At 73.0% G+C, this 111175-nt stretch carries 114 protein-coding genes, 2 pseudogenes and 2 riboswitches (2 of these 118 cut by a window edge); of the genes and pseudogenes, 46 read left to right on the top strand and 70 right to left on the bottom strand.

Annotated elements, in window-relative coordinates:
• Positions 1-695 carry the 3' portion of an HAD family hydrolase gene (locus D7044_RS18145; RefSeq protein ID WP_120689600.1) on the top strand. It extends 178 nt beyond the left edge of the window, so the window shows 695 of its 873 coding nt (coding positions 179-873); its start codon lies beyond the left edge, outside the window; the stop codon is at positions 693-695.
• A 30-nt stretch (positions 696-725) separates the two neighbouring features.
• Here the strand turns inward: D7044_RS18145 and D7044_RS18140 are convergent, their stop codons facing one another.
• From D7044_RS18140 to D7044_RS18100, 8 genes are all read right to left on the bottom strand, one after another.
• On the bottom strand, positions 726-1637 hold the full coding sequence (locus D7044_RS18140) for a lysophospholipid acyltransferase family protein (RefSeq protein WP_120689652.1): 912 nt from the start codon (positions 1635-1637) through the stop codon (positions 726-728).
• Positions 1638-1756: 119 nt separating this feature from the next.
• Positions 1757-2830, bottom strand: a complete 1074-nt coding sequence (locus D7044_RS18135; protein WP_120689599.1) for an NAD-dependent epimerase/dehydratase family protein — start codon at positions 2828-2830, stop codon at positions 1757-1759.
• 120 nt (positions 2831-2950) lie between these two features.
• A complete protein-coding gene (locus D7044_RS18130) occupies positions 2951-3052 on the bottom strand; it encodes a 30S ribosomal protein bS22 (RefSeq protein WP_007465623.1) in 102 nt (33 codons plus the stop codon).
• A 336-nt stretch (positions 3053-3388) separates the two neighbouring features.
• Positions 3389-3598: a helix-turn-helix domain-containing protein gene (locus D7044_RS18125; RefSeq protein WP_076466789.1), complete on the bottom strand. Its 210-nt coding sequence runs from the start codon at positions 3596-3598 to the stop codon at positions 3389-3391.
• A 491-nt stretch (positions 3599-4089) separates the two neighbouring features.
• Positions 4090-5376, bottom strand: coding sequence for a hypothetical protein (locus tag D7044_RS18115; protein ID WP_120689598.1), 1287 nt, complete (start codon positions 5374-5376; stop codon positions 4090-4092).
• 93 nt (positions 5377-5469) lie between these two features.
• Entirely contained in the window at positions 5470-5817 is a 348-nt protein-coding gene (locus D7044_RS18110) for a YrdB family protein (RefSeq protein ID WP_120689597.1), read from the bottom strand.
• A complete protein-coding gene (locus tag D7044_RS18105; RefSeq protein WP_120680452.1) occupies positions 5814-6383 on the bottom strand; it encodes a TetR/AcrR family transcriptional regulator in 570 nt (189 codons plus the stop codon). The genes D7044_RS18110 and D7044_RS18105 overlap by 4 nt, the downstream gene beginning before the upstream one ends.
• The gene (locus D7044_RS18100) at positions 6376-7176 is read right to left on the bottom strand and encodes an alpha/beta fold hydrolase (protein ID WP_120689596.1); all 801 of its coding nucleotides are present in this window, start codon (positions 7174-7176) and stop codon (positions 6376-6378) included. Before D7044_RS18100 ends, D7044_RS18105 begins: the two co-directional genes overlap by 8 nt.
• A 78-nt stretch (positions 7177-7254) precedes the next feature.
• On the opposite strand from D7044_RS18100, the gene D7044_RS18095 reads away from it, so the two are divergent.
• The gene (locus tag D7044_RS18095) at positions 7255-7659 is read left to right on the top strand and encodes a VOC family protein (RefSeq protein ID WP_120689595.1); all 405 of its coding nucleotides are present in this window, start codon (positions 7255-7257) and stop codon (positions 7657-7659) included.
• 10 nt (positions 7660-7669) lie between these two features.
• Here the strand turns inward: D7044_RS18095 and D7044_RS18090 are convergent, their stop codons facing one another.
• The gene (locus tag D7044_RS18090; RefSeq protein ID WP_120689594.1) at positions 7670-8590 is read right to left on the bottom strand and encodes a proline dehydrogenase family protein; all 921 of its coding nucleotides are present in this window, start codon (positions 8588-8590) and stop codon (positions 7670-7672) included.
• 161 nt (positions 8591-8751) lie between these two features.
• Here D7044_RS18090 and D7044_RS18085 point away from each other — a divergent pair, with 161 nt between their 5' ends.
• Complete coding sequence (locus D7044_RS18085) at positions 8752-9342, top strand: CGNR zinc finger domain-containing protein (protein WP_120680670.1); 591 nt, start codon at positions 8752-8754, stop codon at positions 9340-9342.
• 91 nt (positions 9343-9433) lie between these two features.
• On the opposite strand, the gene D7044_RS18080 is transcribed toward D7044_RS18085, so the two are convergent.
• Positions 9434-10240 carry a sugar phosphate isomerase/epimerase family protein gene (locus D7044_RS18080; RefSeq protein ID WP_120680444.1) on the bottom strand — a complete coding sequence of 269 codons (807 nt, stop codon included), beginning with the start codon at positions 10238-10240 and terminating at the stop codon, positions 9434-9436.
• 78 nt (positions 10241-10318) lie between these two features.
• On the bottom strand, positions 10319-11263 hold the full coding sequence (locus tag D7044_RS18075; protein ID WP_120680442.1) for a Ppx/GppA phosphatase family protein: 945 nt from the start codon (positions 11261-11263) through the stop codon (positions 10319-10321).
• A 78-nt stretch (positions 11264-11341) separates the two neighbouring features.
• Between D7044_RS18075 and D7044_RS18070 the strand changes: the two genes are divergently transcribed.
• Entirely contained in the window at positions 11342-12139 is a 798-nt protein-coding gene (locus tag D7044_RS18070) for a hypothetical protein (protein WP_120680440.1), read from the top strand.
• 409 nt (positions 12140-12548) lie between these two features.
• On the opposite strand, the gene D7044_RS18065 is transcribed toward D7044_RS18070, so the two are convergent.
• Both D7044_RS18065 and D7044_RS18060 read right to left on the bottom strand, forming a co-directional pair.
• A complete protein-coding gene (locus tag D7044_RS18065; RefSeq protein WP_120680438.1) occupies positions 12549-13232 on the bottom strand; it encodes a response regulator transcription factor in 684 nt (227 codons plus the stop codon).
• 22 nt (positions 13233-13254) lie between these two features.
• Positions 13255-14463 (bottom strand): sensor histidine kinase, encoded by a 1209-nt coding sequence (locus D7044_RS18060; RefSeq protein ID WP_407663382.1) that lies wholly within the window; start codon positions 14461-14463, stop codon positions 13255-13257.
• A gap of 275 nt (positions 14464-14738) precedes the next feature.
• Between D7044_RS18060 and phoU the strand changes: the two genes are divergently transcribed.
• Positions 14739-15392, top strand: coding sequence for a phosphate signaling complex protein PhoU (phoU, locus tag D7044_RS18055; protein ID WP_120680434.1), 654 nt, complete (start codon positions 14739-14741; stop codon positions 15390-15392).
• Positions 15393-15460: 68 nt separating this feature from the next.
• Here phoU and D7044_RS18050 read toward each other — a convergent pair whose 3' ends face one another.
• A complete protein-coding gene (locus D7044_RS18050) occupies positions 15461-16228 on the bottom strand; it encodes a phosphoglyceromutase (RefSeq protein ID WP_120680432.1) in 768 nt (255 codons plus the stop codon).
• Between the two features lie 152 nt (positions 16229-16380).
• Here D7044_RS18050 and D7044_RS18045 point away from each other — a divergent pair, with 152 nt between their 5' ends.
• Together D7044_RS18045 and D7044_RS18040 are read left to right on the top strand one after the other, a co-directional pair.
• Positions 16381-17697 (top strand): MDR family MFS transporter, encoded by a 1317-nt coding sequence (locus D7044_RS18045; protein ID WP_120689593.1) that lies wholly within the window; start codon positions 16381-16383, stop codon positions 17695-17697.
• 138 nt (positions 17698-17835) lie between these two features.
• On the top strand, positions 17836-19167 hold the full coding sequence (locus D7044_RS18040; RefSeq protein ID WP_120689592.1) for an MFS transporter: 1332 nt from the start codon (positions 17836-17838) through the stop codon (positions 19165-19167).
• A gap of 386 nt (positions 19168-19553) precedes the next feature.
• Here D7044_RS18040 and D7044_RS33435 read toward each other — a convergent pair whose 3' ends face one another.
• The 3 genes from D7044_RS33435 to mshA all read right to left on the bottom strand — a co-directional run bounded on the left by D7044_RS33435 (position 19554) and on the right by mshA (position 22772).
• Positions 19554-20126, bottom strand: a complete 573-nt coding sequence (locus D7044_RS33435) for a hypothetical protein (RefSeq protein ID WP_325050903.1) — start codon at positions 20124-20126, stop codon at positions 19554-19556.
• A 684-nt stretch (positions 20127-20810) separates the two neighbouring features.
• A complete protein-coding gene (locus D7044_RS18030) occupies positions 20811-21323 on the bottom strand; it encodes a type III secretion system chaperone family protein (protein ID WP_120680666.1) in 513 nt (170 codons plus the stop codon).
• An 84-nt stretch (positions 21324-21407) separates the two neighbouring features.
• Positions 21408-22772: a D-inositol-3-phosphate glycosyltransferase gene (gene mshA / locus D7044_RS18025; protein ID WP_120689590.1), complete on the bottom strand. Its 1365-nt coding sequence runs from the start codon at positions 22770-22772 to the stop codon at positions 21408-21410.
• 190 nt (positions 22773-22962) lie between these two features.
• Here mshA and D7044_RS18020 point away from each other — a divergent pair, with 190 nt between their 5' ends.
• On the top strand, positions 22963-23730 hold the full coding sequence (locus D7044_RS18020) for an SDR family NAD(P)-dependent oxidoreductase (RefSeq protein ID WP_120680664.1): 768 nt from the start codon (positions 22963-22965) through the stop codon (positions 23728-23730).
• 71 nt (positions 23731-23801) lie between these two features.
• Complete coding sequence (locus D7044_RS18015) at positions 23802-24599, top strand: O-methyltransferase (protein ID WP_120689651.1); 798 nt, start codon at positions 23802-23804, stop codon at positions 24597-24599.
• A 24-nt stretch (positions 24600-24623) separates the two neighbouring features.
• Here the strand turns inward: D7044_RS18015 and D7044_RS18010 are convergent, their stop codons facing one another.
• Positions 24624-25100 (bottom strand): MarR family winged helix-turn-helix transcriptional regulator, encoded by a 477-nt coding sequence (locus D7044_RS18010; protein WP_120689589.1) that lies wholly within the window; start codon positions 25098-25100, stop codon positions 24624-24626.
• A 98-nt stretch (positions 25101-25198) separates the two neighbouring features.
• Between D7044_RS18010 and D7044_RS18005 the strand changes: the two genes are divergently transcribed.
• Positions 25199-25759: an NADPH-dependent FMN reductase gene (locus D7044_RS18005; RefSeq protein ID WP_120689588.1), complete on the top strand. Its 561-nt coding sequence runs from the start codon at positions 25199-25201 to the stop codon at positions 25757-25759.
• A gap of 119 nt (positions 25760-25878) precedes the next feature.
• A complete protein-coding gene (locus tag D7044_RS18000) occupies positions 25879-26649 on the top strand; it encodes an SDR family NAD(P)-dependent oxidoreductase (protein WP_120689587.1) in 771 nt (256 codons plus the stop codon).
• A gap of 55 nt (positions 26650-26704) precedes the next feature.
• Here D7044_RS18000 and D7044_RS17995 read toward each other — a convergent pair whose 3' ends face one another.
• Positions 26705-27796 (bottom strand): UDP-N-acetylmuramate dehydrogenase, encoded by a 1092-nt coding sequence (locus D7044_RS17995; protein WP_120680418.1) that lies wholly within the window; start codon positions 27794-27796, stop codon positions 26705-26707.
• Between the two features lie 70 nt (positions 27797-27866).
• Here D7044_RS17995 and D7044_RS17990 point away from each other — a divergent pair, with 70 nt between their 5' ends.
• The 4 genes from D7044_RS17990 to D7044_RS17975 all read left to right on the top strand — a co-directional run bounded on the left by D7044_RS17990 (position 27867) and on the right by D7044_RS17975 (position 31182).
• Entirely contained in the window at positions 27867-28628 is a 762-nt protein-coding gene (locus D7044_RS17990) for a maleylpyruvate isomerase family mycothiol-dependent enzyme (RefSeq protein WP_120689586.1), read from the top strand.
• A 181-nt stretch (positions 28629-28809) separates the two neighbouring features.
• A complete protein-coding gene (locus tag D7044_RS17985; RefSeq protein WP_120689650.1) occupies positions 28810-29817 on the top strand; it encodes a LacI family DNA-binding transcriptional regulator in 1008 nt (335 codons plus the stop codon).
• Positions 29818-29888: 71 nt separating this feature from the next.
• A complete protein-coding gene (locus tag D7044_RS17980; protein WP_120680659.1) occupies positions 29889-30284 on the top strand; it encodes a RidA family protein in 396 nt (131 codons plus the stop codon).
• Positions 30277-31182: a GNAT family N-acetyltransferase gene (locus D7044_RS17975; RefSeq protein ID WP_120689585.1), complete on the top strand. Its 906-nt coding sequence runs from the start codon at positions 30277-30279 to the stop codon at positions 31180-31182. Before D7044_RS17980 ends, D7044_RS17975 begins: the two co-directional genes overlap by 8 nt.
• Here the strand turns inward: D7044_RS17975 and mca are convergent.
• From mca to D7044_RS17955, 4 genes are all read right to left on the bottom strand, one after another.
• Positions 31118-32029, bottom strand: coding sequence for a mycothiol conjugate amidase Mca (mca, locus tag D7044_RS17970; protein WP_199716666.1), 912 nt, complete (start codon positions 32027-32029; stop codon positions 31118-31120). The two genes, D7044_RS17975 and mca, sit on opposite strands and share 65 nt — an antisense overlap.
• Entirely contained in the window at positions 32022-32648 is a 627-nt protein-coding gene (locus D7044_RS17965) for a TetR/AcrR family transcriptional regulator (RefSeq protein WP_233563274.1), read from the bottom strand. The genes mca and D7044_RS17965 overlap by 8 nt, the downstream gene beginning before the upstream one ends.
• A gap of 167 nt (positions 32649-32815) precedes the next feature.
• The gene (locus D7044_RS17960) at positions 32816-33331 is read right to left on the bottom strand and encodes an O-acetyl-ADP-ribose deacetylase (RefSeq protein ID WP_120689583.1); all 516 of its coding nucleotides are present in this window, start codon (positions 33329-33331) and stop codon (positions 32816-32818) included.
• Position 33332: 1 nt separating this feature from the next.
• Complete coding sequence (locus D7044_RS17955; RefSeq protein WP_120689582.1) at positions 33333-34124, bottom strand: EI24 domain-containing protein; 792 nt, start codon at positions 34122-34124, stop codon at positions 33333-33335.
• 158 nt (positions 34125-34282) lie between these two features.
• Between D7044_RS17955 and D7044_RS17950 the strand changes: the two genes are divergently transcribed.
• From D7044_RS17950 to D7044_RS17930, 5 genes are read left to right on the top strand one after another with little or no spacing between them, the layout of a single operon-like run.
• The gene (locus tag D7044_RS17950) at positions 34283-35191 is read left to right on the top strand and encodes an ABC transporter ATP-binding protein (RefSeq protein WP_120689581.1); all 909 of its coding nucleotides are present in this window, start codon (positions 34283-34285) and stop codon (positions 35189-35191) included.
• On the top strand, positions 35188-35937 hold the full coding sequence (locus tag D7044_RS17945) for an ABC transporter permease (RefSeq protein ID WP_233565022.1): 750 nt from the start codon (positions 35188-35190) through the stop codon (positions 35935-35937). Before D7044_RS17950 ends, D7044_RS17945 begins: the two co-directional genes overlap by 4 nt.
• A gap of 11 nt (positions 35938-35948) precedes the next feature.
• A complete protein-coding gene (locus D7044_RS17940) occupies positions 35949-37220 on the top strand; it encodes a sensor histidine kinase (RefSeq protein ID WP_233563270.1) in 1272 nt (423 codons plus the stop codon).
• Entirely contained in the window at positions 37217-37858 is a 642-nt protein-coding gene (locus D7044_RS17935) for a response regulator (RefSeq protein WP_120680400.1), read from the top strand. Before D7044_RS17940 ends, D7044_RS17935 begins: the two co-directional genes overlap by 4 nt.
• A 23-nt stretch (positions 37859-37881) precedes the next feature.
• Positions 37882-38889, top strand: coding sequence for a helix-turn-helix transcriptional regulator (locus tag D7044_RS17930; RefSeq protein ID WP_120680398.1), 1008 nt, complete (start codon positions 37882-37884; stop codon positions 38887-38889).
• Here the strand turns inward: D7044_RS17930 and D7044_RS17925 are convergent.
• From D7044_RS17925 to D7044_RS17900, 6 genes are all read right to left on the bottom strand, one after another.
• Complete coding sequence (locus D7044_RS17925; RefSeq protein WP_120689580.1) at positions 38880-39794, bottom strand: SDR family oxidoreductase; 915 nt, start codon at positions 39792-39794, stop codon at positions 38880-38882. The genes D7044_RS17930 and D7044_RS17925 overlap by 10 nt on opposite strands.
• A 94-nt stretch (positions 39795-39888) precedes the next feature.
• Positions 39889-40626 carry an alanyl-tRNA editing protein gene (locus D7044_RS17920; protein WP_120680395.1) on the bottom strand — a complete coding sequence of 246 codons (738 nt, stop codon included), beginning with the start codon at positions 40624-40626 and terminating at the stop codon, positions 39889-39891.
• A gap of 11 nt (positions 40627-40637) precedes the next feature.
• The gene (locus D7044_RS17915; RefSeq protein WP_120680393.1) at positions 40638-41525 is read right to left on the bottom strand and encodes an alpha/beta fold hydrolase; all 888 of its coding nucleotides are present in this window, start codon (positions 41523-41525) and stop codon (positions 40638-40640) included.
• Positions 41522-41836, bottom strand: coding sequence for a DUF2516 family protein (locus tag D7044_RS17910; protein WP_120680391.1), 315 nt, complete (start codon positions 41834-41836; stop codon positions 41522-41524). Before D7044_RS17910 ends, D7044_RS17915 begins: the two co-directional genes overlap by 4 nt.
• A 71-nt stretch (positions 41837-41907) precedes the next feature.
• Positions 41908-42648, bottom strand: coding sequence for a hypothetical protein (locus D7044_RS17905; protein WP_120680389.1), 741 nt, complete (start codon positions 42646-42648; stop codon positions 41908-41910).
• Positions 42645-43262 (bottom strand): helix-turn-helix domain-containing protein, encoded by a 618-nt coding sequence (locus D7044_RS17900; protein ID WP_120689579.1) that lies wholly within the window; start codon positions 43260-43262, stop codon positions 42645-42647. Before D7044_RS17900 ends, D7044_RS17905 begins: the two co-directional genes overlap by 4 nt.
• Before the next feature lie 112 nt (positions 43263-43374).
• On the opposite strand from D7044_RS17900, the gene D7044_RS17895 reads away from it, so the two are divergent.
• A complete protein-coding gene (locus D7044_RS17895; RefSeq protein ID WP_199716665.1) occupies positions 43375-44172 on the top strand; it encodes an alpha/beta fold hydrolase in 798 nt (265 codons plus the stop codon).
• Between the two features lie 259 nt (positions 44173-44431).
• Here D7044_RS17895 and D7044_RS17890 read toward each other — a convergent pair whose 3' ends face one another.
• The 4 genes from D7044_RS17890 to D7044_RS17875 all read right to left on the bottom strand — a co-directional run bounded on the left by D7044_RS17890 (position 44432) and on the right by D7044_RS17875 (position 47872).
• Complete coding sequence (locus D7044_RS17890; protein WP_120680383.1) at positions 44432-45391, bottom strand: asparaginase; 960 nt, start codon at positions 45389-45391, stop codon at positions 44432-44434.
• 93 nt (positions 45392-45484) lie between these two features.
• Positions 45485-46312 carry a beta-keto acid cleavage family enzyme gene (locus D7044_RS17885; RefSeq protein ID WP_120680381.1) on the bottom strand — a complete coding sequence of 276 codons (828 nt, stop codon included), beginning with the start codon at positions 46310-46312 and terminating at the stop codon, positions 45485-45487.
• 22 nt (positions 46313-46334) lie between these two features.
• Positions 46335-47447, bottom strand: a complete 1113-nt coding sequence (gene ygfZ / locus D7044_RS17880) for a CAF17-like 4Fe-4S cluster assembly/insertion protein YgfZ (RefSeq protein ID WP_120689577.1) — start codon at positions 47445-47447, stop codon at positions 46335-46337.
• Positions 47444-47872, bottom strand: coding sequence for a Fur family transcriptional regulator (locus tag D7044_RS17875; RefSeq protein ID WP_187398614.1), 429 nt, complete (start codon positions 47870-47872; stop codon positions 47444-47446). Before D7044_RS17875 ends, ygfZ begins: the two co-directional genes overlap by 4 nt.
• 67 nt (positions 47873-47939) lie before the next feature.
• Here D7044_RS17875 and D7044_RS17870 point away from each other — a divergent pair, with 67 nt between their 5' ends.
• A complete protein-coding gene (locus tag D7044_RS17870; protein WP_120689576.1) occupies positions 47940-48794 on the top strand; it encodes an aminotransferase class IV in 855 nt (284 codons plus the stop codon).
• 95 nt (positions 48795-48889) lie between these two features.
• Here the strand turns inward: D7044_RS17870 and D7044_RS17865 are convergent, their stop codons facing one another.
• Positions 48890-49495, bottom strand: coding sequence for a heme-binding beta-barrel domain-containing protein (locus D7044_RS17865; protein ID WP_120680373.1), 606 nt, complete (start codon positions 49493-49495; stop codon positions 48890-48892).
• A 55-nt stretch (positions 49496-49550) separates the two neighbouring features.
• Positions 49551-49655: a small membrane protein MtfM gene (gene mtfM / locus D7044_RS33285; RefSeq protein WP_267900765.1), complete on the bottom strand. Its 105-nt coding sequence runs from the start codon at positions 49653-49655 to the stop codon at positions 49551-49553.
• A gap of 12 nt (positions 49656-49667) precedes the next feature.
• Here mtfM and D7044_RS17860 point away from each other — a divergent pair, with 12 nt between their 5' ends.
• From D7044_RS17860 to D7044_RS17850, 3 genes are all read left to right on the top strand, one after another.
• The gene (locus tag D7044_RS17860; protein ID WP_120680371.1) at positions 49668-50042 is read left to right on the top strand and encodes a DsrE family protein; all 375 of its coding nucleotides are present in this window, start codon (positions 49668-49670) and stop codon (positions 50040-50042) included.
• Between the two features lie 91 nt (positions 50043-50133).
• Positions 50134-50517 (top strand): SCP2 sterol-binding domain-containing protein, encoded by a 384-nt coding sequence (locus tag D7044_RS17855; RefSeq protein ID WP_120680369.1) that lies wholly within the window; start codon positions 50134-50136, stop codon positions 50515-50517.
• Positions 50514-52565 carry an amylo-alpha-1,6-glucosidase gene (locus D7044_RS17850; RefSeq protein ID WP_120689575.1) on the top strand — a complete coding sequence of 684 codons (2052 nt, stop codon included), beginning with the start codon at positions 50514-50516 and terminating at the stop codon, positions 52563-52565. Before D7044_RS17855 ends, D7044_RS17850 begins: the two co-directional genes overlap by 4 nt.
• 70 nt (positions 52566-52635) lie before the next feature.
• Here D7044_RS17850 and D7044_RS17845 read toward each other — a convergent pair whose 3' ends face one another.
• From D7044_RS17845 to D7044_RS17825, 6 genes are all read right to left on the bottom strand, one after another.
• Positions 52636-53490, bottom strand: coding sequence for a hypothetical protein (locus D7044_RS17845; protein WP_120689574.1), 855 nt, complete (start codon positions 53488-53490; stop codon positions 52636-52638).
• A 356-nt stretch (positions 53491-53846) separates the two neighbouring features.
• Positions 53847-54179 carry a DUF1416 domain-containing protein gene (locus D7044_RS17840; RefSeq protein WP_120689573.1) on the bottom strand — a complete coding sequence of 111 codons (333 nt, stop codon included), beginning with the start codon at positions 54177-54179 and terminating at the stop codon, positions 53847-53849.
• 3 nt (positions 54180-54182) lie between these two features.
• Positions 54183-55031, bottom strand: a complete 849-nt coding sequence (locus D7044_RS17835) for a sulfurtransferase (RefSeq protein WP_120689572.1) — start codon at positions 55029-55031, stop codon at positions 54183-54185.
• 209 nt (positions 55032-55240) lie between these two features.
• On the bottom strand, positions 55241-55318 hold the full coding sequence (locus tag D7044_RS33425) for an Ms5788A family Cys-rich leader peptide (protein WP_325050676.1): 78 nt from the start codon (positions 55316-55318) through the stop codon (positions 55241-55243).
• A 109-nt stretch (positions 55319-55427) separates the two neighbouring features.
• Positions 55428-56216: an LmeA family phospholipid-binding protein gene (locus D7044_RS17830; protein ID WP_120680361.1), complete on the bottom strand. Its 789-nt coding sequence runs from the start codon at positions 56214-56216 to the stop codon at positions 55428-55430.
• 296 nt (positions 56217-56512) lie between these two features.
• Positions 56513-57559, bottom strand: a complete 1047-nt coding sequence (locus tag D7044_RS17825) for a hypothetical protein (RefSeq protein WP_120680360.1) — start codon at positions 57557-57559, stop codon at positions 56513-56515.
• A gap of 265 nt (positions 57560-57824) precedes the next feature.
• Between D7044_RS17825 and D7044_RS17820 the strand changes: the two genes are divergently transcribed.
• From D7044_RS17820 to pstB, 7 genes are all read left to right on the top strand, one after another.
• The gene (locus D7044_RS17820; protein ID WP_187398626.1) at positions 57825-58544 is read left to right on the top strand and encodes a winged helix-turn-helix transcriptional regulator; all 720 of its coding nucleotides are present in this window, start codon (positions 57825-57827) and stop codon (positions 58542-58544) included.
• A gap of 100 nt (positions 58545-58644) precedes the next feature.
• The gene (locus D7044_RS17815; RefSeq protein WP_120689571.1) at positions 58645-59565 is read left to right on the top strand and encodes a polysaccharide deacetylase family protein; all 921 of its coding nucleotides are present in this window, start codon (positions 58645-58647) and stop codon (positions 59563-59565) included.
• A 55-nt stretch (positions 59566-59620) separates the two neighbouring features.
• On the top strand, positions 59621-60547 hold the full coding sequence (gene mshD, locus D7044_RS17810) for a mycothiol synthase (RefSeq protein ID WP_120689570.1): 927 nt from the start codon (positions 59621-59623) through the stop codon (positions 60545-60547).
• Between the two features lie 577 nt (positions 60548-61124).
• Entirely contained in the window at positions 61125-62231 is a 1107-nt protein-coding gene (gene pstS, locus D7044_RS17805) for a phosphate ABC transporter substrate-binding protein PstS (RefSeq protein WP_120680355.1), read from the top strand.
• A 38-nt stretch (positions 62232-62269) separates the two neighbouring features.
• Entirely contained in the window at positions 62270-63361 is a 1092-nt protein-coding gene (gene pstC, locus D7044_RS17800; RefSeq protein ID WP_120680353.1) for a phosphate ABC transporter permease subunit PstC, read from the top strand.
• Positions 63358-64446, top strand: a complete 1089-nt coding sequence (gene pstA, locus D7044_RS17795; protein ID WP_120680351.1) for a phosphate ABC transporter permease PstA — start codon at positions 63358-63360, stop codon at positions 64444-64446. Before pstC ends, pstA begins: the two co-directional genes overlap by 4 nt.
• Before the next feature lie 20 nt (positions 64447-64466).
• Positions 64467-65243, top strand: a complete 777-nt coding sequence (pstB, locus tag D7044_RS17790) for a phosphate ABC transporter ATP-binding protein PstB (protein ID WP_120680655.1) — start codon at positions 64467-64469, stop codon at positions 65241-65243.
• A gap of 575 nt (positions 65244-65818) precedes the next feature.
• On the opposite strand, the gene D7044_RS17785 is transcribed toward pstB, so the two are convergent.
• A complete protein-coding gene (locus tag D7044_RS17785) occupies positions 65819-66652 on the bottom strand; it encodes an NUDIX hydrolase (protein ID WP_120689569.1) in 834 nt (277 codons plus the stop codon).
• A gap of 72 nt (positions 66653-66724) precedes the next feature.
• Between D7044_RS17785 and D7044_RS17780 the strand changes: the two genes are divergently transcribed.
• The gene (locus D7044_RS17780) at positions 66725-67693 is read left to right on the top strand and encodes a Gfo/Idh/MocA family protein (RefSeq protein WP_120689568.1); all 969 of its coding nucleotides are present in this window, start codon (positions 66725-66727) and stop codon (positions 67691-67693) included.
• Positions 67694-67782: 89 nt separating this feature from the next.
• Here the strand turns inward: D7044_RS17780 and D7044_RS17775 are convergent, their stop codons facing one another.
• The 4 genes from D7044_RS17775 to D7044_RS17760 all read right to left on the bottom strand — a co-directional run bounded on the left by D7044_RS17775 (position 67783) and on the right by D7044_RS17760 (position 71154).
• A complete protein-coding gene (locus tag D7044_RS17775; protein ID WP_120680345.1) occupies positions 67783-68790 on the bottom strand; it encodes an inorganic phosphate transporter in 1008 nt (335 codons plus the stop codon).
• Positions 68791-68794: 4 nt separating this feature from the next.
• Positions 68795-69421 carry a DUF47 domain-containing protein gene (locus D7044_RS17770; protein WP_120680343.1) on the bottom strand — a complete coding sequence of 209 codons (627 nt, stop codon included), beginning with the start codon at positions 69419-69421 and terminating at the stop codon, positions 68795-68797.
• A 129-nt stretch (positions 69422-69550) separates the two neighbouring features.
• Entirely contained in the window at positions 69551-70540 is a 990-nt protein-coding gene (locus D7044_RS17765) for a PPK2 family polyphosphate kinase (protein ID WP_120689567.1), read from the bottom strand.
• A gap of 107 nt (positions 70541-70647) precedes the next feature.
• Positions 70648-71154, bottom strand: a complete 507-nt coding sequence (locus tag D7044_RS17760) for a DUF402 domain-containing protein (protein WP_120680339.1) — start codon at positions 71152-71154, stop codon at positions 70648-70650.
• 123 nt (positions 71155-71277) lie between these two features.
• Here D7044_RS17760 and D7044_RS17755 point away from each other — a divergent pair, with 123 nt between their 5' ends.
• Positions 71278-73437 (top strand): ATP-dependent DNA helicase, encoded by a 2160-nt coding sequence (locus D7044_RS17755; RefSeq protein WP_120689566.1) that lies wholly within the window; start codon positions 71278-71280, stop codon positions 73435-73437.
• Between the two features lie 47 nt (positions 73438-73484).
• Here D7044_RS17755 and D7044_RS17750 read toward each other — a convergent pair whose 3' ends face one another.
• Entirely contained in the window at positions 73485-74837 is a 1353-nt protein-coding gene (locus D7044_RS17750) for an AI-2E family transporter (RefSeq protein ID WP_120680335.1), read from the bottom strand.
• Positions 74838-74942: 105 nt separating this feature from the next.
• Between D7044_RS17750 and D7044_RS17745 the strand changes: the two genes are divergently transcribed.
• Complete coding sequence (locus tag D7044_RS17745) at positions 74943-75281, top strand: GroES family chaperonin (protein WP_120680333.1); 339 nt, start codon at positions 74943-74945, stop codon at positions 75279-75281.
• A gap of 125 nt (positions 75282-75406) precedes the next feature.
• Positions 75407-75574 carry a hypothetical protein gene (locus tag D7044_RS32680; protein WP_165947321.1) on the top strand — a complete coding sequence of 56 codons (168 nt, stop codon included), beginning with the start codon at positions 75407-75409 and terminating at the stop codon, positions 75572-75574.
• Between the two features lie 80 nt (positions 75575-75654).
• Here the strand turns inward: D7044_RS32680 and D7044_RS17740 are convergent, their stop codons facing one another.
• Positions 75655-77079 carry a PrsW family intramembrane metalloprotease gene (locus D7044_RS17740; RefSeq protein WP_233565021.1) on the bottom strand — a complete coding sequence of 475 codons (1425 nt, stop codon included), beginning with the start codon at positions 77077-77079 and terminating at the stop codon, positions 75655-75657.
• A 65-nt stretch (positions 77080-77144) separates the two neighbouring features.
• Positions 77145-77266: riboswitch (SAM riboswitch) on the top strand.
• 45 nt (positions 77267-77311) lie between these two features.
• Between D7044_RS17740 and D7044_RS17735 the strand changes: the two genes are divergently transcribed.
• A complete protein-coding gene (locus D7044_RS17735; RefSeq protein WP_411710987.1) occupies positions 77312-78577 on the top strand; it encodes an aminotransferase class V-fold PLP-dependent enzyme in 1266 nt (421 codons plus the stop codon).
• An 89-nt stretch (positions 78578-78666) separates the two neighbouring features.
• Here D7044_RS17735 and D7044_RS17730 read toward each other — a convergent pair whose 3' ends face one another.
• Entirely contained in the window at positions 78667-79839 is a 1173-nt protein-coding gene (locus tag D7044_RS17730; protein ID WP_411710990.1) for an FUSC family protein, read from the bottom strand.
• A gap of 163 nt (positions 79840-80002) precedes the next feature.
• Between D7044_RS17730 and D7044_RS32675 the strand changes: the two genes are divergently transcribed.
• Complete coding sequence (locus D7044_RS32675; protein ID WP_199716664.1) at positions 80003-80650, top strand: HD domain-containing protein; 648 nt, start codon at positions 80003-80005, stop codon at positions 80648-80650.
• Here the strand turns inward: D7044_RS32675 and D7044_RS17720 are convergent.
• Positions 80631-80933, bottom strand: a complete 303-nt coding sequence (locus D7044_RS17720) for a DUF4031 domain-containing protein (protein ID WP_199716663.1) — start codon at positions 80931-80933, stop codon at positions 80631-80633. The genes D7044_RS32675 and D7044_RS17720 overlap by 20 nt on opposite strands.
• 114 nt (positions 80934-81047) lie before the next feature.
• Between D7044_RS17720 and D7044_RS17715 the strand changes: the two genes are divergently transcribed.
• A complete protein-coding gene (locus tag D7044_RS17715; RefSeq protein WP_120689565.1) occupies positions 81048-82448 on the top strand; it encodes an FAD-binding oxidoreductase in 1401 nt (466 codons plus the stop codon).
• A 9-nt stretch (positions 82449-82457) separates the two neighbouring features.
• Here D7044_RS17715 and D7044_RS17710 read toward each other — a convergent pair whose 3' ends face one another.
• A complete protein-coding gene (locus D7044_RS17710; RefSeq protein ID WP_120689564.1) occupies positions 82458-82985 on the bottom strand; it encodes a hypothetical protein in 528 nt (175 codons plus the stop codon).
• Between the two features lie 64 nt (positions 82986-83049).
• The gene (locus D7044_RS17705; RefSeq protein ID WP_120689647.1) at positions 83050-84861 is read right to left on the bottom strand and encodes a glycerol-3-phosphate dehydrogenase/oxidase; all 1812 of its coding nucleotides are present in this window, start codon (positions 84859-84861) and stop codon (positions 83050-83052) included.
• A gap of 147 nt (positions 84862-85008) precedes the next feature.
• On the opposite strand from D7044_RS17705, the gene D7044_RS17700 reads away from it, so the two are divergent.
• From D7044_RS17700 to D7044_RS17690, 3 genes are all read left to right on the top strand, one after another.
• Entirely contained in the window at positions 85009-87567 is a 2559-nt protein-coding gene (locus D7044_RS17700; RefSeq protein ID WP_120689563.1) for a S8 family serine peptidase, read from the top strand.
• Positions 87568-87624: 57 nt separating this feature from the next.
• The gene (locus tag D7044_RS17695) at positions 87625-88557 is read left to right on the top strand and encodes a GNAT family N-acetyltransferase (RefSeq protein WP_120689562.1); all 933 of its coding nucleotides are present in this window, start codon (positions 87625-87627) and stop codon (positions 88555-88557) included.
• A 90-nt stretch (positions 88558-88647) separates the two neighbouring features.
• Positions 88648-88890, top strand: coding sequence for a hypothetical protein (locus D7044_RS17690; protein ID WP_120680318.1), 243 nt, complete (start codon positions 88648-88650; stop codon positions 88888-88890).
• Positions 88891-89291: 401 nt separating this feature from the next.
• On the opposite strand, the gene groL is transcribed toward D7044_RS17690, so the two are convergent.
• The 3 genes from groL to D7044_RS17675 all read right to left on the bottom strand — a co-directional run bounded on the left by groL (position 89292) and on the right by D7044_RS17675 (position 92884).
• Positions 89292-90914 (bottom strand): chaperonin GroEL, encoded by a 1623-nt coding sequence (groL, locus tag D7044_RS17685; RefSeq protein WP_120680316.1) that lies wholly within the window; start codon positions 90912-90914, stop codon positions 89292-89294.
• 274 nt (positions 90915-91188) lie between these two features.
• Positions 91189-92001: a hypothetical protein gene (locus tag D7044_RS17680; protein ID WP_120689561.1), complete on the bottom strand. Its 813-nt coding sequence runs from the start codon at positions 91999-92001 to the stop codon at positions 91189-91191.
• Positions 92002-92680: 679 nt separating this feature from the next.
• Positions 92681-92884 (bottom strand): cold-shock protein, encoded by a 204-nt coding sequence (locus tag D7044_RS17675; protein ID WP_120680312.1) that lies wholly within the window; start codon positions 92882-92884, stop codon positions 92681-92683.
• Between the two features lie 297 nt (positions 92885-93181).
• Here D7044_RS17675 and D7044_RS17670 point away from each other — a divergent pair, with 297 nt between their 5' ends.
• The gene (locus D7044_RS17670; protein ID WP_120680649.1) at positions 93182-93637 is read left to right on the top strand and encodes a GNAT family N-acetyltransferase; all 456 of its coding nucleotides are present in this window, start codon (positions 93182-93184) and stop codon (positions 93635-93637) included.
• Between the two features lie 73 nt (positions 93638-93710).
• Here D7044_RS17670 and paaN read toward each other — a convergent pair whose 3' ends face one another.
• From paaN to thrC, 3 genes are all read right to left on the bottom strand, one after another.
• Positions 93711-95384: a phenylacetic acid degradation protein PaaN gene (gene paaN / locus D7044_RS17665; RefSeq protein WP_120689560.1), complete on the bottom strand. Its 1674-nt coding sequence runs from the start codon at positions 95382-95384 to the stop codon at positions 93711-93713.
• Between the two features lie 52 nt (positions 95385-95436).
• The gene (locus tag D7044_RS17660) at positions 95437-96456 is read right to left on the bottom strand and encodes a GNAT family N-acetyltransferase (RefSeq protein ID WP_120680308.1); all 1020 of its coding nucleotides are present in this window, start codon (positions 96454-96456) and stop codon (positions 95437-95439) included.
• Between the two features lie 342 nt (positions 96457-96798).
• Positions 96799-98085 (bottom strand): threonine synthase, encoded by a 1287-nt coding sequence (thrC, locus tag D7044_RS17655; RefSeq protein ID WP_120680306.1) that lies wholly within the window; start codon positions 98083-98085, stop codon positions 96799-96801.
• An 11-nt stretch (positions 98086-98096) separates the two neighbouring features.
• A riboswitch (SAM riboswitch) is annotated at positions 98097-98231 on the bottom strand.
• 172 nt (positions 98232-98403) lie between these two features.
• Here thrC and D7044_RS17650 point away from each other — a divergent pair.
• The gene (locus tag D7044_RS17650) at positions 98404-99084 is read left to right on the top strand and encodes a DUF4232 domain-containing protein (RefSeq protein WP_233563266.1); all 681 of its coding nucleotides are present in this window, start codon (positions 98404-98406) and stop codon (positions 99082-99084) included.
• Between the two features lie 6 nt (positions 99085-99090).
• Here D7044_RS17650 and D7044_RS17645 read toward each other — a convergent pair whose 3' ends face one another.
• Entirely contained in the window at positions 99091-99954 is an 864-nt protein-coding gene (locus tag D7044_RS17645; protein ID WP_120680304.1) for an ABC transporter permease, read from the bottom strand.
• Positions 99954-102821 carry an alpha/beta fold hydrolase gene (locus tag D7044_RS17640; RefSeq protein ID WP_120680302.1) on the bottom strand — a complete coding sequence of 956 codons (2868 nt, stop codon included), beginning with the start codon at positions 102819-102821 and terminating at the stop codon, positions 99954-99956. The genes D7044_RS17645 and D7044_RS17640 overlap by 1 nt, the downstream gene beginning before the upstream one ends.
• Before the next feature lie 95 nt (positions 102822-102916).
• Between D7044_RS17640 and D7044_RS33570 the strand changes: the two are divergent.
• Together D7044_RS33570 and D7044_RS17635 are read left to right on the top strand one after the other, a co-directional pair.
• A pseudogene (locus D7044_RS33570) lies at positions 102917-103528 on the top strand (AAA family ATPase); the annotation flags it as partial.
• Positions 103529-103627: 99 nt separating this feature from the next.
• Positions 103628-105196: pseudogene (locus tag D7044_RS17635) on the top strand (AAA family ATPase); the annotation flags it as partial.
• A gap of 129 nt (positions 105197-105325) precedes the next feature.
• Here D7044_RS17635 and D7044_RS17630 read toward each other — a convergent pair.
• The 10 genes in view from D7044_RS17630 to D7044_RS17585 are tightly spaced (at most 3 nt apart) and all read right to left on the bottom strand, a layout consistent with a single transcriptional unit that may run on beyond the window.
• Positions 105326-105679 carry a gas vesicle protein K gene (locus D7044_RS17630; protein WP_233563264.1) on the bottom strand — a complete coding sequence of 118 codons (354 nt, stop codon included), beginning with the start codon at positions 105677-105679 and terminating at the stop codon, positions 105326-105328.
• The gene (locus tag D7044_RS33020) at positions 105676-106179 is read right to left on the bottom strand and encodes a gas vesicle protein (RefSeq protein WP_120689558.1); all 504 of its coding nucleotides are present in this window, start codon (positions 106177-106179) and stop codon (positions 105676-105678) included. Before D7044_RS33020 ends, D7044_RS17630 begins: the two co-directional genes overlap by 4 nt.
• Complete coding sequence (locus tag D7044_RS17620; protein WP_199716662.1) at positions 106173-107264, bottom strand: GvpL/GvpF family gas vesicle protein; 1092 nt, start codon at positions 107262-107264, stop codon at positions 106173-106175. The genes D7044_RS33020 and D7044_RS17620 overlap by 7 nt, the downstream gene beginning before the upstream one ends.
• Entirely contained in the window at positions 107248-107625 is a 378-nt protein-coding gene (gene gvpJ / locus D7044_RS33635) for a gas vesicle protein GvpJ (RefSeq protein WP_120680294.1), read from the bottom strand. Before gvpJ (D7044_RS33635) ends, D7044_RS17620 begins: the two co-directional genes overlap by 17 nt.
• Before the next feature lies 1 nt (position 107626).
• Positions 107627-107974, bottom strand: a complete 348-nt coding sequence (locus D7044_RS17610; protein WP_120680292.1) for a gas vesicle protein GvpO — start codon at positions 107972-107974, stop codon at positions 107627-107629.
• Positions 107931-108422 carry a gas vesicle protein GvpG gene (locus D7044_RS17605; protein WP_199716661.1) on the bottom strand — a complete coding sequence of 164 codons (492 nt, stop codon included), beginning with the start codon at positions 108420-108422 and terminating at the stop codon, positions 107931-107933. Before D7044_RS17605 ends, D7044_RS17610 begins: the two co-directional genes overlap by 44 nt.
• A gap of 3 nt (positions 108423-108425) precedes the next feature.
• On the bottom strand, positions 108426-109181 hold the full coding sequence (locus tag D7044_RS17600; RefSeq protein ID WP_120689557.1) for a GvpL/GvpF family gas vesicle protein: 756 nt from the start codon (positions 109179-109181) through the stop codon (positions 108426-108428).
• The gene (gene gvpJ / locus D7044_RS33630) at positions 109174-109608 is read right to left on the bottom strand and encodes a gas vesicle protein GvpJ (protein WP_120680288.1); all 435 of its coding nucleotides are present in this window, start codon (positions 109606-109608) and stop codon (positions 109174-109176) included. The genes D7044_RS17600 and gvpJ (D7044_RS33630) overlap by 8 nt, the downstream gene beginning before the upstream one ends.
• Complete coding sequence (locus tag D7044_RS17590) at positions 109605-110855, bottom strand: SRPBCC family protein (RefSeq protein WP_233565019.1); 1251 nt, start codon at positions 110853-110855, stop codon at positions 109605-109607. The genes gvpJ (D7044_RS33630) and D7044_RS17590 overlap by 4 nt, the downstream gene beginning before the upstream one ends.
• A protein-coding gene (locus tag D7044_RS17585) for a hypothetical protein (RefSeq protein WP_147434682.1) crosses the window boundary here: on the bottom strand, positions 110852-111175 show its 3' portion. Its footprint extends 66 nt past the window's final position; the window shows 324 of its 390 coding nt (coding positions 67-390); its start codon lies off the right edge, out of view; the stop codon is at positions 110852-110854. The genes D7044_RS17590 and D7044_RS17585 overlap by 4 nt, the downstream gene beginning before the upstream one ends.

Genomic DNA, 111175 nt, shown 5'->3' with positions numbered 1-111175 from the left:
CCGCCCGCAACTACTTCACCACCACCGACCTGGCCCGCTTCGCCTGGCAGCAGCTCCGGTTCCGGCTCCTCGCCCGGGAGCACGCCGGCGACATGTCGCAGGCCAGGGACGCCGCGCTCGCCTTCATCGAGGGCTGGCGGGTGGACGACATGGAGCGGCTCGCCCAGGAGATCTTCGACGAGATGATGGCCCCGCGCATCTGGGTGGGCACCCGGCAGCTCGCCCAGCGGCACCTCGACGCCGGGGAGCGGGTCTGGCTGGTGAGCGCCGCGCCGGTGGAGATCGGGCGGGTCATCGCGTCCCGGCTGGGGTTGACCGGCGCGATCGGCACGGTCGCCGAGGTGGTCGACGGCGCCTACACCGGCCGCCTGGCCGGCGACCTGATGCACGGGCCGGCGAAGGCCGAGGCGGTGACGCAGCTCGCCGCGGTGGAGGGGCTCGACCTCACCCGCTGCGCCGCCTACAGCGACTCCGCCAACGACCTGCCGCTGCTCTCCACCGTCGGCCGGCCGGTCGCGGTGAACCCGGACGGTGCGCTGCTGCGCCGCGCCCGGGAGCACGGCTGGGAGGTGTGCGACTTCCGTACCGGCCGCCGAGCCGTCAAGATCGCCGTACCGTCCACCGCCGTGGCCGGCGCCCTGGTCGGTGCCGTCAGCGCCGGGCTGGCCCTGCACCGTCGCCGCCGCCCGGGCTGACGGAGGTCGCCGTCCCGGGGCGACGGGCGCTCACGGACCGAACGGGTCCGGACGGCGTTCGAGCAGCTTGTGCAGGGTCTGCTGAATGGTCTCCCGCACCTGGTCGGCGAGGTTGAAGACCACCAGCGGGTCGTCGGCGGAATCGGTCAGGTGCGCCGTCGGGATCGGCGGGCAGAACTCGATCAGCCACTTGCTCGGCAACGGGATCATGCCCAGCGGGCCGAGCCAGGGGAAGGTCGGCGTGACCGGGAAGTAGGGCAGCTTCAGCAGCCGGGCCAGCGGCTTGATGTCGGCGAGCATCGGATAGATCTCCTCGCCGCCGACGATCGCCACCGGCACGATCGGCGTTCCGGTCCGCAGCGCGGCCGAGACGAAGCCGCCCCGGCCGAAGCGTTGCAGCTTGTACCGGTCGGCGTAGAGCTTGCCGATGCCCTTGAAGCCCTCGGGGAAGACGCCGACGAGCTCACCCGTGGCGAGCAGCCGTTCGGCATCCGGGTTGCAGGCCACTGTGCCGCCCGACTTGCGCGCCAGCTCGGAGACGACGGGCATCCGGAACACCAGGTCGGCGCCGAGCAGGCGGAGGAACCGGTGCCCGGGATGCCGGTCGTGCAGGGCGGTCGCGAGGATCAACGCGTCCAGCGCGACCGTCCCGGAGTGGTTCCCCACCACCAGGCCCGCGCCGTCGGCTGGGACGTTCTCGATCCCGGTCACCTCGGTGCGGAACCAGTCCCGGTAGAGCACCCGCACCAGCGGATGCAGGACCCGCTCGGTCAGGTCCGGGTCGAAGCCGAACTCGTCGACCTCGTAGTCGCCGGAGAGCCGCCGGCGCAGGAACGCCAGGCCGCCGGCCACCCTCCGGTCCCAGGGGTCTCCGGGCAGGTCGGTCACCGCCGCCTCGGGCGGCCGCGGCGGCTCGTCGCGCGCGGTCGTCGCGCCGGGCATCGTCGGATCGGCCGGTCGGCGTCCGTTGCGCCGCGCCGGCTCCGCGGCCGGGTCCGGCGCGTCCATCGGTACGTCGAACCGGCCACCCTCGGCGCCCGTGTGTTCCCGCCCGACCCCGCTCACGACCGCTCCCGGACGGCGGTCCGCACCTGCCGGATCCCGTCGAGCACGGCCTGCTCGGCGGCGGCCAACTGTTCCCGGGTCAGCACGGCCCGACCGTGGTGGGCGCGGATGAAGTCGTCGAAGGCGGCGGCGGTCGAGCGGGGGGTGAAGCCGTACTCGCGCTCCAACCGGCCGGTGTCCACCACCCGACCGTGCACGAAGAGGTCGACCTGGTCCAGACCGATCCGGCCGAACCCGAGCCCACGCGCCAGCGCGGCGGCGTTGGAGAGCCCGGGTTCCAGCACCGGTACGGCCACCCGGCCGGCCCGCCGGATCGCCTGGGTCAGGGAGAGCACGCCCGGCCCGGCGACGTTGTAGGTGCCCGGATGGTCCTCGACGACGGACCGGTGCAGCACCTCGAGGGCGTCGTCGAAGTGCAGGAACTGCAGCCTGGGGTCCCGGCCGAAGACGGTCGGCACCAGCGGCTGGGAGAAGTAGCGGGTCAGCGTCGTGTCCGCGGTGGAGCCGATGAAGGGCGCGAACCGCAGGACCGTCCCGGTGACGTCGGGACGACGGCGGCGGAAGCCGCGAACGTACCCCTCGATGTCGAGGATGTCGCGGCCGAAACCGCCGCGCGGCACCTCGCGGGGCTCGGTCTCCTCCGTGAAGACCGCCGGGTCCCGGAACGACGCCCCGTAGGCCGCCGTCGAGGAGCGCACCACGACCTTGCGCAGCCGGGGCGCCCGCTGGCAGGCGGCGAGGAGCTGCATCGTGCCGATGACGTTCTGCTCCTTCATCGCCGCGCGACCGCCGTGCTGTGGATCGGGAGCGGTGGCGAGCGCGAGGTGCACCACCGCGTCGACGTCCAGATCCGCCAGGAGGTTGCCGAGCGAGCCCGCGTCGACGCGGAGCCGTTCCACCCCGTCGAGCAGGTCGGCGAACTCGCCATTGGAGTCGGGCGGGTCGATGCCGATGACCCGTTCGATGCGCGGGTCGGCGGCGAGCCGCGCGGCCACGTGCGCGCCGAGGTACCGACCCACTCCGGTGACGACGACGACCCCCGGAGCACCTGGGGTGCTACCGGGGGTCATCTACCGCACCTCCCTCGACAGGCGGGATCGTGCCGGGACAACCACGGCCTGATCACCTGAGCCTCCGAGGGTCGACAGGTGGCAAGTGACGCCGTTACCGGGCCGTCGGCCCGGCGGCGATCACTTGCCGAGACGGCGACGCTGGACGCGGGTCTTGCGCAGCAGCTTGCGGTGCTTCTTCTTAGCCATGCGCTTGCGGCGCTTCTTGACCACCGAGCCCATACGAAAGCCTTTCGATGCAACGTGCGGGGCGGACCGGCTGCCCCCACCACGCGGGTGGGCGTCGGCGACCGCTTGCGGACAACGGACCGGACCAGGTCGGGCGTCAGGGCGCACCGGGGTGCGATCACGGTCGGAGTCCAGGGTAGCGGGAGACTATCAGCAGGACCAACGCGGCCCCGTCGATGTGCCCTCGCCGGCTGCGTCAGGGCCACCACCGCGATGCTCGCGGACCGGTCGCCGGCCCGGATCGGACCGCTCGCGCCGGGCATCCGAGAAGCTCATCGCTCGGGCCCGCCGTGGTCGGTCGGGCCTCGACGCCCCTGCTGGTCCGGCGGCTCAGGCGGTCTCCTGAAAGGCACCGCGAAGGTACTCGTGCACCGCGTGTTCGGGCACCCGGAAGGACCGGCCGACCCGCACGGCGGTGAGTTCACCGCTGTGCACCAGGCGGTAGACCGTCATCTTCGACACCCGCATGACCGTCGCCACCTCGGCGACGGTCAGGAACTTGACCTCCGACAGTCGACCGTCGGACTGCGACCCGGTCATGGCTCACCCGTCCCCATCCCATGCCCAGCGCGCACCCGTGCCGGCGGAGTGCTCCCGCCCGGACCGGCGACGCGCGTGTTACCAGTACGGTAGCGGGGCGGCTGTGACCGGCGCGATCCCTTCGTACAACTGATCATGCTTCCGGCCTCGGGTTCACCCGTTCCGACCTGCCGATTTGCGCCCTGTCGCGGCGCGCGTCCCATTGCCGGGACCGGGACGCCCCGGAGTCGCTCCACCACGGAGAGCAGCCGGGGGTCCGCTCGACCCGGGCTTGTGTGCGCCGCCCCCGTCGGTCGTGCGCCGTCGGTTGCGGGCGGAAGGCGCCCGGTGGCTCCGGCGGCGCCACCGGAGCCACCGGGCGGGTGCCCCGGGCCACTTCCGGACGCGGCACCGGGGCTCCGCGCTGGGAGCGGGACCAGTGTCGCAGGTACGCCGCGACCGCCCGACACCGGTGGATCATGAAGGCCCGGTCGCCGGCTCGGCGGAGACCGTCAGGCGGCCAGCGTGCGGATGTACGCGACGCACTGGCCGTGCAGGGCCGACCATGGCTCGCCGAAGGCCTCCTCGGCCGCCTGCTCGGGCGGCGTACGGTCGTGCAGCACGGCCGCCACGAACGCGAGCAGCCGCTGCTCACCGAACCGGTCGACGAGGTGCCGGACGGCCAGGTAGCCGAGGCCGTAGCTGCCCGCGACCCGGGCGGCGGGCGCGTCGTCGGCCGGTGCGAGATCGTCGAGTCGACCGTTCCAGCCGCCCCGGACCAGCTCACGCACCTGGGCCATGCCCTGGTAGCGGCTCACCGGCTGACCGCCCGCGCCCGCGTACTCGGCCAGCCCCTCCACCAGCCACCAGGTGCTCCTGCCCGGGTAGCCCTGTTCGGGCAGGGAGGCGGCGTGGGTCAACTCGTGCCGGAGCAGGTCGTCGAGGCCCGCGGCGGTCGCCCCGTCCGCGTTGATCACCATCTCGTGGTGGCCACCGCCGACGGTGACCGCGTACCCGCCGGTCCACTTCGGGCGGCCACCGCCGTACCAGCGTTCCCACTCGGCGGGGCCGGCGTAGTAGATCCGGTAGCGGTCCGGCGGCGAGCCGGCCACCGCGTACCGGTCGGCGACCTTCGCCGCCGCCTCGGCCTGGGTGAGCAGGGCGGGCAACTTGCCGCGCAGCGCCGGCGTCGTGGCGACGCTGGTTCGCGCGCCGGTCGCCACGGCCAGTTCGCTGACCTCCCACGGGCGGGTGCCGGTCTCCGCCGACTTGGACTCCTCGACGGCGACGAGCCGGGGCTGCCGCGCGTCGTCGCGCCAGCGGGTGCCGGCGAGCACCGGGCTGGGGCGGCAGCCGGGCACCGCGAAGCAGTACTGGAAGCGCACCAGCATCCGCCACTCGCCGGGCCGGTCGCCGATGGCGGTGGGCAGGCCGGTCACCTCGGCCCGCCAGGTGGTCACCCCCAGCGCCCGCAACGCGTTGAACCGGCGGCGAAGGTCGGTGTGCGCGCTCGGCTCGGCCACGGCGAGGAAGCCGGCCAGGTCGCCCGCGAGCAGCGCGGCGGACTGTCGGTTCAGCACGGCGGCGATCCGAGCGGCGAAGTCACGCGCGTCCCGGGCCGGGTCGCCGGCCGTGGGATCGGCGCGTTGCACCACCGCCCGCCCGCCGGGCTCCCGAATCGCCGCTGTCAGGACCGCCGCCGGTACACCGCAGGTGATCAGCAGCAGTACGACCAGCGTGAGCACCGTCCACAGGGGTCGGATCCGACGCGGGGCGGCTTCGTCCAGACCGTCCGTCACCCGGCGAAGGGTAACGACCTTTCGCCCGATCCGGCGAGGCCGGCGTCACCGGCGCTCCCCCGCAACGACTGCCGTTCGGGCATTCTCTGTCGGTCAGGTCGGGCGGTTGGTGGCGCGGACCAGCGCGGCGGTCGCCGCCCAGGCGGCCACCAGTGCGCCCCCGAGCAGCGGCCCGGCCAGTGCCGCGAGCATCGCGCCGCCGGCCACGAACCAGGCGGCCTGGAAGCCGTACCTGGCCGGCAGCGGCAGCGTGATCCGCGCCTTCGGCGAGCCGTAGACGCCCCAGAGCGCGGCGAGCAGCAGCGGCACCGCGACGGCGGAGAGCAGTCGGAGCGGCAGGCCGGCCTCCACCGCCCAGCCCCACCGGGCGCCGATCACCAGCACGACCAGCTCCAGCAGGAACAGCAGGAGGAGCGCGAGCGCCCGGATCGGGGTTCTCATGCCCTGCGCCAGCCCTGCAGCGCCGTGTCGAGCGAGGCGACCATCTCGTCGTACGAGCGGTCGAGGTCGCGGGGCAGGCCGAAGCCGCCGGCCGCCTCCAACGAGACGAACCCGTGCAGCGCGCTGCGCAGCGTCCGGGCGGCGTCGACCGCCGCGTCGCCGGTGATCCCGTAGCCGTGCAGCACCGCGTAGATGACACCGACGGCGCGCTCCCCGGCGGCCACGTGGTCCGGGTCGGCCGGCTCCGGCACCTGCTGGGTGGCCGGGTAGCGGCCGGGGTGCCGGCGCGCGTACGCCCGGTAGGCGGCGGCGACGGCGTGCAGCGCGTCGACACCGGCCCGTCCGACGGCGGCCGCCGTCAACTCGTCGGCCAGCTCCGCCGTGGCGTACGCGGAGAGCTTCTGGGCGAGCGCGTCCGCACCTCGGACGTGCTTGTAGAGACTGGGCAGGGCGACGCCGAGCCGGCCGGCCAGCGCGGCGAGAGTGAGCTGCTCCCGGCCGACCTCGTCGACCAGCCGGGCCGCCTCGCGTACGACTATCTGCTGGTTCAGCCCGACCCTAGGCACCGGTGGTCACCTTCAGGAACGCGATGAGCTGCTCCGCCGTGGCCGCCGGCTGGTCCGCGTGCGGGTAGTGGCCGGAGCCTTCGATCATGCGCGCCTCGGCGGTGCCGAAGAGTCGCCGAGCGGCCCGCGCCTCGGCGCCCGGGTCGCGGAAGTCCGGGTCACGGGCGCCCATGAGGACCAGGACCGGCTGCCGGACGTCGCGGGCCCGGGCGGTCCAGTGCGGCTCGACGAGGGCGACCACCCCGCGTACCGCCGCCATCCGGCCGTGCTCGCGGAGGTTGGCCACCATCGCCCGCCGGTAGTCGGCGTCGTCGGCGGGACGGGTCACCGGGAAGAGCGTCTTGTGGAACATCCCGAAGAGTCGTGGACTGCGCAGCACCACCGCCTGGGCGAGCCGCATCAGCGGGTTCGCCTCGGGCGGCTCGACGAACGCGCCGACCAGCACGATCCCGGCGACCCGCTCGGGCGCCTCGGCGGCGGCGAAGACGACGGCGGCGGCGCTGGACGAGCTGCCGACCAGGACGGCCGGGCCGCCGCCCAACTCGTCGACGACGGCCAGCAGGTCGCCACCGACCTCTGCCGGGGCGTACGTCGGCCAGCCGACGCTCGACGCGCCGTGCCCCCGTACGTCGACTGCGGCCACCCGGTGCCCGGCCGCGACGAGCAGTGGGACCAGGTGCCGGTAGGAGGCCCGGTTCTCCCCCATGCCGTGCGCGAGCACGACGAGCGGACCCGCCCCGTGGACCTCGTACGCGATCCGTCCAGCGGATCGCTCAACGTAGCTAACACTCATAACCCAAAAGCTAATCTCATTAGCTAAATTCGTCAAGGGGTTGACCTCACCTCGACTTCAACTCGCACGATCACCGACATGCCGAACCTTCGCTCCGCCGTACCGCACCTGCGCATCGCCCGCCCGAGCCGGGACCTGGCCGCGGCCGAACGCTTCTGGGTCGACGGCCTCACCCTCGACGTGCTCTGGCGCTCCACGGCCGATGGGCCGGACGAGCACGACCTGCTGATGCTGGGCTGGCCGGACGCCCACTGGCACCTGGAACTGGTCGCCGCAGACGCGCCCACCCCGACCCCGACCGAGGAGGACCTGCTGGTCCTCTACCTGGACGGGCCGATCGACGAGGATCTGGTGCGGGAACTGGAACGGGCCGGCGGGACGAGAGTCTCCGCCGGCCCGTACTGGGACCGCTGGGGGGTGGCGCTGGCCGATCCGGACGGCTACCGCCTGGTGCTCAGCACCCGGGGCTGGTCGAACCGGTGAACGAGCCGAGCTACTTCTTCGAGACCAGAGCGCGGGCGAAGAAGGCCAGGTTGGCCGGGCGCTCGGCGAGCCGGCGCATCAGGTAGCCGTACCACTGGTCGCCGTACGGAACGTACGTGCGCAGGGTGTAGCCCTCACCGACGAGCCGGGCCTGCTCCTCCGGCCGGATGCCGTAGAGCATCTGGAACTCGAACCGCTCCGGCCCACGGTCGAACCACCGGGCCCGGTCCTCGCCGATCGCGATCAGCCGCGGGTCGTGGGTGGCCAGCATCGGGTAGCCCTCGCCCGACATCAGAATGTTCATGCAGCGGACGTAGGACTTGTCCACCTCCTGGGCGGACTGGTAGGCCACCGACTCCGGCTCCTTGTAGGCCCCCTTGCAGAGGCGTACGCGGGAGCCCGCCGTGGCCAGCTCCCGGCAGTCCGACTCGGTCCGCCGCAGGTACGCCTGGAGCACCGCCCCGGTCGACGGATAGTCCTTGCGCAGCTTGGCGAGGATCTCCAGCGTCGAATCGGTGGTGGTGTGGTCCTCCATGTCCAGGGTGACAGTGGTGCCGACCGCGTCCGCCGCCGCGCAGATCGCCCGCGCGTTGTCGGCGGCGAGCTGCTCGTCGAACATCTGCCCGAGCGCGGAGAGCTTCACGCTGACCTCGGCCGCCGGGGTGAGCCCGGCCTCGCCGAGCAGCCGCAGCAGCGACAGGTACTCGTCCCGGGTGGCGTTGGCCTGATCGGGGGTGACGGTGTCCTCGCCGAGGTTGTCGAGGGTGACCGCGAGACCGTCGTCGACGAGCGCACGGGTCACGTGCAGCGCGTCGTCGGTCTTGGCGCCGGCCACGAACCGGCGTACGACGTCCCGGGTGAACGGGGCCGTCGCGACGAGCCGCTCGACCTGGGATGACCGAGAAGCGGCGAGGATGACGGAACGGAGCATGAGCCGAGGGTAACGCCCGCCTGGAGCCCGTCGCCGAGGGGCGGCCCGCAGCTCAGCAGGGGCAGGTGCGGGAGCATCGGCCGGCACGGACGGTCACGCCCACCCTCCGCCGCACTACATCGACGCGCCACGTGGCGTCCGAGTCGTCTACCGTTGTGGGCGTGAACTTCGACGCGTACGCCCGGACCGGCGTTGACCTCGTCAACGCCCGCCTGGACGACCTCGACGACCTGCGGGCCAGCTTCCCCGAGACCAGCGCCTGGATGCGCGAGGAGGTCGCCGAGCGGGACCTGGCGATCTTCCGGCGGGCGCAGAAGCGCCTACGTGACGTCTTCGACTACGGCACCTCCGGGCGGGACGCGGACGCGGTGGCCGAACTCAACGCGCTGCTCGAGGCGTTCCCCGTGCAGCCGCGCATCTCCGGCCACGACTCCAGCGACTGGCACATGCACGTGACCAGCCGGGGTGCCTCGGTGAGCGCGGAATACCTCGCCGGTGCCGTCTGGGGCCTATCGGTCTGGCTCTGCGAGTACGGCAGTGCCCGCTTCGGCGTCTGCGCCGACGAGCGCTGCGGCAACGTCTACCTGGACACCTCGTCGAACTGCTGCCGGCGGTTCTGCTCCGAGCGCTGCGCCACCCGGTCCCACGTGGCCGCGCACCGGGCACGCAAGCGGGCCGCGATCGGCGAGCAGCAGGCCGCCGCCGTCGCCGCTCAGCCGGTGCCGGCCGACTCGCTCACGCCCGTCAGCTGAGCTCTCCGCACGCCCGGGGTGCCGTCGCCGGCAGCGCCCCGACGGCCGGATCAGCGTGCACCGGGGCCGGTCACCGCGGCCTCGGCGGAGGTCAGGCGTCGACCGGGGACGGCGTGCCCAGGTGCTGACGGGCGAAGTCCAGCGCGTCGCGCAGGTCGGCCTCGCGTACCGCACGGCTGCGCGCACCCCGCGTCGACACCTCCACCGCCACCGAACCGGTGAAGCCCCGCCCGGCCAGTGACCGCAGCACCTCGGCGCAGGGCTGGGTGCCGCGTCCCGGGACGAGGTGCTCGTCGCGCCCCTCGCCGGTGCCGTCGCCGAGGTGGACGTGCGCCAACGCGTCGCCCATCCGGTCGGCCATCTCCATCGAGTCGGTGTGCGACGCGGCGCAGTGCGACAGGTCGAGCGTGTACGCGGGGTAGCCGGCCTCCGTCGGATCCCAACCCGGGACGTACGGGACGAACTGCCGGCCGGCCATACGCACCGGGTACATGTTCTCCACGGCGAACCGCAGGTCCGGGTGGCGGTCGGCGATCTCGGCGAGCCCCTCGCCGAAGTTGCGGGCGTAGTCGCGCTGCCAGCTGAACGGCGGGTGCACCACCACCGTGGGCGCCTCCAGCGTCTCGGCGAGCTCGGCGGACCGGCGCAGCCGCTCCCACGGATCAGGGCTCCACACCCGCTGGGTGACGAGCAGGCAGGGCGCGTGCACGGAGCGCACCGGCACCCCGTAGTGCTGGGCCAGGCCGCGCAGCGCGCCGCCGTCCTGGCTGACCGCGTCGGTCCAGACCATCACCTCGAGCCCGTCGTAACCGAGGGCCGCGGCCAGCTGGAAGGCTGCCGCGGTCCGCTCCGGGAAGACCGAGGAGCTGGAGAGAAGCACCGGGACTCGGGACGTCACATCAGCCAGGGTAGCTCCGCCGGGCCCACCGCACATGGTGACGAGCGACCACAAAGCGGCCGTACCGCGCTGGGGTCCTCAACGTGGACCGAACTGGTCGAGCCGGCGCAGGATGACGCCTTCGCGCAGCGCCCAGGGGCAGATGGTCAGCTTCTCGAGGTCCAGTTTGCGCATGACCGCCTCCGCGACGACCGCGCCGGCGAGCAGCTGGTGCGCCCGCCCCATGCTCACCCCCTCCAGTTCGGTGAGCTGCCGGGGCGGGATGAGCCGGATGAAGCCCATCACCTGGCGCAGCCCGGTACGGGTGAGGCTGCGCTTGGCCCAGACCCCCGCGCCGGAGGGGGCCGCTCCGGCCAGCCGGGCCAGGGTCCGGAACGTCTTGGACGTACCGACCGGCCGCTCCCAGCCCACCTCGACGATCTCCTCGACGACCGGGTCGAGCTGCGCGTCGACGTACTCCCGCAGCTCCTCCACGGCGCGGGCGGACGGTGGCGCGTCGTCCTCCGGCGACAACCGCAGCCGCTCCCGGGTCAGCCGGCCCGCGCCGAGCGGCAGCGAGACGGCGGACGTCGGGTCCTCGTCGATCCCGGCGGCGATCTCCAGGGACCCGCCGCCGATGTCCAGCAGCAGCAGGCGCCCTGCCGACCAGCCGAACCAACGCCGCACCGCGAGGAACGTCATCCGCGCCTCGTCGGCGCCGGGAAGCACCTCCAGGCGTACGCCGGTCTCGTCGCGGACCCGGGCCAACACCTCGGCGGCGTTGGTGGCGTCCCGCACGGCCGAGGTGGCGAACGCGATCAGGTCGTCGGTGTTCAGGCCGGCGGCCGCCGCCTTCGCCATGCTCACCGCCTTGACCAGCATGTCGGCGCCGACCTCGGTGAGCGCGCCGTCGGGGCCGATCTGCTCGGCGAGCCGGAGCACCACCTTCTCCGAGTGCGCCGGCCAGGGGTGCGCGCCATGGTGCGCATCCACCACCAGCAGATGCACCGTGTTGGAACCGACGTCGAGGACCCCCAGTCGCATGGTTCGACCCTAGGGCAACAGGTTTCCTCGGCTCACCGGCCCGGACGGCCTACCACGCGTACGCTGGGCCGGGTGACGATGGAGCTCCGCGTGCTGGTGGACGACCCGGGTGACCCGCGCAGCCGCGAGGTGCCGCTGGATTTCCCCCGGGAGTGGCTCGAGTTCACCGATCCGGCCGACGAGACTCACCTGATCCGGGCCGACCTCACCTGGCTGCTCTCCCGCTGGACCTGCATCTTCGGCCAGGGTTGTCACGGCATCATCGCCGGCCGGGCCGCCGACGGCTGCTGCTCGCACGGCGCCTTCTTCACCGACGCGGACGACGAGAAGCGGGTACGCACCGCCGTGAAGCGGCTCACCCCGGAGACCTGGCAGCACTTCCGCCGGGGCTTCAAGAACTGGACCGAGAACGACACGGTCGACGGCAAGACCCCGGCCCGCCGGACGGCCACCCGCGCGGCGGACGCCCCCTGCGTGTTCCTCAACGAGCCGGACTTCGCGGGCGGCGGCGGCTGCGCGTTGCACGCCCAGGCGCTGCGCGACGGGGTGCACCCGCTGGAGTACAAGCCGGACGTCTGCTGGCAACTGCCGATCCGTCGGGACCAGGACTGGGTCAAGCGGCCGGACAACACGAAGGTGCTGGTGTCCACCCTGTCGGAGTTCGACCGGCGGGGCTGGGGCGCCGGCGGGCACGACCTCGACTGGTGGTGCACCTCCTCGACCGACGCGCACGTCGGCACCGAGCCGATGTACATCTCCTACGGCCCGGAGCTCACCGCGCTCATCGGCGCGCCGGCCTACGGGAGGCTCGCGGAACTCTGCGCGGCCCGGTCCCGCCAGGGTCTGGTCGCCCCGCACCCGGCCGACGGGTCCTGATCACCCCGCACCGGCCCTGATCGCCCTGCCAGTGGCGGGCGGGCTGCCCGCCGAACCCACGTCGTCACCGAACGCCATACGGGGTGGCTCGCACGCACCGCAAGTTGGCGCCGCGCCGCGCCGCGCCGCAGAGTCGCGCCCGCGTCGCAGGGGCGCGCCGCCGGGTCGGGCCCTCGTCGCGAGGGGCACCGCCAGGTCGGGCCTTCGTCGCTAGGGTGTACCTGCTCAGCCCGGCACGGCGCGCGCCGGTTGATCGACTCGGTTTCCTTGATGTCGGGGTGTCCCGGCCGCGTGATGCCCCGACTTCAAGGAACCGGAGTCGATCACCGATCGCGACTGGGGTGATTGGCGAACCGTGTCCGGTTTGCGGCCCGCGCAACCTGGGGCGTCCCCCGTTCGCCTCCGCCGATCAGGGCTCGAACTTGTAGCCCAGGCCCCGCACCGTGACGATGTAGCGCGGCGCGGACGGCTCCGGCTCGATCTTGGAGCGGAGTCGCTTGACGTGCACGTCCAGGGTCTTGGTGTCGCCGACGTAGTCGGCACCCCAGACCCGGTCGATGAGCTGCCCCCGGGTGAGCACCCGGCCGGCGTTGCGCAGCAGCAGCTCCAGGAGCTCGAACTCCTTGAGCGGGAGCTGCACCCCGCCGCCGTCCACGGTCACCACGTGCCGCTCGATGTCCATCCGGACCGGGCCGGCCGCCAGCGTCGGGGTGCCCGACTCGGCTGCCTCGGGCGTCTGCCGGCGCAGGACGGCACGGATCCGGGCCACCAGTTCGCGCGGCGAGTAGGGCTTGGTGACGTAGTCGTCCGCCCCGATCTCCAGGCCGACGACCTTGTCGATCTCGCTGTCCCGCGCGGTGACCATGATGATCGGCACGTGCGAGCGCTGCCGGAGCTGCCGGCAGACCTCAGTACCCGACATTTCGGGCAGCATCAGGTCGAGCAGCACGATGTCGGCTCCGGTCCGGTCGAACTCGGTCAGGGCCGACGGGCCCGTCGCGGCGACCGAGACCTCGAAACCCTCCTTGCGGAGCATGTAGGACAGGGCGTCGGAGAACGACTCCTCGTCCTCGACCACCAGTACGCGGCTCAACGGGTGTTCCTTTCCATTGCTGTCAGACCTGCCGAAGTTCGGGTGAACCGGACTCGATCCCAGCCCCCGGTAGTGTCGTCAGAAGGTCTTCCGGGGGACGAGCGGGCAGCCGGAGGGTGAACGTCGACCCACCACCAAGAGTGCTCGACACATCGACCCGTCCGCCATGGTTGCTCGCGATGTGTTTCACGATGGCCAGCCCCAGCCCCGTCCCCCCGGTGGAGCGGGAACGCGCCTGGTCGGCTCGGTAGAAGCGCTCGAAGATCCGGTCGACGTCCGTGGGGGCGATGCCGATGCCCTGGTCGGTGACGGCGATCTCGACGTGTTCCTCGCCACGACGCGTCTCGATCCGCACCTTCGTGCCGTCTGCCGAGTAGTTGATCGCGTTCTCCACCAGGTTCGCCACGGCGGTGGCGAGCTGGCTGTCGCTGCCGTAGACGGTGAGACCGCGTTCGCCGTCCGCCAGCACCTCGATCTCGCGGGCGGAGGCCGTGGTGCGCGTACGGTCGGCGACCTCGGCGATCACCCAGTCCACCGAGACCGGCTCGGGCGCCGGCTGTGGCTCGGCCCCCTGCAGGCGGGTCAGTTCGAGCAGTTCCTGCACCAACCGGCCGAGCCGGGTGGATTCGTGCTGGATGCGCTCGGCGAAGCGACGGGCGGCGACCAGGTCCTCGGACAGGTCCGGCGCGACGTCGGTGGCCGGCTCCGTGGCGTCGAGCAGCGCCTCGGCCAGCAGCTGCAGCGCGCCGATCGGCGTCTTCAGCTCATGGCTGACGTTGGCCACGAAGTCGCGCCGCACCCGGGCCAGCCGGTGCGACTCGGTCACGTCGGCGGCCTCGACGGCGATGTAGCCGCCGCCGACCCCCATCGCCCTCAGGTGCACGCCGAGCGGGTTCTCCCCCGCGTTGTCGCGGCCTCGGGGCAGGTCCAGCTCGATCTCGCGCCGGATGCCCGTCCGCCGCACCTGACCGGCGAGGGTACGAATCAGTGGGTGCGCCGCTATCGAGCCCGGGCTGGCGCCAGTGCGCAACAGACCCATCGCCCGCGCGGCGGGATTGACCAGAACGGGAACGTCGTCCGGATCCAGCACGACGACGCCGGCTCGGAGGGAGTCGATCGTACGGCGGCCGAGCCCAGCCTGCGGATCGTCGGCTATCGCGGGCCTCCCCCTGCTCACGAGGGAACTGCCGCCCCCCGTCGACTTGTCGCGGCTGCTCCACCTCGACCGGATCCCGGGCAGGAAGATGCCGACGACCACTCCGGTCGCCAGCGCTACGGCCACCACGACCGCCACCGCCCATTCCACCTGGCGATCGTAGGGTCATTGTTAACCTGGCTACCGCCCAGAAAGGGATGAATCAGGCTCGGTTACGGCAAAATTTACGTAACCGTCGGGCGTCGTTCACCGTGGTTCATTCCGGGTCCGCCCGTGCGCCCTACCGTGGTCGGCACACCGCTCAATCCTGCGCCGGCTTCGGCCGGCCTCGACCCCCACAGGACGTGACAATGCGCGACGAGTTCCGGGCCGATCTACACCTCGTAAGCCAGTTGTTGGTGGACATGGCCGAGGGAGTCCGGTCCGCCATGCGGCAGGCTACCCGGGCCCTGCTCACCGCCGACCGGCAGGCGGCCGAGACGGTCGTCGAGCGGGACGCCGAGATCGACGGCCTCTACCGGCACGTCGAGGAGCGGGTCAGCGACCTGCTGGCCCGCCAGGCACCGGTCGCCTCCGACCTGCGTGCCATGATCACCGCCCTGCACGTCGCCGCCGACCTGGAGCGGATGGGCGACCTGGCCGAGCACGTGGCGAAGACCGCGCTGCGCCGGCACCCCTCGCCCGCCGTACCGGCCGAGCTGCGCCAGATCTTCACGGACATGGACTCGACCGCCGACCGGATGGCCGGGAAGATCGCCTCGGTGCTGGCCAAGCCCGACGCCGACATCGCCGCCGAGCTCGACCGCGACGACGACGCGATGGACGAGCTGCACAAGGGGCTCTTCGGCGTGGTGCTCGGCGATGACTGGCCGTACGGCGTGGAGACCGCGATCGACGCCACCCTGCTCGGCCGCTACTACGAGCGTTTCGCCGACCACGCGGTGAACGTCGGCGAGCACGTGTTCTACCTGATCACCGGCGAGCAGACCCCGCCCACCGCCTGAGCCGCGAACCTGAGTGGCGAAACGGGCCCCTACCGTGCGGCAGGGGCCCGTTCGCGCGCTGGTCCGGCTCAGCGGCCCTGGTTGGCGACCGCTGCCGCGGCTGCCTTGGCGGCCTCCGGGTCGAGGTACGACCCGCCGAGGACCTGTGGACGCAGGTTCGGGTCCAGGTCGTACCGGAGCGGGATGCCGGTCGGGATGTTGAGCTTGGCGATCGCGTCGTCGGAGATCTGGTCGAGGTGCTTCACCAGCGCGCGCAGCGAGTTCCCGTGCGCGGCCACCAGCACCGTACGGCCGGCCAGGATGTCCGGCACGATCGAGTCGTACCAGTACGGGAGCATCCGCTCCACCACATCCTTGAGGCACTCGGTACGCGGCATCAGCTCGGTGGGCAGCAGCGCGTAGCGGGGGTCGCCGACCTGGGACCACTCGTCGTTGTCGTCGATGGGCGGCGGCGGGGTGTCGTACGAGCGCCGCCAGAGCATGAACTGCTCCTCGCCGTACTCGTCGAGGGTCTGCTTCTTGTTCTTGCCCTGCAGGGCGCCGTAGTGCCGCTCGTTGAGCCGCCACGACCGGCGCACCGCGATCCAGTGCCGGTCGGCGGCGCTCAGCGCCAGCTCCGCGGTGCGGATCGCCCGGCGCAGCACGCTCGTGTGCACCACGTCCGGCAGCAGGTTGTGTTCGCGGAGCAGCTCACCGCCGCGCCGCGCCTCGGTCTCCCCCTTGGCCGTCAGGTCTACGTCCACCCAGCCGGTGAAGAGGTTCTTGGCGTTCCAGTCGCTCTCGCCGTGGCGCAGCAGGACCAGCGTCCCGACGGTGGGGCCCTCACTCGCAGTCATGCGGATCATCCTGCCGCACGTCGCAGGCGGACATGCCGGGACCCGTCGTGACGACCACCACGTGGAAAAGCTGATGACCGGGCCGCCGGGCGGCCACTAGGTTGTAAGGCGTTTGAGTTGGGTCGGTCATTACAAACACGGGGCGGTAGCGGATGCGGACGGTGCGCGGCTGGTTTCAGGACACGGCGGGCGGGCTCCCGGCACGGTTCTGGTACCTCTGGACCGGCACCCTGATCAACCGGCTCGGCTCCTTCGTACTGGTCTTCCTCGCCATCTACCTGACCCAGGAACGCGGCTTCTCGGCCTCCCAGGCCGGCCTGGTCATCGGACTCTGGGGCGTCGGCGGCGCGGTCGGCACCACGATCGGCGGTACGCTCGCCGACCGCTGGGGACGACGGCCCACCCTCTTCACCGCGCAGCTCGGCGGGGCCGTCATGATGCTCGCGCTCGGCCTGGCCCGGCCGCTCTGGGCGGTCGCCCTGGGCGCCCTGCTGCTCGGCGCGTTCGCCGAGGCGGCCCGCCCGGCGTTCGGCGCCATGATGATCGACGTGGTGCCGGAGAAGGACCGGCTGCGGGCCTTCTCGCTCAACTACTGGGCGATCAACCTCGGCTTCGCCAGCGCGGCGGTGCTCGCCGGCTTCGCCGCCCAGGCCGGATACCTGCTGCTGTTCATCATCGATGCGGCGACCACGCTGGTCACCGCGCTGATCATCTTCACCCGGGTCGGCGAGACCCGCCGGGCCCGGCCGGTCAGCAAGGGCGCCGCGGCGCCGACGGGCGCCCTGCGGACCATCCTCGCCGACCGGGTCTTCCTCGGCTTCGTGGCGCTCAACCTCTTCGCCGCGCTGATCTTCCTCCAGCACATCTCGATGCTGCCGATCGCGATGGGCGACTCCGGGCTGAGCCCCGCGACGTACGGCACGGTGATCGCGCTCAACGGCGTACTGATCGTGGTGGGTCAGCTCTTCGTGCCCCGGCTCATCCGGGGTCGGAGCCGGTCGCACGTGCTCGCCCTGGCCGCCCTGGTGACCGGCGTCGGTTTCGGCCTCACCGCGTTCGCCGAAGCCGCCTGGTTCTACGGGCTCACCGTGCTGATCTGGACGCTCGGCGAGATGCTCCAGTCCCCCTCCAACGCGACCCTGATCGCCGAGCTCTCCCCGGGCGAACTGCGCGGCCGATACCAGGGGGTCTTCTCCCTCTCCTGGCAGATCGCCGGTGCCGCCGCCCCGATCCTCGGGGGGCTGATCCGCGAGCACGCCGGCAACAGCACGCTCTGGGTGGGCTGCGCGATCCTCGGCGGGGCGATGGCCGTCGCGCACCTGATCTCCGGCCCGGCCCGGGAGCGGCGGGCCGTCGCGCTGCGCTCCGTCGCGACGCCGACCGAACCGGTCACCGTCATCGAGCCGCCCGCGCCGCAGGCCGCCGAGGCGGCGGCGATCTCCCCCGCCGAGCCGGCCCGCGCGAACTGACCGAGGCGGGCCCGGCCGGTGATCGAGGGCCGGACGCCGGTGGCGTCGTCCGCGCGCCGGGCGCGGGTCGGATCGGTCACCGAGCTTCCGCTACGGTCAGCCAGAAACGGTTAACAAACCGAACTGTCTGGAGGACGGGTGCAACCCCTGCGGCGCTGGTGGAACGAGACCGCAGGCGACCTACCCGCCACCTTCTGGTACCTCTGGGCCGGCATCCTGATCAACCGGGCCGGGGCCTTCGCGATGCTCTTCCTGTCGCTCTACCTCACCGAGGCCAGGGGTGCCAGCGCGGCGCTCGCCGGCCTGGTGGTCGGGGCGTACGGAGCCGGCGGGGCGGTCGGGGTGCTGCTCGGCGGCGTGCTCGCCGACCGCTGGGGGCGGCGCGCGACCCTGCTCACCGCTCATCTGATCACCGCCGGCCTGATGGTGGCCCTCGCCCTGAGCCGGCATCTGCTGCTCATCGCGGTGCTCTCCGCGCTGGTCGGGGTGGTGCACTCGATGCCCAGCCCGGCCTTCGTGGCGGCGATCGTCGACATGGTTCCGGAGCGGCGCCGTTCCCGCGCGTTCAACCTGCAGTTCTGGGTGTTCAACCTGGGCATGGCGGTGGCCTCGCTGCTCGCCGGCGTACTGGCCGAGGCGAGCTTCCTGGCGCTGTTCCTGGTCGACGCGGGGGCGACGCTCGCCACCGCGCTGGTCATCGCGTGGAAGGTGCCCGAGACGCTGAGTCGCCCCGCCCTGACACCGCGGGTCGACCTGCCGGCCGGTACGGCACAGCCCGGTGACCGGCGCCCGGGACTGCTCACGGCGCTCACCGACCGGATCTTCCTGACCTTCGTCGGGCTCACCTTCGTGCTGGCCGTACTGACCATGCAGACGTCGACGATCATGCCGCTGGCGATGCGTGCGGACGGCCTCGAACCGTCGGCGTACGGGCTGGTGGTGGCGCTCGGCGGCGCGCTGATCGTGCTCGGCCAGCTCTTCGTGCCCCGGCTGATCGACCGGCGTCGCAAGGCCGTGGTCCTCGCGGTCTCCACCGGGCTGATGGCGATCGGCTTCGGGGCGCTGACCTTCGCCGACCAACTGGCGTTCTATCTGGGCGCCGCCGTCGTCTGGACGGTCGGCTCGATGCTCGCGGCCCCACCAAACGCTCAGATCAACGCCGACCTGGCCCCGCCCGAGCTGCGCGCCCGCTACCAGTCGGTCTTCTACCTGACCTTCCCCGCCGCGTCGTTCGTCGCGCCGACGCTGGGCGGGGTGAGCCTGCAGTACCTGGGCTCCGCCCACTGGCTCGTCGTGGGTGGACTCGGCCTGCTCGCCGCGGTCGGTCACCTGCTCGCGGGGCCGCCGCGGGAACGTCGCGTCGCCGCGCTGGTCCGCAGTACGGGGTCCGGGCGGAGCGTGGTGCCGGCGGCAGAGCCGGCGCCGGCCGGCGGGGCGGAGCCGACGGACGAGCGGATCCGGATCGCCTGAACGTCACAGGTGACGCAGGAGACGCAGAGTGCCCACCACGCCCTCTGGCAGCGGTGGGCACTCGCGCACTGGTGGGGCCGGCGGCGGCGGGCAACACTCACCCCCGTAAGCGTCGCCCGCTCGCGCCGCCGGTCCAAACAGGTGGGCACCGTCCCCCAACGGTTGATCCACCCGTCCCCTCGCGCCTCGCCTGGTGCGCGGATCTGATCGATCCGCCGCTCCCCCGAACGTTTCCAAGCGTGGCGCGGCGCAATAAAGCTAATTCGCCCGGATTACGGTTTCAACCCAAACTGGCTGTTCCGCCGGTCACAGCGCGCAGTCGTCGCTGCTCCGGGCCACGTTCTCTGGCAACAGCGCATACCCGTCGGGCATTCCCGCAAACCGGGTCACCCGTCCTCACGGTCCGGCGACTCGGTACGGAAGAAGTTGCTCTGCCGGCCGTCGCGCATCTGCTCCTGGTAGATCAGGTTCAGCCGCCGCAGGTCGAACGTGTGGAACCAGTCATCCCAGGTGATCTCACGGATCCGGCTGCTCTCCCGGTAACCCGGAATGTTGAACGTGAGCACCGACACCCGGTCCGCCCGCTCGGTACCCGCGATGGTGGCGGGTTTCGCCCCGCGCTCCCGGGCCCAGCGCATGATCACCTCGTGGTTGCTGGTCACCAGGCTGCGCCCCGGACGCTCCGGCCGGTCCGCCAGTGACGAGATGACCTGCGAGGAACGCGCCGAACGAGAGGTGCTGCGTCCGGTACGGAGCCCGCCGCCCGTCGCCTTCGCGGCCGTACCGGGCCGGCTGGTGCTCTTGCGGGCCGGCGCGGCCTTCCGGGCGGCAGTGCTCTTGCGGGCCGGCGCGGTCTTCCGGGCGACGGCGGTCTTGCGGGCCGGCGCGGCCTTCTTCCCGGGCGCGGTCTTCCGGGCCGTAACCGATCGGCGGGTGGCGGCGGCCTTCGTGGCAGCCACCGTCTTGCGTGCCGGCGCAGCCCGCTTCGCCGCCGTCGTCTTCTTCGCCGTGGTCTTCTTGGCCGCCGTCTTCTTCGCCGCCGTCTTCTTGGCCGCCGCCGTCGTCTTCTTCGCGGCGGTGGTCCGCTTGGCGGCCGTCGTCTTCTTCGCCGCCGTCGTCTTCTTGGCGGCCGTCGTCCGCTTCGCGGCGGCCTTCTTCACGGCGGCCTTCTTCGCCGGCGCGCTCTTGTTCGCGGGTACCGCCCGGGCGCGGCCGGAGGCCGCCTTGGCCGCCCGCCCGGCGGCCGCCTTCTTCGTGGCCGAGGCCCGCCCCGCGGCGCGGGTTCCGGTGGCCCGGCCGGCCGGCCCGGTGGCCTTGCGTGCGGCCCCGCCGCCACGACCGCCCGCGCGCATCGCCCTCGCCAGCTCCTTCACCAGCTCCGGCTTGCGCAGGGCGCTGATGCCCGAGACGCCGTACTTGCGGAGCCGACCGCGGAGGTCGTCCACCCGCATCCGGGAGATCTCCGACTCGGAGATCATTGGTGTGTTCGGGCTCTGGTTCCCCGCCCGCTGCCTGGTCCTGGTCGCAGTCCCGCCGCGACCCGAGCTGTTCCGCTGAGCCATGAGACGCTCACGCTCCTCGACAGATGGTCCTCGGCGCGCGGCGTGTCCCAACGTGCCGCACCGCGCGGTGCGGCATACCCGTCAGGACGGGTCCGAACCTCCGGACGGCTCGAAGAGGTGAGCGAAGGCGGCAAGGTTCGCGGTGGATTCGCCGCGCTTGACCCGCCACTCCCATTCCCGCCGGATCGAGCTGCCGAAGCCGATCTCCAGCATGGTGTCGAAGGACTCGTCGGCGTAGGTCAGCACCGCCCCGAGCAGTCGGTCCAGCTCCTCGGCGTCGACGCCGGCCGGGTTGACCCGCCCCGTCAGGTAGACGTCACCGACCGCGTCGACGGAGAAGGAGACGCCGTACATCCGGGCGTTGCGCTGGAGCAGCCACGCCCACAGCTCCTCGCGCCGCTCGTCGGGCTGGCGCATCACGAACGCCTCGATCCGGAGCGCGTGCTCGCCGACGATCAGGTTGCAGACCGTCTTGAGCTTGTGGGTGCCGGGCAGGGTCACCGCGTACGAGTGCGGGCCGGTCGGCTCCCAGGCCAGCTCCCGCTCGTCACAGACCGACTCGATCAGGGCCGCGAGGTCGCTCTTCCCGTTCACCGGACCCACTCTACGGTCGCGCCGGTCACCCCACCCGTCGCCGGCGGGCCGCCCGACCGACGCCGACCGGGCCCCCGCACGGGCTCACCAGGAGCAGGAGAGGGCCGCGTCGCCGGCGAGCTGCGCGGTGAGGCGTGCCCGGTGCGCGGCGACCGCCTCGCCGTAGACGTCGAGCAGTTCGGCGACCGTACGGTCCCAGGAGAAGCGACGGGCCTGCCGCACGGCGCCGCGCGCGAGGCTCCGCCGCAGCACCCGGTCGGGCAGCAGCCGGGCGAGCGCGCGGGCCCAGTCGACCGGGTCGTGTCCGTCGATGAGCACACCGCTGACGTGGTCGCGGACGGCGGTCACCAGACCACCCACCGCGGCGGCCAGCACCGGCGTACCGCACGCCTGGGCCTCCAGGGCGACCAGGCCGAAGGACTCGTTGTGCGAGGGCACCGCGACGAGGTCGGCCGCCCGGTAGAGGGTGGGCAGGTCGTCACCGGTCTGCGGCGGCAGGAAGTGGATCCGGTCGGCGACGCCGAGCGAGGCGGCCAGCTCCATCAGGGCGGCCGGGCGGTCCAACCCGCTGCCGCTCGGGCCGCCGCAGATCACCACGGTCATCTGCTCGGCGAGCGCGGGATCCCGCTCGCGCAGCGCGGCGGCGGCGCGTACCAGCACGTCCGGTGCCTTCAACGGCTGGATCCGGCCGACGAACGCCACCAGGTATCCGCGGGTGGGCAGGCCCAGCCGGCGTCGGGCCGTGACGGTCAACTCGTCCGGGTCCCCGGCGATGGGGCGGAACCGGTTCAGGTCCACGCCGGGCTGCACGACCGCGACCCGGTCCGGAACGGCCGCGTACCGCTCGATCAGGTCGTGGGCCTCACCGCGGGTGTTCGCCACCAGGCGGTCGGCCTCGGCGACCACCTGCTCCTCGCCGATCACCCGCGCCTTCGGTTCCGGGCGGTCGCCCGCCGCGAGCTGCGCGTTCTTGACCTTCGCGAGGGTGTGCGCGGTGTGCACCAGCGGTACGCCCCAACGCTCCTTGGCCAGCCAGCCGACCTGCCCGGAGAGCCAGTAGTGCGAGTGGATCAGGTCGTAGTGGCCCGGGGGGCGGGCGGCCTCGGCGCGGAGCACTCCGGCGGTGAACGCGCAGAGCTGGCCGGGCAGCTCCTCCTTGGTGAGCCCTTCCAGCGGCCCGGCGGTGACGTGCCGGACCGTCACGCCCGGCGCCATCTCGACCACCGGAGGCAGGTCACCGGAGGTGGCCCGGGTGAAGATCTCCACCTCGACGTCCGCCTCGGCCAGCCGGCGGGCGACCTCCAGGATGTAGACGTTCATGCCGCCGGCGTCGCCGGTGCCCGGCTGGTGCATCGGCGAGGTGTGCACCGAGAGGGTGGCGATGCGCCGGGGCCGCGGCCACGGCTGAGTCCCTCGTTGACGACCGACGCCGGTGTGCAGTTCCGCCACGTCCGCTCCCCTGCTCACGGTTGATGCCGTCTCGCACTACCGGCGCTTGGGACAACCCGTACGCCGGATGTCATCTTCCCGATCGAGCCACGGAAATGCGCACGGGCGGTCGGTCGGCGTGACGGACCTCATGGTGAGCCACGACACGTGCGGGCCCACGGCCGACCCCGGCGAAGGTGACAATGGCCGGATGAGCTCTGTCGCCATCGTCACCGGAGCATCGAGTGGGATCGGCGCGGCCACCTCCCGCCGGCTCGCCGCCGAGGGTTTCCACGTGCTCGCCGCGGCCCGGCGCAGCGATCGGCTGGCCGGGTTGGTCGCCGAGATCGAGGCTGCCGGCGGCCGGGCGACGGCGGTCGCCTGTGACGTCACGTCGGACGAGTCGGTGGCCGCCCTGGCCGAGGCGGCCGGGGCCGCGCCGGGGCCGGTCACCCTGCTGGTGAACAACGCCGGCGGCGCGCGCGGCCTGGACCCGGTGGAGTCCGGGTCGGTCGAGGACTGGCAGTGGATGTACGACGTCAACGTGCTCGGTACGCTCCGCGTCACCCAGGCGCTGCTGCCGGCGCTGGAGGCGTCCGGCGCCGGAACCATCGTGGTCGTCTCCTCGACGGCGGGGCTCGGGGTCTACGAGGGCGGCGGAGGCTACACCGCGGCCAAGCACGCGCAGACGGCGATCGCCGGCACGCTGCGGCTGGAGCTCAACGGCCGACCGGTACGGGTCATCGAGATCGACCCGGGAATGGTGCGGACGGAGGAGTTCAGCCTGGTTCGCTTCGACGGTGACGCGGAGCGGGCCGCGGCCGTCTACGCCGGGGTTCCCGAACCGCTGGTGGCCGAGGACGTGGCGGACTGCGTGGCGTGGTGCGCCACCCGCCCGCACCATGTCAATGTGGACCGGCTGGTGGTTCGCCCGTTGGCTCAGGCCGCGCAGCACAAGGTGCACCGCGTCGGCCAGTGAGGGGCGAAGAGTGAGCCGGGTCGGCGAGCCCCGCGGTGGCGGGCGGGCGTGACGCGGCGCCGGTCGTGGCGATGACGGTGCCCGGGCGGCGCCGGCCGTACGGCGTGATCACCCGGGGGACGACCAACCCGAACCGGCTGCGCCGGGTGGACAACTGGATCGTGGCCACCTGTGGTGACCTGCTGCGCGACGCGGCCGATCCGCTGGTGGTGGACCTCGGCTACGGCGCGAGCCCGATCACCGCTGTGGAGCTGCGCTCCCGGCTGGCGGCCGGGGTGCGACCCGACGTGCGGCTGGTCGGCTTGGAGATCGACCCGGAGCGGGTGGCCGCCGCCGCGCCGGCCGCCGATCCGCCGGGGCTCACCTTCGCCCGGGGCGGGTTCGAGCTGGCCGGTCTGCGTCCGGTGCTGGTTCGCGCGCTCAACGTGCTGCGTCAGTACGACGAGAGCGAGGTGCCCGGCGCGTGGCGGACGATGACCGCTGCGCTGGCACCGGGTGGGCTGCTGGTCGAGGGGACCTGCGACGAGTTGGGCCGGCTGGGCGGCTGGCTGCTGGTCGACGCCGACGGCCCGCGCTCACTGACCCTGGCCGCGCGGCTCTCCACCCTGGAGACCCCCGCCGAGCTGGCCGAGCGGCTGCCGAAGGCGCTGATCCACCGCAACGTGCCGGGTGAGCGGGTGCACGACCTGATCCGGGCGCTCGACGACGCCTGGCGGGCCGCCGCCGGCTACGCCCCGTACGGCCCGCGGCAGCGCTGGCTGCACGCGGTCCAGTCGGTGCGGGACGGGGGTTGGCCGCTGCTCGACCGCCCCGCACGTTGGCGTCTCGGGGAGCTGACGGTGCCCTGGTCCGCGGTCGCCCCGGCCTAGCCGGCGGCCATTCCGACGACCTACTCAGCTGGCGATCTTCTGCATCGCCGCGGCGAGCTGCTTGAGGTCCAGGCCGGCGAGATGGTCGATGAAGTGCCGGCGCGTGGCGGCGAGGTTGGTGGGCCAGGCCTGCTCCAGCCGGGCGAAGCCGGCGTCGGTGAGGACGGCGTTCCACCCGCGGGCGTCCTGCTCGCAGCGGACCCGCTGGACGAACCCCTGGGCCTCCAGCCGCTGCACGACCCGGGTCATGCCGCTGAGGGAGAGCTCGCAGATGGTGGCGAGCTCGCTCATCCGCAGTTGCCGGTCGGCGGCCTCGGAGAGGTGCATGAGAGTGAGGTACTCGATGAGCGGGAGCCCCTGCTCACGGAGCATGTCGGCGTCGATGGCGCGGGGCAGCGAGTAGATCACCCGGTTCAGGGCGCGCACGACGGCCTCTTCGTCCGGACTGAGCGGTAGAAGCTCCTCCGGGGCGTTTGACGGCTTCGGTGTGACGCTGGACATCCCTCCATGCTACTTGCTTGACGAAGCAATCGCCCGCCGTATAGTTGCTTCGTCAAGCAAGGACTCCACTCGGGGTCCCGTACGAGGAGGAGACCGCGATGACCAGGATCGGAATCATCATCGGCAGCACCCGCCCGGGTCGGGTCGGCGAGCCCGTGGCGCGCTGGGTTTACGAGATCGCCAAGCAGCGCACCGATGTCGAGTTCGAGCTCGTCGACCTGCTCGACTACAAGCTGCCGCACCTGGACGAGATCTACCCGCCGGCGATGGACCAGTACCAGCAGCCGCACACGCTGGAGTGGGCGAACAAGATCGCTTCGTTCGACGGGTTCATCATCGTGACGCCGGAGTACAACCACTCGACGTCCGGCGCCCTGAAGAACGCGATCGACTTCCTCTACAAGGAGTGGAACAACAAGGCCGTCGGCTTCGTCAGCTACGGCTCGGTCGGTGGCGCCCGCGCGGTCGAGCACCTGCGGCTGATCGCCGGTGAGCTGCAGCTCGCCGACGTCCGTTCCCAGGTCGCGCTCTCGCTCTTCACCGACTTCGAGAACTTCAGCGTCTTCAAGCCCAACGACTTCCAGCGCGACGCGCTGAACACGACCCTCGACCAGGTCGTGGCCTGGAGCCAGGCTCTCGCGCCGCTGCGCGCCAAGTAGTCGACGGCCGGGAAAGAGTTCTCTGCACCATCGCGGTACGGGCGTGGCCGGCGAGCCGGCGACGCCCGTACTTCGCTCTTCCGAGGAACTGAACGACGACGAGTGAAGGGAGCAGGCCGATGCGCGGGCTCAAGGACAAGGTGGCCGTCGTCGCCGGTGCGGCGCCCGGCAACATCGGCGGCGCGACGGCGATCCGTCTCGCCGAGGAAGGCATGCTGGTCGTCGCGGCGGATCTGAACGAGGCCGCCGCGCAGGCCGTCGTCGACGGCATCAACGGCTCGGACGGACGGGCCGTGGCGCGGGGCTTCGACATCAGCGACGAGGACTCGTACCGAGGTCTGATCGAATTCGCCGTCGAGCGGTTCGGTGGCCTGCACGGCCTCTTCAACGTGGCCGCGGACCTCTCGCCGCGAACCCTGGCACGGGACACCGACGTGACCTCGGTACCGGTCGACGTCTGGCGACACACCATCGACGTCACCCTGACCGGCTACATGTACGGCGTCCGGCACGCCCTGCCGATCATGATCGAGCAGGGCACCGGCTCCATCGTCAACACGATGTCGAGCGCGGTGTGGCTGGGCGAGACCGAGCGGGTCGCGTACCAGGCCGCCAAGAGTGGCCTGATCGGGCTCACCCGGCACACCGCGAGCCTCGGCGGCCGGCATGGCGTCCGGGCCAACCTCGTCTCACCCGGCGTGATCCTCACCGGGGCCGCGCTCGACACCACCACCGAGGAGTGGCGCGAGCAGATCCTCGCGACCGTACGCTCGCCGCGGCTGGGCAAGCCGGAGGACCTCGCCGCGATGGTGGCCTTCCTCTTCTCCGACGACGGCGCCTACGTCAACGGTCAGTCGCTGCTCGTCGACGGCGGCGCCAACTTCACCTGATCCCAGCGGCACGCGTGCCCGCCCAGGCACGCGTCCTCGCGCTCAGGGGCGAGGGTCAGATCGTGCAGTTGATCAGGACCGGCTCGGGGTGGAGGGTGACGCCGAAGCGGCTGTGGACGCCGTCGCGGATCTCGCGGGCCAGCGCGACCAGGTCGGCGGTGCTGGCCTGGCCGCTGCGGTTGGTCAGCGCCAGGGTGTGCTTGCTGGAGATGGCGACCCCGCCCGGCCCCGGGTGCCCCTTGCCGAATCCGGCCTTGTCGATCAGCCAGGCCGCGCTCAACTTGACCATGTCACCCGGGCAGGGCCACGAGGGCGCCTCGCCCAGATCCGCCGCCCCCTCGCGGAACAGCTCGTACGCCGCCCGGTCCAGCACCGGGTTGGTGAAGAACGAGCCGACGGAGCGGGTGTCGGGGTCGGCCGCGTCCAGCACCATGCCCTTGCCGGCCCGCAGGCGCAGCACCGTCGCGCGGGCGTCGGCCAGCGGCACCCGGTCCCCCACCTCGACGCCGAGCGCGCGGGCCAGCTCGGCGTAGCGCACCGGACCCGACAGCGGCGAGCGGGCGAGCCGGAAGTCGACCGAGAGCACCAGCCACCGGTCGCTGTACTTGAAGATGCTGGACCGGTACGCGAAGCCGCAGTCGGCGGCGTCGATCCGGCCGACGGTGCCGTTCGCCCGGTCGTACGCCTCGACCCCGGTGATCGTCTCGGCGACCTCCTGGCCGTACGCGCCCACGTTCTGGATCGGCGTGGCCCCCGTGGAGCCGGGGACCCCGGAGAGGCACTCCAGGCCCGACCACCCGTTGGCGACGGTCGCGGCGACCAGCTCGTCCCACGGCTCGCCGGCCTCCACCCGTACGGTCACCGTTTCGGCGTCCTCGGCGACCACCTTCAGCCCCCTGGAGCGGACGAGCACCACCGTGCCGGGGAAGCCCGCGTCCCCGATCACGACGTTGCTGCCGCCCGCGAGGAGCAGCACCGGCTCGTCCCGGATGCCGGCCTCGCGTACCGCTCGTACGATCTCCTCGGCGCTGTTGCCCGGCACGATCCGGCCGGCCGATCCGCCCATGCGCAGCGTGGTGTAGCTGGCCAGGGCTTTCACGTCGGTCGCGTCGACTCCGGTTGTCGGCTGGGCGTAGACGTCTGACACACCCTTCACCCTAGGCTGAGGGGTAGCCACGGCACCCACTGGTAGCCGGGTCACCCCCGGGAGGATGGCGATGAGCAGACTGCATGGCACGAAGGACTTCTGGATCGGTGCGCTCCGGGTGGAGGGCCCGGCCTTCGCCGCGGCGGTGGCCGAGGCACCGCCGGAGACACCCGTGCTCTCCTGCCCCGGTTGGACCGTCGCCGACCTGACCCTGCACCTCGGTGGCTTCTACCACTGGGTCTCCTCGTTCGCAGGCTCCGGAGTCACGGGTGCCCCGGCGGAGCGTCCGGAGCGGGGCGAGCCCGGCCCGGGAGTCACGCCGCTGCAGTACTGGCAGCAGGGGTACGACAAGTTGATGGCCGTCTTCGAGGGGCTGGATCCGGAGGCGTCGGCGTGGAACTGGGCGCCGCAGCCGAAGAGGGCCGGTTTCTGGCCGCGCCGGGCGGCGCACGAGACGGCGGTGCACCGCTGGGACGCCCAGCTCGCCATCGCCGCCGGTGAGCCGGTCGAGGCGAAGCTCGCGGCCGACGGGGTCAGCGAGGTGCTGGACACCTGGCTGCCGGCGGGCAGGCGCCGGACTTCCGGGCAGTGGCACGGTGTGGTGCAGCTGGTCGCGGCGGACGCGGCGCAGCAGTGGTACCTGCGGTTGCGGGGTGAGGGCGTGGCGCTGCTGGACACCGACACGATCCTCGACCACGACGAGCACCACGCGCGGGCGCTGGTCAGCGGCACCGCCAGCGATCTGCTGCTCGCCCTCTGGGGCCGGGTGAGCTTCGACACCCTGGACGTGACAGGCGACCGCGGTCTGCTGGAGGGGCTGCGGGTCAGCTGATCTTCGGAGAGCGCTCTCTTGACATGTGGCGTGGCACACACCACCCTGTCCGAGGGCGCTCTCCCAGATCAATTCCGACCACCGTTCCGCCCGACCTGGGAAGGTCCGACGAACCACCGGGATCACGGAAGGTGCGGTCGAGCGTGACGGAGTTCGGTGCGACGGCGCCGCGGTGGCGGCGATGAGGACGGCAGGGCGGCCGACGCTGGAGGCGGTGGCGCGGCGCGCCGGCGTCTCCCGGGCAACCGTCTCCCGCGTGGTGAACGGCTCCACCACCGTCGCCGAGGAGATCCGGGAAGCGGTCCACCGGGCGGTGGCCGAGCTGGGTTACGTGCCGAATCTCGCCGCCCGGAGCCTCGTCACCCAGCGGACCGACTCCATCGCGCTGGTCATGCCCGAGGACGCGAACCGGGTCTTCTCCGACGACCAGTTCTTCCCCGGCATCATTCGCGGAGTCAGCCAGGAGCTGGAGGCGGCCGACAAGCAGCTGGTCCTGATGCTCGCCGGCTCACCGGCCGGCCGGGAACGCGTCGCCCGGTACACCACCGGACGGCACGTCGACGGCGTGCTCTTCGCCTCGCTGCACGCGGCCGACCCGCTGCCCGCGCTGCTGGCTCAGCTCGGCATCCCGGTCGTCTGCAACGGCCGGCCGCTCGACGGCGCCGGGCTGCCCTACGTGGACGTCGACCACGTGGGCGGGGTGAGCCGCGCGGTCGACCATCTCATCGGCACCGGCAGGCGACGGATCGCCACCATCGCCGGGCCCTCGGACATGGTGGCCGGCATCGAGCGACTCGCCGGATACCGGCAGACGGTCGCCGCCGCCGGGCTCTCGGCGCGGGTCGCGGTCGGCGACTTCACCCGGGAATCGGGCGCGGCGGCGATGCGCGACCTGCTCGCCCAGCACCCCGACCTGGACGCGGTCTTCGTCGCGTCCGACCTGATGGCCCAGGCCGCGCTCCGTACGCTGCGCGAGGCGGGCCGCCGGGTGCCGGACGACGTCGCCGTGATCGGCTTCGACGACACCGAGACCGCCGCGTACACCGAGCCGCCGCTGACCACCGTCCGGCAGCCGATCCAGGAGATCGGACGCCAGATGACCCGGCAACTGCTCCGGCTCGCGGCCGGGGGGAGCATCGAGCCGGCCCTGGTGCTCCCCACCGAGCTGATCCTGCGCGACTCCGCCTGAACGGCACCGTTAATGAGTCGTGGGTCGGAGAGCCCGCCGGTAGCCTCGCGCGGGTGACCGCACCCGTACGCCTGATCTCCGCCCCGGGCCTCTCCGACGTCGCCGAGTACGCCTACGCGGCCACTGTCGAACCGCCGGCCCGGCTGGTCTTCACCGCCGGCGCCTGCCCGCTCGACAGCGAGGGTCGCACGGTCGCGCCGGGCGACCACGCCGCGCAGGCCCGCCAGGTCGTGCGCAACCTGGAGTCCGCGCTGGCAGCTGCCGGCGCCCGCCTCACCGACGTGGTCAAGACGACCGTCTACGTGGCGTCGTCCCGGCGGGAGGATCTGGTCACCGTCTGGGAGGTGGTCCGGGACGCCTTCGGCGATCACGACCCGCCGAGCACCCTGCTCGGAGTGGCGATGCTCGGCTACGCCGAGCAGCTGGTCGAGGTCGAGGCGGTAGCGGCGGTGCGTCACGATGGCTGACTTCCGAATCCGGCGGGCCAACCCCGACGACGCGCCCGCCGTGGTCGCGCTCCGGGCGCTCGTCTACCCGTACCTGGTGCGCGGCGAGGCCTCCACCCGGAAGATGATCGCCGAACCGCCCGCCGACGAGGAGTGGACGGCCTTCGTCGCCGAGGTCGACGACCGGGTGGTGGGCTGGGTCTCGGCGTACCGGAACATCCGGACCTCCGAGGCCGACTTCGGCGAGGCCTCCCTGCTGCACACGCACCCCGAGCACCGTCGCCGGGGCGTCGGCACGGCCCTTCTGGACGCGGCGCTGGGACACCTCCGCGTGCTCGGCGTCCGCCGGCTCCGCACCTGGGCGCTGACGGAGGCGCTCCCCTTCGCCCGCCGGCACGGCTTCACACCGAGCCGGGAGATGCGCTACTCAGCGCTCGACCTGCGCCCGGCGCCGCCGATGCCGGTGGCTCCCCCGGACGTACGGCTGCTGCCCTTCGCCGAACTGGACCCGCACCGGTTGTACCGCGCCGAGTCCGCGACCGCAGCAGACGAGCCGGGCGACGTACCCTCCGACACGATCAGCTACGAGACCTGGCAGCACGACGTCTGGCAGAACCTCGGCCTGGACAAGGCAGCCAGCACGGCCGCCGAGTCCGACGGTGAGCTGGTGGCGTTCAGCGTGGTCAAGCGGGACGGCGACCGGATGTGGTCGGACTACACCGCCACGCTGCCGAGCCACCGCGGACGTGGCCTGGCCCGCCTGGTCAAGCAGGCGGCCCTGCACCGGGCCGCCGCCGGCGGGGTGCGCGCCGCGTACACCTCGAACGACGAGGCGAACGCGCCGATGCTGGCGATCAACGCCCGGCTCGGCTACCGGCCGGTGGCCGCCCAGTGGTCCTGCCTGCGCGAGCTGGCCTGAGGCCGGCGAAGAGGTCGTCCTCGGGCAGGCTCACCCGTATCCGCGCCTCGGCGAGTTCGTAGTCCTCGGTCGGCCGGACCCGCCGCTCGATCTCCCGCGAGTGGGCGAAGAAGGGATGGTCCGGGTCGACCTGTGTGGCGTGCGCCCGCAGCGCCCGGTCCCGGGTGGCGAAGTGGTCGGCGCAGGCGACCCGGGTGGTGACACGAGGCTCCGGCAGGTCCTCGGGCAGCTCCCGCAGCACCTCGTCCATCGCCGAGGGCAGGCCGGCGGCCTGGGTGGCGTCGTGCAACGCCTGGAACCACGCTCGGCTGAACGAGGCCAGGTAGTAGAGCTTCGAGACGGCCCAGGCCGGGCCCGCCTCCGGCTGCGCAGACGGGTCGGCGGCGGCGTCGAAGGCGTACCGGGCGACGAGGTGGGCCATCACGTGGTCGGGGTGCGGGTAACCGCCGCTCGGGTCGTAGGTCACCAGGACCTGGGGCCGGAACTCGCGGACCGTCGCGATCAGCGGGGCCGCGGCCTCGGCGACCGTGAGCCGGGCGAATGCGTCGGCGGGCAGGTCGGCGCCGTCGGCCGGCAGCCCGGAGTCGACGAAGCCTAGGAACCGCTGTCGTACGCCGAGGATCGCCGCCGCGTGGGCCATCTCCTCCCGGCGGACGCGGCCCAGCTCGGCTCGCACCTCCGGCCGGTCCAGGGCAGGGTTGAGCACATCGCCCCGCTCGCCCCCGGTGCAGGTCACCACCAGTACGTCGGCCCCCTCGGTCGCGTACCGGGCCAGGGTGGCGGCGCCCTTGCTGGACTCGTCGTCCGGGTGGGCGTGCACGGCCATCAGTCGCAAGGGCTCAGACATCACATCTCTCTCCCGTGGCGAGCAGGTCGAAGGCACGCGCCCCGGCCTGGTCGAGGGCTTCGGCGACCTGCTCCTCGTCGTGCCCGGCCCGGACCAGCCGGAACGCCTCACCGAAGAGCACCCGGTACGCCCCGGCGAGCTGCGCCGCGACCAGCCGCGCCGTCAGGTCGTCCCCGTCCGTCGACGCCTCGACGGCGAGTTGCGCGGCGAGCGCCCGTTCGCGCAGTTCGAAGAGCTCGCGCAGGCGGGCGGCGAGCGCGGGGCTCTCCTGCACGAGGCGCACGAAAGGGGCACCCGCGAAGCCGACCAGCGCCTCACGCCGGGCCACCGCCTCGGCGTAGCGCCGGCGCAGCGAGTCCCGCACCGGTTCCCCGGCGGGCCGGTCGGCGGCGGTGCGGGCCAGCAGCGCGACGAACTCGTCGGCGATGTCGAGGACCAGATCCTCCTTGCGCGGGAAGTAGTTCGTCACCGTCATCTTCGCCACGCCGGCCGCGCCCGCGATCTCCGCGATCGTCACCTGGTCGTAGCCGCGCTCAAGGAACAGCCGGGTCGCCACGTCCGAGATGGACTGCCGAGTCTGCTGCTTCTTGCGCTCCCGAAGGCCGCCGTCGGTACCCACGCCGGCGAGCATACATGGGTCGGACCCAAAAATAGGATTGTCCTAGGAGCTGGCCCGGGCCTACCCTCGTGACCGCCGAAGGGAGGACAGCATGAACCTGCGTATCACCCGGTGACACGTGATCTCGGCCCGTCCCGCACCGCCCCTGGTGCGGGGCGGAGCCGGGTTCAGCCCGGCGCGGCGACCTGCTCTGCGGTGGCGTACGTGCCCGCGTCGAAGAGCACCAGCCGGGCCTCGGTCACCCGCTCCGGGGTGGCCGCGCGCAGCACGGTCAGCGCCAGGCGCACGGCGTCCTCCACGGGCCAGCGGTAGACGCCCGAGGAGATCAGCGGATAGGCGACAGTGGCCGCGCCCAGCTCGTCGGCGACGGCGAGGCTGTTGCGGTAGCAATCCCGCAGCAGCGCCGAGCGCTCCTCGCTCGCCGACCAGACCGGACCCGCGGTGTGGATCACCCAGCGGGCCGGCAGCCGGCCGGCCGTGGTGGCGACCGCCTGGCCTGTGGGCAGACCCCGGCCGTACCGGGACGCCCGCAGCGCCCGGCACTCCGCCAGGATCTCCGGCCCGCCCCTGCGGTGGATGGCGCCGTCGACACCCCCGCCGCCGAGCAGGGACGAGTTCGCGGCGTTGACGATCGCGTCGACCCGCTGGGCGGTGATGTCGCCCTGGAGCAGGGTTAGCTCCATGTCAGCCCTCCTTCGTGGACTGACCCAGCGAACGCCGGGCCAGCAGGGTGGCGCCCGCCACGGCGGCCGGCATGACGAGGATCGCGCCGAGTGGAATCAGGAAACAGACGAAGACCGCGACCCCGAAGCCGAGCGCGGTGGGCCGGTCCGCCTTCAGCAGCGCCCGCCGCTCCGGCAGCCGCATGCCGCGCCGGTAGAACGGCGCGCCGACCAGCTCGACGGCGAGGAACCAGCCACCGATCGCAGCCCCGACGACCGGAACCACGGTCTGCCCGACCAGCGGAATGAAACCGGCGACGAAGAGCGGGACGCCGACGAGGGCGGAGAGCGCCATCAGGCGTAGCGAGTCGGCGAGGCTGCGGCGCAGCGACGACCAGAACGGCACGTCCACCGCACCCGGCGTGCCGCCGAGCCGGTTCTCCACCCGCTCGGAGATCGCCTCGTAGAAGGGGTCGCCGATGACGAGGGTGACCGCGGTGAAGGTGACCACGCCGAGCAGGCCACCGACCCCGAGGATCGCCAGCCCGGCGACCACCCGCGACAGGTTGCGCAGGACCGTCGACCAGTCGTCGGCGAACGGGGTGATCAGCGCGGCGAGGTCGTCGACGAACCAGACGAGGGCGGCGAACGCGGCGAGGTAGAGCACGCCGGAGATCAGTGCCGGCACGATGCCGAGCAGCATCAGCTTCGGGCTGCGTACGTAGAGGCCGATGCCGCGCAGCAGCAGCCCCGCTCCGGAGAGGAAGCGGCTGGCGGGCCCGGTCACCGGACGGGCGATGCTGATCACGTCCACGACCGCAGAGCCTAACCGGCCATCGGCGCATCCACCGGTTGATGGATATCAGGGCTCCACCGGCCTCGTCCTCGGCGAGCGCCGGCTGGTCGATGCGCCGAAGCCTCCCGAACACCACCCTCGACGGTAGGGATGAACGACGGCGGAAGGGCGGGGGCATGCCGGTCATCGAGGTGACCAATCTGCACAAGCGGTACGGCGACGTGGTGGCCGTGGACGACGTCTCCTTCACGGTCGAGGCCGGAGAGATCTTCGGCGTGCTCGGCCCGAACGGCGCCGGCAAGACCACCACGGTGGAGTGCGTGGCCGGCCTCCGGGTGCCGGACGGGGGCGAGGTGTCGGTGCTCGGGCTCGACCCTCGCCGGGACACGGCCGCGCTGCGCGAGCGGGTCGGGGTGCAGCTCCAGGAGAGCCAGCTGCCCGACCGGCTACAGGTCGCCGAGGCGCTGGAGCTCTTCGCGTCGTTCTACCGGCGGCCCGCCGATCCGGCCCGGCTCATCGAGGAGCTGGGGCTCGGCGAGAAGCGGAACACCCCGTACAAGAAGCTGTCGGGCGGGCAGAAGCAGCGGTTGTCGATCGCGCTGGCGCTGGTCGGCAACCCGGAGATCACCATCCTGGACGAGCTGACCACCGGCCTGGACCCGCAGGCCCGCCGCGTGACGTGGGAGCTGATCGAGCGGATCCGGGACCGCGGTGTGACGATCATCCTGGTCACCCACTTCATGGCGGAGGCGGAGCGGCTCTGCGACCGGCTCGCGGTGATCGACCGGGGCCGGGTGGTCGCGGTGGACAGCCCCGCCGGTCTGGTACGCCGGGTGGCGCCGACCCAGCGGGTACGGTTCCGGCCCAGCGCCGAAGTGGACGACCGGCTCTTCACCGACCTGCCCGAGGTCACCGCGGTGGAACGTACCGGTGGTCAGCTGGTGGTCAGCGGCTCCGGCGACGTGCTGCACGCCGTCGCCTCCGTGCTCGCCCGCCACCAGATCGTCGCCGCCGATCTCCGGCTCGAACAGTCCACCCTCGACGACGCGTTCGTCGAGTTGACCGGGCGGCGGATCACCGAGTGAAGGGGAACGACATGCGCGGCTTCGGGCAACTCCTCAGGATCGAGACGCGGCTGTACCTGCGGGACATCGCCACGGTGGTGACCACCGTCGGGCTGCCGACGCTGGTGCTCGTGGTGCTCGGGCTGATTCCCGCGCTCCGCAGACCGGACCCGACCTTCGACGGGCAGACGTTCGTCTCGTACTTCGCCCCCTCGCTGCTGGTGGTGACGCTCGCGGTGGCCGGGCTGAACGTGCTGCCCACCATGCTCGCCACCTACCGGGAGCGGGGGGTGCTGCGCCGGCTCGCCACCACCCCCGCCAGCCCGGCCGCCCTGCTCGCCGCCCAACTGGTGATCACCCTGGCGGCGATCGTGGCCAGCGCCGTCCTGCTGGTGGTCGTCGGCCGGTTGGCGTTCGGCGTACCGCTGCCCCGTCATCCGCTGGGCTTCACGGTCGCCTTCGTGCTGGGTACGGCGGCGCTGCTCGCGCTGGGTCTGCTGGTCGCGGCGGTCGCCCGGACCGCCAAGGTGGCGCAGGCGCTGATGGCGCCGCTCTTCCTGCTGATCATGTTCTTCGGCGGGGTCTACCTGCCCCGGTTCCTGCTGCCGGACTTCCTCGTCCGGGTCGGTGACTACACGCCCCCCGGCGTGCAGGCGCTGCTCGACAGCTGGACCGGCACCCCACCCCGGCCGCTGCACCTGGTGATAATGGCGGTGGTCGCGGTACTGGCGGGAGCGGGCGCGGCCAAGCTGTTCCGCTGGGAGTGAGCGGAGAGACGATGACCAGCAGCGCCGAGCAGGTCGACCGGCTGGCCACCTGGGAGGCTCGGGAGGCCGTCCTCTACCGGGTGCTGCCCTTCGTCGGCTTGGGCGTCGGGATGCTGATCACCACCTTCGCCCCGGCGCCCCGCGGCATCTCGGTCGCCCCCGATCTGGTGGTCGCCCTGGTGACCGCCGCCTGGATCGGATGGTTCGTCAACCTGCACCCGGCCTGGGCGGGACGCCCCAGGCTGATGGCGGTGTACTACGCGGGGCTGCTCGGGCTCGCCGCCCTCCTGGTGCTCTCCAGCCCCTGGTACGCCTTCTTCGCCTGGATCGGGTTCGCGCACGCGTTCCTCGTGCTCGACGGTCGGTGGCGAATGGCCGGGGTGGTCTTCACCTCCGTGCTGATCGCCACCGCGCAGAGCGGTGGCCCGCCGACCTCGCTGTCGCACTGGCTGCTCTGGGCGGTGCTGGTGCTCTTCAACGCGGGCCTCGCCGGCGGGGTGACCTGGTTCAGCATGGTCGCCGACCGGCAGAACGCCAACCGCAAACGGCTCGTCGAGGAGCTGGCCGAGACGAACCGCCGGTTGGCCGAGACGATGCGGGAGAACGAGGGTCTGCACGCCCAGCTGCTCGCCCAGGCCCGCGAGGCCGGGGTGATCGACGAGCGGCAGCGGATGGCCCGGGAGATCCACGACACGCTCGCCCAGGGCCTCACCGGCATCATCACCCAGCTGGAGGCCGCCGGGCAGGCCCGTGACCGGCGGGCCGACTGGCGACGGCACGTCGACAACGCCGTCGGCCTGGCCAGGGAGAGCCTGAGCGAGGCGCGGCGCTCGGTGCAGGCGGTCCGTCCCGAGGCGTTGGAGTCCGCCCGGCTGCCGGACGCGCTCAGCGAGCTGACCCGGCGCTGGTCGGCGATCAACGAGACCCGCGCCGAGGTGAGTGTCACCGGCGACGCTCACCCCCTGCACCCGGAGGTCGAGGTGACGCTGCTGCGGGCGGCCCAGGAGGCGCTGGCGAACGTCGCGCGGCACGCCAAGGCCACCCGGGTCGGGCTGACGCTGTCGTACATGGAGGACGTGGTCACCCTGGACGTCCGGGACGACGGGATCGGCTTCGACCCGGACGTGCGACAGGTGCCCCGGCAGGCGGACGGCGGCTACGGCCTCACGGCGATGCGGCAGCGGGTGACCGGCGTGGGCGGCGAGCTGACGATCGAGTCCGAGCCGGGCGGCGGCACCGCCGTCTCGGCTTCCGTGCCCGCGCTCCCCGGAGGTGCAGGTTGACCGCACCGGTACGGCTGCTCATCGTCGACGACCACCCGGTGGTGCGGGACGGCCTACGCGGCATGTTCACCGGCGACCCGGGCTTCGAGGTGGTCGGCGAGGCCGGCGACGGCGCCGAGGCGTTGGCGCTGGCCGCCAACCTGATCCCGGACGTGGTGCTGATGGACCTGCGGATGCCCGGGATGGACGGGGTGACGGCGATCGGCCGGCTGGCCCGCTCCGGCAGCACCGTCAAGGTCCTGGTGCTGACCACGTACGACACGGACGCCGACGTGCTGCCGGCGATCGAGGCCGGCGCCACGGGGTACCTGCTCAAGGACGCGCCCCGGGACGAACTGGTCCGCGCCGTGCGCGCGGCGGCCCGGGGCGAGTCGGTGCTCTCGCCCAGCGTGGCGGGCCGGCTGATGGGACGGCTACGCGCCCCGGCCCAGGAGCCGCTCAGCCAGCGCGAGCTGGAGGTGCTCACCCTGGTCGCCCGCGGCACGTCCAACCGGGAGGCCGCGGCCCAGCTCTTCATCAGCGAGGCGACGGTCAAGACCCACCTGCTGCACGTCTACGCCAAGCTCGGGGTCAACGACCGGGCGGCGGCCGTCGCCGTCGCGTACGACCGGGGCCTGCTCACCCCCGGCGGGCGGTGAGGCCGCCGGGGCAGGATGGACGGGTGCGCGCGTCCCGGCTGATCTCCCTGGTGCTGCTCCTGCAGGCGCGGGAGACGATGACCGCGGCCGAGCTGGCCGAGGAGCTGGAGGTCTCCGAGCGGACCGTCTACCGGGACGTGTTGGCGCTCTCGGCGGCCGGGGTGCCGGTCTACGCCGACCGCGGCCGGGCCGGCGGCTACCGCCTGCTCGGCGGCTACCGGACCCGGCTGACCGGGCTCACCCGGGACGAGGCGGAGGCGCTCTTCCTCGCCGGGCTGCGTGGGCCGGCCGGCGACATGGGGCTCGCCGACGCGGTCGCCTCCGCCGAGCTGAAGCTGCTCGCCGCGCTCCCGCCGAGCCTGCGCGACGCGCCCGCCCGCACCGGGCAGCGGTTCCACCTGGACGTGCCGGGCTGGTTCCGGGAGGCCGGTCCGCCGCCGTGGCTCACCGAGCTGGCCGGCGCGGTGTGGCAGGAGCGCACGGTACGGCTGCGTTATCGCCGCGGTGACCGGGAGGTCTCCCGGGAGCTGGCCCCGTACGGTCTGGTGCTCAAGAGCGGTACCTGGTATCTGGTCGGCCGGGTCGACGGCCACCATCGGACGTACCGGGTGGACCGGGTCACCGACGTCGAGGTCGGCGCGGAGACGTTCGACCGGGACGAGGGCTTCGACCTGGCCGGGTACTGGCGGGAGCAGGCCGAGGCGTTCCTGCGGAGCATGCTCCGGGTCGAGGTCACGCTGCGGTTGAGCGCCGCCGGTCTGCGCCGGCTCCGTCACCTCGTCGACGCCCCCTTCGTGTACGACGAGGCCGTCGCCGCCGCCGACGGCCCCGACGGGCAGGGCCGGGTCGTGCTGCGGCTGCCCGTCGAGTCCGTCGAGGTGGCGCACGCCCAACTGCTCACGCTCGGCCCCGAGGTGGAGGTGCTCGAACCGTCGGAGCTGCGCACCCTGATGGTCGCCGCCGCCGAGCGGATGAGCCGGCTCTACGCCGACCCGAACCCGCCGCCGCCGAGTGCGGACGGTCAGCGGTAGCCGGTGACGTCGGCCGGCCGGCCGACGTCGACCACCTCACTGATGTAGCGGAACGCGTCCGGTCGGCTGCCGTCGACGTCGGTGAAGCCGTACACCTGGGACAGCTCCCCGGCTGAGACGGAGCGGCCACTCCAGCGGGCCCGCTCCTCGTCGGCGGCGAGGGCGGCCACCGCGCGACCGACGAAGGCCGGCGTCTCCGAGATGAGGAAGTGCGGGTCCTTGGCCGCCCCGTCGCGCCAGTTCTCCTCGGTCACCCCGAAGTGCTCCAGCATCGCCTCCGAGCGGATCCAGCCCGGGGTTAGCGCGACAGCGGTGCCGCCGTGCGGCTTCAGCTCGTGCGACCAGGCGAAGGCGAGCCGGTTCACCGAGACCTTCGCCAGGTCGTAGAAGACCGAGAGCCGGTAGTTGTCGTCGTTGTACGCCTTCGTTCCGTCGCCCATCTCGACCACCAGTCCGCCGGGCCGGCGGATCAGCAGCGGCAGCACGAAGTGGCTGGTGATGACGTGGGTGTCGACGGCGAGCCGCAGCGTACGCAGGCCCGCGTCGAGCGGCTGCTTCCAGACCGGCTCGTGCCAGGTGACGAGCGGGTCGGCGCCCCAGATGTCGTTGACCAGCACGTCGAGGCGGCCCTGCTCGGCGTCGATCCGCGCGGCCAGGTCGCGGACCTGCTCGGGGACCAGGTGGTCGACCACGACGGCGTGGCCCTCGCCGCCGGCGGCGGTGACCAGTTCGGCGGTCTCCTCGATCGTCTCCGGACGGTCCAGCTCCGATCGGCCGGCCCGGCTGCTGCGGCCGGTGGCGTAGACGGTGGCCCCGGCCGCGCCGAGCTGGACGGCGATCTGCCGGCCGGCGCCCCGGGTCGCCCCGGCCACGAGCGCGATCTTCCCTGTCAGCGGTTTCGTCATACCAGCGAGACTGCCAGCGATACCTGACAGCCGAAGTCCGGTTTTCCGAACGGATGTCGGGCGACCGGCCCGCAGCGGCGACCCGACCGTCGCGTCACTCCACCAGACGGATGCGTACCCGGCGGTTCGCCCGGCCCTTGCTCTCCACCTTGACCACCTGCACCTTCCCGATCTGGGCGGTGGAGGCGACGTGGGTGCCGCCGTCGGCCTGCACGTCCAACCCGACGATGTCGACGATCCGCACCTCCTGCTCGTCGGCCGGGATGAGGTTGGACTGGGTACGGATGATGTCCGGCAGCGCCAGCGCGTCCGCCCGGGGCAGCACCCGGACGGCGACCGAGCGGTCGGCGGCCACCTCGGCGTTGACCAGCTCCTCGATCCGCGTCTTGAAGTCCGTCGGCACCTCGGGGAGGTTGAAGTCCATCCGCGCCTCGCCGGGCTCCATGTTGCCGCCCGTGACCAGCGCCCCGAAGTCGCGGAACACCACACCGCAGAGCACGTGCAGGCCCGAGTGGGTACGCATCAGCCGGGTACGCCGCCCGTCCTCAACGGCGCCGGTGACGGTGCTGCCGACCGGCGGCAGCGGATCCCCCTCGACGGGGATCAGCCAGAGGTCGTCGCCCTTGCGGGTGCCGGCGATCCGGGTCTGTACGCCCTGCCAGAGCAGCACCCCGTGGTCCGGCGGCTGCCCACCGCCACCCGGGTAGAAGGCCGAACGGTCGAGCACGATGCCCTGCTCCGGGTCGGCGTGCAGCACCGTGCACTCCCACTCGCGGAGGGTCGGGTCGGCGAGATCCAGCCGGTGCGTCCGGCCGTGATGTGTGACACCCATGTCAGGGCAGGTTACTCGTTGAAGAAGGTGGAGATTCGTTCGCGCAGATCGGCGCGTTCCGTCCAGAGCACGTTCGGTCGGTCGTAGACGTGCAGGGTGGCCTGCGGAAGCGCGGCCGCGAGCTGCTCGGCGACCGGCACCGGATGCAGGTCGTCGCCGGCACACGCGATCACCAGCGCCGGTGTGCTCACCGCCGCCAGGGCCCGGGCGTCCGGCAGTGCGACCTGCTCCGGAAGGTCGGCCAGTCCCGGCGCGAGCCCGTCCCGGAGCAGCTGGTCCAGCCGCTGACGCAGGTAAGCCCAGCCGGCCGGCGTGTTGCGGATCGCGGTCGGCAACTCACCGCTGACCACCTCGGCGACGAGGGCGGCGTCCCCGCTCTCGACCGCTTCGAGCAGCGCGGTGAGCCGCTGCCGGGCCACGTCGTCGCGCGGCCGGTCGAGCACGGCGGGCAGGAAGAAGACGAGCCGTTCGAAGCGCTCCGGGCTCTGCGAGAGCAGCCGGCAGAGCGCGCCGGCACCGAGGCTGGCGCCGAAGGCGCGGGTGGCGCCGCTGAGATCGGCCATCGCCCGGACGTCCCGGGCCAGGTCGGCGTAGCTCCACGGGCCGGGCGGCGCGTCCGAACGGCCGTGGCCGCGGAACTGGAAGAAGACCTTGCGGCCGCTGACGCCGCTACCGAACGGCCTGGTCGTGGCGATGCCGTTGCCGAGCCCGTGCGCGAACACGGTGATCGGGTCGCCGGCGCCGGTGACCAGCCGCTCCAGCCGTACACCGTGCGGCGTGGTGACCAGTTCGGTCTCCGGTTCGGGCAGCGCGGGGCGACCGGTCCGGGGAGCACCCGGGCCGGGGCCCCAGGTGCGGGGTCCGCCGTCGGGCGGAGGAGGCCAGCGAAAGCCTCTCACCAGAACCCTCGGCCGTCGCTGAGGTCACGCAGCCCGACCCGTACGTCCAGCAGGTAGATGAGCGCGGCCGCGATGCCGATCAGTCCGAAGAGGCTGATCGGGCCGAAGCCGAGCAGGGTGAGCACGAGGCAGACCGCCAGGATGGCGATCCAGCCCCCCTTGGGCAGGGTGCCGATCGCGTTGAAGGCGTCGGACCGCTGGGTGATGGCGTGCACCAGTGCGACGCCTTGAATGATCAGCGCGAAGACGAGCAGGACCAGCTCGATCACGTAGCGGGCTTCGAAGGCGAAGATCGGCGCGGCGTAGGCCATGACGGCAAGCTTATGTCGGCGACCCCGGAAACGTCCGACAAGGACGCCTCCGGGGATGCCGGTGCAGTGGATTACTCGGCGGCCGGGCGGGTCCGCTTGGTTGCCCGGGGCAGCTTGCCCGACGGGGTCTCGGCCGGCTTCGCGGCCTTGGTGCGGGGCTTACGGGCCGGAGCGTCTCCGGTCTTGGCCCTGACGGCGAGCGGCTTCTCCTCGACGAGCTTCGCCACCTCGGTCGGGCTGGGCACCTCGGCCGGGGCGGTGGTCTCGGTGGCGGCCGCCTCGGCGGGCTGGGCGTCGGCCCGCGCCGGCCCGGTGCCGGCCCCGGTCGCCTCGATGTCGGTGTTCACCGTGTCGGCCGCCTCCGGCACGCCGGCCCCGACCACGCGCTCACCGCGGGCGACCAGCGCGTCGTACGCGGCCAACGCCCGCTCCTGCGCGACCTGCGCACCGGCCAGCACCGCGGCCGCGTTGCGGGTGGCCGCGGCACGCAGCTTCTCCGGGTCTACCGCTTCCCGCAGCCGGTTCAGGTCGGCGGCCGCGTTGCGGGTGGCCGCCGCGCGCAGCTGGTTCAGGTCGAGGTCACCGGCGGCCGCCTTCTCCCGCAGGGCATTCGCGGTGCGCAGCGTCTCGTTGGCCTTCTCGCGCAGCTCGAAGCCGGTGACCACGGCCTTGCCACCGAGATCGGCGACCACCCTGGTGCCGAGGTCGCTGACCGTGGCGGGCAGCTTGCGCAGCTGCTCGATCGCCAGCTCGCCGGCGCCGGCCGCGGCGTAGACGGGGGCCGGAATGCGGTTGGTCTTCGGCTCGGTCATGACTTCTCCTCCTCGGCCGGCTCCCCGGCCTTCGGGGCCGCGCTGCCGGCGGCCTTCTTCTCGGGGGTACTGCTGCTCGTCGGGGCGGGCGCCGGACCGGCCTCGGTGACCGCGACCGACTCGAGGACCGCCTCGGTCGGGGTGCCCTCCGATGTGGTGGGTCCGGTGGCGGCCGGGTTGACGAGTCCGGCCGCCTCGGTCGGGGTGGCCGGCTGCCCGGCGGCGGCCGGTGGCTCGTGGGTCGCGTTCGCCGCGGCGGTCGCCTCGGCGAGGCGGACGTTCTCCCGGCGGAAGGTCTCGTAGATCTGGCTCAGCGACTGCTTCTGGGCCATCGTGAGGTCGGGGTCCACGGCGATGGCGGCGAGCACACCGTGGCCCTCCTTGTCGTCCAGGAGCCCGGCCCGCAGGTACATCGCCGGGGTCGAGACCCGCAGGGCGCTGGCGAGTTGCTGGAGCACCTCGGCGCTGGGTTTGCGCAGGCCGCGCTCGATCTGACTGAGGTACGGGTTGCTGACCCCCGCCTGCTCGGCGAGCTGACGCAGCGAGATCTTCGCGTTGCGTCGCAGGTCGCGAATGAACCCGCCGATGTCGGGAAGGTCCTTGCCGGTGGCCATGGTTCGACGGTAGCCCGGGGTGCTAGCTACTGCAAGCAATATGCTTGCCAGAGTTAGCAGCATCTCACCAACGTGCTTGCGCGTCCCGTCTGTCCGTGTCTACCGTCCTCGAATGACCAAGATCGAAGTGAACGGCGCCGTGCTGGCGTACGACGACGCCGGCGAGGGCAGCCCCGTGGTGCTGCTGCACGCCGGCATCGCGGATCGGCGGATGTGGCGGGCGCAGATCGCGGCCCTCGCCGCCCGGCACCGGGTACTCGCCGTCGATCTGCGCGGCTACGGCGAGTCCGAGCTGCCGCCGCTGCCGTTCACCCACCACGACGACGTGGCGGGCCTGCTCGACGCCCTCGGCCTGCCCCGGGCGGCGCTCGTCGGCTGCTCGTTCGGCGGCCGGGTCGCCGTGGACACCGCGCTCGCCCACCCGGACCGCGTCTCCGCCCTGGCGCTCTTCGGCGCTCCGGTCTCCGGCCACGAGTGGTCCGAGGAGACCGAGCAGCTCTGGGAGGAGTTGGTCGGCGACGTCGACCCGGAGGACTTCACGGCCACCGCCGCCGGTGAGGTGCGGTTCTGGGTGGTCGGCCCGACCCGTCGCCCGGAGGAGGTCGACCCCGAACTGGTCCGCTTCGCCGAGCTCATGGACCAGCGGGCCCTCGCCGCCGAGCAGGCGCTCAGCGCCGTCGAGGTGGGCGAGCTGGACCCGCCGGCCATCGACCGGCTCGGCGAGCTGGCCGTACCCGTGCTGGTCGGGACCGGCGCCGACGACGTGGCGGACCTGCGCCGGCTCGCCGATCGCATCGCCGCCGAGGTGCCGCGGGGCGTGCGGATGCCGGACGTGCCGGACAGCGCTCACCTGGCGCCGCTGGAGCGCCCGGAACCGATCAACAGGGCGCTGCTCGACTTCCTACCCTGAGCCGCACCCACCCCGTCCCCCCGCCGCTCCCACAGCCGCGAGCCCCAGCCTGTCGATCATGGCGTTGACCGCGGTTCCGGAGATCGACTCCGCCGTCAACGTCATGATCAACAACGGGCGCGTCCCGAGCGACACCGCTCGCCCGGGGGCCGGGAGAAGTTGAGCGTGATACCGCAGAGGCGTATTTATGCCTCTGCGGTATCACGCTCAACGGACCTAGGTGGGCAGGGCCGGGCCGGTGGGATGGGGCGGGGTGGGGCTACCAGAGCGGGCGGACCGCGCCGACCGGCACGCCCCCGCCGAAGAGCGGCACCTCGGCGTACTCGGTGAGCACCGGGGCCTCCACACCGAGCCGGCGCAGCGCCGAGACCAGCACCGGCATCCGGGCGCGGGCGGCGCCGTCGTCGATCTTCAGGGCCACCGCGCCCACACCGGGGAGCGCCGCGGCGATCACGCCCTCCGCGCCGACCTTGGCGAGCAGCCCCGGAATGCCGCGCATCAGCCGGGTGTCGTCGGCCTGGGTGCCGCCGACCAGCTCCGGGTACGCCCGCATCGCGTCGGCCACCGTACGCGGCAGCGAGCCGGCCTCGGCCGAGACGAGTCGAAGGAACGCACCGGCCAGCCCGGTCAGCGAGACCGCGAGCACGGGCGCGCCGCAGCCGTCGACGCCGACGGCCGCCACCTCCTCGCCGGTGAACTCCTCGATCGACTCACGCAGCCGCTGCTGGAGCGGGTGCTCCGGCCTCCAGTAGCCGTCCAGCGGCCACCCGGCGGCACGGCAGGTGAGCAGCATGCCGCTGTGCTTGCCGGAGCAGTTCATCTGGATCCGGGTCGGCCCGCCACCGGAACGCAGCACCACCTGCCGCGCCTCCTCGCCGGCCGGCAGGTCCGGCGGGCAGTGCAGCGCCGACTCGTCCAGCCCGGCCCGCGCCAGCAGCCCGGCGACCCGCTCCAGGTGGAAGTCCTCACCCGCGTGGCTCGCCGAGACGAGCGCCAGGTCGGCCGGATCGCCCAGCGACAGACCGGCGCGGAGCATTCCGATCGCCTGCATCGGCTTGCTGGAAGACCGGGGGAAGATCGGGGAGGTCACGTCCCCGGCGCCGGCCACCGTCGCCCCCGAGACGTCCAGCACCACGACCGAGCCGCGGTGCACCCCCTCGACGAACTCCGACCGGACCACCTCGGCGAGCGGCGCGCCGCCCTCGTACGTCTTTGCCACGCTGTGGACGGTACCGACGCGACGGCGGCCTCCGACGGCCGGGTGACCAGGTCGTCCGGCAATCTGTGACAGGAGTGCCGAACGGGGCTGGCCTTACAGGCCGAGCAGCTCGCGGGCCTCGGCGGTGGTCAGCGGCGGACGCTGGGCGAGCTGCGCGAAGCCGACCGCCCGGGCGACCAGCTGCATGTTGGACTCCACCGGGCGGCCCTTGGCGTAGGTCACCGTGTCCTCCATGCCGACCCGCAGGTGTCCGCCCGCGGAGAGCGAGGCGAGCAGCACCGGGATGGTGCTGCGGCCGATGCCGGTGGCCGAGAAGGTGGTCCCCTCCGGCAGGTCCCGCAGCATCTGCCGCGCGGCGACCAGCGTCTCGGTGGTGCCCGGCATGCCGCCCGGCACGCCCATCACGAAGTCGACGTGGACGTGCCCACCGTGCGGCAGGCCGTACTTGCCGAGCAGGCGCTGCAGCGCGGTCAGGTGACCGAGGTCGAAGATCTCGTACTCCGGCACGACACCCCGCTCCTGCATGCGGGTGTGCAGGTCGACGATGAACTCCCAGCGGTTGAGGAAGACGTCGTCGCCGAAGTTGACAGTGCCCATCGTGCAGGAGGCCATGTCCGGCGCGGCGTCGAGCACCGCGAGCCGGTGGGACTCCGGATCGGTCACCGCGCCGCCGGAGGAGAGCTGGACGATCAGGTCGGTGCTCTCCCGCAGCGCCGCCACCGTGTCGCGGAGCCGCCCCTGGTCGAGGGTCGGCTTCGCCTCGTCGTCGCGGATGTGGACGTGGATCACGGCGGCGCCGAGCGCCTCGCACTCCTTCGCGGTGAGCAGCAGCTCGTCGAGAGTCACCGGCAGCGCCGGGACCTCGGCCTTGGCCGACTCCGCGCCGGTCGGGGCAACCGTGATCAACGTCCCTGTGGTCATGCCGGGATCCTAGACGCCGAGGTCAGTCCGGGTCGATGGCGGCGGCGATGCTTCCGACCATGAGGGTCGCGTCCTCGGGGACGTTGCGTTTGATCACCGCGAGCGCGATCTGGCCCAGCTCGTGGTGGTGCACGGCGGTGCCCACGAAACCGACCGTACGGCCGTCGACCGTCACCGGGGTGCCGGCGGTCGGCGGGTGGTCCGTGGTCACCCCGTCCAGGTGCAGCAGGACGAGACGCCGCGGCGGCCGGCCCAGGTTGTGCACCCGGGCCACCGTCTCCTGACCCCGGTAGCAGCCCTTGTCCAGGTGCACCGCCGGGCCGATCAGGTTCACCTCGGCGGGGATCGTCCGGTGGTCGGTGTCCACGCCGACGCGAGGACGGCGGGCGGCCACCCGGATCGCCTCGTACGCCCAGAGCCCGGCGACGGGCACGCCCGCGCCGCGCAGCTCGGCGACCACCTGCTCCATCGACTCCCGAGGAACGAGCAGATCCACCCCGAGGGGCACCCGGCGAGCCCAGCCACCGGCAGGCAGCGGCTGCACGGCGTAGCGCGCGGTGGGCCGGGGCGGCACCTCGCCGTGCCGGAACTTCGGGCCCGGCACGGCTACCGCGTCGGGTGCGGCGAGCCCGGTCACACCGAGCGTCTCCAGCGCCGCGGGCGCCTCCGGCCCGACCAGGGAGAGCAGCGCGTGATCGGCGGTGGCGTCGCGCGGCTCGACCTTGCTGAAGAAGCGCATCTTCTCCAGGTACGACAGCAGTCCGGCGGTGGCCCCGGGCTCGGTGTCCAGCCAGCTGGTCACCCCGTCCTCGGCGACCAGGGCGTGCTGCTCGATGTGCCCGTGCGGGGAGAGCACCAGCAGCTCGGTCCCCTCGCCCGCGGCGAGGTCGGCGAGATGCTGCGAGGTCAGGGTGTGCAGCCAGCTCGCCCGCTCCTCGCCCGGCACCGCGATCACACCCCGGTGCGACCGGTCCACCAGACCGACGGCCGTGTCCAGCGCGCGTTGCTCCCGCATCGGATCGCCGTAGTGCGCGGCGACCCCGCGCACCCCGGCCGCGGCGTGCTCCGGCTCGGGCTGGTCGCGACTGGCCTCGTCGATGCTCTCGACGGCCACCGCGCCCGCGATGTCGATCATTCCTGGTCCCCGTTCTCACAGCTGCCGCAGACGCCGAAGAGTGACACGTGCCCGATGTCCACCCGGAATCCACGCTGGGCGAGGAGCTGGTCGGCGAACGGCCGGATCAGCTCGGGGTCGATCTCGTCGATCCCGCCGCAGTTGCGGCAGACCAGGTGGACGTGCTGGTGCTCGCCGGCCGCGTGGTACGTCGGTGAGCCGTGCGAGAGGTGGGTGTGGGTCACCAGGCCGAGCCGTTCCAGCAGCTCCAGCGTGCGGTAGATGGTGGTGATGTTGACGCCCGCGGCCACCTCGCGGACCGCGGTGTGCACCTGTTCCGGCGTTGCGTGACCGAGGTCGAGCACCGCCTGCAGCACGAGCTGTCGCTGCGCCGTCAGCCGCAGCCCACGGGAGCGGAGCATTTCGGCGAGGGAGGATTCGGACACCGTCCGATCATAGTTCGTCATCAGCGCGGATCCCGGTCCACCTGCTCCGCCGCTACGCTCGGCGGTCATGGTGGCAGCGAGGATCGCCGTACTGGGTCGCGACGCCGTCTCCGCGGATGATCCGGTGCTGCGCGGTGACGACCGGGGCGTACTGCACGGTGACGGGATCTTCGAGACCATGCACCTGCGCGCCGGGACGCCGTGGCTGCGCGACGAGCACCTGCACCGAATGGCCCGCGCCGCGGCGGCAGTGGAGCTGGCGCTGCCGCCCCGGGCCGTGCTGGTCGGGCTGCTCGACGCGGTCCGGGCGGGCTGGCCGGCCGAGGTGGAGGGCGCGCTCCGGCTGGTCTGCACCCGGGGACCGGAGAGCGGGGGCCCGCCGACCATCTACGCCACCCTCGCCGAGGTTCCGGCGGCCGCCCGCCGTGCGCGGGTGACCGGAATCACGGTGGCCACCCTGCCACTCGGCGTGCCCGCCGCGTCGCGCACCGCGCTGGAGTGGCTGCCCACGGGGATCAAGTCGACGTCGTACGCGGTGAGCACGGCCGCCCGACGCTGGGCGCTGCGGACCGGGGTCGACGACGTGCTCTGGGTCTCCTCCGACGGGTACGCCCTGGAGGGGCCGAGCGCGAACCTGGTGTGGCTGGTCGGCGGGACGCTCTGCACGGTGCCGGCCGCCCGGACCGGCGTCCTGCCCGGCACCACGGCGGCCTGGCTGCTCGCGCACGCCGGCGACCTGGGGCTCGGCGCCGACGAACGGATGGTCACGCCGGCCGGGCTGCGCGGTGCGGACGGCGTCTGGTTCACCTCGTCGGTACGGGGCCTAGTCGAGGTGACCGCCCTGGACGGCGAGCCCCGTTCCCCGTCCCCGCACACCGCCCCCCTGCAGGCGCTCCTGGGCCTCCCCGTCGAACCGGCGTGATCATGAGGTTGGCGGGCGTCACCGCCCCCGGCGGACCCGTCAACCTCATGATCGACGAGGTGGGCGGGTCAGCCGCCGAGGGGGGGGTGGGCCGGTCAGCCACCGACGCGGATCAGGCGGGCGGAGAGGTGCGGGTTGAGCCCCTGACCGACCGCCGCCATGTCCTGCGCGTAGAGCAGCGCGCCCTCGACGATGCCGAAGAGGCGGTGCCCCGCGGTGACCTCCTTGGCGGTCGACGTCCGCACCACCGCGTCGGTGACCAGCTCGACCTGGGTGCCCTTGCGCCGCCCGAGGTAGAGCTCCATCACCCCGGTCGGGTTCGTCAACAGCACCTCCAGCTCGTCGGTGGCCCGGCCACCGTCGAGCACCGGCCGCCACCAGCCCACCTCACGGCCGGCCGGGCGCACCGGGCGGCTCTGCTCGTCGAGGATCCAGGCACGCGACTCGTAGAAGAGGAACGGCCGCCCGTCGTGGCTGATTCGGATCTCCTGCGCGAAGTCGAAGTCCTCGACGGTGGGGTAACCGCCCCGCCCACGACCGCGCCACACCCCGATGTAGGGCAGCAGGCCGTCCAGCGTCGGGTGCAGCTTCGGGCCGACCCGCAGGTCGTTGCTCTCCTCGTACGGGTACGGGTCGACCGGCGGCGCGTTCAGCCACGGAGGTGGCGCCAGCGGGTTGTCGTCCGACGGGTTCGCGCTCACCGGATCTCCTTCGCTCGCGACTGCGGGGCTCGCAAACCCGGTCCACTCCTCGCGCTCACCAGTTACCTCTCGAGATGCGTACGGCCAGATAGATCAGGCCACCGGCGAGCGCGCCCAGGCCGGCGACCAGCAGGCTGACGAACCCGATCTCGGTAACCATCGCGGCCATCCTATGCTGGGCCCCATGGCCCGTACTCTCGTCGTCAAGGCCACCGCTGGTGCGGACGCCCCGGAGCGGTGCGCCCAGGCGTTCACCGTCGCCGCGACGGCCGCCGCCGCCGGAGTGGAGGTCTCCCTCTGGCTGACCGGTGAGTCGACCTGGTTCGCGCTGCCCGGCCGCGCCGAGGAGTTCGACCTGCCGCACTCGGCCCCGCTGGCCGAGCTGCTGCACGTGCTGCTCACCACCGGCACGGTCACCGCCTGCACCCAGTGCGCCGCGCGGCGGGAGATCGGCCCGGACGACGTGCTGCCGGGCGTACGGATCGCCGGCGCGGCGGTCTTCGTCGAGGAGACGATGGCCGAGGGCGCGCAGGCGCTCGTCTACTGACGGCACCCCCCGGGGCCGGCGCCGCCTCACCGGCTCGGTGAGCAATACCGATACCCGCCCGATTTGTCCGGCCGCTGCCTACGATTCTGCTGTGGGCGAGGCCATCGAGCGGTTCTTCGAATCGCTACCGGCGCGCGCTCCCGAGGTCCTGCGCGGGCTGGTGAGCGGCACCCTCCAGATCGACCTCTCCGTGGACGGTGGTGTCACCGAGCACTGGCTGGTCCGGATGCGCCCGGGAGTGGTGGAGGTGCGCCGCGAGCGCGCCCCGGCCGACGCGATCTGGTACAGCAGCGCCGACCTCTTCGAACGGATGGTGTGCGGGCAGGCGCAGGGCGTCGCCGCGGTGTTCCGCAACGAGAGCACGTTCAGCGGGAACGTCGTGCTCTTCCTGGTCTTCCGCCGGTTCTTCCCCGACCCGCCCGGCACCCGGGACCCCCGCGAGACGGCTCGGCAGCAGACCGGGCGGTCGGCGTGAAGGACCTGGTCAGCATCCTGGACGGCAGCACCTTCCTGGTGAGCGACAGGCGTGGTGACGTCGAGCCCTCCTTCGACTTCCCCACCGGCCTCTTCTCGTTCGACACCCGGTTCCTCTCCACCTGGCTGCTCACCCTCGACGGGGAGCGCCTGCACGCCCTCTCGATCGACGACGCGAAGTCCTACCGCACCCGCTTCTTCCTGGCCCCCGGCGAGCCGACCCACTACCTGGACGCCAACGTCTCGGTGATCCGCAGCCGCGCCATCGGTGGCAGCTTCAACGAGGAGCTGACGGTGCTCAACCACTCGGGGGAGCCTGTCGAGTTCACCCTGCGGCTCGACATCGGCGCCGACTTCGCCGACCTCTTCGAGATCAAGAGCCCGCGGCAGAAGAAGGGGCGGACGACCGCGACGGTGAGCGGGAACGAGCTGCGCCTGACCTACCGCCGCGAGGCGTTCCACCGGGAGACGGTGGTCACGACGAGCGAACCGGCGGACATCGACGTGGCCGGCATGACGTTCCACGTCCAGGTCGGCCGGCACGGCGAGTGGACCACCCGGCTGCACGCGGCGACCATCGTCTACGGCGCACGCGGTGAGGACATCCGCTCCAGCCTGCGGTACGGCGGCAGCCGGGACGTGGCCGTCATCGAGGCCGAACAGAGCGAGCTCATCGAGCGGGCACCGAAGCTCGGCTGCGACTGCGAGCCGCTCGCCACCGCGTACCGGCGCAGCCTCAACGACCTCGCGGCCCTGCGGTACGAGTCGATCGCCCTCGGCGTCCGGCTGCTCGCCGCCGGGCTGCCCTGGTTCATGACCCTCTTCGGCCGGGACAGCATGTTCACCTCGCTCCAGGTGCTGCCGTACCTGCCCGAGCTGATCCCGCCCACCCTGCAGATCCTCGGCGGTCTCCAGGGGCACCGGGTGGACGACTTCCGGGACGAGGAGCCGGGGAAGATCCTGCACGAACTCCGCTACGGCGAGACCGCCGGCTTCGAGGAGCAGCCCCACTCGCCGTACTACGGCTCGGCCGACTCGACACCGCTCTTCGTCATCCTGCTCGACGAGTACGAGCGGTGGACCGGCGACAGCCAGCTCGTGCTCCTGCTGGAGTCGGCGGCGCGGGCGGCGTTGGGGTGGATCGACACGTACGGCGACCTGCTCGGCACCGGCTACATCTGGTACCAGACCCGCAACCCGCGTACGGGTCTGCAGAACCACTGCTGGAAGGACTCACCGGACTCGATCTCGTACGCGGACGGGCGGCTGCCCGGCTTCCCCCGGGCCACCTGCGAACTCCAGGGCTACGCCTACGACGCGAAGATCCGGGGCGCCCGACTGGCCCGCAAGTTCTGGAACGACCCGGAGTACGCCGACCGGCTCGAACGCGAGGCGGCGGAGCTGAAGGAGCGGTTCAACCGCGACTTCTGGATCCCGGAGAAGGAGTACTACGCGCTCGCCCTCGACGCCGACGGCCGGCACGTCGACGCCCTCGCCTCGAACATGGGCCACCTGCTCTGGAGCGGCATCGTGGACGAGGCTCGGGCCGGGCGGATCGTCGACCATCTGCTCGGGCCACGGCTCTTCTCCGGGTGGGGTGTGCGTACCCTCGCCAACGACCAGGGGCGGTACAACCCCATCGGCTACCACGTGGGCACCGTCTGGCCGTTCGACAACTCGATCATCGCCTGGGGTCTGCGGCGGTACGGCTACCGCGAGGAGGCCGGGCGCATCTGCGACGCGATGCTCGCCGCCTCCCACTACTTCAACGGCCGGCTGCCCGAGGCGTTCGCCGGATACCACCGCAGCCTCACCGACTATCCGGTGATGTATCCGACCGCGTGCAGCCCGCAGGCCTGGTCGACCGGGACGCCGCTGTTGCTGCTGCGGGTCATGCTCGGCCTCGAACCGCAGGGCGAGCACCTGGTCATCGACCCGGCCGTGCCGGAGGGCATGGGCCGCATCGAGCTGCTCGACATCCCGGGGCGCTGGGGCCGGGTCGACGCGCTCGGTCGCAGCCGCACCCCGACCGAGGAGCACCGCCCCTGACGTCCCCCGGTACCGCCGACTGCGTGGTCGTCGCCGGCCGGTCACGACTCGTCGGCCTCCGGCGGGCGGGTCAGGAGCAGACGGTGGTGGCGGCGAGGTGCGGGTCGTCGGCGCTGGTGTCGAGCAGAACGGTGGCCCGGTCGGTGCGGTAGGCGTACGCCTCCGCGGTCTCCAGCACCGGGCCGCCCGTGGCGAGCGGCGCAAGCGGGGCGACCTGGGCCTTCAGGCCGAGGTCGGTGTCGGAGCGGACGGTACGCGCGACCCCGCCGTCGGGGCAGCGGGCGGTCACCAGCTCGGGTTCGGTCTCGGCGGGGACGCCGAGGACACGTAGCGCGTCGGCGAGCGCGGCCACCTCCGCTCCGGCCGTCGCGGCGTCGTCGGCCTGCCGGTAGCCGGCGCCGATCGGGCGGCAGCCGGTGTCGACGGTCAACCGGAACCGGCGTTCGCCGGCCGGTCGGCCGGTCACCGCGACGAACTCACCGGCGTCGGCGCGCAGCCGGAGCCCGTCCGGCGTCGTCCGCACCCCCGCCCGCCAATCCTCCGGCAGCCGATCCGCGAGCCCGTCGAGCAGTTGCCGCTCACCGCCCTCGGCCGCGGCCACCGCCACACTCCGGCTCAGCGTCGCGCCCTCGGCCAACGGGGTGAGCCGGCAGCCCCGCTCGACCTGCGTCGGGGTCAGCTCCAGCACGGCGCCCCCGGCGGCGGCGACCAACTCGCCGACGGCCCGGTCGACGAGCGGGCCGGCCTCGGAGAGGGTGCGTTGTTCGCGCACGGTGGGCGGGTCGTCGCGGACCGAGGTCCAGGCGAGCAGCGCGAGCAGCAGCGCCCAGGCCACGGTCGCGGCCAGCAGCCAGCGGCGGCGGCTGGGCACCGGGGCGTCAGGACCGGTCGGCGGGGCGTACCCCGTCTGGACAGCACCGCTCACCGAGCCATCGTGTCACGTGACGCCCGGCCGTCCGGACCCGCGTCGATGGTCGGGCCCGGGGCCGGCCGGCCCGGCAGCCCGCGCGGCGCCGAGCGACGGCCACCGCACGCCCGGCCGCCCGCAGGTGGGCGTACGCACCCGGGGCCGGCCACCCGTGCGGGTGACCGGCCCCGGGGCGATCAGAGACTGTCGGGAAAACCCGGGGCGAGCGAGGCGGAGTCCAGGCGGCGATCCGGCAAGGCGGAGATTCGTCCGGATACCGGTGTTGTATCCGGACGAATCTCCAACGCCGCCGGTCGTCGGCTGGGCCCGCCGCAGCCGCCGCAGGGTTTCCCGACAGTCTCTCGGAGCGTGGGTCAGGAGGCGAGGGTCACGGAGACCTCGTTGACGCCCCGGCCGGCGGTCACGCTGGTGTCGCCGTTGCCGTGCCGGGAGAGCGCGCGCAGGGTCCAGGTGCCCGGTGCGGCGAAGAAGCGGAACTCGCCGGCCGGCGAGGTCACCACCTCGGCGGTGAACTCGCCGCTCGAGTCGAGCAGCCGGACGTACGCGCCCGGCACGACCTCACCCCCGGCGGACCGGACGACGCCGCTGATCACCGTCTCCTTCTCCAGGTCCAGACCGGCCGGCAGCGGGGCGGCCTGGTCGGGGGCGGCGCAGCCGGCGGCGGTGGGAGCAGCAGGAGCGGTCACGGCTCACACCTCCCCGGGCTCGTCGCCGAGCGCGACCGGCACGCCGACCAGCGAGCCGTACTCGGTCCAGGAGCCGTCGTAGTTCTTCACCTGGTCGTGCCCGAGCAGCTCCCGGAGCACGAACCAGGTGTGCGAGGAGCGCTCGCCGATCCGGCAGTACGCGATGGTCTCCTTGCCGTCGTCGAGCCCCGCGTCGGCGTAGATCCTGCGCAGCTCGTCGTCCGACTTGAAGGTGCCGTCCTCGTTGGCCGCCTTCGACCAGGGCACGCTGATCGCGGTCGGGATGTGCCCGGCCCGCTGCGCCTGCTCCTGGGGCAGGTGCGCGGGGGCGAGCAGCCGGCCGGCGAACTCGTCGGGGGACCGGACGTCGACCAGGTTCTTGGTGCCGATGGCGGCCACCACCTCGTCGCGGAAGGCCCGGATCGAGGTGTCCGGCTCCTGCGCGACGTACTGCGTGGCGGGACGGGTCACCGCGTCCTTGACCAGCGGACGGGCGTCCAGCTCCCACTTCTTGCGACCACCGTCGAGCAGCTTGACGTCCCGGTGTCCGTAGAGCTTGAAGTACCAGTAGGCGTAGGCGGCGAACCAGTTGTTGTTGCCGCCGTAGAGGACGACGAGGTCGTCGTTGCCGACGCCACGCTCGGAGAGGAGCGCTTCGAACTGGCTCTTGTTCACGAAGTCCCGGCGCACCGGGTCCTGCAGGTCGGTCCTCCAGTCCAGCTTGATCGCGCCGGAGAGGTGGCCGGTCTCGTAGGCGGAGGTGTCCTCGTCGACCTCGACGAAGACGACGCCCGGGGTGTCGAGGTTCTTCTCGGCCCAGTCGGCCGACACGAGTGCGGTGTCGCGACTCATCAGATCACTCCCTGGTGAGGATGGGCGGTGAGCCAGCGCGCGAGAAGCGAAGTCTGCCGATGTCGCACCACGCGCGGGACCCATGGGTTAGGACGGATCACGGGTTCGTGCGACGGCGCCGCTGCCGGGCGAATGGGGTGGAGGCACCGGAGGGTACGCGGACCCTGCGTGCCGATGGTCGCGTCAGGCGACCGAGGACAGCCCCGCCGTCAGATGGCGGGGCGACACAGGCAGGTGGCCACGCGGCACAGGTCGACCGCGCGCCGTTTGGTGAGGAGAGTCCCCATGGGCAGCGAGCCTATCAGCCGTCGAGCTGAGCGCCAGGGTGTCGACCAGCATCCGGGAATCGGCGCCCGTCGACCGGTATCCGCCCCGGCGCCCACCGACCGGCGGGGTTCAGCCCGCGGAGTTGAGGGGCACGTCGGTCGCGTCCGCGGTGACCGCCAAGCCGTCCGGCGTCGGCCGGACCTCGCGGACGGTGAGCTGGAAGGGCAGCTCGGGCAGGGGCACGTCGACCGAGATGCTCCGGGCGTAGTTGTTCAGCAGCGTGCGCGCCAGCGGGACGTCCGGCAGCCCCTCGGCGTTCAGGTCGTTGAAGCGGAGGCTGACCTTCCCCTGCTCGCCGACCGCCACGTCGGCGGTGCCGGTGACGGTGAGCTGTTGGCCGAGGACGTCCACCGGCGCGGTCACCGCCAGCTTCCCGCCCTGCTCGCTGAGCTTGAGCCCGGGCCGGTCGAGCAGGGCGGCGAGGCTGTCGTAGCTGATGGTGGCGGTGCCGTTCACCGTCTTGGCGACCACCTCACCCTGCCCGGAGCGGAGGGTGTCCAGCGAGGCGGTGACGTCGCGCGCGTCGATGTCGAGCGTCGGCAGGCTGACCGCGTCGCCCTGGACGGAGCCCCGGACCTCGCGCAGCACGATCGAGATGCGCTCGTACCGGCCGTCGAGCACCTGGTTCAGGAACGGGAAGCCCCCGACCTCGACCTCGGGCGGCGCGGACTGGGCGCCCTGCTTGGCCACCTCCTGGCGGACCTGGTCGGTGATGGCGCGCTCGGCCACCCCGACGGCCACCCGGTCGGCGACCACCAGGATCCCGACCAGCAGCAGGAGCAGTACGACGAGCACGACGATCGCCCGACGACCTCGTCGCCGGGGACGTTCCACATACGCCGGTTGCGCCTGGGCCACGCCGCCTCCTGTCCGTGGGCCGCTTCGCGGCTCGTCCTGTCACGTCCGCCCGGTCGCGGCGGGTCGTCGCTGCCGGTGCCGCGCCGTGGCGCCCGCTTGTTACCCGACCGGCGACGGGCTCAACCGTACGTACAGAGACTGGCGGGAAACCCTGCGACGGCTGCGGCGGGCCCAGCCGACGACCGGCGACGTTGGAGATCGACCCGGATACGACACCGGTATCCGGACCAATCTCCGCCTTGCCGGATCGCCGCCTGGACTCCGCCTCGCTCGCCCCGAGGTTTCCCGACAGTCTCTCAGAGGAAGAGCATGCACATCGCGTAGGCCGCCGGGGCGGCCAGCGCGAAGCCACCGAGCGGCCCCTGCATGTGCCGGGCGATCCACATCGTCGGCGCTTCGCCGGCCATCAGCCGTCCGGCCTCGGCGTAGCCGACGGCGAGGTCGGCCAGGACGGCGGCGACCGCCGCGACCAGGCCGATGATCGCGGCCTTGGTCGGCGTGAAGGGGGCCACCAGGTAGCTGCCGAGCACCGCGCTGACGAGCGTGCCGACCATCGCGCCGCCGACCACGCCGGCGGCGCCACGGGGCACCTGCGGGGCGAGCCGGGGCCAGGGCGCCACGGCGTCGACGGCCCGGGCGACGGTGAGCGCGACGCCGCTGGCGGTCAGGCAGACGGTGATGGCCTGGGTGCCCGCGGGGACCCGGCTCAGCACGATCAGCGTGCCGAAGGCGACCACGCCCACCACGATGAGCAGGGTGCTGCCGAGCGAGTCGGTGACCCGGACCCGGTCGACCCGGCGCACCAGCTGACCGAGCACGCCGAGGAGGAAGCCGCCGGCCGCGACGTAGCCCAGCGGCGCCAGCCCGGCGACCTCCGACTGCACCGCCGCCACGTCGGCCGCCACCGCCACCCCGACGCTGACCAGCGCGACCAGCAGCAGGGCCGGCGGTCGCATGGCCATCGTCCAGGCCAGCACGAAGAGCAGCTGGACGCCGAGGATGATGATCACGAAGGGCAGCCGGTGCCCCGGCCCGGAGGTCTGCGCCCCGAGCACCAGGCCGATCCCGAGCAGCACCGAGAATCCCGCGACGGCGAGCGAGAGCGGTCGCCGGACCTCGACGGGCGGGATCTCCTCCTCCTCCGGCTCGTCCGTCACGTCGTCCGGTCTCCGCGCCGGCTCGCCGCCTCGCCGGATCCGGCGGGGGCCGCGCCGCTCACGGCGGTCACCGTCGTCGGTGCCGGGCGCACTACGCTGCTCCGGCGGCGGACCGTAGGTCGCCCCGGGCCGGGGCCCGTCGGACCAGGAGTCGCGACCGGCGTCGGGCGAGGTGGAGGGAGACACGCCCCGATCGTGCCAGACCGGCCGCGCGGAGCGGAGGCCCCGCCCGCCCGTACGGGGATCACGGTTTCGGCAACGTTAAAACCCGAGCCCCGATCGCGGGCAATTCGAACAAACGGGAAACGGTCCAGGGGCGCGGAGGGACCAATCGGTTAGGCTCGTGCCGTTACCCGCCCGTCAGAGACGCCGGGACCCACGCTAGTTCTCAGCACACCCCTCGACCGGAGTGTCGCTGGTCGCGCGCGGCCGACCGGCCGCCGGGACGGAGGTGATCGTGGAGATCCTGCTGCTGGTAGGCGCCCGTGCAGGTGAGCCGTCCGCCGTGCTGCCGGCACTCGACCTGCTGCCGCACTCGGTGCGCACCGCGCCGCGCGACGTACGCACGCTGGTCTCCGGCCCGAGCCCGGACGCGGTCCTGGTGGACGCCCGCTCGGAGCTGACCGAGGCGCGCGCGACGTGCCGGATGCTGCACGCCACCGGCCTCGGTGTGCCGCTGGTCGCGGTGGTCACCGAGGCGGGGCTGATCGCGCTGAACGCGGACTGGGGCGTCGACGACGTCATCCTCGCCTCGGCGGGCCCGGCCGAGGTGGAGGCGCGGTTACGGCTGGTGGTGGGGCGGCACAGCAGCGCCGTCGCGGGCGCCGGCGGCTCGATCCGGGCCGGGGAGCTGACGATCGACCCGGACACGTACGCGGCGAAGCTCAAGGGGAGGCCGCTCGACCTCACCTACAAGGAGTTCGAGCTGCTGAAGTTCCTGGCGCAGCACCCGGGCCGGGTCTTCACCCGGGACCAGCTCCTGCGCGAGGTCTGGGGCTACGACTACTTCGGCGGCACCCGCACGGTGGACGTGCACGTCCGGCGCCTGCGGGCCAAGCTCGGCTCGGAGTACGAGTCGATGATCGGCACGGTTCGTCAGGTGGGCTACAAGTTCGTGGTGCCGCCGTCGCGTCCACTGCCCGAGTCGGAATCCGCGCCGCTGCCGGTCTGACCCAAGACTGTCCAAGCTTTTCCCATATGCCCCTTTCGCGTAGGTAGTCGGACTTATCCTGATTGCCTGGTTTGCGGCGAAAGGCATGGTGGGACGTGCGATGACCAACGGGGGCGGCACCTGGCGAAGCGGCCGGGTACGAGGGCTGCTGCGGCCCGGCTCAACCGGACGCTCGGCCGCGATCGCCGTCCTGGTGGTGGCCGCACTGCTCGGCTCGGCGTACGTGCTCGGCCGGAGCCTCATCCCGGACCGGCCGCACCAGAGCGCCACCGGGATCACCGGCGACCCGAACAGCAGCCGCTACGCCGACCAGCCCCCGATCGTGCCGACCGAGACCGAGCAGTCGGACCAGGACGGCGATCGCAGCGCGCCGCCCGAGGCCGGACAGGACGGCAACACGAGCGACGCCAACGGGGACAGCCTCTTCGGGGCGCACTCCACCACCGGCGACGAGCGGGTCGCACTGACCTTCGACGACGGGCCCGATCCGCAGTACACCCCGCAGGTCCTCAACGCGCTGCGCGAGTTCGGCGTCCGGGCCACCTTCTGCGTGGTGGGCGAGATGGCCGAGAGCCACCCCGACCTGGTCCGGGCGATCGTGGCCGACGGGCACACCCTCTGCAACCACTCCTGGAACCACGACGTCGCCCTCGGCAAGCGGTCACCGGACGTCATCCGGGCCGACCTGCTCCGCACCAACGAGGCCATCCGGGCCGCCGCCCCCGACGCCCCGATCGTCTGGTACCGCCAGCCCGGCGGCGCCTGGACCTACCCCGTCGTCTCCGTGGCGAACGCGCTGGGCATGACGCCGCTGCACTGGACCGTGGACCCGGCGGACTGGGAGGCGCCCGGAGCCGCGCGAATAGCCGCCACCGTCACCTCCCAGATCGAACCGGGCTCGGTGGTGCTGATGCACGACGCCGGCGGAAACCGGCAGGGCACCGTGGAGGCGCTCTGGCAACTCCTTCCGGAGCTGACCGCGCGGTTCGAGCTGGAGGCGCTGCCCACCGACCGGACGTGAGCCGACCGACCGGGGGACGGCGGCCGCCGGAAGATCGCCGGGCTACGGTGGACGGATGAGCAGCGCCGAGCCCCGCGTCGACCAGGTGACCCGCGCCGACCGGCTCTCCCCCACGGAGATCGCCGATGTGCTGGCACTGGCCCGCGTGGCCGGCGACACCGACGGGGCCGATCCGTTCGACGAGCACACCCTGCTGCGCCTGCGTGACCCCGACGCACCCGCCGTGCACCTGGTGGCCCGGGCCGACGACCGGGCGCTGAGCGGGTACGCCCACCTGGACACCACCGACCCGGGCGCCGGTGTCGGAGTCGAACTGGTGGTGCATCCCGCGCACCGGCGGCGCGGCACCGGCCGAGCGCTCGCCGGGGGCGTACTGGCTGCGGCCACCGGCCCGCTGCGCGCCTGGGCGCACGGCGACCACCCGTCCGCCGCCGCGCTCGCGGTCGACCTCGGCTTCGCCCGGGCCCGGGTGCTCTGGCAACTGCGTCGCTCGCTGACCGCCCCGCTGACCGCGCCCGGCCTGCCCGACGGGGTGACGGTGCGCGCCTTCCGGCCCGGGGCCGACGACGAGGCCTGGCTGGCACTCAACGCCCGGGCCTTCGCCGAGCATCCCGAGCAGGGCAGATGGACCGCCGACGACCTGCGGGTACGGCTGGCCGAGCCCTGGTTCGACCCGGAGGGCTTCCTGCTCGCGGTGGAGGAGTCGACCGGCCGGCTGCTCGGGTTCCACTGGACGAAGGTGCACGAGCGCCCGGGGTCGGCCCGCATCGGCGAGGTGTACGTGCTGGGGGTGGACCCCTCGGCGCACCGCGGTGGTCTGGGCCGGGTGTTGACCGCCGCCGGCCTCGAATACCTGCGCGACCGGCGCGGGCTGGACCGGGTGATGCTCTACGTCGACGAGTCGAACTCCCCGGCGGTCGCCCTCTACGAGCGGCTCGGATTCCTGCGCTGGTCGGCGCATGTGAACTACCACCGGGGCTGACCCGCGCGTTCGACACCGCTCCGCTGGTCCCCGCCCGGCCCTGATCCCCGCCCGGCCCTGATCCCCGCCCGGCAGGGCGGTGCCACCGGCGGCCCGCCCGGGCGGGCGGCGTGAACACGTACCGCTGCCCGGCTGCCCGGCTGCCCGGCTGCCCGGCTGCCCGGCGCCGATGGTTCACCGGCACCGCCACCCGGCGTCGTGTGCCCCGCGGCGGATCCGGTGAGTGCCTCTCGGCACACCGGAGCGGCCGACGGCCGGAGCACGCGGTCCGGCGGCCTATCGTCGAGACCGCTCGCCGCCGCGCCCGCCGGTCTCCCCGGGATAACGGGCTCGGCACGGCCGAGTAACAGCCGACCGGAAATATACCCATACTTCCGACACGCGTCCGCGAGTTCACTTAACGGACAACCCGCCCTCGGCGAGCGGTCATCTCGTCTGCCGAACCTGTTCACCCTGCGTTCACTTGCGACCGGCGAACCGGCTACCTGGCGCTCCTAACTTGTGGAATCGGCCGGTCACTGCCGGTTCTCCCCGGACCACCGGGGCGCCAAGTCAGACGTGAAGGGAAACCCCTCAGGTGAAGCTCCAGCGGTATGGCACTCTCGCCTGCCTCGCTGTTACTGCGACGCTCGCTCTCAGTGCATGCGGCTCGGACAACAACGAGCCCGCGACCGGCGCCAGCGCCTCCGGCTCGGCCGCCGCGGTCGACTGCGCCTCCGGCACGGTCAACGCCCAGGGCTCGTCCGCGCAGAAGAACGCGATGGACGAGTGGATCAAGGCGTACCAGCAGAAGTGCACCGACGCTAAGATCAACTACGAGCCCAGCGGCTCCGGTGCGGGCATCTCGGCCTTCATCGCCGGCACCGCCGACTTCGCCGGCTCCGACTCCGCCCTCAAGCCGGAGGAGCAGCCGCAGGCCGACGCCAAGTGCGCCGGTGGCAAGGCCATCCACCTGCCGATGGTGATCGGCCCGGTGGCCATCGCCTACAACCTCGACGGCGTGGACAACCTCCAGCTCAAGCCGGCCACCCTGGCGAAGATCTTCGCCGGCAAGGTGACCAAGTGGGACGACGCCACCATCAAGGCCGACAACCCCGGCGCCACGCTGCCGTCGACCGCCATCAACGCGGTGCACCGCTCGGACTCCTCCGGCACCACCGACAACTTCACCGCCTACCTGAGCAAGACCGCCGAGGCCGACTGGACCTTCGGCAAGGCGAAGGAGTGGAAGGCCCCGGGTGGCACCGGCGCCGCGAAGTCGGACGGCGTCGCCAGCGCCATCAAGGGCCAGGCCGGCACCATCGGCTACGTCGAGTGGTCGTACGCCGAGAACGGCGGCCTGAAGATGGCCAAGCTCGGTAACGGCGCCGGCGAGTTCGCCGAGCTGACCGCCGAGTCGGCCGGCAAGACCATCGCCAGCGCCGCGGTCGAGGGCCAGGGCGACGACCTGAAGCTGTCGATCGACTACAACACCAAGGAGGCCGGCGCCTACCCGCTCGTCCTCGCGACCTACGAGGTCGTCTGCAGCAAGGGCCTCCCCGCCGACAAGCTGCCGCTGGTGAAGGGTCTGCTGGGCTACGCCGCCAGCACCGAGGGCCAGAACTCGCTGACCGAGCTCGGCTACGCCCCGCTGCCGGAGACCGTCCGCACCAAGGTCGAGGCCGCGGTCAAGAACATCTCCTGACCTGACACACCACCTCCGCAATCGAATCGAGCGAGCAGATGGGTGAAACCCCCCACCGCTCGGCCGACGCCGGCACCGGCGGAACCCGCGTGACTGAGAGTCACGAGCGTTCCGCCGGTGCCTCGGCGCGTTTGGTCGAGGCACCAGTCAGCACCCGTACCCCGGGCGGCACCGGGCTGGGCGGCGGCGGCGCGTTGCCGCGGGCCCGTGCGTTCGGCGCCGAACGGGGCTTCCGCGGCCTCACCCTGGCCGCAGGCACAGTGGTCCTGGTCATCATCGCGGCGATCGCGGTCTTCCTGGTCGCGAAAGCGGTACCGGCGATTCGCGCCGACACCGAGAACTTCTGGACGTTCGAGGGCTGGTTCCCGAACGACTCGGAGCCGAAGTTCGGCATCGGCGCCCTCGCCTTCGGCACCGTCCTCACCGCCGCACTCGCGCTGCTGGTGGCGGTACCGGTCGCCCTGGGCATCGCGCTCTACCTGTCCCACTACGCGCCGCGCCGGGTCGGCACCACGCTCGGGTTCCTCATCGACCTGCTCGCGGCCGTACCCAGCGTGGTCTTCGGTCTCTGGGGCCGCGAGATCTTCCTGCGGCCGGTGCAGGACTTCTCGGTCTGGTTGAACAAGTACTTCAGCTGGATCCCGATCTTCGGCGGCGAGGGCCCCTTCGGCAAGTCGATCCTGCTCGGCTCGCTGGTCCTCGCGATCATGGTGCTGCCGATCATCACCTCGCTCTCCCGTGAGGTGTTCCTGCAGACCCCGACCGCCAACGAGGAGGCCGCCCTCGCGCTGGGCGCCACCCGCTGGGAGATGCTCCGGACCGCGGTGCTGCCGTACGGCCGGCCCGGCATCATCGCCGCCGTCATGCTCGGCCTGGGTCGCGCGCTCGGCGAGACCATCGCCCTCGCGATGACCCTCGGCATCACGTTCAACATCTCGTTCAACCTGATCCAGAACGGCGGCAACAGCATCGCCGCGAACATCGCCAACACGTTCGGCGAGGCGAACGAGACCGGACGGGGCGCGCTGATCGCCTCCGGCCTGGTGCTCTTCGCGATCACGCTCATCGTCAACATCACCGCGCGCGTGATCATCTACCGCCGGCGAGAGTTCACGGAGTCGGCCGCATGACCACCACCGTCACCAGCCACCGCCCCCGCCCGGCCGCCCAGCCGGAGAGCCTGCGGACCAAGCGACTCCCCCGGTACGCCGCGCCGGCCATCGCGCTCGCCGCGCTGCTGGTCGCCGCCGTCGTGGTGTACGGCGCCGGCATCGGCGGCCCGGTGCTCGTGGTCGTCCTCGGTGCACTGCTCTACCTGGTCGGGCTCTTCGTCGCGGCGAAGGCGGTCGAGGGGCCACGCGCAGCCCGCAACCGCACCTGGAGCGCGCTGATCCACTCGGCGTTCGTGCTCGCCGTCCTGCCGCTGGCGTCGGTGGCCTGGACGCTGATCAGCAAGGGCGTCGAGCGGCTCGACGGCGACTTCTTCCTCACCTCGATGAACAACATCGGGGCACGGGACCCGAACGGTGGCGCGTACCACGCCATCATCGGCACCCTGGAGCAGGTCGGCGTCGCCGCCCTGATCTCCGTCCCGCTCGGCATCCTCTGCGCCATCTACATCGTCGAGTACGGCCGGGGCAAGTTCGCCTTCGCGATCCGCTTCTTCGTCGACGTCATGACCGGCATCCCGTCGATCGTCTCCGGCCTCTTCGTACTCGCCTTCTGGGTGCTGATCGTCTCGCCGTGGTTCAACGACGGCCGGCCCAGCTTCTCCGGCTTCGCCGCCGCGCTCGCGCTCAGCGTGCTGATGCTTCCCACGGTGGTGCGTTCCACCGAGGAGATGCTCCGGCTCGTCCCGGCTCCGCTGCGCGAGGGCGCGTACGCCCTGGGCGTGCCGAAGTGGAAGACCATCCTGCGGGTCGTGCTGCCGACCGCGCTGCCGGGCATCGTGACCGGCGTGATGCTCGCCGTCGCCCGTGCGGCCGGCGAGACCGCGCCGGTGCTGCTCGTCGCCGGCGGTGGCGCGGCGATCAACTTCAACCCGTTCGAGAACAACCAGTCGTCGCTTGCGCTCTTCGTCTACCAGCAGGCCGGCGACGCGTCGCGGTACGCCCCCGCCCGGGCGTGGGCCGCGGCCCTCACCCTGGTAGCCCTCGTCCTGATCCTGACGATCGCGGCGAAGCTGCTGGCCCGTCGTAACCGGCTCGGCCGATGAACTTCGGAGGTACCACCACCATGGCCAAGCGCATCGAAGCCTCGAACGTCACCGCCTACTACGGCGCCTTCAAGGCGATCGAGAACATCAACATCACCGTCGAGCCGAAGACGGTCACCGCCCTGATCGGCCCGTCCGGCTGCGGCAAGTCGACCTTCCTCCGCTCGATCAACCGGATGCACGAGGTGCTCCCCGGCGCCCGGGTCGAGGGCAGCCTCACCATCGACGACCAGGACATCTACGACCGGGACGTCGACGTGACCGCCGTCCGGCGCATGATCGGAATGGTCTTCCAGCGGCCCAACCCGTTCCCCACCATGAGCATCTACGAGAACGTGGTGGCGGGGCTGCGCCTCAACGGCGTACGGAAGAAGTCGATCCTCGACGAGGCCGCCGAGAACTCCCTGCGCTCCGCGAACCTCTGGGACGAGGTCAAGGACCGGCTCGGCAAGCCCGGCGCCGGCCTCTCCGGCGGTCAGCAGCAGCGGCTCTGCATCGCCCGGACGATCGCCGTCGAGCCGCAGGTGGTCCTGATGGACGAGCCCTGCTCGGCGCTCGACCCGATCTCCACGCTGGCCATCGAGGACCTGATGTTCCAGCTCAAGGACAAGTTCACCATCATCATCGTCACGCACAACATGCAGCAGGCCGCCCGGGTCTCGGACCGTACGGCCTTCTTCTCGATCGAGAAGACCGGCGACCCCGGCCGCCTCATCGAGTACGACAACACCCAGAAGATCTTCAGCAACCCGAGCCAGAAGAAGACCGAGGACTACATCACCGGCCGCTTCGGCTGAGCCGCATCCCGGCGGCAGCCGGTGACTCCGACACGAAAGGGCTCCCGATCGACTTCGATCGGGAGCCCTTTCCCGTGCGCCTTGATCAGTTCCCCGGAGACGAGTTCGGCGTCGCTGCGCCGCAGAAGCTCCGGAGCTACCCCGAATTCGGGGATCGGACCGCCCGGCGCCAGCCGAATGGGAAATCCGGCCGCACGGGCGAATGCCGATTCCGGTCACGCCGCGAAGTGGCAGTTCGTGGCCCGCTGATGTAGCCCCGGTCGCCCTTGACGTAGTAGCCACAGGGGGCGGCCTGAGCCGCACCCGGGCATGCCGGTGATCGACTCGGGCTCCTTGATGTCGGGCCGTCTGGTCGTGGGGATGCCGCGACTTCACGGAAGTCGAGTCGATCATTCGGGCGGCCGGGGCGGATAGGCCGTGATGTCCGGTTTGGGCGGGCGCGATCCCGGACGGCTCGACCCGTCTGGGCGGTTGGGCCGGGTTCGGGAGTGTGACCCCAACATCCCGGGGTCGAAATCCTGGCCGGGCCGCCGGCGTTGAACACCACCGTGTCCGAACGCGGGTGCCGACAGCGCTCAGGAGAGCAGGAAGCGCCCGCCGCCTTCGCCGGACAGCTCCAGGCGCGGGGTGACCGGGGTGGCGGCGTCGCGGGTGGTCGCCGCGCGCACCACGCCCGCCAGATCGGCCGCCGCCGCCACCTGCCCCAGCGTGACGAGGGTCGGCGGCAGCATGCTCAGCTCGCCCGTCTCCGCCCCTGCCCGGGCGGCCGCCGGCGAGGCCCAGAGAGTGCGGTCGGCCTCGCGTGAGACGTCCCGGGTGCGCTGCCCCTCGGGCAGCAGGGCCACGAAGAAGTACGTGTCGAAGCGGCGCGGCTCGAACTCCGGCGTGATCCAGCGGCTCCAGGGCAGCAGCAGGTCGGAGCGGAGAGTGAGCCGCCGCTCGGCGAGCAGCTCCGCGAAGCCGATCTCGCGCTTCTCCAGGGCCACCCGGGCGGCCTCCCAGTCGTCCCCGCTCACGTCGCCGAGCACGCTCGCCGGGTCCGCCCCGGCGAGCAGCACCCCGGCCTCCTCGAAGACCTCCCGGGCGGCGGCGCAGACCACCGCCTGCGCGGCGTCTGGCTCGAGCCCGAGCCGCTCGCCCCACTCGGCCGGCGTCGGCCCGGCCCAGTCCAGGTGAGCCTCGGAGTCCGACCGGTCCACCCCGCCGCCGGGGAAGGCGTACATCCCGCCGAAGGCCATCGCGGCGACCCGCCGGATCAGGTAGACCTCGAAGCCGGTGCCGGCCGGGCGGAGCAGCAACACGGTCGCCGCCACCCGGGGGGCCGCCGGTACGCCGCCCTCGGCACGGAACCGCTGGGCGTGCTCCACCAGAGCCGGCGGCGCGGGGAAGCCTTCGGGGTCGATCGTCATGCCGTGAGCCTAGGGCCGCGACGCCGGGAGAGCATGATCGGCCGTTCACCGGCCTGGACTAGCGTTGCTGCCATGACTCGTTGGGGCATTCTGGCCACCGGCCACATCGCCGGCCGTTTCGCCGAGGACCTCCGGCTGGTGCCGGACGCCGAGCTGGTCGCCGTGGCGTCGCGTACGCCGGAGAGCGCGCAGCTCTTCGCAAAGAAGCACCAGGTGCCGCGCGCCTACGGCTCCTGGGCGGAGCTGGCCGCGGACCCGGAGATCGACGTCGTGTACGTGGCGACGCCGCACTCCGCCCACCACGCGGCCGCCATGACCTGCCTCTCGGCGGGCCGGGCGGTGCTGCTGGAGAAGCCGTTCACGCTCGAGGCGGAGACCAGCATCGAGCTCGTCGAGATCGCCCGCACCGCCGGGGTCTTCCTCATGGAGGCCATGTGGATGCGGACCAATCCGGTGATCCGGCGCCTGGTCGAGCTGATCGCCGAGGGCGCGATCGGCGACGTGACCAGCGTGCAGGCCGACTTCGGCGTAGCCGGTCCGTTCCCGCCCGAGCACCGGATGCGCGCCCGCGTGCTGGGCGGCGGCGCCCTGCTCGACCTCGGCATCTACCCGCTCACTCTGGCGCACCTGCTGCTCGGCGTGCCCCAGCACGTCCGCTCCTGGGCCAAGATCGGGCCGGAGGGCGTGGACGAGAACACCGGCATCGTCCTCGGCTACGACTCGGGGGCGGTCGCGACGCTCAGCTGCGGCATCATCGGGGCCACCCCGCTGGTCGCCTCGATCACCGGCACCGACGGCCGGATCGACCTGCCGGCGCCGTTCTTCCGGCCCGACTCGCTGACCCTGCACCGAGACGACGCCGAGCCGGAGACCGTCTCGGTGGAGGTGCCCGGCGGCGGCTACCAGTACGAGGCGATCGAGGTGCAGCGCTGCCTGGCGGAGGGCCTGCTCGAGAGCCCGCTGGTGCCGCACTCCACCACCCTCGAGGTGATGACCCTGCTCGACACGATCCGCGGCCAGATCGGCGTCGACTACGCATGAGACGGGGCCCCGGTCACCGCCGCTGCGGTGACCGGGGCCCCTGTTCCCCACCGTGTTCGTCCCGGAGGCGGGCGCCGGACTCCTCTGGCTCAGCCGAAGAGCGGGCGCACCACCAGGTACGTGATGCAGGCGATCAACGCGGCGGCCGGGAACGTGATGACCCAGGCGAGGACGATGTTGCCCGCGACGTTCCAGCGGACCGCGGAGAGTCGCTTCGTCGCGCCCACGCCCATGATCGCCGAGGTGATCGTGTGCGTCGTGGAGATCGGCGCCTTGAGCACCAGGGCGTTGAAGTAGAGCACGGCGCTGGCCACCGTCTCGGCCGCGAAGCCCTCCGGCGGACCCAGGTCGATGATCTTGCGACCGAGGGTGCGGATGATCCGCCAACCGCCCGCGTACGTGCCGAGCGCCAGCATGGTCGCCGAGGTCCAGAAGACCCAGCCGGGGATGTGCGTCTTGCTCTCCTGGAAGCCGCCCGTGTAGAGGGCGAGGACCACGATGCCCATGGTCTTGGCGGCGTCCTGCATGCCGTGGCCGACCGACATGGCCGCCGCGGAGGCGGTCTGCGCCCAGCGGAAGCCGCGGTTCAGCTTGCCCGGCTGCCCCTTCCGGAAGAGCCAGAGGATCGCGAGCATCACCAGGTAGCCGAGCGTGAGGCCGACGATCGGCGAGAGCACCATCGGCAGGATGACCTTCTCGACGATGTTCATCCACTGCACCACGCCCCCGGCGGCGAGCAGCGTGGCACCGACCAGGCCACCGAAGAGGGCGTGCGAGGAGGACGACGGCAGGCCGAAGTACCAGGTGATGAGGTTCCAGCAGATCGCGCCGAGCACACCGGCGAAGACGACTCCGAGGCTCCCGACCCCGGTGGGCAAGGTCACCAGGCCGTCGCCGACGGTCTTCGCCACGCCCGCGCCGAAGTGGGCGCCGACGAAGTTTCCGACCGCGGCGAGCAGGAGGGCGACCCGGGGAGTCAGCGCCCGGGTGGAGACGCTCGTCGCGATCGCGTTGGCGGCGTCGTGGAAACCGTTGGTGTAGTCGAACACCAGGGCAGCCGCGATCACCGCCAGTACGGCGATGAGTTCGGGTGTCACAGGCTCAGGACTCCTTGACGGCGATCGTCTCGACGGTGTTGGCCACGTGCTCGAAGGCGTCGCACGCGGCTTCGAGCTCGTCGGCGACCTCCTTCATCTTCAGCACGGTCAGCGCGTCGAACTCGCCGGAGAAGAGCCGGACCAGCAGCATCCGGTACGCCTGGTCACCGTCGTTCTCCAGCCGGTTGCACTCGATCCAGTAGTCCTCGAGATCCTTCATCGACTTCAGCCGGGGCATCGCCTCGGCGGTCAGCTTCGCCTGCTGGTCCAGCACGTTGATCAGCTCGTGCATCTCCCGGGGCAGCGACGGCAGCTTCGTCAGGCCGTACAGGTAGAGGAGGTTCCCGACCGCCTCCAGGTGGTCCATCACGTCGTCGAGCAGCGAGCCGAGCCGGTAGATGTCCTCCCGGTCGAACGGGGTGATGAAGGTGGAGTTGATCTTCTTGTAGAGCTCGTGGGTGATCTGGTCGCTGTCGTGCTCCACCTCGGTCAACCGCTCGCTGACCGACTGCACCTCCACCCCCGGCAGGCCCAGCTCGTTGAGCAGATCGGTGCCCTTGACCAGGTTCTGCGCGGCCCTGGTGAAGAGCTCGTAGAAGGCGCCCTCGGTAGGGCGGAAGGAAAACTTCACAGCACGGACCTCGTCGTGTCGGTGGAAGGGTGGCGGACGCCGCCAGGACGCCTGCCCTGGGAATGCTAGGGAACGCCGATGGCGGGAAATTCCCGGCCCACCCCTGGCCAGGCCGCATTCATCGGTCGTTCACCTGACGTTCACCTCCGGCGTCCCACCCGTCTCCACTCCCCCAGACAACAATCGTTCCCGTTCCCGTACCGGGTCGAAACCGGCCGGCGGATAGTCGAGGCGCAGAGTGTCGAACGTCTCTCGGAGCAGGTGCGCCACCGCCCAGTCCCGGTACCACTTCCGATCGGCGGGCACCACGAACCAGGGCGCGAAATCCGTCCCGCACCGGCTCAGCGCCTCGGCGTACGCGGCCTGGTAGTCGCTCCAACGGCTCCGGGCGTCCACGTCCGACGGGCTGTACTTCCAGCGCTTACGCGGGTCGTCCAGCCGGCCGAGCAGCCGCTCGCCCTGCTCCGCGTACGAGATGTGCAGCATGACCTTGACCAGGATCACGCCGCCTGCGGTCAGCTCGCGCTCGAAGGCGTTGATCTCGTCGTACCGGGCCCGCCAGGTGGCCTCCGGCACCAGCGCCTCGACCCGGGCCACCAGGACGTCCTCGTAGTGGGAGCGGTTGAAGACGCCGAGGTAGCCGGGGGCCGGCAGGGCCCGGCGGATCCGCCACAGGAAGTCGTGCCGCAGCTCCTCCGGCGTGGGTGGGCCGAAGGAGCGGATGTGCAGACCGAGCGGGTTCATGGCGCCGGCCACCCGCTTGATCGCGCCGTCCTTGCCGCCGCAGTCCATCGCCTGGAGCACCAGCAGCACCCGCCGCGCCGGAGCACCCCGGCCACCGCGCGGCGCAGCGGTGGCGCCCGCCCCACCTGACCCGCCCGCCGCGCGGCGCGGAGGTTCGGCGGCCTTCGCCTCGGCGTAGAGCATCTCCTGCTGCCGGCCCAGCTCGGCGCCGATCAGCCGCACCTGGGCTCGGGCCCAGGCCTTCGGGGACCGGCCGGTCACCGCCGGATCCGGCAGCCCCGGCGTGGACCGGGGGTGGACCGCGTCGAGCTGGACCGGTGCCGTCACCCGCAACAGCCGCCGCAGCGGGTCGCCGGCCGGCGCTATGACTTCCATCTCACGAGATGCCACCCTCGGATCATCACCCGCCCGGCCCGAACCCGCCCGGCAACGCGCCCCCTCGCCACCCCACCCGACAGGCACCCACCCCTGGGGGAGGAAGGTCAGAGGACCAGGGCGAGCCACTTGCGGTAGGCGGTGGCGAACGGCTCGGTGCCGTCGCCGAGCGCCGTGAAGAGCCACCGCGCCGCCGCCTCCGCCTCCGCCACGACCTCCTCCGGGTAGCCGAAGCGGACCCGGTGCTCGGCGAACTCGTCCTCGTCACGCAGCTCCACGACGCCTGTCTCGCGTCGACGGACCACATCCAGGTCGAGGTCGTAGAGGTGAACCGTGTCGTCGGACTCCCAGCGGGCCGGGCTGGCGATGTCGCAGTAGACCTCACTGGTGCGCGGCGGTGGGTTGAACATGCCGGTCCACCACGCCTGGTGGGGCACCAGGAGCACGAACGGGATCTGCTCCACCGACGGACGACCGTGGTAGATCGACTGCGTACCGGCGGTCACGCCGAGCCAGACCCCGAGGTCGTCCTCTGTGAGCCGCCGGGCCGGGTAGTCGCGGTGGGCGCTGCCGTCGTACTTCCGGTAGATCACACGGACCACGTCGCTCGGCATGAGTCGCACCCTAACCGATACCACCCACTCGTCGTAGCGCTCGCGTCACGGGCTGGAACCTGACATGCCGCCACGCGGCGGAGGGGCGCGCCCGGTGTCGGCGGCGGCGGGTACCGTCGCACGGTGACCCTCCCCCGTGCCGCCACCGGTTCCCGCACCCCGCCGGCCCGTACGGGACGGCGTCGGGGCGCCCGGCCGAGCGGCACGGAGCTGCTCGCCGCCGCCGTGGGTGCGGTCCCCGGTGGCGCCACCCGCCCCGGCCAGGAAGAGATGGCCACGGCGATCGAGGAGTGCGTGGCCTCCCGCGAGCACCTGCTGGTGCAGGCCGGCACCGGCACCGGGAAGTCGCTGGCCTACCTGACCCCGGCGCTCACCGTCGACGGGCCGGTCGTCGTCTCCACCGCCACTCTCGCGCTCCAGTCCCAACTCGTCGACCACGACCTGCCCCGGCTGGCCGACGCGGTCGAGCCGCTGCTCGGCCGGCGGCCCACCTTCGCCGTGCTGAAGGGACGACACCACTACCTCTGCCTGGCCCGGCTCGACAACTCGACCGAGGAGGAGCCGGGCGACGCCCTCTTCGACGCACCGTCCTCCGGACCGGCCGGCGGCAAGTGGCTCGGTGAGGCCGGCCGGCTGGGCAAACAGGTCCAGCGGCTGCGGGACTGGGCGACGGAGACCGAGACCGGCGACCGGGACGAGCTGGATCCGGGCGTCGACGACCAGGCCTGGCGGCTGGTCTCGATGCCGGCCCGCGAATGCGTCGGAGCGGCCCGCTGCCCGTTCGGCGCGGAGTGCTTCGCCGAGGCGTCCCGGGCCCGGGCCCGGGAGGCGGACATCGTCGTCACCAACCACAGCCTCCTCGCGGTGGACATGCTCGCCGGGCGGCAGATCGTGCCACCGCACAAGCTGCTCGTCGTCGACGAGGCGCACGAGCTGGCCGACCGGGTCTCCTCGGCGGCCCAGGCCGAGCTGGTGCCGGAGTTGATCGACCGGACGACCCGGCGGGCCCGCCCGCTGCTGAAACCGGAGACCGCGGAGGCGCTCACCGCGGCGGGCGACGCGCTCGCGGTAGGGCTGGCCGAGGCGCCGGCCGGGCGGCTCACGGCCGGGCTGCCGGCGCCGCTGCGCGAGGCGTGCACCCTGCTCGACGCGGCCACCCGAGCCGCGCTCGACGCGATCGGGGACGTCAAGTCCGACGACCCCGACCCGGTACGCAAGCAGCAGGCCCGGGCCGCGCTGGACGAGCTGTCGAATACGGCGCAGCGGCTGCTGGAGGAGTCCGAACACGACGTCGCCTGGGTCGAGAAGCCCGACAACGGCAGCCGCCGCGCCCTGGTGGTCGCCCCGCTCTCGGTCGCCGGGACCCTCGCCACCCACCTCTACGAGGACCGCACCGTGGTGGCCACCTCGGCCACCCTGACCCTGGGCGGCCGGTTCGACACGGTGGCCCGGGCGCTGGGGCTGGAGGCCCCGCCGGCGGCACCGCCCTCCCCGGCGGCCGCCGCCATGGCCGCCGCAACCGGCCGGAGCGGACGGCCCGGCCCGAACGACGGCGGCACCCGCGCCGAGGCGAGCCCGGGGCGCGCGGCGGGCGCCGAGGTCACCAGCGGGCCGGGCTGGCGGTCGCTGGATGTCGGCTCGCCCTTCGACTACGCCCGACAGGGCATCCTCTACGTCGCCGCGCACCTGCCCCGGCCGAGCGTCTCGGGGCTGCCCGACCCGGCCGGCGCGGAGCTGCTGGAGCTCGTCCAGGCGCTCGGCGGGCGTACCCTCGGGCTCTTCTCCTCCCGGCGGGCCGCGCAGCAGGCGGCGGAGCTGGTCCGCGCGCGGACCGACCTGCCCGTGCTGCTGCAGGGCGAGGACGCGCTGCCGCTGCTGGTCCGCCGGTTCCGCGAGGAGCGCGAGAGCTGCCTGTTCGGGGTGATGTCGCTCTGGCAGGGGGTGGACGTGCCCGGCGAGGCCTGCCAGCTGGTGGTGATCGACCGGCTGCCCTTCCCCCGGCCCGACGAGCCCCTCGCCGCGGCCCGGGCCGCGGCGGTGGACGCCGGCGGCGGCTCCGGCTTCGCCGCGGTCAGCGTGCCGATCGCCGCGATCCGCCTCGCGCAGGGCGTCGGACGGCTCATCCGGGCGACCGGCGACAAGGGAGTCGTCGCGGTCCTCGACTCCCGCTTGGAGACCGCCCGGGGTTACGGGCCGTTCCTGCGCCGCTCGTTGCCGCCGTTCTGGTACACCACCCGCCCGGAGGTCGTCCGGGGCGCCCTCACCCGCCTCGCCGACTCCTGACCGGGCGGCCCCGCGCCCACCGTGGTGCGGGGGGCCGCCGGGCCGGGTCAGGGGGCGTGCGAGGCGACCACCACGGCGTCCGGTGGGGTCGCCGGCACGGTACGCGCGGCGAGCCGCCGGACGGCGGTGTTCAGGACCGCGATGAGCGGTACGGCGACCAGCGCGCCGGTGATCCCGGCCAGCACCACACCGGCGGCGATGCCGATGATCACCGCGAGCGGGTGGATGGCCACCGCACGACCCATGATCAGCGGCTGGAGCACGTGCCCCTCCAGCTGCTGAACGCCGATCACCGCGCCGAGGATGATCAGCGCGGTCACCGGACCGCTGTCGACGAGCGCGACCAGCACGGCGACCCCGCCGGAGAGCGCCGCGCCGACGATCGGGATGAACGCGCCCAGGAAGACCAGCGCGGCCAGCGGGAAGGCGAACGGGATGTCGAAGATGACCAGGAAGATGCCGATGCCGACGGCGTCGATGAAGGCGACCAGCACGGTGGCCCGTACGTAGGCGACGAGCGTCCCCCAGGCGGCCCGGCCGGCGTCGTCCACCCGCCAGCGGGCTGCCACCGGCAGCAGCCGGACCAGGAAGCGCCAGATCCGGCTGCCGTCGCGGAGGAAGAAGAAGGTCGCGAAGAGCACCAGCAGCATGCCGGTGACCACCTCGGCCAGGGTGCCCGAGATGGTGGTGGCCGCATCCGTGAACCGGCCGGTGTTCTCACTGACCCACTTCTGGCCCTCCTCGATGTAGCGATCGAGTTGGCTGTCGGAGACGTGCAGCGGGCCGGTCTTCAGCCACTCCTGGATCTGCCGGACGCCCTGAGTGGACTTGTCGCTCAGCTCCGGCACACCCTTGATGAACTCGTTCACCACCAGGGTCAGCGTGCCGACCACCGCGGCCAGGCCGCCGACCAGCACCACCGCGGTCGCCAGCGACCGGGGGAACCGCGCGCGCAGCAACCAGCCCACCGCGGGGGCGAGCAGCGCCGAGAGCAGCAGCGCGATGGCGAGCGGAATGATGACGATGCGGATCGTGCCGACGATCCGCAGCAGCGCCCAGGCGACCAGGCCGATCACGATCAGACGCCACGACCAGGCGGCGGCGATGCGCAGCGCGTGCGGCACCTCCGCGTCGTCCCGGCTGGTGGTGCTCGGCGGCGGGGGCGGCGGCAGCTCCTCGTCGACGACCGTCGCCGTCGGTGGCGCCACCGGTCCCGGCGACGCCGGGGAGGCCACCCCAGCCCCGGCGGGAACGTCGTGGGACGTGGTTCGCGCGTGGCGTCTGGACGACCGCACCGACTCGTACCCGCGACGGAGCCGGTCGCGTACCCGCTCGAAGCGGCTCAAGCGCACCTCCTGGCAAGACGGCCCGTCCGCCCATGGCGACAGGTCGGACAGCATACGCCGGCCTTCGTCACCTTAGGCCTGTTCCGCAACATTGCCCTGGCCGCCGTGACGGTAACCACCGCCTCGGGTGGCGGGGGCGACACGGTAGCGTCTGAGGACGTGACCGCCCAGAACGATCTCGACGCCGGCCTGCCGATTCGCCTGCTGCACGACCGGGTGCTGGTCCGGTTGGAGGGGAGCGAGGGCGAGCGCCGCTCCAGCGCCGGCATCGTGATCCCGGCGACCGCCGCGGTGGGCAAGCGGCTCGCCTGGGCCACCGCCGTGGGCGTGGGTCCGAGCGTCCGCTCCATCGTCTCCGGCGACCGGGTTCTCTTCGACCCCGACGACCGCTCCGAGGTCGAGCTGCACGGCCGGGGCTACGTGCTGCTGCGCGAGCGGGACGTGCACGCCGTGGCCGCCGAGCGGGTCGACGAGGGCGCCACCGGGCTCTACCTCTAGCGGGTCCCCCGTCGGGCGGTGCCGGACCGGCTCCGGCCGCACGGACCCCGCTCGCACGGCACGGACGCCGTTTGCACCGCTCCCCGCCGGGAAGCCAGCCGCATCACCGGCCCTGGGGAGGGACGATGCCCGAATGGATCAGGAAGCTGCTGTTCTGGGGCTTCATCGCGTTCCTGATCTACTTCATGGCCTTCCGGCCGGACGGCGCGGCGAACATCTTCAAGGCGATCGGAGCGGGTCTGGTGGCCATGTTCCAGGGGCTCGGGGACTTCCTCACCAGCCTGATGACCTGACCCGCCTGCGCCGGCCGCACGGCGCGACGCCCGCGCACGCACCGCCGGTCGGCACCGGCTCGCACTCCGGCGCCGACCGGTCAGGCGTGTCCGGGCCGGCCGGAGTGCGGCGGGTGCCAGCCCGGCGGAACGGGCGCGGGCGGGGGCCCGCCCAGCACCACCGGGATCGGCACCACCGGCTCGACCGGCGCGGCCACCGTCCGCTCCGAGCCGTCCGGGAAGCGCAGGTGGTAGCGGTCGCCGTCCCACACCCCGGCGGGCGCCTGCGGGTCCCGACCGACGAAGAACGAGCGGTACGCGGTGATCGCCTCCAGCAGCTCCCGCTCCTCCCGGGCGGTCCGCTCCTGATCCGCCGCCTTCCGGTCCAGACCGCGTAGCGAGCCGTCGCGCAGCAGGGCCAGCCGGGTGGCGGCGAACTGGTAGCCGCGCATCGCCCGCACCCCGGCGTCGCCGGCCACCCGACGGGCCCAGGCGCGGGCCGCGTGCCGACGACCGAGGCTGCTCAGCGCCGCCACCTCGGGCGGGCTCAACCAACCCGCCCGGACGTAGTCCGGCAGCCTGCGCTCGGTGAGCCGCCCCTCCCAGGCGCGCAGCCAGACGGCCAGCCCGACCATGCCGAAGAAGATCGGCACCATCAGGCCGATGAAGCCGTACAGCATGATCAGCGGTTGGCCGGCGGCCTGGCTGAGCGTCGGCAGCAGGTTCCACGTGCCGTGCAGCATCATGGCCAGCAGCAGACCCGCGACGGGCGCCAGTACCCGGACCCGACGGTCGGCCGTCCGGGCGGCGATGCCCAGCCCGACCCCGGTCATCGAGGTGAAGAGCGGATGGGCGAACCCGAAGAGCAGGATCCGGACGATGAAGATGGCGATGACCTGCTGCGCCCCGGTCGCCGGCCCGAACCGCTCCGCGCCGCTGGCGAAGCCGTAGCCGCCCAGGTAGAGGATGTTCTCCACCATGGCGAAGCCGACCGCGGAGAGCCCGCAGTAGACCAGCCCGTCGGTGATGCCGGACCACTCCCGTCGCCGGAACACCAGCAGCAGGATCGGCCCGAGCGCCTTGGTCAGCTCCTCGACGAACGGGGCGACCAGCACACCGGTGAGGGCGGCCGGCAGGTGCGCGTCGGCGATCCGGCCGGCCGCGAAGTCGTTGACGGTCAGCGAGGCGGCCGTGGCGACGAAGGCGCCCCAGGCGAAGCAGAAGATGAGGTACTTCAGCGGCTCCGGCTCGTACCGGTCGAGCCAGAGGAAACAGCCGACCAGCACGGGCACCGGCAGGACGGCGGTCGCCGCGCCGATCAGCAGCGCCTGCACGCCGATGTTCTCGCCGATGGTGTAGACCATGAAGACCGCGCACGCCGCGATGAGCAGCACCAGCCCCGCGAGCACCAGCAGCCGCCGCCAACCCAGCCGACGCAGCGGCATCCGGGGCGCGGCACCCGGGGCGGACGGGGCGGACGGCGCGGTCGGCGACGGCGGTACGCCGCCGGGCGGGGTGTCGGCCATGCGGTCAGCCTAGCCACCACCGGCCGGGTGGTCCTGGCGCATCGGCAGCCGCTATGCTGCCCGCAGGTCACGAGCGCCAGCGTCAAGCCCCGGCTTGCTGGCCGGCAACCCTCGTCGAGTTCGCGGTGGGGTGCCCCGGGTGATGACCGGGCCCGGCCCCGATCCGCGTGCCGGGCAAGCGCGGACCCCGTCCCGACGTAGCCCCGGGGTCCCTGGCCCGGGAGGTTCCCCCGTGTCCGTCGCCCTCGTGTCCCCGAACGCCACCGTGCCCGCCGTCCCGGCCGAGGCGGAGCCGCTCGACGTGCTCGGTGTACCGGGTGAGATCAACCTCGACTACGCGGCCACCGCGCCGTGCGCGCGGGCCGCGGCCGACGCGGTGGCCGAGCTGCTTCCCTGGTACGCGAGCGTGCACCGCGGCGCCGGCGCGCTCTCCCGCCGCTGCACGCTCGAATACGAGCGGGCCCGGCAGACGGTGGGTGACTTCTTCGGCGCCCGGGCCGACGACCACGTGATCTTCACCCGTAACACCACGGACGCGCTGAACCTGCTGGCCCGGGCATTGCCCGCCGGCACCACGGTGGTCACCTTCGCCGGCGAGCACCACGCGAACCTGCTGCCCTGGCCGCGCGGCTCGGTCCGGTTGCCGGTGCCCGCCGACTCCGGTGAGGCGGTACGCGCGCTGGACGCGGCGCTCGCCGAGCTGCGTCGGGCGGCGCAGCCCGGGCTGCCGGTGCTGGCGGCCTTCACCGGGGCGAGCAACGTGACCGGCGAACGGTGGCCGGTGGCCGAGCTGGCCCGGGTGGCCCGGCGGCACGGCGCCCGGATCGCCGTGGACGCAGCGCAGCTCGCCCCGCACGTGCCGGTGGACCTGCTGGCGCTGGACGTGGACTACCTCGCCGTCTCCGGCCACAAGCTCTACGCCCCGTTCGGGGCCGGCGCGTTGATCGGCCGGTCCGACTGGCTCGACGCGGCGCAGCCGTACCTGGCCGGCGGCGGTGCCACCGCCCGGGTCGGGGCTGGCACGCACGAGGTCACCTGGGCGGTCGGCCCGGCCCGGCACGAGGGGGGTACCCCGAACCTGCTGGGAGCGGTGGCGCTGGCCGCCGTCTGCGACGCCCTCAGCGACGCGGACCGTGCGGCGCTGCACGAGCGGGAGCAGCGGCTGCTCGCCCGCCTCCGCGAGGGCATCGCGGCCCTGCCGCACGTGGTGGAGCTGCGCACCTTCGAGCCGGACGCACCGCGAGTCGGCATCGTCTCCTTCGCGGTCGCGGGGTGGGACTCCAGCGAGGTCGCCGCCGAGCTGGCCCGGAAGCACTCCATCGGGGTGCGCGACGGGTTGTTCTGCGCGCACCCGCTCGCCCAGCGGCTGCTCACCGAGGCGGCCACCCGCTCCGGACGGCGGGACCTGCCGCCGACGGCGCTGCGGGCCAGCATCGGGCTGGGCAGCACCGAACAGCACGTCGACCGGCTGATCGCGGCCCTCGCCACGTTCGCCTGAGCCCCCGGCGGCGAGGCACCGGCCGAAGCCCCCGGAGCACGCCGCACCGGGCCGGTCGCGGCGCGCCGACGGGCGGCGCGGTGGGACGGTCAGCCGACGGGCGGCGCGGTGGGCGGTTTCGGCCGCCCACCGTCCGGTTCGGGGCTGCCGCCCCGGGGCGTGTCCAGATCGCCGAAGGAGCTCCGGATCAGCCGGTTCGCCTCCTCCTGATCGATCCCGGAGGCCACCAGCAGGTCGCTCGCCGCCGTGCGGACCTGCGCCACGACGACGCTGCCGGAGAAGCCGACCCCGTCCTCGTACGCCCGGCCGGCCTCGCTGACCGCGCGCAGCGACCGCTCCCGGGCCTGCTCCGGCTCGTCGCCCACGGCGAACTCGTGTCTGAGCAGGCGTACCGACTCGGCGAGATGGTTGATCGCGTCCGGCATCGGCTCGGGGATCGGCTCCTCGTCCTCGATCAGGGTGACCGACCGGCGGATGAGCGTGCCGCTGTTGCGCATCGCCCGGTCGATCGGGTCGGCCGCGTCCGCGTAGTGGGTCAGCTCGTTGCGGCGGTGCCACCGGGCCGGTGACAGGGTCGCGGTCTCCTTCGCCCCCTCGATCGCCTCCACGAAGGTGGCCAGCTGCTCCTTGTTGTCGCGGAGCCGGTCCAGGGCCCGCTGCACCCTCGCGCGATCCCGGCTGCGCAGGCCGTCCGCGGTGGCGTCGAGCTGCGCGGCGAGCAGGTCGAGCGCCGGCCGGGCGGCCCGGTTGAGCACCCGGAGCGGGTTGAGCGGCAGCAGGATGGCGGTCACCAGCAACGCGATCCCACCGCCGAGGAAGGCGTCGACGAATCGGGGGATCTCCAGGTTCTGCGTGGAGGGGCTCAGCGTCACGATCAGCACGGCGGTGGCCGCCGCCTGGATCACGATCGCGACGCTCGCGCCCGCGAAGATCGTCAGCAGGATGGCCGCCGTGACCACGATTCCGAGTTGCCAGGCCCCGGTCCCGAGGACGTAGATCAAGCCGTCCCCGACCGCCACCCCGACCGCCACTCCGATGATCAGCTCCACCGTGCGCCGGAACCGTTGGCCGACGGAGGCCGCCAGGGTGCCGACCGCCGAGATGGGCGCGAAGACCGGCTGCGGGTTGCCGAGCAGCCGATGCGACACCAGGTACGCCAGCGCGGCCGCCAGCCCGGCCTGCACGGCCAACCCGGCGGCCATCCGGACCCGGTGCAGCCGCTCGTGCAGCGTCGCCTTGCTGATGTGCCGGACCTGCTCCATCGCGTCGGCGATGCGCGTGCTGTCGGTGTCGGCGACCAGCTCACGCGGGCGCACCCGTCCGAACCGTTTACGCTCCCGGGCCGCCGTCATGCCCGCTACTACCCGGGGCGCGCCCGGTGAATCCTCGCTTCCGGACCCTTCGGGGCTGGGGCAGACTCGTCGCGTGGCCGAACTACTCGAACGGTGGACGACGGCGACCCGGGGCGCCGGCGCGACCGGCCCGGCCGGGCCGACCGAAGCCGGGGAGGAGCTGTTGCGCCGGTGGCGGGAGCCGCACCGGCACTACCACACCGTCGACCATCTCCGCGCGGTGCTGGACGTGATCGACCGGCACGCCGCGCTCGCCGTACGACCTGACCTGGTCCGGCTGGCCGCGTGGTGCCACGACGCGGTCTACGACCCGCGGGCCGGTGGCGACGCGAACGAGCGGGACAGCGCCGAGCTGGCCGTCCGGCTGCTCACCGGTCTCGGGCTCCCGGCCGACGCGGTGGCCGAGGTCCGCCGGCTGGTCCTGCTCACCGCCGGGCACCTGGTCGACGCCGGGGACGCCGACGGCACCCTGCTCTGCGACGCCGATCTCGCCGTGCTGGCCGCGCCCGCACCGACCTACGAGCGGTACGCGGCGGCGGTGCGACGGGAGTACGCCCACGTGGCCGAGGCGGAGTTCCGGGTCGGCCGGGCGCAGGTGCTCCGCGCACTGCTCGACCTGCCGGCGCTGTTCCGGTCGCCCCCGCTGGCCCGACTGTGGGAGCAGCCGGCCCGGGCGAACCTACGCCGGGAGCTGGCCGTCCTCACCGCTCCTGCGGGGTAGCGAGGTCACCGGTCTGCGCCGCCCGGACCAGGTGCTTCGGCCGGCGCAGCCCGGCGGCGCGCAGCAACCGGGCCAGCTCCCGGCTCGGCACCACGCGCGCACCGAGCCAGACGGCCATCGCGAACCGGGTGGCCGGGATGTCGTAGTGGTCCCGGTCGAAGCCCCGCCGGGGCGAGCCGAGCGCCTCGGCGAACGCGTGCAGCTCCGCGTACGAGACGTCGCTGATCAGGTGGGACCAGAGCCGGCCCCGGGACGGCCAGGCGGGCTGGTCCAGGTAGAGCATCCCCCCAACGTAGCGCGATGTCCGGCAGCGCCGGCGTTGTCCGGCACCGCGCCGACCCGCCCCACGCAGTGGATCATGTTGATGAACGGCGTCCGGGCACCTAGCCTCTCCAGCATGGCCGGATCCCCCCTCATCGACGAACTGCTTGCCACCCTCGGCGAGAGCGCCGTGCTGACCGATCCGGACCTGCTCCGGATCCACGAACGCGACGAGGCCGACCTCTGCGCCGCCGGCACCCCGCTGGTCGTCGTCCGGCCGCGCAGCACCGAGGAGGTGGTCGCCGTGGTCCGGGCGGCGGCCCGGCACGGCGTACCCGTGGTGCCGCAGGGCGCCCGCACCGGGCTGGCCGGGGCGGCGAACGCCGTCGACGGCGCGCTGGTGCTCAGCACCGTCGCCATGGACGAGATCCGGGAGATCGACCCGGTGAGCCGCATCGCGGTGGTGCAGCCGGGCGTGGTCAACGCGGCGCTCGCCGCGGCGGTGGCGAAGCAGGGGCTCTGGTACCCGCCGGACCCCGGCTCCTGGGAGTCCTCCACCATCGGCGGCAACGTCGCCACCAACGCCGGCGGCATGTGCTGCGTGAAGTACGGCGTGACCACCGAGTACGTGCTCGGCCTGGAGGTCGTGCTCGCCTCCGGCGAGGTGCTGCGCACCGGCCGGCGCACCGCCAAGGGCGTGGCCGGTTACGACCTCACCCGGCTCTTCGTCGGCTCCGAGGGCACCCTCGGCGTGGTCACCGAGGTGACGGTCGCGTTGCGGCCCGCCCCGGCGGAGTCGCTGACCCTGGTGGCGGTCTTCCCCACCACGGCGGCGGCGGGCGCCGCGGTCGCCGAGATCGCCGCCCGCGGGCTCAGCCCGAGCCTGCTGGAGCTGCTGGACCGGACCCACCTGCGGGCCATCGAGGCGTACCGGCCGATGGGTCTGCGCACCGACGCCGAGGCCCTGCTGCTGGCCGCTGCCGACACCGGCACCCGGGCGGCGGACGACCTGGCGGCGCTCGCGGAGGTGTGCGAGGCGGCCGGGGCCGACGAGGTCTTCGCCGCCACCGACGCGGTCGAGGCGGCGGCCCTGCTCCAGGCCCGCCGGCTCGCGCACCCGGCCATGGAGAAGTTCGCCGCGGACGCCTACCCGGGCGGCAACGGTGGCCTCGTCATCGACGACGTGGCGGTGCCCCGGGGCGCACTCGCCGCGCTGCTCGACGGGGTGTCCCGGATCGCGGCGGAGTGCGACGTGCCGATCGGCGTCGTGGGCCACGCCGGGGACGGCAACCTGCACCCGAACATCGTGGTGGACCGGGCCGACCCGGCCAGCCTGGAGCGCGGCCGGCGGGCCTTCGACGAGATCATGCGGCTCGGCCTGGAGCTCGGCGGCACCTGCACCGGCGAGCACGGGGTGGGCCTGCTCAAGCGGGACTGGCTGGCCCGCGAGATCGGGCCGGTGGGCGTACGCGTGCACCAGGCGATCAAGGCGGCGCTGGACCCGACCGGGCTGCTGAACCCCGGAAAGATGCTCTGAGCGCCGGGGCTACTGCTCCGTCAGCTCGGCCGGGGTGGCCTGGGTGAGCAGCAGGAGGACCTCGCCGGCGATGGGCGGGGCCTCCACCCCCGGGCAGTCCTCGGTGGTGATCGACCCGACGGCGGTGAGCAGGCTGGAGGTCAGCGCGTCGATGCAGGTCGACCGGTAGTGCCGCGCCTGGTCGGTCTCCGCCGCGAGCCCCGGATCGGCGAGGAGCTGCTGCAACCGGCTCACCTGCTCGGGGGCGAACCCTCCGGTGGAGGTCACGCCGTCACCGGCGCAGTCGAGGCACTTCCAGGTGCCGTTCTTCTCGACCTGCAGGGTGCGCAGCGGGCCGTACGCGCCGAGCTTCTGGAAGAGGCTGACCTGACCGTCCCCCACTGTGGTCGGAGCACCCGGCTCCGGCAGCGCGCTCGCCGGGTCGGTGGGCGCGGGGGCCGGCTCGTCCGTGGAGGCGTTGACCAGGGTGCAGCCGGTCAGCGCGGTGGAGAGCAGCACACCGAGGAGAGGACCGAGCAGACGTGAGGGGCGGGACACTCGCCGGAAGCTACCGCACCGCCGGTTGCGCCTGGTAGCCCTACAGCTCGGTAGCTTTCGGCGATCAGCCGGCGGGCAGCTCCGCGGGGTCGCCGTCGCCGCCCCGGTCGGCCGCGTAGCCACGTACGTCCGGCGCGCCGAGCCGGGCCGCGTCGGCCGCGACGTCGTCCGGCATCAGCTGGGACTGCCGCTCCGCCTCGACCCGGGCCCGGTAGTGCTCCACCTCACGGGCCCGCCGCGCGGCGTCCCACCCGAACACCGCACCCATCAGCTCGGCGGTGTGCTCCGCCGACTCGACACCCCGGTGGCTGGTCTCGATCGAGATCCGGGTACGCCGGGTCAGCACGTCCTCCAGGTGCAGCGCCCCCTCGGCCCGCGCGGCGTAGGTGACCTCGGCGGCCAGGTACTCCGGCGCGCCGGCCAGTGGGGTGCCGAGCAGCGGGTCGGCGTCGATCAGCGCGAGGATGTCCAGGGTGAGCGTGCCGTACCGCTCCAGCAGGTGCTCCACCGCGCCGACCGCCACCCCGTGCCGCCGGGCCAGGTCGGCCCGGTCCCGCCACATCGCGGTGTATCCGTCGGCGCCGAGCAGCGGCAGGTCGGCGGTGCGCGACGGGCGCACCCCGCCGAGGCGCCGCGCCGCCCGGTCCACCACGTCCGAGGCCATCACCCGGTACGTCGTGTACTTGCCGCCGGCCACCAGCAGCAGCCCGAGCATCGGCTCGACCACCGCGTGCTCACGGGAGAGCTTCGAGGTGGAGTCCGCCTCACCGGCCAGCAGCGGGCGCAGCCCCGCGTACACCCCCTCGATGTCGGCGGTGGTCAGCGGCCGCTCCAGCACGGTGTTGACCTGGTCGAGCAGGTAGTCGATGTCGCTCGCGGTGGCGGCCGGATGAGAGCGGTCCAGCCGCCAGTCCGTGTCCGTGGTGCCGATGATCCAGTGACCGCCCCACGGGATGACGAAGAGCACGCTGGTGGCGGTACGCAGGATCAGGCCGGTCTCGCCGGTGATCGCCGAGCGGGGCACCACCAGGTGCACCCCCTTGGAGGCGCGTACCCGCAGCCCGGGCCGGAGCCCGACGTCGTTCAGCATCCGCGCCATGTCGTCGCTCCACACCCCGGTGGCGGCGATGACCGTACGGGCCCGCACCTCGAACTCGGCCTCCGGCGAGCCGGCCGGCGCCTCCATGTCCCGTACGCGCACGCCGGTGACCTCCCGCGCCTGCCGGATCAGGCCGACGGCCCGGGCGCTGCTCACCACGGTCGCGCCGAGACTCGCCGCGGTGCGGGCCAGCGTGACCACCAACCGGGCGTCGTCGACCTGCCCGTCGTAGTAACGGATCGCCCCGGCGAGCGCGTCGGCGCGCAGGCTCGGGAAGATCCGCCGGGCCCCCTCCCGGGTGAGGTGCCGGTGCAGCGGCATGCCCCGGCCGCTGCCGAAGATCCCGGCGAAGGCGTCGTACGCCGCCACACCGGTGCCGTAGTAGGAGCGGCGGAAGACCCGCCCCGGCAGGTCGCGTACGCCCGCGCCGGCGGGGAGCGGCACCAGGAACGGCACCGGCCGGACCAGGTGCGGCGCCAGCCGGGTGGCGAGCAGCCCCCGCTCGGTGAGCGCCTCGTGCACCAGGTGGAACTCCAGCTGCTCCAGGTAGCGCAGGCCGCCGTGGATGAGTTTGCTGGAGCGGCTGGAGGTGCCGGCGGCGAGGTCGCGCGCCTCGACCAGGGCCACCTTCAGGCCGCGGGAGGCCGCATCGAGCGCCGCGCCCGCCCCGGTCACCCCGCCCCCGATCACCAGTACGTCGAATCGCTCCGCCCGGAGTTTGCGCAGGTCGTTGCTGCGCCGATCGGGCGACAGCCGGCCGGCGACGGATCGGGACACGTTGGGGTCGCGCACGCGTCCACGGTAACCGCCAAGAACATCCGAGGGCACGTCGCAGGGGTCGGCCGCGCCGGTTCGACCCCTGGGCGTCTGGGATCGCGCGTCGCCGGGCCGGGTGTGAACGGTGGCTCGGCGTACTGTTTCTCAATGCCCCAACCCCCGGCGTGGGCCGTTCCCCGCGCGTCGAGCGACTCCCCGCCCGGGCCCTGGCCGGTGGTCGGGGCCGTCCTGGTCGGCTGCTGGGCGGTCGCGGTGACCGTGCCGGTCCAGGCCGGCGGCTGGCTCGCCGATCAGCTGCTGCTCGGCGTCGGACGGGACCGGGCCGGTTGGCTCTGGCCGGCGGCGGGCCTGCTGACCGTGCTGCTGGTCGGTACGCCCGCGCTGCTGCTCGCTCTGCTGCCCCGCTCGGCCGCGATCCGCGCCACCGGCCGCGCCTGGCTGACCGGCGTCGTCGTGCTCGGCGTGTTCACGCTGCTGCGGGCGGTCCCGCCGGTGCACCACGAGGCCTACCTCGGCGGGCTCGCCGCGACCGCCGCCCTGGCCGCCGCCGTCCTGGGCCGGCTCGCCCGCCGACGGCGGACCGACGGCCGCCCCGGCCCGACGGTGGCCGTCCCGGACGCGGCAGGTGCGGTCCCCACCGGACCGGCGGGCCCGACAGCCCACCCACCGGCCGTCGAGGACCCCCGGACCGCCGGAGCGGGTGCGGCCGATGACCCGGCCCCGGGCCGGAGGGCGCTCGGTGGGCTGCGGGCCGGGCCGGTGACGCTGCTCGCGATCGCCGCCGGACTCGCGGTGCTGCTGCCGTGGGCCTGGCTGGGTGCGCTCGGCGGGCCGCTGGAGACGGTGCTCGCCGCGCTCGCCGCCGCCGCGCTCGGCGCGCTGACCGGGGCGCTTCTCGACGCCGGCTTCTGGTCCCGCTTCGCGGTCGGCGAGCCGCCCCGACCGGTCCGGCTGGTGCTCGTCGGCGGCCTGGTCGCCGGGGTGACGCTGCTGCTGCTCGCCGCCGGCGCCGGCCAGTCGGGCGCGCAACTTCCGGCCCTGCTCACCCTCCCCCCGATCGGCTTCGCGTCGGCCGCGCTGCACGCCGCCGCTCACCGTCGGCGCAACTCCGGCGCGGGGTCCGCCGCCCCGACCCGGTGGCTGGTCGGGCTCGCCGCGTTCGGCCCGCTCGCCTTCGCGGATCCGGAGGAGATCACCCTGCTGCTGGGCACCACCCGGGACGTGCCGTTCTGGGTGGCCGTCACCGCCGCCGTCGGGCTCGCCGTGGCGCTGCTCCTCGCGGTCGGGTACGGAGTGCTGCTCGCTCGCCCGGCCGCGCGCACCCCGGGCCGGCGCACCGCCGCCCTCACCGCCGCGGCGCTGCTGGTGGCGCTGGTCGCCGTCTACCTCGGTCCGGGTCGACCCGGGCTGTATGGCGAACGCCTGCTCGTGGTGCTGCGGGAGCAGGCCGATCTGACGAGCCTGCCCACCGTCGCGCCGGGGCGGGCCGGACGCGACGCGCGGGCCCGTGAGGTGTACCGGCGGCTGGTCGACACGGCCGACCGCACCCAGGCGGGGCTGCGTCGCGAGGTGACCCGGCTGGGCCTGCGCCCGACGTCGTACTACCTGGTGAACGCGATCGAGGTCGACGGTGGGCCGGCGGTGCGGGCGTGGCTCTCCGGCCGGCCCGAGGTGGACCGGGTGCTGGTGAGCCAGCGGCTGCGCCCGCTGCCCGCGCCGGCCGGCATCACCCGGGGTACCGACCCCGCCCCGACCGGTCCCGAGTGGAACATCCGCCGGCTCGGCGCGGACCGGGTCTGGGCGGAGGGGGTGACCGGCGCCGGCGTGGTCATCGGCAGCTCGGACTCCGGCGTGGACGGTCGGCATCCGGCCCTGGCCGCGGGCTTCCGGGGTGGCGACGACTCCTGGTACGACCCGTGGGACGGCACCCGCTTCCCCACCGACTCGGGTGGGCACGGCACGCACACGATCGGCAGCGCCGTCGGCCGGGACGGCATCGGGGTCGCCCCGGGCGCCCAGTGGGTGGGCTGCGTGAACCTGGACCGGAACCTGGGCAGCCCCGGCCACTACCTCGACTGCCTCCAGTTCATGCTGGCCCCGTTCCCGTCCGGGGCCGATCCGTTCACCGCCGGCCGGCCCGAGCGGGCCCCGGACATCCTCACCAACTCGTGGGGCTGCCCGGGGATCGAGGGCTGCGACGCGGGCGTGCTCCGGCCGGCGACCGCCGCGCTCGACGCCGCGGGCATCTTCGTGGCCGCGGCGGCCGGCAACACCGGCCCGTGGTGCGGTTCGGTCGACGATCCTCCCGCGCCGTACCCGGACGTGCTCACGGTGGGCGCGGTGGACGACCGGGACCGGGTCGCGGAGTTCTCCTCGCGGGGCCCGACGCGAGGTGGTGCGGCGAAACCAGACGTGGTGGCGCCGGGGGTCGGGGTGCGCTCGGCGATGCCCGGCGGCGGGTACGCCACCCTCGACGGCACCTCGATGGCGACCCCGCAGGTGGCCGGCGTGGTGGCGTTGATGTGGTCGGCGAACCCGGCGCTGGTCGGCGATGTGACCCGGACGCGGCAACTGCTGCGGGACACGGCCACCCCGGCTCAGCCGACCTACCTCTCCCGCGACCCGTCGGACACCTGCGGTGGGGACGCGAACATCACCGGCGCGGGGCTGGTCGACGCGTACGCCGCCGTGCACGCCGCCCGGTGAACCGCCGGTGGGAGGCTCTTGCGCCGACCCGTACCCGGTGATCTAGGGTCGGCCACCATGGACGCAGAGATCACCGTCGTCGAGCTGACCCCCGACCTGGCCCCGGCTGTCGTACGGCTCTGCGAGGGGGCGCTGGACCTGCCGGAGGACGCGGCCGAGGCGGACGCCATCGTGGCGACCCTCTGGCTCCGGGCCGTTGCCGATCGGCCCGGGTTCGCCCTCGGCGCGTACCGCGGGTCGGAGCTGGTCGGGGCGCTGATCGGCTCGATGGCGGCGGCCGACCAGCGGCTCGGGCACGTCGACCTGGTCGCGGTGACGCCGGAGCACCGGCGTCGGGGTGTCGCCCGGGCGCTGCTGGCCGAGGCGGAGCGGCGGCTCGCCGGGCTGGGCGCGGCGGAGGTGCTGCTCGCCGGCAACCCACCCTTCTACGCCTGGCCGGGGATCGACGTCCGGTACACCCCGGCGGTCTGCGCGGCGTCGGCGCTCGGCTACCAGCAGGACCGGACCGCGTGGAACATGACGGCCGACCTGTCGTACGACGACTCGCCGGCGCTGCGGTCCACGGCGGCGGCGGAGCGTCGCCTCGCCGGTGCGGGCGTGACCGTACGCGCGGCGGGGCCGGGCGACCTGCCGGCGCTGGCCGAGCTGGCCGAGGGCACCTTCGGTGGGAGTTGGGCCGCCGAGCTGGCCGGTTCGGTGGGCCGTCCGGGGGCCGGCTGCCATCTGGCCGAACGCGACGGTGCCGTGATCGCCTTCGCGGCGTACGGCTCGTCCCGGCCGAGTTGGTTCGGGCCGATGGGCACCGCCCCGGCGGCCGAGGGCTCGGGGATCGGCGGGGTGCTGCTGCGCCGCTGCCTGCGCGACCAGCGGGCGGCGGGGCACGACTCGGCGCAGATCGGCTGGGTCGGGCCGGTACCGTTCTATTCCCGCAGCGCGGGCGCCCGGATCGAGCGCGTCTTCTTCCTCTACCGCAAGCGTTTCGGGAATTGATAAAAGGGCGAATGGGATATAGACCCAGATAATGCCATTCGCCCCCATCGACGAGCGGCGCCCCCTACCGTTTCGGTAGAGGAGGCAGCCATGACCACGGACGAAGAGAGCGACGACGTCGCGCCCGTCACCTGGACGCCGGTCGGCGATCTCCCCGGGCAGCTACCGATCGACCGGCTGGACTTCGGCGACGCCGAGCAGCTGGCGGAGATGACCGACACCGGGGAACCGGTGACCGAGGAGTCGCTGGAGATGGTGGACGCGCCGATCCAGCTACGCGCCCCGTACGACCGGGCGCAGAAGCGGCGCAACCAACGACCGCTGCCAACCTGACGAGAAACGTAAACCGGTCACCATTCGCCAATCACCCAGGCGCGACCAGTGATCGACTCGGGGTCCTTGAAGTCGGGGCATCAGGCGGCCGGGACACCCCGACATCAAGGAAGCCGAGTTGATCATCGGCGCGCTTGGGGCGATGAGCGCGATGTGTCCGGTTTGTGGGCCTGGAGGGGCGGCGGGTGGTGCCCAGCGACCGGGCTCCGCCCGGGGGCGCCAGCGCGATCCGCGCGAAGGTCCAATCGAGGGCCGCCGGCCGTAAACCGGACACCATTCGCCAATCACCCAGGCACCGCTCGTGATCGACTCGGGGTCCTTGAAGTCGGGGCATCAGGCGAAACAGAAACGGGGCGGGCCGCTGACGCGACCCACCCCGTTCCCGAACGGAACCTCTGGACTCAGAAGTCCATCTCCCCGCCACCCGGGCCAGCCGGGGCGGCCGGGGTCTTCTCCGGCTTGTCCGCCACGACGGCCTCGGTGGTGAGGAAGAGCGCCGCGATCGACGACGCGTTCTGCAGCGCCGAACGGGTCACCTTGGCCGGGTCGATGATGCCCGCGGCCAGCAGGTCCACGTACTCGCCGGTGGCGGCGTTGAGGCCGTGGCCCGGCTCCAGGCTGCGGACGCGCTCGACGACGACGCCACCCTCGAGGCCGGCGTTGACGGCGATCTGCCGCAGCGGGGCGTCCAGCGCGATCTTGACGATCTGCGCGCCGGTCGCCTCGTCGCCGGTCAGGTCCAGCTTGTCGAAGGCGGTCTTGCCGGCCTGCACCAGCGCGACGCCACCACCCGGGACGACGCCCTCCTCGACGGCGGCCTTCGCGTTGCGGACCGCGTCCTCGATGCGGTGCTTGCGCTCCTTCAGCTCGACCTCGGTGGCCGCGCCGACCTTGATCACCGCAACACCGCCGGCCAGCTTGGCCAGACGCTCCTGCAGCTTCTCCCGGTCGTAGTCGGAGTCGCTCTTCTCGATCTCGGCCCGGATCTGGTTGACCCGGCCCTGGATCTGCTCGGCGTCACCGGCGCCGTCGACGATGGTGGTCTCGTCCTTGGTCACCACGACCTTGCGGGCGCGGCCCAGCATCTCGAGGCCGGCGGCGTCGAGCTTGAGGCCGACCTCCTCGCTGATGACCTGGCCACCGGTGAGAATGGCGATGTCGGTCAGCATGGCCTTGCGGCGGTCACCGAAGCCCGGCGCCTTGACGGCGACCGACTTGAAGGTGCCCCGGACCTTGTTGACGACCAGGGTGGCGAGGGCCTCGCCCTCCAGGTCCTCGGCGATGATCAGCAGCGGCTTGCCACCCTGCATGACCTTCTCGAGGATCGGGAGCAGGTCCTTCACCGACGAGATCTTGCTGTTGGCGATCAGGATGTACGGGTCGTCGAAGACGGCCTCCATACGCTCCGGGTCGGTCATGAAGTACGCGGAGATGTAGCCCTTGTCGAAGCGCATACCCTCGGTGAGCTCGAGCTCCAGGCCGAAGGTGTTGCTCTCCTCGACGGTGATGACGCCTTCCTTGCCGACCTTGTCCATCGACTCGGCGATGATCTCACCGACGCTGGTGTCGGCGGCCGAGATGGAGGCGGTGGAGGCGATCTGCTCCTTGGTCTCCACGTCCTTGGCGAGCTTCAGCAGCTCCTCCGAGACGCTGGCCACGGCGGCCTCGATGCCCCGCTTCAGGGCCATCGGGTTGGCACCGGCGGCCACGTTGCGCAGGCCCTCACGGACCAGAGCCTGGGCCAGGACGGTCGCCGTCGTCGTGCCGTCACCGGCGACGTCGTCGGTCTTCTTCGCGACCTCCTTGACCAGCTCGGCACCGATCTTCTCGTACGGGTCCTCGAGCTCGATCTCCTTGGCGATGCTCACACCATCGTTGGTGATGGTGGGGGCACCCCACTTCTTCTCGAGCACGACGTTGCGGCCCTTGGGGCCGAGGGTCACCTTCACGGCGTCGGCGAGCTGGTTCATGCCCCGCTCGAGGCCGCGGCGCGCCTCTTCGTCGAACGCGATCATCTTGGCCATACGGCGTTGTCCTCCTGGACACTCACGGGCCACCCGAGTGTGTGTCCCGGATGGGCCGCCTGGTGTACGCACCTTGGGACGTCGCCCTCAGGGCGACGACGACGTCTCCTAGGCCGGGCCGGATAGCCCGCGACGACCGGTCACGTGCCCCACCAGCGACTTGTCCGCCGATGTGGCCGCAACCCCACCGCCCCGACCTTTGGCACTCGCGGCGTGCGAGTGCCAATAACTTGTTTAGCACTCTCCCATGCCGAGTGCAAGCAGAGTGCTCCCGTCAGCCGAGTTCCGCGGCCAGCCTCGCACTGTTCACCGGGCCTTCCAGGGCGCGCTGTTCGGCGTACGTCACCACCAGCCCCACCAGTTGCAGGAACTGCACCGGAAGGGTCAGCACCCCGGTGATCGCCAGCACCACGATCACCCCGATCGCGGTACCCGCGGAGGCGAGCGGATCGACGCCGAACGGCACGACGGCCGCCCCCTGCAGGCCACCCACCACCAGGCTCAGGACGAGCAGCACCGCCGCCCGGCCGAGCACCATCGCGAATTGCTTGTGGAACATCCCCCACGCCCGACCCAGCGGGTTCACCCGCTCGAAGAGGTAGACCGGCCCGAACAGGCTCAGCGCGAAGGCGACGTAGATGCCCGGCAGGATGCAGAAGCAGACGCCCACGGCGATGGTCAGACCGGCCAGCAGCGTCCAGCCCCAGAGCCCGAACATCCGCCGCACGCCGTAGCGCAGGGCCCCGGGCAGGTCGACCGCCTCGCCGGCCGCCTGGCGGGCGATCACCCACGTGCCGGCTGCCCAACCCAGGCACTGCACCAGGCCGATCAGCACGCTTCCGGCGAGGCTCACCAGGAGCAGGACTGTCATGTCACCCACGAAGGTGTCCGGCAGCCTCGAGGGGTCCTGCGCGGTCGAGACGTCCCATCTCGCGGTCGGGTCCACCCCGAGCGAGATCACCGAGAAGACCACCCCCGGCAGGACCTGGGTCAGCAACAGCAGTGGCAGCAGTACGCGCCAACCACGCCGCACCGCGCCGAGACAGCGCTGCCACCACCCGCCGAGGCCGACGCCGGGCGGCGTCACCAGGGGGTCGTTCGGGTCGATACCGGGCGGGTACCAACCGCCGGCCGGCCCGCCGTACCAGGTCTGACCGGGGTACGGACCCGCAGCGGGCGGGTAGCCGGCCGGTGCCGGGGCAGCGGGATGCCCGGCCGGCGGATAGCCCCAGCCCGGCGGCGGGGTGCCGGGCTGTCCCCAGCCCGACGCGTTCGGATCCCAACCGGGGGTCGCACCCGGAGCGCCCGCCCCCGCCGGATCCCAACCGGGGCTCGCGCTCGGGGCACCGGCGCCCGTCGGACCCCAACCGGGGGTGGCACCCGGAGTGCCGGCTCCCGTCGGATCCCAACCGGGAGGTGTGGCCGGCCTACCGGCTGGGGGCCAGCCGGGCTGCGCGCCGGGGCCGCCGTGGGCGGGCGGGGTGATCGGCTCGCCGGGCCTACCGGGTTGCGGACCGGTCTGGTCGGGATCGGAGCCGTACGGGCCGGGCTGGCCCGGGGGTGGGGTGGCCGGGGGCGGCAGGTCGGACATGAACCCTCCTAGCGACAGCTGGAACGGCCCATGATCTTCCTTGCTCGCGCGCTCGGCGCGCAGCCCCACCCAGCGGTCGCTCGACGGATTCGTAATCGACTCGAGTTTCTTGATGTCGGGGTGTCACACGGTCGGCGATACCCCGACATCAATGAGGGCGAGTCGATCATCCCGCTCAGCCGATGACGTGCACCCGCTCCGCCTGCGGGCCCTTCTGACCCTGGGCGATCTCGAACTCGACCCGCTGGCCGTCTTCGAGTGCCTTGTAGCCGTCCATCTCGATCGCGGAGAAGTGGACGAACACGTCCTGACCGCCGTCGACGGCGATGAAGCCGTAGCCCTTCTCGGCGTTGAACCACTTCACGGTGCCCTGTGCCACGGTCCACTTCCTCCATCTGCGCGGCGTTACCTACCCCGAGCGCCCGGACGCAGCCGGGCGCTCGGAACCACCGTTTCCGCAATCGGCGACGGACGCTGAAAACGGTGACCGAAATCGCACGCTACACGAGGCGTGACGACCGCGCACGACCACAAATCGGGCATATTTCGCCGATGGCGGACAGGAATCCATCGTCGACCGTCGTTGTGGTAGTCATGCGATGTGACGAGCACCCCGGTCGGCGTCGACCGCAGCCGGCCGGAGATCCACCGGGTCCGGCCGGAGGACGCGGCCCGGATGCGGGCGCTGCGACTGGAGATGCTCGCCGACTCGCCGTTGGCCTTCCTGGAGACCGTCGCCGACGCGGCGGCCCGGCCGCACGCGGAGTACGCCCTCCGGATCGCGTCCACCTCGATCGGGTCGCAGATCGCGCAGTTCGTCGCGGACCCGGGTGGGCGGCTGGTCGGGCACGCGGGCGGGACCGTGCTCCCCTCCGAGCCCGAGCTGACCGTCGTCTACGCCGTCTACGTGAGCCCGGGCTGGCGGGGCAGCGGGCTGCTCGCCGACCTCGTCGACGCGGTCGCGGCCTGGTCACGGGCGTGCGGACGGCCCGAGTTGATGCTGGAGGTCGTGGTCGGCAACGACCGCGCCTACCGGGCCTACGAGCGGCTCGGCTTCGTCGACACCGGCGTCCGCGTGCCACACCCGACCGTTCCGGCGATGACCGAACTCCAGATGCGGCGCGCCGCCTGAGCGCCGAGCCACGCCGACCGGCGCGGCCCGGCGCCCGGACCCGGGCCCTACCGGCAGGGCCCCGGCATCCGGCTCAGGCGTGGCGGCGGGACTGGACGATACGGAAGCGGTTGGCGACGTACGCGCCGTCGGTGAGGGCGGCGTTGGCGGCCGCGTTGGCGCCGCTGCCGTGGAAGTCGGAGAAGGCCGCCGACTGGTTCACGAACACGCCACCGGTCAGGTTGCAGGAGAGGTGCACCCCGACCTCGATCGCCACCGCCTCGGCCGCGTCGAGCACCGCCTCGTCGGTCGAGTAGACGCCCGCGGTCAGCGCGCCCTTCTCACCCACCGTGCTGCGCAGGATCTCCAGGCTGTGGCCGGTGGACCGGGTCGGGATGACGAACGAGATCGGCCCGAACCACTCCCGCCCGTAGGTCGCGGTGTCGTCCGCGGAGACCTTGACCACCGCCGGCGTACGGACCACGGCGCCCGGGAAGGACGGGTGCTCGACCGTACGCGACTCCAGCACCGCCGCGCCGACCTTGGTGACCTCGTCCAGCCGCTCCAGGACACCGTCGTTGACGATCGCCCCGGTCAGCTCGACCCCGCGGGCCGCGTCGGCGGTGAGCTTGCCGACCGCCGCGGCGATGCCGCCGGCCACCTCGTCGAAGCTCTTGTGCCCCTGGTCGGTCTCGATGCCGTCGGCGGGGATCAGGATGTTCTGCGAGGTGGTGCACATCTGTCCGCTGTAGAGGGTGAGCGTGAAGCCCAGGTTGCGGCAGAGCCCGGCGAAGTCGTCGGTGGAGTCGATCACGACCGTGTTGAGGCCGGCCTTCTCGGTGTAGACGGAGGCCTGCCGGGCGTTCGCCTCCAGCCAGTCGCCGTACTCGGTGGAGCCGGTGAAGTCGACGATCTTCACGGCCGGGTGCAGGGCCAGCGAGGAGGCGAGCTTCTCGCCCGGCGCCTCGGCGGCGAGCAGCATCAGGTTCGGGTCGAAGCCGGCCTCGGCCAGCACCTCCCGGGCGTACTTCACGGTGATGGCCAGGGGCAGCACCGCGCGCGGGTGCGGCTTGACGATCACCGGGTTCCCGGTGGCCAGCGAGGCGAAGAGCCCCGGGTACGAGTTCCAGGTCGGGAAGGTGTTGCAGCCGATCACCAGGGCCACGCCGCGGGGCACCACGTGGAACGTCTTGGTCATCCGCAGCGGGTCACCCTTGCCCGCGGCCTTCTCCCAGCCGGCCGTCCCCGGGTGCCGGGTCATCTCGGCGTACGCGTACGCGAGCGACTCCAGCGCCCGGTCCAGCGCGTGCGCCCCGCCGGCCTGGAAGGCCATCACGAACGCCTGGCCGCTGGTGAACTGCACCGCGTTGGCCAGCTCGAAGACGTGCTTGTGCAGCCGGTCGAGGATCTCCAGGCAGACCCCGATCCGGGTCTGCGGGCCGGCGTCGCGCCAGGCGGGCAGGGCGGCGCTCGCGGCGGAGACCAGCTCGTCGACCCCGGGGTGCGGGTAGCGGACGCCGAGCTCCACGCCGAACGGGCTCGTCTCGGTGGCGACCCGGTCGCCTCCGCCCGGCTGGTCGAGCGGGAAGTCGCCGTTCAGGTACGCCTCGAAGGCGGCCTTGCCGTCGGCGGCGGCGGTCTCGCCGTAGACGCGCGGGCTGGGCGACTCCGGGTAGGCGGACCAGTATCCGCGCTCGGTGATCGCGGTCAGCGCACGGGTGAGGGTCTCGACGTGCCGGGCGTAGAGAGGGTGCGGGGTGTCCGTCATGCCCGTCATGATGCAACAGAAGGGTGCGCGATCAGTAGACCTGTGTCACAACTCAAATCGTCAGTTGCCAGTCCGTCCAGCCGTCCACCGGCCGGAAGCCGAGCTGCTCGTTGATCGCGATCATGTGGCTGTTGCTGGCGGCGTTGAAGGTGTCGATCGCGCGTACGGCCGGCTCGTGGGCGAGCAGATGACGCAGGTTCTCGACCTTCACGAGCAGGCCCAACCGGTGCCCACGGTGCTCCGGGTCGACGATGGTGATCTGCTGGAACGCGTGCCAGTCGGCGGACGGGCCGAGATCGAGCAGGGTCCACGCGACCAGCCGGCCGGACGCCACGTGCTGGGCGGCGACGTGATACTGCCGCCGGCCCCGCGCGGCCAGCGCCCGCTCGGTGCCCCGGATCCGCTCGGCGTCGACCTTCTCCGCCTCCCAATCCAGGTCGCCGAGGGGCGCGTCGGTGCTCAACCGCCCGTCGAGGTAGGCGATGTCGGCCACGTACTCCTCGGGCACGAGACCGTGCCACCGGAGCGTGCGGTAGCCCTCCGCCTGGGCCCGGGCACCGACCAGCAGCGCGTCCAGCGCGGCCTGGTCGACCCCGGTGGGGTCGAGCCGGCGCCGGATCTCGACGAGTGCGGGCTGCGCACCCGACGCGGCGGCGAAGGCGCCACCCGCCGCGTTGCGCGCCGGCCCGTCCGGCAGCGCCGAGACGGTCATCCCGATGACCCGCTTACGGCCCTGCTCGCGCAGCAGCCGTAGGCAGTGCTCGTGCAGGGCACGGCCGACGCCGTGGCGTCGGTACGCCGGGTGGACGGTGAGCTCGACGGTGGCGTTCTCGGTGTTGTCGAGCTGCGGCAGGTCCAGCGCCAGGTAGCCGGCGGGCACGCCGTCCAGCCGGGCCAACGCCCAGAGCGTGACGGTGCCCGGGAACGGGTGGCGCAGCATCGCCTCGAAGCGGCGGCGGCAGAACGGCGGGTAGTCGGGCACGTCGGCATCGTTGGCCGCGACGCCGATGCGGTAGGCCGCCTCGATCGCGGCGGGATCGGTGGCGTCGAACGGCGCGATCGTGATGCTCATGCCGCGAGCGTGCCCGCAGCAAGACGAACGGGCCAGCGATTAAATCGCCGGCCCGTTCGGAGGTTGGTCGGGAGGGACGATCGCACAACGCCTCCGGCGTTGGGTCGTAAGAACTAAAAGTCTTCGGCGAAACACCCTCCCGCACGGAGCATCTTGCGCCGTCCGGTTCCTGCCGTCAAGTCCTTAGGGGCGGGTTTCTCGCACCCAGAGCGAAAAGCCGGTTACCCGGCGGATCGGCCGGATCCCCCGATCGGGCGAGCCACGAATGATCCACCCGACTTCGCGCGCCTCCGACCGGGGCGAACCCCGGCAACCCGGCAGGCGGGGAGGGACCGGGGCGGGTCAGCCGAGGAGGCCGGCGTCCCGGGCGGCGCGCAGCGAGGGGCGGATGCGGTGGGTGGGGCCGACCTGCCCGGCGACCGCGTCGATCGTCTTCAACCCCTCGCCGGTGTTGAAGACGACCGTCTCGGCGGACGGGTCGAGCTTGCCGGACTCGACGAGCTTGCGCAGCACCGCCACGGTGACGCCGCCTGCGGTCTCGGCGAAGACGCCGGTGGTCCGGGCCAGCAGGCGGATCGCGGCGCGGATCTCGTCGTCGTCGGCGTACTCCATCCAGCCGCCGGTGCGCCGCACCGCTTCCAGGGCGTAGAGGCCGGCCGCCGGGTCGCCGATGTTCAGCGACTTGGCGATGCCGGTCGGCTTCACCGGGACGATCTCGTCCCGGCCGTCGTGCAGGGCGGTGGCGATCGGGTTGCAGCCGGCCGACTGCGCGCCGAAGACCTTCCAGCCGCCGGCCGGCGCCTCGACCAGTCCGATCTCGATCAGCTCGGTGAACGCCTTGTCGATCTTCGTGAGCAGCTCTCCGGAGGCCATCGGGATCACCACCTGAGCGGGGATCCGCCAGCCGAGCTGCTCCGCCACCTCGTAGCCGAGCGTCTTGGAACCCTCGGCGTAGTACGGCCGGACGTTCACGTTGACGAACGCCGTGTCCTCGAACTCGTCGGTCTCCACCAGCTCGCCGCAGAGCCGGTTCACGTCGTCGTACGAGCCGTCGACGGCGACGAGCTCGCCTCCGTAGACGGCGGTGGTGACGACCTTGCCCTGCTCCAGGTCGCTCGGGATGAAGACCACCGACGGCGCGCCCGCCCGGGCCGCGTGGGCGGCGACCGAGTTCGCGAGGTTGCCCGTTGACGCGCAGGCGAACCGGGTGAAGCCGAGCGCCCGGGCGGCGGAGAGCGCCACCGAGACGACCCGGTCCTTGAACGAGTGGGTCGGGTTGGCGCTGTCGTCCTTGACCCAGAGCGGGGCGGTGATGCCCAGCTCCGCGGCGAGGTGCGGGGCGGCGACCAGCGGGGTGAGGCCGGGATCGAGGGAGACCCGGGTCGCCGGGTCCTGACCGGCGGGGAGCAGGGCCGCGTACCGCCAGAGGTTGCGGGGGCCGGCCTCGATCTGCTCCCGGGTCACGGTGGCCAGCGCGGCCGCGTCGTACTCGACCTCCAGCGGGCCGAAACACTCGTAGCAGGCGTGCTGCGCGGCGAGCGGGTAGCGGGCCTGACAGGCGCGGCAGACGAGGGCGCGGGCGGGGCTGGCGGTGGTGTCGATGCCGGACGGGGCGATCGTCGACGTCATGTCGAGAAGTCCTCTCATCTTCCCCCGCATCGCACCGTGCGGCGGGGACGGAATTGGCACCTGCCCCGCCGGCGCTCGACGGTGAGCGCGTGGGGTGGTTGCCGGGGCGTCATCGGGCCGTATCCCTAAGCCCCTCTGGATGAGGTGTTCAGTTGTGCCGCCGAGTCTAAGCGCCCGGCGGGGTCGATTTCAGCGGGGCTCCCACGGTGTGAGCGGAGCGCTGCGCCGCAGCGGGTCCCTGGCCGGCCGGGTCTCCTCCCGTCGGCCCCGCTGAACCCAGGGGTGCGGCCGGGTCCGCGGCGGTGCGAGGATGCGGCGGTGACTCCTCGTCCCAGCCGTGGTCGGCTGCTGCTCACCGGTCTGCCGATCGCCGGCCTGCTGCTGCTCGGCGCCTGCACCGATGAGCACGCGGACGCGGGCGGGGACGGACCCCGGCCGGGCGGGAGGCCCGGAGCAGGCCCCACCGCACCCAGCGACGATCCGGCGAACGTCTGCCCGGTGTCGGGGGTCCGGATCCGGGCCCTCGGGACCAACGCGGCCATGGGGCTGCGGGCGCTCGGCCTGGAGCTGACCAACTGCGGCACGGCGGACTACGCGCTGAACGGCTACCCGTCGCTGCGGCTGCTCGACGCCGACGGCACGCCGATCCCAGTCCAGGTGATCGAGGGGGCGAAGGGCATCACCTCGGGCTTCGACGCCCCGCCCCGACCGCTCACCCTGCGACCCGGCGAGCGGGCCGGCGCCGCGGTGCTCTGGCGCAACCTGGTCACCGACTCGACCGTGGTCGCCACCAGCGGCGAAGCTCTGGAGGTCGCTTCGAGCGCCGGCCGCGCCCGGCAGGCCGTCGAGCTGGACGGCCCGATCGACCTGGGCAACACCGGGCGGCTCGGGGTGAGCGCCTGGAAACCGGCGGAGCCGACCACTCCGGCGCCGCCACCGGCACCGCCGCAGCCCAGCGGGGCGCCCTCGGGGGCGACCACCCTCGACCCCCGGGTGTGAGGGCCGCTAGGAGGTGACGTCCTTGCGGGTGAAGCGCCAGTACGCCAGCGCCCAGAAGAGCGTCGCGTAGCTGATCGAGGAGATCGTGCCGCGTACCACGTCGTCGGTCTGCACCGGAGTCGACAGCAGCCCGAGCCACGCGGTGCTGAAGTGGGTCGGCAGGAAGTCGCGCAGCACGCCGAGCGCGGTGATCTGGTCCAGGATGCTGGAGAGGATCCAGAGCAGCACCGCACCGCCGACCGCGCCGAGCGCGGCGTCCGTGCTCACCGAGAGCAGGAAGGCCAGACCCGCCACCACCAGCAGTACGACCGCCAGGTAGCCGAGCACCGCCAGCAGCCGGAGCAGCCCCTCCCCCGGCGGCAGCTCCGCGGCGACGGTGCTGCGCAGCGGCGACCAGCCGTAGCGGAGGGTGCCGGCGGCCAGGGCCGTGCCGGCGAGCAGCAGCAGCGCCAGCCCCGAGTAGGCGGCCGCGACCAGCAGCTTCACCGTGAGCAGCCGGGCTCGGGGCACCGGAGCGGCGAGCAGGTACCGCAGGCTGCCCCAGCTCGCCTCGCTGGCCACCGTGTCGCCGAAGAAGAGCGCCACCACCACGACCAGCAGGAACGACGCCGAGACGAAGATGCTGAAGAGCGTGAAGTTCAGCCCGCCCGACGTGGCGAACGAGATCAGGCTGCCGAACTCGCCGCCGCCGTTGTCGTCGTCGCCGGAGTCGAACTGGAACGCGATCAAGATGATCAGTGGCAGCAACACCATGAACCCGAGCGCCAGCTGCGTACGCCGACGGGACGCCTGCCGCCGGAACTCCGCCAGGAACGGCAGCGTCGCGGACGGCCGATAGCCGGCGGCCGTACCCACCGTGGACGTCCCCATCACCGGTCCCCGCTTCCCCGAGAGGTCTCGCCCACCAGGGCGAGGAACGCATCCTCCAGGCGGCGCCGCGGCACCACCCGGTCCACTCCGATCCCGGCCCGGACCAGCTCGGCCACCACCTCGCTGCGGGCCGTGCCGTTCGTGTCCACCACCAGCTGCCCGTTGCTCCCCGGCAGCACCCGCACCCCGTCGAGCCGGTCCAGCACGGTCCGCGCGGCATCCGGGTCGGTCACCTCGAAGAGCACACTCGGCGACTCGCCGATGATCTCCTCGACCGGCCCCGACGCCACGATCCGCCCCTTGTTGACCACCACGGCGTGGGTGCAGGTCTGCTCCACCTCGGCGAGCAGATGGCTGGAGACCAGCACCGCCCGGCCGTCGGTCGCGTAGCGCTGGAGCACCCGGCGCATCTCGGCGATCTGCGGCGGATCCAGCCCGTCGGTCGGCTCGTCGAGCACCAGCAGCTCGGGCAGGCCGAGCATGGCCTGGGCGATGGCGAGCCGCTGCTTCATGCCGTGGCTGTACGTCTTGATCTTCCGGTGTACGGAGTCGCCGAGCCCGGCGATCTCCAGCGCCTCGGCGAAGCGCGCGTCCGGCTCGGGGCGTCCGGTCGCCCGCCAGTACGCCTTCAGGTTCTCCAGGCCGGAGAGGTGCGGCAGGAAGCCGGGCCCCTCGACCAGCGCGCCGATCCGGGAGAGCACCGGGGAACCCGGCACCAGCCGGTGACCGAAGACGTGGATCTCGCCGGCGGTGGGCTGGGTGAGCCCCATCAGCACCCGCAGGGTGGTGGTCTTGCCGGCGCCGTTCGGCCCGAGCAGGCCCACCACCTGACCGGGGTGCACCTCGAAGTCCACGTTGGAGACCGCCACGAAGCCGTCCGCGTACTCCTTGCGCAGCCGCTGTACGACGAGCGGGACGTCCGCGTACTCCGGATGCACCGAACTGTCGTGGCGGCGGTGCCGGCGGCGGACCACGGCGACGACCACGACGAGCCCGACCACGATCGCGGCGAGCAGGCCGACCAGCACCCAGCGCCACACTGCCGCCGCCGTCGGGATCGGCTCGCCCGCCACGGCGGGAAGCGCGACCGGCGCGTCACCCGCCGCCACGGTGTAGACGACCGGCTCGGCCGGGCTCGCGTACGCCTGGTCGGAGGTCGCGACCACCACCCGGAGCCGGTGCCCGGACTCGAACCGGCGGACGATCGCCGGCAGCGTGACGGTGACGGGGCGGGCGTCGGCGAGCCGCTGCGGCAGACCGGTGAGGCGCACCGGGGCGATCAGGCCGTTCGGCAGGGTGGCCGCGCCGTTCGGGTCCACGTCGTAGAGCTTCACGAAGAGCACCGCCTCGCCGGTCGGGGACGCGGCCCGGATCGACACCGTGGGGGCGCCCACCACGTCCACCGCCTCGGCCAGCGGCGCCGACTCGAACCGGGCGTGCTGACCCGGCACGTCCCCGGCCACCCCGTCCAGCAGCGCGGAGAGGCCACCGGCGAACGGCACCGAGGAGATGGCGGCCGGGTTGCCGTTCGGCGGGTTGGCGATCTGCTGCTCGGGGCCGGTCACCGCGACGTCGGTGCGGCGCTCGCCGCCCGTGCCGGGGTAGTCGGTGGTGCGGTAGCCGGTGGCGACCAGCCCACGGTCCAGCGCGTCGAAGCCGGCGATCCGCGACCAGGTGAAGTCGTTACCGGGTGCCCCGCCCGCACCCTTCACGTAGTGGTCCAGCCACTGGACGGTCAGGAAGCGCACCCGGTCGGAGTCCGACTCCGGCCCGTCACCGCCGTCGTGCCCGCCGGTGAACCAGGCCACCCGGACCGGGGTGCCGTTCGCCGCGAGGCCGCGCGCGTTGGCGTCCGCCTCGCTGAGCGGGAAGAGGCTGTCCGCCTCGCCCTGCACGAGCAGAGCGGGGGCGGTGATCCGGTCCAGCACCCCGGCCGGGCTGGACCGCTGCAAGAGGTCCACCGCCGCCTGGTCGGCCCGGCCCGCGGTCGCGATCCGCAGGTACGCGGCGCAGACGTCCGCCGCGAACCGACCGCAGGACGGATCGGCCGCAGGCCCGGGTGCCCGCCCCGGACCGCTGCCCGGACCCGCGCCCGGGTCGGGGCTGGGCGGCCCGGCCGAGGCCGGCGCCCCCTGCGGCTGGGCCGCGACGTTGCCGGAGATCCCGGCCGGACCGGAGCCGACACTTCCGCCACCGCCGAAGAAGAGACCCGCCCAGCCCTTCTTGAACACGCCCGCCGTGGCCGGCCCGCCCGCGCTGTCGGGTACCAGGCTCCGGGACAGGTCGTTCCAGGTGATCATCGGAACGATCGCGTCCACGCGCCGGTCATGCGCGGCGAGGAGCAGGGCGAGCGCACCGCCGTACGAGCCGCCGACCACGCCGACGCGGGGATCCCCGGTGGCGTCGGTGCGGATCTCCGGCCGGGCGGCGAGCCAGTCCAGCAGCCGCTGCGCGTCGCGCACCTCGTAGTCGGGGCTGTCCAGGTGGATCTCGCCGCCGCTGCGGCCGAAGCCCCGCGCCGTCCAGGTGAGCACCGCGTACCCGCGGCCGGCGAACTCCTCGGCGTCGTCGCGTACCGACTCCTTGGTGCCGCCGAAGCCGTGCGCCAGCAGCACCGCCGGCACCTGGTGCCCGGGCGAGGCCTCCTCGGGCAGGTAGAACGTGGTGTCCAGGTCGACCGGTTGCTGGCCGTCCGGCCCGGAGCGCACGGTGAGCATGGCGGCCTCGGTTCGCAGCTCGGGACCGCGCGGCCGGACCGTCCAGCCGACGGCGACGGCCAGCAGCACGGCGACCAGTGCCGCGACGACCGCCCGACGGCCGGTGGGGAGGGCACGCCGGATCCGACGGATCGACAACCGCGATGTCATGCGGCACACGGTACGGGTCGATTCCTGAGCATTGGCTGAGATCTCCGTACCCGTCGTGACCGACGCCGGTGGGCCACGACGGCTAGGGTCGGACGGTGGCGCGACCCGACCTGACCCTGACCGCGAGCCTGCGCCCGGCGGCGCTGGACGCGCGGCGTGGCATCGTACGGCTGCACCCGGAAGTCCTGACGGCGCTGGACCTGCGACCGGGCTCCCCGGTCCGGCTCACCGGCCGGCGGCAGACCGCGGGGATCGTGGCGGCCGCGGAGCCGGGCGCGAGCAGAGCGCTGCTCTACGCCGACGACCTGACGCTGGGGAACCTCGGGATCCGCGCCGGCGGCGAGGTGACGGTGACCCCGCTCCCAGTGACCGCCGCCGACCGGGTCACCCTGGCCGGGCCGGTGGAGGTCGTCGCGGCGGTGAGCCCGGAGATGCTCCGGCTGGCGTTGCTCGGCAAGGTGGTCACCGCCGGGGACGACGTGTCGCTGCTGCCGCAGGACGTGCTGCCGGACGCCTCGGTGCGCAGCCTGGTGGCCGAGGCCCGGCGAAGCCTGGCGAACACCGTCGGCTACGCCTGGACGAGCAGCCTGCTCAGCGTGGTCGGCACCGAACCCGCCGACGGCGTGCTGGTCACCATGGAGACCCTGGTCGGTTGGGAACACGGCCCGGTCACGCACGGCTCCGCCGCCGTCCGTCCCGCGGCTGACTTCGCGGTCTCGGCCGACCTCGCGGTCGCGGGCGACTTCGCGGTTTCGGGCGAGGTCGCGGGTTCGGGCGAGGTCGCGGTTGCGGGCGACGCCGCCCGCACCGGTGCGCCGAGTGTGGACGAACTGCCCGGGCTGCGCGCCCAGGCCGAAGAGCTGACCGAGCTGCTCGACCTCGGCTTCCACCACCGGGAGGTGCTGAAGCGGCTCGGCACGACCGTCTCGCTCGGCGTCCTGATCAGCGGCCCCGCCGGTTCGGGAAAGTCCGCGCTGGTGCGCGCGGTGGCGGCGCAGGTCGAGGCCCGGGTCGTCGCGCTCTGGGCGCCCGAGGTCGCCGCGTTGAGCAACCAGGCCGCCGCCGAGCGGCTGCGCGCCGCCGCAGCCGCGCTCCGAACCGGCGGGCCGGCCGTGCTGCTGGTCACCGATGTGGAGGCGCTCGCCCCGGCCGACGGCCCGGGCCCGGTGGCCACCGTCTTCCGCCAGGTGCTCGCCGAGACGGTACGGGCCGGGGCCGCGGTCGTCTGCACCACCGGCCGCCCGGAGGCGGTCGACCCGGCGCTACGCGCCCCGGACCTGCTCTCCGTACGGATCGGCGTTCCGCTGCCCGACCCGGCGCTGCGCCGGGAGCAGCTCACCGTGCTCACCCGCCAGGTGCCCCTCGCCGAGGACGTCCGGCTGGACGAGATCGCCGGCCGGACCCCCGGCTTCGTCGCGGCCGATCTGGCCGCGCTGGTCCGGGAGGCGGGCGTCCGGGCGGCGTTACGCCAGAAGTCGGCCCCGACGCCGACGGTGGCGATGGCCGACTTCGTCGCCGCGCTGGAGGTGGTCCGGCCGACCACGATGGCGGGGTCCACCCTGGAGATCGCCGCCGTGACGCTCGACGACGTGGGCGACCTGATCGAGGTGAAGCAGACGCTCACCGAGTCGGTGCTCTGGCCGCTGACGTACCCGGACACCTTCGCCCGGCTGGGGGTGCAGCCGCCCCGCGGCGTCCTGCTCTACGGCCCGCCGGGCTGCGGGAAGACGTACCTGGTGACCGCGCTGGCCGGGTCGGGTCGGGCGAACGTGCTCTCGGTGAAGGGCGCCGAGCTGCTCTCGAAGTGGGTCGGGGAGAGCGAGCGGGCCGTCCGGGAGCTGTTCCGCCGGGCCCGGGAGGCGGCGCCCAGCCTGATCTTCCTCGACGAGGTGGACGCGCTGGCCCCGGTACGCGGCCAGGCCAGCGACGGCGGTACGACCGACCGGGTGGTGGCCGCCCTCCTCACCGAGCTGGACGGCGTGGAGGCGCTGCGCAACGTGGTGGTGGTCGGCGCGACCAACCGGCCCGACCTGGTCGACCCGGCGCTGCTGCGCCCCGGCCGGCTGGAGCGGCTGGTCTACGTGCCGCCGCCGGACGGGCCGGCGCGGAAGGAGATCCTGCGCGCCGCCGCGCGCAACGTCCCCCTCGCACCGGAGGTGGACCTCGCCGCGCTCGGCGACGAGCTGGACGGGTTCTCGGCGGCGGACTGCGCGGCGCTGGTACGCGAGGCGGCGCTGGCCGCGATGCGGGAGTCGCTGAGCGCCTCCACGGTCACCGCCGCGCACGTCGCGGCCGCCCTGGACCGGGTACGCCCGTCCCTGGACCCGGCCCAGGTCGCCCGCCTCGCCGCCTACGCCGCCACCCACCCAGGGTGATCCCCCCGGCGCGTTGATCCCCCCGCCGCGTTGATCAAGAGGTTTGCGTCAAATTCCTCCTCGGACATGACGGCAACCTCTTGATCAACGCGGTCGACCCGGGTGGGGGTGGGGTGGGGTGGGGGTGGGTTAGTCGGTGGGGAGGAGGGGGCCCAGGGGGCCCAGGTCGAGGTTCAGGTCCTCCGGGGCGAGGCCGAAGTGCTCGCGCAGGCCGACCATCTGCTCCTCCAGCGCCATCAGCGTCACGCCGATCCGCTCGATCTGCTCCTCGGTGAGATCACCCAACTCCACCCGGCGCAGCGCCTGCCGCTCCATCAACTGCCGGAGCAGCTCGATCACGGTGAGCACCAGGCTGGCCAGCCCGCGCTCGACCGAGTCCCGGTCCACGGCGACCCGCCGATCCAGCGGAGTCACCCGGGGCGGCCGCCACTGCGGCGCACCCAGTGCGGCGGCCAGCTCGGCCGCCTCGTCCCGCCCGGTCACTGCCCGGCTCCGAACGCCATATCGCCGGGCCCGAACCCGGGATCGCCGGTCCCGAACTCCGCGTCGCCGGGCCTGACGACGCCGCCGGTCTCGGCAACGCCGCCGGTCTCGGCAACGCCGTCAGTCCCGGCAACGCCGCCGGACCCGACAAGGGCGCCGGTCTCGGCAGCGGTGCCGGTCTCGGCAACGGTGCCGGTCTCGGCAACGGTGCCGGAGGGGCCGAGGACGGCACCGGAGGCGGCGACGCCGAGCGCCGCACCGCCGCTCGAGACCTCGGCGGAGGACCAGGTGACCGGCTCGGGCGGGGCGAGCGCACCGACCGAGGCGATCAGGGCGCGCAACGAGATGCGGACCAGATCCACGTCGGCGATGGCGAGGGTGATGTCACCACTCACCACCACCCCGGTGGCCAGGACCCGGTCCAGCAGGTCGACCAGGGCGACCGGCCGATACGCCAGCGGATCGTCCGCGCTGCTCGGCGCGAGCGAGGTCGTCACCATGCCGGCCCCCGAACCACCGCCGCGCCCCGGCCCGGCGTCGACTCATGCGCCGACACCGGATCACCCGACACCAGACCGCTGGGCACCGCCGCACCGCTGGGCACCGCGGCACCGCCCGACAGCGCCGGATCGCCCGACACCGCCGCACCGCCCGACACCGCCGGATCGCCGGGCACCGCCGGATCGCGTGGCCCCGCCGGATCGCCCGGCACAGCCGGCCTCACCGGGCCGTCCGGCACCGCTTCGTCAGCACGGGGCAACGCGGAGCCGCCCGTCGAATCGGCACCGGCCTCCGCCGGACGCTCCGTCACGAAGGAGTACGGCGGCCACGGGCCGGTGAGCTCCAGCCGCAGCTCCGGATGGCGCTCGGCGAGGGCCTCCACCAGACCGGCGAAACCGGCGACCGCCCCGGCATCCACGAGGTACGCGCCGTTGAGCGCCATGGCGGTCTCCGCTCCGGAGAGCCGGCGGTCCTGCGCGGGGTGCCGACGGGCGGCCACCGCGTACCGGGTGAGCGCCTCGTGCACGGCCGCGGCGACCTGCGCGGTCTCCCGTTGCGCGTCCTCCCGGGCCACGAGCTGAGCGCGGCGCCGCCGCAGGTACGCCGTGCCGACCCCGCCCGGGCCGGTCGTCTCCTCGGCCCGGGGAGCGACACCCGGCACCACGTACCCCTTGACACCCCACTCGCCGCGACCGGTGAGCCCGTCGAGCAGGGTGACGAGTTCGCAACGCCGGTCGGCGAGCGAGGCGGTGACCGCCTCGTCGTCGTGGTGCACGGTCGCCAACCGGGCCGGCACGACTGCCCCCGCCCGGGCCAGCGCGTCGACGACCCGGTGATGTGCCCGCGCGGCCCGCTCCAGCCAGCTCAGGTCCTCCAGGTTGCGGCGCAGCGCCTGCTCGCCGTACTCGGCCAGCGAAACGGTGCTCACCACCGCCACCAGACCGCCGGTGCGTACCGGGCGCACCGGCTCGCCGGTCATCCCCGGCAACGTGCTCAGCAGCCCCAGCTCCGTCTCCCGGACGACGCCGTGCAGCCAGCGGCCGGACCCTTCAGTGGCGGATCGATCGTCACCCGTCGAGCTCATCCCACTCCTCCCGTCGGACGTCCCGCCGCCGCGCCCGGGCCGCGACCCGGGGCCGACGCTCGGCCTCCACCTCTTCCGGATCGCGGGGGCCCGGCTCGACGGGTGGGCGGGCCCGGGAGCTGAGCCAGGGATCGTGCTCCCACCAGTCGATGCCGATCTGCCGTGCGGTGTCCACCGAGGCGATGACGAGCCGCAGCTTCAGCGTGAGCAGCTCGATGTCGAGCAGGCTCACCCGAATGTCACCGGCGATCACGATGCCCCGGTCCAGCACCCGCTCCAGGATGTCGCCGAGGTTGGCCGGCTCGTGCCCGGCCGGCAGGACCTGGCCGGAGTTCTGCACCACGGACGGCGTACTGGTCATCTCAGCCCACCTCGCCCTTCCCCCGCTGGTAGCGCCGCACCCGCCGGTAGCCGAGCAGGGCGCCGTCGATGTCGAGCTCCACCTCGTAGAGGCCGAGCAGGTCCGTCGACGCCGGGATGCGGCGGTCCTCGATCACCTCCACCCCGACCAGCCAGCCGTCCCGCACCGCCTTCAGCGACGTGGTCCCCACCGGTTCCCGGCCGGTCAGCTCGATGACCTGCCGCAGCCCCTCGCGGGCCGCCTCGGCGGCCGAGAGCGGCTCGACGTACTCCTCGTCGTCGGTCCATTCCTCCTCCGGTTCCGGCTCACGTCGGCGTGTTCGGCCGCCGTCGCCGCGAATCCGCTCCATCACGTACACCTCCCCCACCGTCTCGTCGCCGCTCCGCCTCCGCCCGCCGCTCCGCCTCCGCCCGCCGGGCCGGCTCGGCGGCGGGGCGCGGGCGTCCACCGCGCGGACCGGCCGCGTCGCCGCGTCGCCGTGCCGGCCCGTTGCGGCGTACCACCGGCGCCCCGCCGTCGGTTTGCCGCCGCGTCGGAGACCCGCCCTCGGACGCGGCGGGCGCCTGACGCACCGGAGCGCCGGTCAGGCGTTCCAGGACCTGCTGCTGCCGCTGGTCCCGCTCCTGCGGGGAGATCTCACCGGCGGCCGCCGCGGCGTCCAGCTCCTCCAGCTCACGACGGATGTTGACCGGGCTGTACAGCTGCGACTCCGCCTCCCGGGCGATCACCCTGAGCACCGCGGTCAGCCCGCGCACCGGCGCGTAGGGCAGGGTCAGCAGGCTCAGCAGGATGTCCACCGCTCACCCCGCCAACTGGTGCGCGTTCACGAAGTCGTACGGGGCGAGCGGGCCGAGCAGCCGCATCAGGACCAGGCCGCGCCGCTGCTCGGCGAAGTCCTCGACGGCGTCCACGAATTCGTCCTCCCGGTCGGCGTCGACCAGGAAGGCGACGTTCACCGCGTCCAGCTCGTTGCTCGGCGGCCGCGCGACGCCCGCGACCGTGAGTGGGCCGAGAGTGTCGAGCAGCTCCCGGTTCTCCGACTCCCGCCGCAGCTCCACCGCCTGGCTGATGATCTCGCCGAGCCGGATGCGCTGCCCACGGGTCGCCTCCTCCGGCTGCCCGCGTACCTGGTCGGCCAGGTCGGCGGCGGACGGGTTGTCGTCGAGCACGCGCTGGACCAGCGCGGACTCGTCGTAGCGGCCGTGCACGACGTACTGGACCTGCCCCTCCAACTCGTCGAGCACCGCGGCGAACCGGTCGCCGTGCGCGTCGAGCAGGTCGACCACCGCGTCCGGGCCGGTCACCACCGTGCCGAACCGGACCGGCAGCACCGGGGCCACGGTGGCCGTACCGTCGAGCAGCTCCTGGTACGCCGTGAGGTCCGCCGGCCGGCCGAGCGCCCCCTGCAGCGGCACCTCACTGACCAGGGCGGCCACCCGTCCGTGCCGCACCACCGTCACCTCGCCCGGCGGGTCGCCGACCCCGGACGCGTCCGGGGTCGGCTCCACGTCGGACGGCACGATGCCGTAGATGAACAAGCCTCGCTCCTCACTCATCGTGCTGTTCCTCGCTCCGGCGCCGGCGGCGGGGCCGCTCCCTTTCGCGGTCGGTGCCGAGTTCGCCGACCGCGTCCCGGACCGCGCCGCCGATCGCTCCGACGGTCTTGCCCAGGCCGGAGGCGGCCTTGCCGGCGGTCACCGCACCGGTCGCCCCTTGGACGAGGTCAGGCAGGCCCTTCTGGTTGCGGGGGGTGATGTCGAGCCGGTCCACCGCCTGCGCGAACCGCAGGTACGTCTCGACGCTCGCCACCACCACCCTTGCGTTGATCTCCAAGAGCTGGATTCCGACGACGGCCACCGAGATCTGCGCGTCGATCACCACGCCCTTGTCGAGCACGGTCTCCACGACATCGGCGAGCCCGGACGACGATCCGCTGCGCTGCAACGCGCCGCCGGCCTGGCCGTCGTTGGTAGCGATGGTCACTGCTCCGACTCCTCCCGACGACGACGGACCACGGGACGACGCGGCGCCTGGGGGCGGCGGGGACGAGCCTCCTCCTCGGCCTCCGGCTGCTCCTCGCGCGGGCGGGCCCGGCGGGCCCGTTCCGGGGCACGGCGGCGAACCGGACGAGGCTCCTCCGGCTCCTCGGGCTCCTCCTCGTACTCGTCGTGGTCCTCGTCGTACTCGTCCTCGTACTCGTCGTACTCCTCGTCGGCCGGGCGGCGTCGAGCCGGCCGGCGACGCGCACCGGTGGCGGGCCGGGGGCGTTCCCGGCGCGGCTCCTCCTCGCCGGGCTCCTCCTGCTCGGCCGAGGTCTCGCGGCCGGCGGACGGCGCCTTTCTCTCCCGGTCTTGCCGTTCCTGCTGGTCCTGCGCGCGCTCCTGCTCCTCGCGTACGGCCGTGTCGTGGTCCTTGACGACCCGCGAGTCCTCGATCTCGCCCCGCCAGCCGGAGACCGAGTCGGGGTCGAGGACGGTCCGCGTCATGACGTGCCGGACGAAGTGCTTCAACTCCAGCCGGACGCGGCGCCCCTGGGCCCGCCACAGGTTCCCGGTGTGCTCGAAGAGCCCCTGCGGGTGGTACTCGAGCACGACCAGGATCCGGGTCAGGTCCGGGGTGAGTTCGTGGAAGCTGACGGTGCCGTCGACGGAGCCCTTCTCCCCCTTCGACCGCCAGTGGATGAGCCGGTCGGGAATCTGCCGGACGATCGTCGACTCCCACGTCCGGTGCGACCAGAAGACCTGCGCCTTCCACGTGAGCTTCTCGTCGGACTCCGTGTCGACGTTCTCGACCTTCTTCATGAAGCTCGGGAAGTCCCCGAACCGGGTCCACTGGTCGTACGCGACCCGCACCGGCACGCCGACCTCGACCGTCTCCACGATGTTCGTGACCTTGATCTTGCGGGCGCCGCCGCCCGTACGCTCCTTGCGGCGGCCGAGCGCCGACATCACCTTCTCCTTACCGCCGGCCACGCCGGCATGGATCATCGCTTTCATCGGGGAATCACCCTCGGCCATCCGCTGCGCGCCGGTGGCGGCCGCGATCAGGCCGGGGCCGCCGCCCTGCTTGGCGTACTCGCTGAGCCGGTGCGTCGCGCCGGTGACCTTCTCGGTCAGCGCGGACGCGGCCCGCTCGCCGAGCGCTTCGGCCAGGTTCCGCACCTCGTCGGCGAGCTCACCGCGGACCTTGCCGCCCAGCCCGCCGCTGCTCGGGTTCGGTGCCATGCTCATCGCCTCCGCCGCTGGCCGGCGGGCTCGGCCTCGTCCGTCGACTGCTCGGCGCCGGACGCCTGACCGCTGATCGAGGCGGTGCGGCGGCGTAGCGCGTTGGCCGAGTCGTGCAGCTTGCCGCTGAGCGCGTCGACCCCACTGCCGGCGGCGGCGGTGGCCGCCGCCTTGCCGGCCATGGCCAGCGGGCCGCCGAGGCGGCCGAGGTTGCCCAGGTGGGGGGAGGAATTCAACAGGTCCGTGCCCCGCTTCAACAATCCGTCCGGATGCATGCTCGCCCGGCCCGCCGCGACGGCGGCGGCAAGGGCGAGGGCGGTACGCAG

This window comes from Micromonospora musae (assembly GCF_003626635.1).
Lineage (GTDB): Bacteria > Actinomycetota > Actinomycetes > Mycobacteriales > Micromonosporaceae > Micromonospora > Micromonospora musae.
The sequence above is the reverse complement of the archived record's forward strand: the minus strand, read 5'-3'. Positions and strand labels throughout refer to the sequence as shown.

Bases quoted from the DNA above. Each gene is read 5' to 3' on its own strand.
- D7044_RS18140 (WP_120689652.1), bottom strand. From the start codon at position 1,637: ATGCCCGGCGCGACGACCGCGCGCGACGAGCCGCCGCGGCCGCCCGAG.
- D7044_RS18135 (WP_120689599.1), bottom strand. From the start codon at position 2,830: ATGACCCCCGGTAGCACCCCAGGTGCTCCGGGGGTCGTCGTCGTCACC.
- D7044_RS18130 (WP_007465623.1), bottom strand. From the start codon at position 3,052: ATGGGCTCGGTGGTCAAGAAGCGCCGCAAGCGCATGGCTAAGAAGAAG.
- D7044_RS18125 (WP_076466789.1), bottom strand. From the start codon at position 3,598: ATGACCGGGTCGCAGTCCGACGGTCGACTGTCGGAGGTCAAGTTCCTG.
- D7044_RS18110 (WP_120689597.1), bottom strand. From the start codon at position 5,817: ATGAGAACCCCGATCCGGGCGCTCGCGCTCCTCCTGCTGTTCCTGCTG.
- D7044_RS18100 (WP_120689596.1), bottom strand. From the start codon at position 7,176: ATGAGTGTTAGCTACGTTGAGCGATCCGCTGGACGGATCGCGTACGAG.
- D7044_RS18095 (WP_120689595.1), top strand. From the start codon at position 7,255: ATGCCGAACCTTCGCTCCGCCGTACCGCACCTGCGCATCGCCCGCCCG.
- D7044_RS18090 (WP_120689594.1), bottom strand. From the start codon at position 8,590: ATGCTCCGTTCCGTCATCCTCGCCGCTTCTCGGTCATCCCAGGTCGAG.
- D7044_RS18075 (WP_120680442.1), bottom strand. From the start codon at position 11,263: ATGCGACTGGGGGTCCTCGACGTCGGTTCCAACACGGTGCATCTGCTG.
- D7044_RS18070 (WP_120680440.1), top strand. From the start codon at position 11,342: ATGGAGCTCCGCGTGCTGGTGGACGACCCGGGTGACCCGCGCAGCCGC.
- phoU (WP_120680434.1), top strand. From the start codon at position 14,739: ATGCGCGACGAGTTCCGGGCCGATCTACACCTCGTAAGCCAGTTGTTG.
- D7044_RS18050 (WP_120680432.1), bottom strand. From the start codon at position 16,228: ATGACTGCGAGTGAGGGCCCCACCGTCGGGACGCTGGTCCTGCTGCGC.
- D7044_RS18045 (WP_120689593.1), top strand. From the start codon at position 16,381: ATGCGGACGGTGCGCGGCTGGTTTCAGGACACGGCGGGCGGGCTCCCG.
- D7044_RS18020 (WP_120680664.1), top strand. From the start codon at position 22,963: ATGAGCTCTGTCGCCATCGTCACCGGAGCATCGAGTGGGATCGGCGCG.
- D7044_RS18015 (WP_120689651.1), top strand. From the start codon at position 23,802: ATGACGGTGCCCGGGCGGCGCCGGCCGTACGGCGTGATCACCCGGGGG.
- D7044_RS18010 (WP_120689589.1), bottom strand. From the start codon at position 25,100: ATGTCCAGCGTCACACCGAAGCCGTCAAACGCCCCGGAGGAGCTTCTA.
- D7044_RS18005 (WP_120689588.1), top strand. From the start codon at position 25,199: ATGACCAGGATCGGAATCATCATCGGCAGCACCCGCCCGGGTCGGGTC.
- D7044_RS18000 (WP_120689587.1), top strand. From the start codon at position 25,879: ATGCGCGGGCTCAAGGACAAGGTGGCCGTCGTCGCCGGTGCGGCGCCC.
- D7044_RS17990 (WP_120689586.1), top strand. From the start codon at position 27,867: ATGAGCAGACTGCATGGCACGAAGGACTTCTGGATCGGTGCGCTCCGG.
- D7044_RS17985 (WP_120689650.1), top strand. From the start codon at position 28,810: ATGAGGACGGCAGGGCGGCCGACGCTGGAGGCGGTGGCGCGGCGCGCC.
- D7044_RS17975 (WP_120689585.1), top strand. From the start codon at position 30,277: ATGGCTGACTTCCGAATCCGGCGGGCCAACCCCGACGACGCGCCCGCC.
- mca (WP_199716666.1), bottom strand. From the start codon at position 32,029: ATGTCTGAGCCCTTGCGACTGATGGCCGTGCACGCCCACCCGGACGAC.
- D7044_RS17960 (WP_120689583.1), bottom strand. From the start codon at position 33,331: ATGGAGCTAACCCTGCTCCAGGGCGACATCACCGCCCAGCGGGTCGAC.
- D7044_RS17950 (WP_120689581.1), top strand. From the start codon at position 34,283: ATGCCGGTCATCGAGGTGACCAATCTGCACAAGCGGTACGGCGACGTG.
- D7044_RS17940 (WP_233563270.1), top strand. From the start codon at position 35,949: ATGACCAGCAGCGCCGAGCAGGTCGACCGGCTGGCCACCTGGGAGGCT.
- D7044_RS17925 (WP_120689580.1), bottom strand. From the start codon at position 39,794: ATGACGAAACCGCTGACAGGGAAGATCGCGCTCGTGGCCGGGGCGACC.
- D7044_RS17920 (WP_120680395.1), bottom strand. From the start codon at position 40,626: ATGGGTGTCACACATCACGGCCGGACGCACCGGCTGGATCTCGCCGAC.
- D7044_RS17910 (WP_120680391.1), bottom strand. From the start codon at position 41,836: ATGGCCTACGCCGCGCCGATCTTCGCCTTCGAAGCCCGCTACGTGATC.
- D7044_RS17905 (WP_120680389.1), bottom strand. From the start codon at position 42,648: ATGACCGAGCCGAAGACCAACCGCATTCCGGCCCCCGTCTACGCCGCG.
- D7044_RS17900 (WP_120689579.1), bottom strand. From the start codon at position 43,262: ATGGCCACCGGCAAGGACCTTCCCGACATCGGCGGGTTCATTCGCGAC.
- D7044_RS17895 (WP_199716665.1), top strand. From the start codon at position 43,375: ATGACCAAGATCGAAGTGAACGGCGCCGTGCTGGCGTACGACGACGCC.
- D7044_RS17885 (WP_120680381.1), bottom strand. From the start codon at position 46,312: ATGACCACAGGGACGTTGATCACGGTTGCCCCGACCGGCGCGGAGTCG.
- ygfZ (WP_120689577.1), bottom strand. From the start codon at position 47,447: ATGATCGACATCGCGGGCGCGGTGGCCGTCGAGAGCATCGACGAGGCC.
- D7044_RS17870 (WP_120689576.1), top strand. From the start codon at position 47,940: ATGGTGGCAGCGAGGATCGCCGTACTGGGTCGCGACGCCGTCTCCGCG.
- mtfM (WP_267900765.1), bottom strand. From the start codon at position 49,655: ATGGTTACCGAGATCGGGTTCGTCAGCCTGCTGGTCGCCGGCCTGGGC.
- D7044_RS17860 (WP_120680371.1), top strand. From the start codon at position 49,668: ATGCTGGGCCCCATGGCCCGTACTCTCGTCGTCAAGGCCACCGCTGGT.
- D7044_RS17835 (WP_120689572.1), bottom strand. From the start codon at position 55,031: ATGAGTCGCGACACCGCACTCGTGTCGGCCGACTGGGCCGAGAAGAAC.
- D7044_RS33425 (WP_325050676.1), bottom strand. From the start codon at position 55,318: ATGGGGACTCTCCTCACCAAACGGCGCGCGGTCGACCTGTGCCGCGTG.
- D7044_RS17815 (WP_120689571.1), top strand. From the start codon at position 58,645: ATGACCAACGGGGGCGGCACCTGGCGAAGCGGCCGGGTACGAGGGCTG.
- mshD (WP_120689570.1), top strand. From the start codon at position 59,621: ATGAGCAGCGCCGAGCCCCGCGTCGACCAGGTGACCCGCGCCGACCGG.
- pstC (WP_120680353.1), top strand. From the start codon at position 62,270: ATGGGTGAAACCCCCCACCGCTCGGCCGACGCCGGCACCGGCGGAACC.
- pstA (WP_120680351.1), top strand. From the start codon at position 63,358: ATGACCACCACCGTCACCAGCCACCGCCCCCGCCCGGCCGCCCAGCCG.
- pstB (WP_120680655.1), top strand. From the start codon at position 64,467: ATGGCCAAGCGCATCGAAGCCTCGAACGTCACCGCCTACTACGGCGCC.
- D7044_RS17785 (WP_120689569.1), bottom strand. From the start codon at position 66,652: ATGACGATCGACCCCGAAGGCTTCCCCGCGCCGCCGGCTCTGGTGGAG.
- D7044_RS17780 (WP_120689568.1), top strand. From the start codon at position 66,725: ATGACTCGTTGGGGCATTCTGGCCACCGGCCACATCGCCGGCCGTTTC.
- D7044_RS17765 (WP_120689567.1), bottom strand. From the start codon at position 70,540: ATGGAAGTCATAGCGCCGGCCGGCGACCCGCTGCGGCGGCTGTTGCGG.
- D7044_RS17760 (WP_120680339.1), bottom strand. From the start codon at position 71,154: ATGCCGAGCGACGTGGTCCGTGTGATCTACCGGAAGTACGACGGCAGC.
- D7044_RS17750 (WP_120680335.1), bottom strand. From the start codon at position 74,837: ATGCTGTCCGACCTGTCGCCATGGGCGGACGGGCCGTCTTGCCAGGAG.
- D7044_RS32680 (WP_165947321.1), top strand. From the start codon at position 75,407: ATGCCCGAATGGATCAGGAAGCTGCTGTTCTGGGGCTTCATCGCGTTC.
- D7044_RS17740 (WP_233565021.1), bottom strand. From the start codon at position 77,079: ATGGCCGACACCCCGCCCGGCGGCGTACCGCCGTCGCCGACCGCGCCG.
- D7044_RS17730 (WP_411710990.1), bottom strand. From the start codon at position 79,839: ATGGAGCAGGTCCGGCACATCAGCAAGGCGACGCTGCACGAGCGGCTG.
- D7044_RS17720 (WP_199716663.1), bottom strand. From the start codon at position 80,933: ATGCTCTACCTGGACCAGCCCGCCTGGCCGTCCCGGGGCCGGCTCTGG.
- D7044_RS17715 (WP_120689565.1), top strand. From the start codon at position 81,048: ATGGCCGGATCCCCCCTCATCGACGAACTGCTTGCCACCCTCGGCGAG.
- D7044_RS17700 (WP_120689563.1), top strand. From the start codon at position 85,009: ATGCCCCAACCCCCGGCGTGGGCCGTTCCCCGCGCGTCGAGCGACTCC.
- D7044_RS17695 (WP_120689562.1), top strand. From the start codon at position 87,625: ATGGACGCAGAGATCACCGTCGTCGAGCTGACCCCCGACCTGGCCCCG.
- D7044_RS17690 (WP_120680318.1), top strand. From the start codon at position 88,648: ATGACCACGGACGAAGAGAGCGACGACGTCGCGCCCGTCACCTGGACG.
- groL (WP_120680316.1), bottom strand. From the start codon at position 90,914: ATGGCCAAGATGATCGCGTTCGACGAAGAGGCGCGCCGCGGCCTCGAG.
- D7044_RS17670 (WP_120680649.1), top strand. From the start codon at position 93,182: ATGCGGGCGCTGCGACTGGAGATGCTCGCCGACTCGCCGTTGGCCTTC.
- paaN (WP_120689560.1), bottom strand. From the start codon at position 95,384: ATGACGGACACCCCGCACCCTCTCTACGCCCGGCACGTCGAGACCCTC.
- D7044_RS17660 (WP_120680308.1), bottom strand. From the start codon at position 96,456: ATGAGCATCACGATCGCGCCGTTCGACGCCACCGATCCCGCCGCGATC.
- thrC (WP_120680306.1), bottom strand. From the start codon at position 98,085: ATGACGTCGACGATCGCCCCGTCCGGCATCGACACCACCGCCAGCCCC.
- D7044_RS17645 (WP_120680304.1), bottom strand. From the start codon at position 99,954: ATGGGGACGTCCACGGTGGGTACGGCCGCCGGCTATCGGCCGTCCGCG.
- D7044_RS17640 (WP_120680302.1), bottom strand. From the start codon at position 102,821: ATGACATCGCGGTTGTCGATCCGTCGGATCCGGCGTGCCCTCCCCACC.
- D7044_RS33020 (WP_120689558.1), bottom strand. From the start codon at position 106,179: ATGGTGACGACCTCGCTCGCGCCGAGCAGCGCGGACGATCCGCTGGCG.
- D7044_RS17620 (WP_199716662.1), bottom strand. From the start codon at position 107,264: ATGAGCTCGACGGGTGACGATCGATCCGCCACTGAAGGGTCCGGCCGC.
- gvpJ (WP_120680294.1), bottom strand. From the start codon at position 107,625: ATGACCAGTACGCCGTCCGTGGTGCAGAACTCCGGCCAGGTCCTGCCG.
- D7044_RS17610 (WP_120680292.1), bottom strand. From the start codon at position 107,974: ATGGAGCGGATTCGCGGCGACGGCGGCCGAACACGCCGACGTGAGCCG.
- D7044_RS17600 (WP_120689557.1), bottom strand. From the start codon at position 109,181: ATGAGTGAGGAGCGAGGCTTGTTCATCTACGGCATCGTGCCGTCCGAC.
- D7044_RS17590 (WP_233565019.1), bottom strand. From the start codon at position 110,855: ATGAGCATGGCACCGAACCCGAGCAGCGGCGGGCTGGGCGGCAAGGTC.